This is a genomic window from Aeromonas sp. FDAARGOS 1402, from assembly GCF_019046925.1.
Taxonomy (GTDB): Bacteria; Pseudomonadota; Gammaproteobacteria; order Enterobacterales; family Aeromonadaceae; genus Aeromonas; species Aeromonas caviae.
In genome coordinates this window covers 3348751-3464093 of sequence record NZ_CP077201.1, presented here as the reverse complement: position 1 = coordinate 3464093, position 115343 = coordinate 3348751, and the positions used below count along the sequence as shown (strand labels likewise).

The window sequence follows — 115343 nt, the reverse complement described above, 5'->3', positions numbered from 1 at the left end:
CTGGTTATAGCGGCTCTGCTCGGCATCGGTGCGCCGCCAGTGGCTGCAGGAGAGCCGCTCCCAGCCCCCCGCCTCCAGCGTCCGGGCCCCGTCGGCATACATGACTGCCCGCTGCTGGCCATCGACGGCCCAGCCCAGGGTGCCTTTCTCGTCGGCGCGCGCCAGGTTGGTGCCCGCCATGGAGATGAGTTGATAGAGATCAACCCCGTGCACCCCGCTCGCCATCACATCCGCGATATCCTGGCGCCACACGGCCTCATCCTGCCCCGGCAGACCGAAGATGAGATCCGCCACGATCACCGCCTCGTTGTGGCGGGTCAGCGCCGCCAGCCGGGACAGCAAGGTCTCCCTGTCATCGAAGCAGGCCGCCTGCTGGCGCACGCGGGTATCAAAACTCTGCACGCCGAACGAGAAGCGGTTGAAACCGCCCGCCAGGGCCGTCTGCCACTTCTCGTCATCAAAGCCGTTGAGTCGCCCCTCCAGGGTCAGTTCCGCATCCACGGTCAGGGGAAAACGGCGGATGACGCTGGCCAGGCGGGCGAGATCGCCCGCCGCCATGTCGGTTGGCGTACCGCCCCCCACATAGACCGCCGAGAAAGGCCGGCTCTGGACAAGCGGCGTCTCGGCTGCCTGGCGCAGCGACCCGCAGAGTGCCTCCATGTAGCGGCTCATGCGCGCCGGATTGGCGCCGTTTTCGAAGAAGTTGCAAAAACTGCAGCGCTTGCGGCAAAACGGGATATGGATATAGAGCGCTCGGGCCTTGGCCTCGCTCTCCTGCTGCCACCAGGCTTGCCAGCCGGCATCGTCCAGCATCAGGGGGGCGGTCCCTCCCCGGCTGGCATGGGCCGACGTCTTGGCGGTGAAGGCGAATTTGAGGGGATCCGGGGTACAAAGCCCCGTCATGGTCGAAGAAAGCTGGAGAGTCGTCACTGGGTTACCCTGCGTAAATAACGCAAATGATAACGAATATCAGTTGCAGGTATTTGTGCTGGATCAAGTCGGGAAGGATTGAGCCGTCACTCTGTCCCCATCAGGGCAACAGCGCGTCAGGCAAGAAAAGCGTGAAACAACAAGGGAAGAGAGCCACTCTCCCACTGGAGAGTGGTGGCACACACAGGATCGGGCGGTTGATTCAAGGCTCCTGACGGGAGCGCCGCGCCGATACCGGCTGACGGGGGTCAGCCATTGCCGATGATGATGGCAACCCGGCGATTTTCCGCTCGCCCGGCAGCGGTCGCGTTGTCGGCGATGGGCGCCTCTTCTCCGCGGCCGCGGATATCCAGGTTCCCCTGTGGCATACCCACCGACACCAGGACATCGGCCACCGACCGTGCCCGCTTGAGGGAGAGTTGCTGGTTGTAGGCCTCATCACCGTTGGAGTCGGTATGACCGTCCACCCGGGCCCGGTTCAGTCCTACCTCAATCAGGGCCTTGCCGAGTTTCTCCACCACCTGGCGGGTCTCGGGGTTGAGGGCCCCCACATTGTTGGCGAACAGCACCTTGTTGGAGATATCCAGGGTCCATCCCTCGTCGGTCAGGTGAAATCCCTGCTCCTTCAAGGCGGCGATCTGCTCCGCCGTGAGCCCCTGGGGAGGGCTCTGGCACGCCGCCAGCACACTCAGCAACAGTGCCACCAGGCCCGCTTTGATCGGGTTCAACATGCGCATTCTTATCATCCTTTCACTATTTCCGGTTCAACTTCACGTGCTCGTTTTTCGTGTTTCTCTCTCCTCCCTGCGTTGTCGTTTGGCTTGATACATGGCGTCGTCTGCCCATTGCAGCAGGGCATCCGCCGTCTTCCCCTGCTCGGGATAGCGGGCAGAGCCGATGCTGATCCCCACCCCGAGATGGCGACCGTCACTCAATACCACGGGGGTGTTCATGGCCTGCTGCACTCGCCCTATCACCTCGCGCACCTCGTCCTCCCCATGGATCGGGGTCAGGAGGATGACGAACTCATCTCCCCCCAGCCGGCAGACCAGATACAGGGGCCTGAGCTGATGCTGCACCCGCCGCGCCACGGCGATCAGCACTTCGTCGCCGATGCTGTGGCCCAGGTTGTCATTGATCTGCTTGAAACGATCGCAATCCAGATAGAGCAGGGCAAAACCTTCATGCCCCTTGTTGCCTGCCAGGATGGCCTGCTCCATGCGAGCCTCGAACAGAGCGCGGTTGGGCAGACCGGTCAGGGGATCATGGGTTGCCTGATGCAGCAGGCTGGCGTTCTCCCGCTTCTGGTGGGCCTGCCAGGCTTCCAGCTCATCGAGCAGCGAATTGAAATCCTCGCCCAGCTCGTGCAGCTCGGCGATATTGGCCGCCGGCACCCGCTCCTTGAGGGCCCGCTGGCGGCTGACGTTGTAAGCCACCTCGGTCAGGGCCTTGAGGGGTGCCGTGATGGAGCGTTGCATCCGGCGCGCCACATGGAGTGCCCCGAGAATACTGATGAGCAGGCACACCAGGGTAGCCAGCAAGGTCTGCAATAGGAATCGCAACAGGTACTGGCCGTGACCGACCAGATGCACCCTGGCTATCTCCTTGTGCTCGCGCACCATGGGGAGCGCCACGGGCCCCGGCAGGATCAGGCGGGCCAGGTGCTGCTCCAGGGTGGTCCAGGGGGTAGTGATGTCCCGGCGCCAGCTCGCCAGCACCTGGCCGTCCGGCAGCACTATGCTGGCGCTGGCTATGTCTTCCCGGGAGGTGATGGTCTCCAGGGCATCCAGTGCCGCCTCCTTGTCATGGAAGACCACGGCCGCCTCAGTGGTGTAGCTGATGGCCCGCGCCACCAGCTTGAGGTTGTGATCCGCATAAAGGCGCAGCGCCAGCAGCGCCGTGACGGTCAGAAACAACCCGGCCATGCAGACGGCAGTCAGGGAGATCATCATGTGGGTGCGCCCCAGACTCTGTCGCAGGGTAAGCCGGGGAGTGGCGTGATGGACCGTCATCGCACCTCCTCATCGGCTCGCGCTAGCTTGAGCACGGCCGGGTGCACTCGCACACCGCTGCGGGCCAGCGCATCCAGATTGACCCGAAAACGCACCCTCTCCTCCCCGGCCTGCAGACAGAAGACCGCATCGGCGATGCATTCGCGGCTCTGCTCACTGATGCTGAGGATGGCGTGACCGCGCAGGCGCTCGAACAGGGAGAGGCGCTGTGCCGGTGCCAGCACCCCCAGATAGATGACATCGCAGCGCTGGATCAGCGCCTCATCGCCCATGTCGTAGCGATGCACCTCCACCGGTCGGCCATTGGCCTGCCGTTCGATGGTCAGAAGGGATGACGCATATTCCGTCGGTGCCGTGATGCAGAGCCGAAGTCTGGCGGGCTCGCTGGGCCAGCGGGTGTAACTGAGGATATCGAGCACGGTCTGGCGCACCATGTCACTGCGCGCCTCGGCGGAGGTCGCCGCCACGGTCAGGTTTGCCAGCATCAGCATGCAGCACAGTGGCGCCAGCCACATCAGTAACCGGAGGTAACAAAACATCTGCATGGTGCCCGCGAGAGTGTCCAGGTCGGCGCCGGGGTAACCCGACGCCCATGATGAGAGTGCCTGCATGGCACCGCACCGAGCTTACCAGCCGGGTGGCCAGCCCCCAGAGGCAAGTGGCACGGCTGCGTCACCGGGCGTCGCAGCCGTGCCAGCAAGGCGCTCAATGCCCCAGGCAGACACCGTCCATCGACACTACTTCTTGCCAATCCCATATTCGCGCAGCTTGTTGGCGATGGCGGTATGGGAGACACCGAGCCGCTTGGCCAGTTGGCGGGTGGAGGGGAACGCCGGGTAGAGCCGCTCCAGCAGGCGGCTCTCGAAACGCTTCACCGCCTCGTCGAGCCCCCCTTCGAACCACTCGTCGATGAGCGGCATGGCATCGGCCGCCACCGGCAAGTCCACGTGCTCGGGTCCAATCTCGTCCCCTTCCAGCAGGGTCATGGCCCGATAGAGGCAGTTGCGCAACTGGCGCACGTTGCCGGGCCAGCGGTAGGCGGTGAGGTACTCGGCCATGTTGCGGGTAAAGCGCGGACGCGGGCGCTGCAGTTCGCTGGCAAAGCGCGACACGAACTGCTGGGCCAGGGCCATGATGTCCGCCTTGCGCTCGCGCAGCGGCGGCAGATTGAGGCTAAGCACATTGAGGCGGTAGTAGAGATCTTCGCGAAACTTCCCTTCATGAACCAGATCCAGCAACTGCTTCTGGGTGGTGCAGATGAAGCGCACGTTGACCCTCACCTCCTGCTCGTCACCGACCCGGCGAAACACGCCATCTTGCAGCACCCGCAGGAACTTGGTCTGCAGATGGGGGGACATGTCGCCGATCTCGTCCAGCATCAGGGTGCCGCCGCTGGCCAGCTCCAGCACCCCGCGCTTGCCCTCGGTGTTGTTGCCAAAGGCGCCGGGGGCATAGCCGAACAGCTCGCTCTCGGCCACGTTGTCCGGCATGGCCGCGCAGTTGAGCGCCATGAAGGGGTGGCTGGAGCGCAGGCTGGCGCCGTGGCAGGCCCGGGCCAGCAACTCCTTGCCGGTGCCGGTCTCCCCCACGATGAGCAAGGGAGCGTCCTGCATCGCGAGCTTGGCTGCCTGGGCCAGCACCTCTTTCATCTTCTGGCTCTCGGCCTGGAGGTGCTCAAAGCCCCCCACTTCCACCGCGTGCAGGGCACTGAAGTGCATGCCGACCCGGCGGGCGGATTTGAGCACCACCACGGCGCCGGCCAGAGCCTGCTTGCCCTTCTCTTCGGCCACGAACAGCGGCATCAGATCGCCCAGGTACTCTTCGCCACCGAGGCTCAGCTTGCAGGTCTGGGGCTTGATCTCCCCCGACTCCAGCCAGCGGCCAAACGAGAAACCCTTGACCAGGGAGGCGATCGCCACGCCGCGCACCTCGTCCGGTGGCAACGCCAGGGTGGTGAGAGCGGCCTGGTTGGCCTGGGTCACCCGCCCCTTGCTGTCGAGGGAGAAGACCAGGTCCGGCAGGGCCTTGAGCAGGGCCTCTATCTCGTGGTGTTCCCGCTCGGAGGGCATGTAGGGGATGGTCTTGACGTCATAGACGCCGGGAATGCGGCGAATTTCCGGCATCAGATGCTGAAAGTCACGGAACTCCAGCTCGGGGAAATTGAGATAGATGATGCCTGAGGTATCGATTTCGATGCCGCGCAGATCGATGTTGTGCTCCACCAGTCGGTCGAGCAATTCCCGGGTCAGGCCCAGACGGTCTTCACAGCTGACTTCAAGACGCATTCGGCACACACTTCCTAGCTAACATTCTGAATAACGGGATAATACAGACTCGATCCCGCCAGTGCGAGCGCTCCCCCACAAAAATGCGGGCCTGCCCCGCTTTCACCGGGCAGGCCCTGTCTGCGCTGGCGCCAGACGGCGGTTACTTCATCAGCGCGTCGGTGCGGGCAGCCATGATGAAGTCGTTGCGATGCAAGCCGCCTATCTTGTGGGTCCACCAGCTCACGGTCACCTTGCCCCATTCAAGCAAGATCGCCGGATGATGGAACTCCGCCTCCGCCAGTTCTCCGAGGCGGTTGGTGAACGCCAGCCCCTCCTTGAAGTTGCGAAACACAAATTCACGACGCAGTTGCAGCTCGCCGTTGACCACCAGGGGCTGCCAGTCGGGGATGAGGTGCATCAGCTCCCCCAGCTCCTGATCGCTCACCCTGGGGGCATCGGCGCGGCACGCCTCGCATCGTTGACTCGCCAGTTCAGTCATTCGGGACTCCTTTCATGAAACATCGTGGGAATGAATTCGGGTCAGCTCGCCTGCTTGCCGGCAACGGGGGCAAAGCGGGGTGGACGCAAGCCAAGACGACGGGCCTCGGCCACGGCCGCCATGATCCCCTGCCCCTCCAGACCATAGAGGGTATCGAGACGAGGCAGCACGAAATAGGTCGGCTGCATGATGTCGATGCGATAGGGGGTACGCAGGATCTCCAGCAGATCGAAGGGTTGCAGCTCGGGCTTTCCCGAGAGGGCATAGGCGGTCTCGCCGATGGAGGAGAGAATGCCGCCGCCGTAGATGCGCAGCCCCTCCTCCCCCTGCAGGAGACCGAACTCCACCGTGAACCAGTAGAGCCGCGCCAGATAGACCCGCTCCTCCTTGCTGGCATGGAGTCCGAGCCGACCATACAGGTGGGTGAAGTGGGCAAAGGCCGGGTTGGTCAGCATAGCGCAGTGGCCGAAGATCTCGTGGAAGATGTCGGGCTCTTGCAGGTAGTCGAGCTCGTCCCGGCGGCGAATGAAGGTGGCGACGGGAAAACGGCGATCAGCGAGCAGCGCGAAGAAGTGATCAAAGGAGATGAGGGCTGGCACCGCCGCCACCGACCAGCCGGTGGCGGGCATCAGGGCGGCGTTGATCTCGCCCAGCTGGGGGATGCGGTCCAGAGGCAGGTCGAGGCGTGCCAACCCGGCCTGGTATTCATCGCAGGCCTTGCCATCGAGCGCCGCAAGCTGGCGTGCAATCAGGATCCGCCAGGTGCCGTGCTCCTCGTCCGTGTAGTGGATCCTGCCCTGCCCATCCGGTTGGCGGGCCGTGTAGAGACTTGCCATGAATGCTCCCATCCTTCGGGTGCCAGCCGCCATCCGGGCGGTCACTGGCCGTTGAGTCATGGGATCACTGTAACGGTTTGCCCCTCAAAAAAGCAGCCGACCCCGGGGTCGGCTGCTTTTGACAATTGTAAATAATTTGTGACATCCATGTCGGGTGCCAGCCACCTCACGACTTGTTGAGATAACCCGCCAACTGGCCGATCAGCCGCTTGCGCAGCTCGCCCAGTTTCGGCTTCTCGTCGGCACACCAGGGGAGCGGACGACAGGCTTCCATGGTACGCATCCCGAGGCGCGCGGTGAGCAACCCGGCCCCGACCCCTTGGGCGGCGCGGGCGGAGAGCTTGGCGGTCAGCTCGGCGCCCAGCAGATCCATCCCTACCTCGGTCACCAGCTCGGTGGCCCCCGCATAGAGCATGTTGCGAAACACCTGACGAATAAGGCGGATGCGGCTCCAGTAGCCGAGCTCGATGGCATAGACATCGGCGATGTCCTCGATCATCCGCAGGTTGCGCCAGAGCATCAGCATCATGTCGACGGTGGCGAGCGGACTCAGGGCCACCAGCACGGCGGCCTCCCCCGACCATTTCGCGACGCGGGCCTGGGCCAGCTTGTCCCGCTCGGTGAGCACCAGCTGGCTGTAGAGGGTCAGCACTTCCCGATCGCTGTGGCTCTCGTCAAGCTGGGATAACCAGGTGCGATACCCTTCCCGCCCCTTGTCACCGCTCTTCTCGGCCAGGGCCTCGCAGAAGGCCTGCCCCTGACCGACCCCTTGATGGGCCAGCAGATCCTCGGCTCTTGAGCGCACATCCTGGCGTCGCTTCAAGGTGCGCAGCCGCAGCCATTCGCGCCCCGCCACCCCGGCGGTGCCCACCGCCACCAGGCCGGAGGCGAGCAGCCAGGCCCCGCCCCAGAAGGGGGAGGCGGCAAACTGATCCACCAGAAAAGCGCCAAACTGGCCAAGGGACAACAGCCCCACCCCGCCCAGCCCCCAGGCCAGCAGACGATGGCGGCGCCGAGGCCTGACGTTAAGCGCGGGCTCCACCTCGGTGAGCTCGTCCAGCGCGTCCAGAGGCTCGAAGCTCTCCTCTTCCAGCCGCCGGGCCGGGGCCGGTGGCTGCGCTTCGCTTGCCATCGAGGGCGCGGGCTCCAGCGTCACCTTGCCTTGCAGGGGAGCGGCGTCATTGGTGCGCCATCTTGTCTGATCGTTCATCGCATTCTCTCCTGTGGGCGCCCCTCGAGCACAGCGGGCCACCCACCCGTTATTCGAGGTGATCCCCGAGCAGGAATTCCAGCGCCGCATCGAGCCGGATATGGGGGAGCGCCTGATGGGCGCTCATGGGCAACGGGCGAAAGGCCTGAAAATCAAACCCTTGAGTTTTCCACCACTGCGCAGGCGGGATCTGGGCAGGCACCTCCCCCGGGAAGAGCAGCAAGGGCTCGCCCGAGAGGGTAGTGCCACGAATGGCGGGAAATTCCCGTCCGTCTGCCACCCCCTTGCCCACCTCGGTGGCCTTGATGGCGGCGAGCGCCAGGCATTCGGTCTCTATCCCCTCGAAGCGGGCCTGACCCCGGCCACGGCTCACCAGGTGCTGCAGGAGCGACACCAGAGGTCCGTGCTGCTCCGGCGTGACGTGATCGGCCTTGCTCGCCACAAACAGCAGCTTGTCGATGCGCGGGGCGAACAGGCGGCGCCACCAGTTGCTCTTGCCGTAGGCGAAGCTCTCCATGATGCGGGCGATGGCCTGCTGCATGTCACCAAAGCTCGCGGCACCGGCATTGAGGGGCGCCAGGCAGTCCACCAGCACGATCTGGCGATCAAAGCCTGCAAAGTGCTGCTCATAGAAGCCCTGTACCAGATGCTGCTTGTACTGCTCGAAGCGCTGCTTGAAGGTGGCGTAGAGGGTGCCGTCTTCGGGGGAGTGCGTGGGCATCTCCCATACCCAGGGCACGAATTGCAGCAGCGGCGCACCGGCATACTCGCCGGGCAACACGAAACGCCCGGGCTGGATGAGGTGAAGTCCGAGCGCCTGCTTGCAGGCGTGCAGATAATCGGTGTAGCGGGCGGCCAGTTCGCTGGCGGTCCGCTCCTCGAAGGCTTGATCCGCCTGCCAGTGCGGCGTCAGCCAGCCTGCCGCCAGGGCTTGCAGCTCGGGACGGCAAAGTTGCTCCCGCACCTGCTCGCTCCACTGCTCGTAGTTCAGATCCAGCAACGGCAAATCCAGCAGCCACTCCCCGGGATAATCCACCAGATCCACATAGAGGGTGGAGATCTCACCCAGGTGCCGACGCAGCGGATGGCGGGTGCGATAACGGATCTCGAGGCGTACCTCGGCCACCCCCCGGGTCGGCGCGGGCCAGGCGGGCGGATCGCCAAACAGGGCATCGAGGCCCCGTTCGTAGGGGAAGGTGGGAATGTGGGCGTTTTGCTGGGGCACCCGGCGAGCACCGAGGATGCGTCCCTGGCGCTGGGCGTCCCAGAGCGGCAGACGACCGTCGATGGCCGCGTGCTCCAGTTGATTGACCAGCGCCGTGATAAACGCGGTCTTGCCACTGCGAGAGAGGCCGGTGACCGCCAGCCGGATGTGGCGATCCCGGGCCCGGTTCACCGCGTCAACGGCCTTGTGCTGGAGCACCGACCAGGAGTGTTCGAGTTTGTTGCGTATCAAGGCGGGTCTTCTTCTCCTTGTGATCACATCAGAGAGACAGCCGCGAGGCAGTATCCTCGCGGCCCGGCACGATTAGAGCTTGCTGAACTCCCGTTGCAGGGTGAACTCCTTGGAGGTCACCAGCTTCTCGATGCGCTGCACCCTGGGCTCCAGTGCATCCAGCTCCTGGCCGATGCGGGCAAGGGCCTGATGAGGTGTGACGCCAGCCTGCCAGCTGCGCGCCTTCATCCGCACCTCGGCGAATTCGGCATCCTCCTGGGAGTAGAGGGTGACCGGCTTCTTGTCGAGCAGGAACCAGGCGGCAATATAGGCGGTGAAGGTGATGAAACCGGCGAAGATGAGACCACTGATGGCCAGCAGCCGCACGATCCAGGTCTCCACCCCGAAGTACTCTGCCAGACCGGCACAGACCCCGGCAATCTTGCCCCGCTGGGGATCCCGGTACAGGTTGCGCCCTTCACGACTGACACTGTTCATACCTTGTTCCTCCAACCGGGGACTTCCGCATCCAGAATCGACTCCAATAGGATTTCGGCACGCTCCGGCTTTTTGCCACGGTCATGACATCTCTCATTGAAAACCGTCATACCTTGTTTCTCCAACCAGGAACCTCGGCATCCAGAATCGACTCCAGGGCGCCGACCCGTTCCTGCATCTTCTCGGCACGCACCAGCAAGCCCTGCAGCTGTTCACGCTCACCATCGGCAAGACCGGCGCCAATGCGTCCCTTGGCGCGGTAGTGCAGCACCAGCCAGATGGGGGCCACCACCACCATGAAGACCACCATGGGAACCATCAATACACCCAGCAGATCTTCCATCTGTTACTCTCCCTGTTTCGGTGCCGGATTGTGCTGACCCAGCTTCTGGCGCATGGCTTCCAGCTCGCGGCTGATCTGGTCGTCCGCTTCCAGCTCGGCAAACTGCTGGGCGAGCGCCTTGTCGGACTGCCCCAGATCGGCGCGGGCTTCCATCTCGTCGATGCGGCGCTCCATGCGCTCGAACTTGCTCACCACGGCCTGACTGTCGCCACGGGCCACCTGGCTTTGCACGTTGAGGCGGCTGCTGGCGGCTTCGCTGCGAATGGCCATCGCCTTCTGGCGGGCACGGGCGTCTTCCAGCTTGGCTTCCAGCTGGCGGATCTCCTCCCCCAGCTTCTCGATGCCGCTGTCCACCGCCTGCTGTTCCCGAGACAGGGCGTCGGCAAGCTCCGCCTGCTTGCTCTTCTCGATGAGGGCGGCCCGGGCCAGATCTTCGCGCCCCTTGGTCAGAGCCAGCTCGGCCTTGCCCTGCCACTCGGCGACCCGCTCCTGATGGCGGCTCACCTGACGGCCGATCTCTTTTTGATTCGCGAGGAAGCGGGCCAGGTTGGAGCGCTCCTTCACCAGTTCATCTTCCATCTCCTGGATGATCAGACGCACCATCTTCTGGGGATCTTCCGCCTTGTCGAGCAGGGCCGTCAGATTGGAATTGATGATGTCGGCCAAGCGAGAAAAAATGCTCATGATTGTACTCCTGTGATAGGCATCGGGTTGTGTCTCCATTGACAATGGCAACTTGTGTGCCAATCTGGAACAATATTTAACTTGTTGATTTATATGGGCACTCAGAATGCAGTTCAAGTCCCGGGGAAACAAGTGATGATTAAAATAACCAACTTTTGGTAAGATTAACCAGATTTTTCAACTCACAGGGGCAGGGATGACCACGGCCACGGAAAGTCTGTTGGGTGAATCCAACGCATTTCTAGAAATCATCGAGCAGGCATCGCGCCTCGCGCCGCTGCGCAAGCCCGTACTCATCATCGGCGAGCGGGGGACCGGCAAGGAGCTCATCGCCCACCGCCTACATTATCTCTCGGATCGCTGGGATCAAAGCTTTGTCACCATCAACTGCGCCACCTTGAGCGAGAGCCTGCTGGAGACCGAGCTGTTCGGCCACGAGGCGGGCTCCTTCACTGGCGCCGCCAAGCGCCATCAGGGGCGCTTCGAGCGGGCCGACGGCGGCACCCTGTTCCTCGACGAACTGGCCACCACCAGCGCCCGGGTGCAGGAAAAACTGCTGCGGGTCATCGAGTACGGGGAGTTCGAACGGGTGGGCGGTGCCAAGCCCCTCAAGGTGGATGTGCGGCTGGTGTGCGCCACCAACGAGGATCTGCCTGCACTGGCAGAGAAAGGACGGTTTCGCCACGACCTGCTGGACCGGCTCGCCTTCGACGTCATCACCCTGCCCCCCCTGCGGGAGCGGCGCGAGGACATCCTGATGCTGGCGGAGCACTTCGCCCACGGCATGACCCGGGAGCTGGGGTATCCGCTCTTTGCCGGCTTCTCGCGCAAGGCGACCCAGCTGCTGCAAGATTACCCCTGGCCGGGCAACGTGCGGGAGCTCAAGAACGTGGTGGAGCGCAGTCTCTATCGCCAGGGCAACCCCCAGTTGCCGCTGGCGGATCTGGTGCTCAATCCCTTTGACTCCCCCTGGCGCCCCCGTGCCCGAGGTGACGCCGCCCCTTCCACGGACGCGCCGACCTCGGCAGAGACGGCCCCGACCCCGACCCTGCCGCTGGATCTCAAAGGGGCGGTGGCGGAGTACGAGATTAATTTACTCAAGCAAGCGATGCAGCAATCCCAGTATAATCAGCGCAAAGCAGCCCAGTTGCTGGCCCTGAGCTATCACCAGTTCCGGGGGATGCTGCGCAAATATCAATTGCTGGACGGGGATGACAACAGTGGCAACCAGGAGGCGGGCTGATGCCTGGCACCGGGTCTGTGCGCGCGGATAACGCGGCGCACGTCACCCCTGACGGGAGCGCCTGCCCGGCCGCCCCCCGCAACGCGCCCGCCCCCTGGCGGGCAACTTTGTCTGAAAACATGGTTCCAACATGAGAATGCTCACCCCCCTGCTGCTTGGTCTCCTGGTCCTGGTCAGCGGCTGTCAGAAACGCGATGAAGCCTCCAAAACCGGGCTCATCTATTGTGCCGAAGGGGCACCCCGAACCTTCAACCCGCAGCTTGCCAATTCGGATGCGACCCTGGATGCCAGTGCCCGCCCCATCTACGATCGCCTGCTCGAGGTCAATGCCAACACCCTCGGCATCGAAGGGGGGCTCGCCACCCGCTGGCAAAGCAGCGAGGACGGCCTTTCCTATACCCTGACCCTGCGCAAGGGAGTGACCTTCCACCGTACCCCCTGGTTCAGCCCGACCCGTCACTTCAATGCCGACGACGTCCTGTTCACCTGGCAGCGTCTGCTGGACGAACACCACCCCTTCCACGCCGTCTCCGGCGGCGAGTACCCCTATTTTTACAGCCTGGGGCTCGGCAACCTCATCAAGCGGGTCTACAAGAAGGGGCCCTATGAGGTGGTGTTCGAGCTGAACCGCCCCGATGCCTCCTTCCTCGCCACCCTGGCCAGCGACTACGCCATCGTGCTCTCCGCCGAGTACGGGGAGCAGATGCTAAAGGCCGGCACCCCGGCGCTGCTGGACAGCCGCCCCATCGGCACCGGCCCCTTCAGTTTCAAGGAGTATCGCCACAACGAGTTCGTGCGCTACCTGCGTCACCCCGGCTACTGGGGCGGCGAGGCCAGAATGGAGCAGCTCATCTACGACATCACCCCCAAATCCTCCAAGCGCCTTGCCAAGCTGCTGACCGGCGAGTGCGACGTGATGAGCACCCCCTCTGCCAGCCAGCTGTCGGTGATAGACAAAGACTCCCACCTGGATCTGTCGGTGCAGTCGGGGATGAACGTCGCCTTCCTCGCCCTCAATACCCGCAAGGCCCCTTTCAACAAGGTGCAGGTGCGCCAGGCCCTCGCCAGCGCCATCAATGTGCAGAATCTGCTGCAGGCGGTCTATTTCGAGACCGGCCAGAGCGCCGCCAGCCTGCTGCCGCCCCTCTCCTGGGGCTACAATCCCTCCCTGCCCCAACGCAAGCCGGATCTCAAGCTCGCTCGCCAGTTGCTCAAGGACGCGGGCTACCCCAACGGCTTCGAGATGCAGGTGCTGGTGCAACCCGGCGCCCGTCCCTACAACCCGGACGGCCTCAAGACGGCGCAACTGATGCGCAGCGATTTCGCCAAGATTGGGGTGAGCCTCAAGATAGTGCAGCAGGCCTGGCCGGTCATCGAGACCCGGCTCGCCCATGGACAATATGACAGCCTGCTCTCGGGCTGGATCGCCGACAACGCGGATCCGGACAACTTCTTCCGCCAGTTGCTGAGCTGCGCCGCCGTCGAGCGGGGCAACAACTACAGCCGCTGGTGCAGCCCGGCGTTTGATCAGCTGCTGGACGATGCGGTGACCACCCCGCAGCTCGCCTTCCGCCTGCGCAACTATTACTATGCCCAGTCCCTGCTCAACGAGCAGTTGCCGCTCATTCCCCTGGCCCATGCCCTGAGAACCCAGGTGAGTCGCAGCGACATTCAGGGGCTGACCCTGATGCCCTTTGGCGGCACCACCTTCAACCAGGCCCATCGGGAGTGACCATGACAGATAACCACTCCATCGTCGGGCCATCGGCGCACCGCCCCCAGGAGGCATAAGCATGTTTTTCTATATCCTGCGCCGCATCACCCTGCTGGTGATCACCCTCCTGGTGCTGACTCTGGGGGCCTACCTCCTGGAGTTTCGCCTCATCACCCAGGTGCTGGATTTCTGGCACGGCTATCCTGACTTCCTCCAGCGCATCGCCGCCGGGGATTTCGGGCTCTCCAGCGTTTCCGGCCAGCCGGTCCTCGACGAGATCCGTCACTACTTCCCGGCGACCCTGACCCTCTGCCTCGCCGCCTTCGCCATCTCGCTGCTGGTGGGCATCCCCCTGGGCACCCTCGCGGCCCTCTATCAGGGGCGCAGCCCGGACCTCTCCATCATGGCCGCCGGCCTCGTCGGCTATGCCATCCCGGTCTTCTGGCTGGGGCTGCTGATGGTGATGTTCTTCTCCCTGGATCTTGGCTGGCTCCCCTCCTCCGGCCAGATCAGCCTGCTCTACGACGTGCCCTCCATCACCGGGATCGCCATCGTCGATGTGCTGATGAGCCAGGAGCCCTGGCGGGAGGCGGCCCTGCACGACGCCCTGCGCCATCTGGTACTGCCTTCCCTGGTGCTGGCCGTGGTGCCCACCACCGAGGTGATCCGCCACGTGCGCAGCTCCCTCATCGACGTGATGAAACAGAACTACATCAAGGCCGCTGCCAGCCGCGGACTTTCCCGCCGCCAGATCGTCTGGCGTCACGGGCTCAAGAACGCCCTGCCCCCCGTGTTGCCGCTGCTGGGGCTGCAACTTGGCAGCGTGCTCACCTCCGCCATGATCACCGAGGTGGTGTTCGACTGGCCCGGCATCGGCCGCTGGCTGGTGAGCAGCATCGCGCTGCAGGACTATGCCGCCATCCGCGGCGCCTTCCTGGTGGTGGCGAGCTTCGTCATCTTCATCAGCGTCAGCACCGATCTGCTGACCACCATCATGTATCCGGCACGGCGTAAAGAACTCTATGCAAGACAAGATTGATTGCGGTCTGTGGATGAACCACGGCGGCCCATGGGCCGCCGGCGCACAGGCGTGCCCATCCCCTTGCGACCAGCACGGGAGCCTGCACCATGCACGATAAATCGAACATCTATCCGGAGCTCAAGATCCTCTCCCCCCTGGAGCAGACCTGGGCCTCCTACCGGCGCAACCCGCTGGCCATGGCGGGGCTCTGGTGCTTCGGTCTGCTGCTGCTGGTGACCCTCATCGGTCCCCTGGTGATCCCCTACGGCATCGACGATCAGCACAGCAACCACCTGCTGCTCGCCCCCTCCTGGGCCAACAGCGGCAACATCGATTACTTCCTGGGAACCGACGATCTGGGGCGCGACATCCTCTCCCGTCTGGTGGCCGGGGCCAGGCTCACCTTCGGCAACGCCCTGCTGGTGGTGCTCATCGCGCTGGTCATCGGCTCGGCCATCGGCATCCTCGGCGGCATGAGCAAGGGGGTGAAGTCGAGCGTGCTCCATCACCTGCTCGATACCCTGCTCTCCATCCCGTCCCTGCTGCTGGCCATCATCGTCGTGGCCATCCTGGGGCCGGGTCTGTTCAACACCCTGATCGCCATCACGCTCGCGTTGATACCGCCCTTCATCCGGGCCACCTACAACGCGGTTCACGCCGAGATGCAGAAGGAGTACATCATCGCCAGCCGCCTCGACGGCTCTCCGCCCCAGCGGATCATGCGCCTGGCCATCTTGCCGAACATCGTCGAGACCCTGGTGACCCAGACCACCCGCACCCTCTCCGCCGCCATCCTGGACATCTCGGCGGTGGGCTTCCTCGGTCTCGGGGCCCAGTCTCCCCAGCCGGAGTGGGGTGCCATGCTGGCCGATTCGAGTGATCTTATCTATCTGGCCCCCTGGACGGTGACCCTGCCCGGGATGGCCATCCTGTTCAGCGTGCTGGTGACCAACCTGGTGGGCGAAGGCATTCGCGAAGCACTCAAAGAGGGGAACGACTGATGTTGCCAGCCTTGTTATCTATCCCCGCCCCCGGACGCCCTGAGCGACCCGGCTGCGCCCTGAACGGGGGACGTTGCTGATGCCCCTGCTCGACATACGCAACCTCACCATCGAAATCGACACCCCCCAGGGCAAGGTCAAGGCGGTGGACAGAGTCAGCCTGACCCTGAACGAGGGGGAGATCCGCGGGCTGGTGGGGGAATCCGGCTCGGGCAAGAGCCTGGTGGCCAAGGTGATCGTCGGCATCCAGAAGGACAACTGGACGGTGCGCGCCGACCGGATGCGCTTCAACGACATGGACCTGCTGACCATGGCGCCCAAGGAACGACGCCGCATCATGGGGCGGGAGATAGCGATGATCTTCCAGGACCCCATCAGCTGCCTCGACCCCTCCGAGGAGATAGGCACCCAGCTGGAAGAGGCCATCCCCACCAGCGCCTTCACCGGCAAGTTCTGGCAGCGTTTCCAGTGGCGCAAGAAGCGGGCCATCGCCCTGCTGCACCGGGTTGGGGTCAAGGATCACCGCAAGGTAATGCGGGCCTATCCCCACGAACTGTCGGACGGCATGTGCCAGAAGGTGATGATCGCCATGGCCATCGCCAACCAGCCGCGCCTGCTGGTGGCGGACGAGCCCACCAGCGCCATGGAGTCCACCACCCACTCCCAGATCCTGCGGTTGCTGGACAAGATGAACAAGCTGGGCAATACCACCATCCTCATCATCAGCAACGACATCGCCGCCATCGCGAACCTGACCGACACCCTCAACATCATGTATTGCGGCCAGATGGTGGAAGTGGGGACCCGGGACCAGATCCTGGAATCCCCTCACCACCCCTATACGGATGCCCTGCTCAAGTCCATCCCCGACTTTGACAAGCTGGTGCGCCACAAGTCCCGGCTCGAGACCCTGCCCGGGGTGATACCGCCGCTGCAACATCTGCCCATCGGCTGCCGCCTCGGCCCACGCTGCCCCTACGCCCAGAAGCAGTGCGTGCAGACGCCGCTGATGAGCAAGGTCAAGGGGCATCAGTTCAGTTGCCACTTCCCGCTCAACATGGAAGAACCGAAGAAATGAACCGGCACCAGACCCTGATCCGGGGCACCTGCCCGCCCCGTCAGCCCCTCTATCCGGCGAGCACACCCAAGGAGACCACGTCGTGACCGAACCTTCCCTGTTGCAGGTCAGGGGCCTGTGCAAGACCTACCAGAACCGCACCGGCCTGTTCAGGCGCCGCGCGGTGGAGGCGATAAAGCCCCTCTCGTTCGATCTCGAGGTGGGCCAGACCCTGGCCATCGTCGGGGAGGCGGGCTCGGGCAAGAGCACCCTTGCCCGCATTCTGGCCGGCATGATTGAACCAAGCGGCGGGGAGATCACCATCGAGGGGCAACCCATGGTCCACGGCGATTACCAGACACGCTGCAAGCTGCTGCGGATGATCTTCCAGGACCCCAACACCTCCCTTAACCGGAAAATCCGGGTCGGCCAGATCCTGGAGACCCCCCTTCGCCTCAACACGGCCCTGAGCGAGGAGGAGCGCCGGGAGAAGGTGATCCAGACCCTGCGCATGGTGGGCATGCTGCCCGACCACGCCCTCTTCTATCCGCAGATGCTCTCCGCCGGCCAGCAGCAGCGAGTGGGGCTGGCACGGGCGCTCATCCTCAATCCCAAGATAGTGGTGGCGGACGAGGCACTCTCGACCCTGGATATTTCGGTACGCTCCCAGATCATCAACCTGCTGCTGGAGATGCAGGAGACCATGGGGCTGAGCTATGTGCTGGTGGCCAACGATCTGGGGATCGTCAGCCACATCAGCGACGAGGTGCTGGTGATGCACGAAGGCCGTGTGGTGGAGCGCGGCAAGACCTTGCGGGTCTTCGCCGACCCCCAGCACGACGTCACCCGCCGCCTCATTCAGAACTACAATAACGAATACCGCCGCTGATCCCGCGGCGCGTTTTCCCTTGCGCCAGACATAAAAAAACCCGGCCTGATGTCTCATCAGTCGCCGGGGGATTGCGCTCAAAAAAGTGATTGCGTCGCTCGTAGTAGGAACAGGGGAATGGTAGGCAGCCCCCGTCACCTCAACAACTGTCAGATCTGACAGGCAGTCCGCTATGGAACCGGAATTGCGGATCCGGCGAACAGATGAGCTCGGCCTCCAGGCGACCGAAGAAGGCCACCCGCTCGCTGATGTCTTCGTCTGCGAACGTCTGTGCCAGGGCCAGGTAGTCCTGATAGTGACGCGCCTCCGAGCGCAGCAGGGAGACATAGAAGCGGCCAAGCTCCTCGTCCAGATGAGGGGCCAGCCTGGCAAAACGCTCGCAGGATCGCGCTTCGATATAGGCACCGATGATCATCTTGTCCACCACGGCCGCCGGCTCGTAGGTGCGCACATGGGTCAGCAGGCTGCGGGCATAGCGGGAGGCGGTGACGGGACCATAGGGGATGCCCCGTGCGGCCATGATCTCCAGCACCTGCTCGAAGTGATGCAGCTCCTCCTGGATGAGGCGCACCATGGGGAACAGCAGGGGATTGCGCTCCAGCTCCGCAAACACGCTCCTGTCTGATTCGCCCATGGTGCGCTTGCCGAGGATCTCCGCCTTCTCCGGCAAGGCATCGAGCTCCCGGTAGAAGGTCAGCTTGGGCAGCAGGTGACGCTTCTCCTTGGGCAGGCAGTAGCGGCGCACCAGGCTGTGGGCGGTGAGTGCCGCCTTGTTCTCGCAGTTGGCGTGATCGATAAGCAGGGTCGGCAACTGGGCGGGATCCCGCGCCATTTCCACCCACTCATCCGGGGTCTCGCAATGCAGGAACTGGCGAACGGGGGCTAACAGGTCATCCATCTGAACTCTCATCTGTTGATACGACACGCGGCGCCTGGCGCCGGGGGGCCTATGCTAACGGATCCCGCCCGGCCTGCCCACCGCCATCATGGCTCAGCCCGTCAGACGCCTGAGGGAGTCGCGGCGGATCAGGGTGCCGCTGAAGGCGGGCAGTGCGTCCCGGCTCCCCTCCTCCACCATGGTGATCAGGCGGTTGATGGTCTCCTGGATCATCCCGTTCACCGGCATCTTGACGCTCGACAGCGCGGGAATGACGTAAGGGGCCAGGGGGATGTCGTCAAACCCCACCACCGAAACCTCGTCAGGCACCATCACACCGGCTTCGTGCAGCCGTTTGATCGCCCCGATCGCCATGTCATCGTTGCTGGCCACCAGGGCGCTGAAGCGAGCGCCTCGCGCCAGCAGGGTCGAGACGGCGGCCGCGCCACAGGCGGGGGTCCATTTGCCGGGGGCGATCAAGGTCTCCTGCACGGGGATGCCGTGCCGGATCAGCGCCTGCCGGTAGCCGGCCAGGCGCTCGGCGCCGGTGGGGGAATCCGCAGAGCCTGCAATGAAGGCGATCTCCCTGTGCCCCATGTCCACCAGCTTGTCCACCACCGCCTCCGCCGCCGCCTGCTGATCCGCATAGATGCAGTGGGCCGGATGGCGGCTCAGACGCCGGTTGAGCACCATGATGGGCTGCTCATGCTGCTCGATGATCTCGTCCATCTCCTCCACCCCAAGAAAGCGCGGATAGATGATGACGCCATCGCAACGGGAATCGAGCAGATACTGGATGGCCTGGCGCTCCTCGTCGGCGCTGTGCTTGCCGTCCGCCAGTATGAGCTGGCGCCCGCGATCCTCGGTCATCCGCGCCACCTGGGAGAGCAGCTCGCCGAAGTAGACGCCGTGGTAGAGGGTGTTGGTAACCACCAGTCCCAGGGTCCGGGTATGCCTGGTCGCCAGCTGCCTCGCCACCAGGTTGGGGCGATAGCCGCACTCCTCGATGGCCTGCTGCACCCGGTCCCGGGTCTCCTGGCTGGTGTAACCATTGCCCGACAACACCCGGGAGACCGTCGCCTTCGACACCCCTGCCCGCCTTGCCACCTCCAGCATCGTCGTCATTGTGTTCTCCCTTGCTCGTAACGGGGCGCAGTGTACTGCACCGCCCCCGGCTTGTCGTCGCACGAATGGCGTGCAGGCCCGGGTTCAGTGATCCCATTCACGGATCCGGACGCTCGCTGCACAAGGTGCTTGTCTCCCGCGCTCAGGCCGCGCACTCTATGTGGAACCGGTTCCACATTCAGTTTCATGCGCGTTCCCGCCCTTCGCGGCGGCGGGGGCGAGCAGGCCCACTTGGTTAAAAGGATCTACCTCGATGTCAAAAAACTATGCGGCTCTGGCCGGTACCGTCATCACCGCACTCGGCGGCGCCGACAACGTCGTCGCCGTGACCCACTGCATGACGCGGCTGCGCTTTGTGCTCGGCGATCCCGCCCGGGTCAATGGCCCTGCCCTCAAGGCGATCACCGGCGTGCTCGGGGTGGTGCAGGCGGACAACCAGTGTCAGGTGATCATCGGCAACACCGTCTCCCACGCCTATCGCGAGGTGCTGGCCCTGCTGCCCCAGGGTGGCGGGCAGACCCCGCTTCCGGAAGTTTCCGCTGGCTGGAGCCTGCGCCGCATAGGCGCCGCCATCCTCGACGCCCTGATCGGCACCATGTCCCCCCTCATCCCGGCCATCATCGGCGGCTCCATGCTCAAGCTGCTGGCCATGGTGCTGGAGATGACCGGCGTGCTGGAGAAAGGCTCCTCGACCCTCACCATCCTCACGGTGGCCGGGGATGGGGCCTTCTTCTTCCTGCCCCTGATGGTGGCCGCCTCCGCCGCCGTCAAGTTCAAGACCAACATGTCCCTGGCCATCGCCATCGCAGGCGTGCTGGTGCACCCCAGCTTCATCGAGCTGATGGCCAGAGCCGCCGAAGGAGAGCAGGTGACCTTCGCCCTGGTCCCGGTGACCGCGGTCAAATACACCTACACCGTCATTCCGGCCCTGGTGATGACCTGGTGCCTCTCCTACATCGAGGGCTGGGTCGACCGCATCACTCCGGCGGTCACCAAGAACTTCCTCAAACCCATGCTGATCGTGCTGATCGCGGCGCCGCTGGCCATCCTCTTCATCGGCCCCGTCGGCATCTGGATTGGCACCGCCATCTCCGGCCTGGTCTACACGGTCCACGACTACCTGGGCTGGCTGTCGGTGGCCATCATGGGGGCGCTCTGGCCCCTGCTGGTGATGACCGGCATGCACCGCGTCTTCACCCCGACCATCATCCAGACCATCGCCGAGACCGGCAAGGAAGGCATGGTGATGCCCTCCGAAATCGGCGCCAATCTCTCTCTTGGCGGCTCGTCCCTGGCGGTGGCCTGGCGCACCCGTAACCCGGAACTGCGCCAGACGGCGCTCGCGGCGGCTGCCTCCGCCATCATGGCGGGGATCTCCGAACCCGCACTCTACGGTGTGGCCCTGCGCCTCAAGCGTCCGCTCATCGCGAGCCTCATCAGCGGCTTTGTCTGCGGTGCCGTCGCCGGCATGGCGGGGCTCGCCAGCCACTCCATGGCCGCCCCCGGGCTCTTTACAAGCGTGCAGTTCTTCGATCCGGCCAACCCCATGACCATCGCCTGGGTGTTCGGCGTGATGGCCCTCTCGGTGGTGCTCTCCTTCGTGCTGACCCTGGTGATGGGGTTCGAGGACATCCCGGTCGAGAGCCCCGCCCCCCGCGCCGAGCCCGTGCAACCCGTCGCCACCAGCCAGGCGCAGGCCGGGCTGTGACACCCCATTCAGACATGACAAGAGGTAACAGATGTCGTTAACAAGATTTCCCGAGGGCTTTCTCTGGGGCGGTGCCCTGGCCGCCAATCAGGCGGAGGGCGGCTATCTCGAGGGGGGCAAGGGGCTGACCACGGTAGACATGATCCCCCATGGCCCGCGCCGCATGGCGGTCAAACTCGGCCAGGAGAAGCGCATCACCCTGCAAGATGACGAGTTCTACCCAAGCCACGGAGCCATCGATTTCTATCACCGCTATCGGGAGGACATCGCCCTGATGGCCGAGATGGGCTTCACCGTGTTTCGCACCTCCATCGCCTGGGCCCGTCTCTACCCCAGGGGGGACGAGCGCGAGCCCAATGCCGAGGGCATCGCCTTCTACCGCGCGGTGTTCGAGGAGTGCAGAAAGTACAACATCGAGCCCTTGGTGACCCTGTGCCACTTCGATGTGCCCATGCACCTGGTGACCGAGTACGGCTCCTGGCGCAACCGCCAGATGGTGGAGTTTTTCACCCGCTACGCCCGCACCTGCTTCGAGCAGTTCGACGGCCTGGTGAAGTACTGGCTCACCTTCAACGAGATCAACATCCTGCTGCACAGCCCCTTCTCCGGGGCGGGGCTGGTGTTCGAGGAAGGGGAGCACCAGGATCAGGTGAAGTATCAGGCCGCCCACCACGAGCTGGTGGCCAGCGCCCTGGCGACCCGGATCGCCCACGAGGTGAACCCGGCCAACCAGGTGGGCTGCATGCTGGCGGGGGGCAACTTCTACCCCTACTCCTGCAAGCCCGCCGACGTCTGGACCGCCCTCCAGAAAGATCGGGAGAACCTCCTCTTCATCGACGTGCAGGCCAGGGGCGCCTATCCGGCCTATGCGCAGAGGGTGTTTCGTGACAAGGGGGTCACCCTGGTGAAGGGGCCGGAAGATGACGAGATCCTCAGGCACACCGTGGATTTCGTCTCCTTCAGCTACTACGCCTCCCGCTGCGCCGCCGCCGACATGAATGCGGGCAACACCAGCGAGGCCAACGTGGTCAAGTCCCTGCGCAATCCCCACATCGAGGTGAGCGAGTGGGGCTGGGGCATCGACCCCCTGGGCCTTCGCATCACCCTCAACACCTTGCACGATCGCTACCAGAAGCCCCTCTTCCTGGTGGAAAACGGCCTGGGTGCGGTGGACGAAGTGAACGAGCAAGGGGAGATAGAGGACGACTACCGCATCGCCTACCTGCGCGCCCACATCGAGGCCATGGGGGACGCCATCGAGGACGGCGTGCCCCTGATGGGGTACACCAGCTGGGGCTGCATCGATCTCGTCTCCGCCTCCACCGGCGAGATGAGCAAGCGCTATGGCTTCGTCCACGTGGACAGGGACGACGCCGGCCATGGCACCCTGGCCCGCCGGCGCAAGAAGTCGTTCTGGTGGTACAAGAAGATGATCGCGAGCAACGGGGAGGATCTGGCCTGAGCCCCCCTCAGTTTCGCCGCAAGGCGCATCCATGCAACAGGGGGGCCGAGGCCCCCCTGTTGTTCATCACGCTGGCAATCTGAAAACGTTTAACTGCCTTCGTTGAAGATCTCGAGGTTGCTGGTCCCTTCCTGCCACTCGCGCACCGCCTTGTTGTCGTCGCTGCGCAGGGCATTGAGGTGGTCCAGATAACCCTGATCCACGTCGGAGGTCACATAGTGACCGTTGAAGACCGAGGTCTCGAAGTGGCGCAGCTCGGGGTTGATCTCCCGCACCGCCTCTTCCAGATCTTCCAGATCCTGGAAGATGAGGCCGTCAGCACCGATAAGCTTGCACACCTCTTCCACTTCACGGCCATGGGCAATGAGCTCGTTGGCGGTGGGCATATCGATGCCGTAGACGTTGGGGAAGCGAATTTCCGGCGCGGCCGAGGCGAAGTAGACCTTGGCGGCCCCCGCTTCACGGGCCATCTGGATGATCTGCTCGGAGGTGGTGCCCCGCACGATGGAGTCGTCCACCAGCAACACCTTCTTGCCCTTGAATTCGGAGCTGATGGCGTTGAGCTTGCGGCGCACCGACTTCTTGCGCTGGGTCTGGCCCGGCATGATGAAGGTACGGCCGATGTAGCGGTTCTTCACGAAGCCCTGACGGTACGGAAGGCCCAGGGTGTGGGCGATTTCCAGCGCCACGTCGCAGGAGGTCTCGGGGATGGGGATGACCACGTCCACGTCGAGATCGTCCCACTCCCGTGCGATCTTCTGGCCCAGCTTGCGACCCATGTTGAGGCGGGCGGCATAGACGGAGACCTTGTCGATGAAGGAGTCGGGACGGGCGAAGTAGACGTATTCGAAGATGCAGGGGTTCATCTGCGGGTTCTCCGCACACTGCTCGGAGAAGAGCTGGCCCTGCTCGGTGATGTAGATGGCCTCGCCCGGGGCGACGTCACGCACCGTCTCGAAGCCGATGGCGTCGAGGGCCACGCTCTCGGAGGCGAGCATGTACTCCACCTGCCCCTGCTCGTCGACCCGGCGACCCAGGATCAGCGGGCGAATGCCGTTCGGGTCACGGAACCCGATGAGGCCGTGGCCGATCACCAGAGAGACCACGGCATAGGCGCCGCGGATCTGCTGGTGCACCTTGCGCACCGCCGAGAAGATATCTTCCGGGCGCAGCGCCATCTTGTCGCACAAGTCCAGCTCGTGGGCCAGCACGTTCAACAGCACTTCGGAGTCCGAGGTGGTGTTGATGTGGCGGCGGGCCACCTTGAACTGCTGCTCCTTGAGCTCCTTGGCGTTGGTGAGGTTGCCGTTGTGGGCCAGCACCATGCCGTAGGGGGAGTTCACGTAAAACGGCTGCGCCTCTGCCGCACTGGAGCTGCCTGCGGTGGGATAACGGACGTGTCCGATGCCGATATTCCCTTTCAGGCGCTGCATGTGGCGCACTTCAAACACATCCTTCACCAGACCGTTGGCCTTGCGTTGCCGGAAGTTTCCACTGTCAATGGTCACGATCCCGGCGGCATCCTGTCCCCTGTGCTGCAACACCGTCAAGGCGTCGTAGAGGGCCTGATTGACGGGGGTGGTGCCAACTATACCGACAATACCGCACATGTCTTTGCTACCTCGAAGTCACTGTACCTGTTGAAGAAAACTGGACGAGTTCATCATGAACCCGAAAAACCACTGGATCACCGGCTTGAACTCCGGCACCAGCCTGGACGCCACCCACCAGTCGCTCTGGGAGAGGCTGGTGAAGGTATCCATGAAAAACAGCAGGGCGCTGACGATCAGCACCCCGCGAATGGCGCCAAAACAGACCCCGAGCACCCTGTCTGTGCCGGAAAGCCCGGTCTTTTCCACCAGCAGGCCCACCACGTAGTTCACCACGCTCCCCAGGATCAGGGTCGCCACGAACAGGGCGGCGATGGCCAGACCGTTGCGCACCATGGCATCGGAAAAAGAGGTGAAATAGACGGCGAGATCGGGATAGAAATGGCTGGCAATGAAAAAGGCGACGAACCAGGTGACCAGAGACATGGCCTCCTTGAGAAAGCCGCGCACCAGGCTGATGAGGGCGGAGAAACCGACGATGCCGATGATGGCGTAATCAATCCAGACCATAGAAAAAGATGTCCTGCGAAATTGCGGCGCAGTCTAACAAAAACGATTGCGCAATGCTTGATAAAATTGTGTTACAGGCCCGAAGGGAGCCATCCCTTCCCCTTGCGGCGGGTTTCCCGGGCCCAGAATGCACAACGCCATGGCATGCCATGGCGTTGTCGTCTGCAACGAGCGCTTACCCGATGTGGGTCAGGCCGCCCATGTAGGATTGCAGCGCAGCCGGGATGGCGATGCGGCCATCTGCCTGCTGGTAGTTCTCGAGCACGGCCACCAGGGTACGACCCACCGCCAGACCGGAACCATTCAGGGTGTGAATGAGCTGCGGCTTGCCGTCGATGCGCACGCGAGCCTGCATGCGGCGCGCCTGGAAGTCGGTGCAGTTGGAGACGGAGGAGATCTCGCGATAGGTGTTCTGGGCCGGCAGCCACACTTCCAGATCGTAGGTCTTGGCGGCGCAGAAGCCCATGTCACCGGTGGAAAGCGCCATCACGCGATACGGCAGCTCCAGCAGTTGCAGCACCTTTTCGGCGTGACCCACCATCTCTTCCAGGGCATCCCAGGATTTTTCCGGGTGCACCAGTTGCACCATCTCGACCTTGTCGAACTGGTGCATACGGATGAGGCCACGGGTATCACGACCGTAGGAGCCCGCTTCGGAGCGGAAGCAGGGGCTGTGGGCGGTCATCTTGATGGGCAGCTCCTGCTCGTCGAAGATCTCGTCACGGGCCATGTTGGTGAGCGGCACTTCGGAGGTCGGGATGAGGGAGAACTTGCGCACCTTGCCTTCGTCTTCCCCTTCCCCTTCGATGCCGGTATTGAAGAGATCCTGGGAGAACTTGGGCAGCTGACCGGTGCCGTACAGGCTGTCCGGGTTGACCAGATAGGGCACGTAGCACTCGGTGTAGCCGTGCTGCAGGGTGTGCAGGTCCAGCATGAACTGGGCCAGGGCGCGGTGCAGACGGGCAATCTGGCCCTTCATCACCACGAAACGGGCGCCGGAGAGCTTGACGCCGTTCTTGAAGTCGACCCCCTTGGCCGCCTCACCCAGATCGATGTGATCGCGTACCGGGAAATCGAACTCACGCGGGGTACCCCAGCGGCGGACCTCCACGTTGTCGTTCTCGTCACGGCCCACCGGGGTGGTCTCGCTCGGCAGGTTGGGGATGGCGTCGGCGATCCCCTTGAGCTGGGCCAGCAGGGCCTCCAGCTCGACCTTGCTGGTCTCGAGCTCGTCGTTGATCTTGGTCACCTCGGCCTTGAGGGGGGCAACATCTTCACCACGACGGGCAGCCTCACCGATGGACTTGGAGCGGGCGTTGCGCTCGGCCTGCAGCTCCTGGGTGCGGGACTGCAGATCCTTGCGTTTCTCTTCCAGAACATTGACCGCCGCTACGTCCAGAACGTAGCCACGTGTCGCCAGACGAGCGGCAGCTTCGGTGATGTCGCTGCGCAGATATTTGGGATCCAGCATGGTTTACCTACTTTTTTTAATGGGATCTGGGCCCGGGTCATCGTGACCGGGTTGGGAAACAGATCCGGAAGTTAACATCGGTTGGCGCACCCCTTTGCCTTCGGAATCGGGCCTTCGAAATCAAGAAGATGGTGCAAGGCCAAGACAACCGGGGTCAGACGGGCAGTGTAGCAGACCGCCCCCCCGCCCGAACAGGGACTATTGCGCCCGTTTTTGCCGGAAACCCCCTCCCCTGATGCCCTTGCCGTGCGCTTTCCCGGCAAGGGGCCTGAAGGACTTTCCTATCGCTTGCGCGGACTCTGCTTGTCCAGCTCGTGCAGATAGTCGAGCTTCTGGGCTATCTGCTTCTCAAGCCCCCGCTCGGTGGGCTGATAGTACTGCTTGCCGGCAAGCTCCGGGGGGAAGTACTGCTCGCCGGCGGCATAGGCCCCCGGCTCGTCGTGGGCGTAGCGATACTCGGCGCCGTAGCCCAGCTCGCTCATCAGCTTGGTCGGTGCATTGCGAAGGTGCGGCGGCACCTCGAAGTCCGGCAGGTTCTTGGCGTCGTGAAGCGCCGCCTTCCAGGCGGTGTAGACCGCATTGCTCTTGGGGGCGCAGGCGAGGTAGACGATGGCCTGGGCGATGGCCCGCTCCCCTTCCGCCGGACCGATGCGATGGAAGCAGTCCCAGGCCGAGAGCGCCACCTGCATGGCACGGGGATCGGCGTTGCCCACGTCTTCCGAGGCAATCGCCAGCAAGCGGCGGGCGATGTAGAGGGGATCGCAGCCAGCGCTCACCATGCGGGCATACCAGTAGAGGGCCGCATCCGGCGCCGAGCCGCGAATGGACTTGTGCACCGCCGAGATGAGGTCGTAGAAGTGATCGCCGCCCTTGTCGAAACGGGCCACGTGCTCCCCCACCACGGCGGCGAGCAGGGTACTGTCGATCACCCGCGCCCCTGAGCTGTCGGCCTCGGCCATGTCGGCCAGGAGCTCCAGATAGTTCAGAGACTTGCGCCCGTCCCCGTCCACGGCTTTCGCCAGCGCCTCCTTGGCCCCGGGGGCAAAGCGCAGGCTAGGGTCATTGAGACCGCGCGGGTCCTGCATCGCCTGATCGATCATGGCGAGGATGTCCTGCTCCTCCAGCCTCTTGAGCAGATAGACCCGGGCCCGGGAGAGCAGCGCGTTGTTGAGCTCGAACGAGGGGTTCTCGGTGGTGGCGCCGATGAAGGTGATGGTGCCGTCTTCGATGTGGGGCAGGAAGACATCCTGCTGGCTCTTGTTGAAGCGGTGGACTTCATCCACGAACAGGATCGTACGCACCCCGCGCCAGCCGTTCTCCTTCGCCTTGTCGAGGGCCGCGCGGATCTCCTTGATGCCGGAGGTGACCGCCGAGAGCCGCTCCACCTCCGCCTGGCAGTAGTGGGCAACCAGTTCTGCCAGCGTGGTCTTGCCGGTGCCGGGGGGCCCCCAGAGGATCATGGAGTGGCAGTGCCCCGCCAGGATCGCTTTTCGCAGGGGCTTGTCCGGCCCCAGAATATGCTGCTGGCCGATGTACTGCTCGAGGGTTTGCGGCCGCATCCGGGCCGCCAGCGGACGAAAGTCCGAGGAGAAATCCAGGGATAAATTGCTCATCTGCATTGACCTTGCAGCTGACCGGTCGTCCATGACGCCCGGTCAGACGATAACGCCGGTAACGGCTGGCTCATCAGCGCTGGTCGTCCAGCTCGACCCCCTTCGGGATCTTGAAGACAAATTCGTTGCCCTTGAGCAGCGGCTTGCGGTTGAAGCTGCTGAGGGTGAATTCGCTCCACTGCCCCTGTGCCTCTTTCACGTCGAACCGGCTGATGTTGTTCTGACGGTCGAAGGTGATGCGAAAGGAGGCGATCAGCTCGTCCTTGTTGCGACTGGTGACTGTGTAGACGTCCCCTTGCTGGGTCACGTCATAGTTCTTCCAGAGCCCGACATCGTTGCCGGCGATGAGCACGAAGGGGGTGTTGAGCACCGCATCCTTCATCTTGAGGGCGGTGACCTGCTCGACGAAGGGGTCATAGACCCAGACATCCTTGCCGTCCGCCACGATCAGGCTCTCGTCCGGGGCAGTGGTGTGCCAGTTGAAGCGGTTGGGTCGCTGCACCAGCAGTGAGCCGCTCGCCTTTTGCAGCTCCTTGCCCTTGCTGTCATAGACTGTCTGGGCAAACGTCGCGGAGAAGACATTGACGGAGGAGAGCTTCTCCTTGAGATCGCTGGCCGCATCGGCCCACACCTGGCTGCTGGCGACCAGCAGAATGGAACCCATCAACAGTTGTTTTTTCATCAGGCTCTTCATAGGGAGGTTCTCGATAAAAGGCCACGCCCGCAGAGGGCATGGCCAGAATGATACAGGAGTTAGGCTTAGTCACGGACCGGCGGCGGTGCCAGCACGTCGCGCTGGCCGTTGCCACCCGGGGCGCTGACGATGCCCTGGTTTTCCATCTGCTCGATGAGACGGGCCGCCCGGTTGTAACCGATCTTGAACTTGCGCTGGACGCTGGAGGTGGAGCCACGGCGGGATTCCACCACGAAGGCCACCGCCTCGTCGAACAGGGGATCGAGCTCTTCATCGCCGCCCCCGCCGAAGTCGCCACCGCCGCCCTCGCCGTCCGACTCACCGGAGAGGATCTCGTCGATGTAATCCGGCTCACCACGCAGTTTCCAGTCCGCCACCACCTTGTGTACCTCGTGGTCATCGACGAAGGCACCGTGGACACGGGTGGGGTTGGAGGTGCCGGCAGGCATGTAGAGCATGTCACCCATGCCGAGCAGGGATTCGGCGCCCCCCTGGTCCAGGATGGTGCGGGAATCGATCTTGCTCGACACCTGGAAGGAAATACGGGTCGGGATGTTGGCCTTGATGAGACCGGTAATGACATCCACCGACGGACGCTGGGTCGCGAGGATAAGGTGAATACCAGCCGCCCGCGCCTTCTGGGCGATACGGGCGATAAGCTCCTCCACCTTCTTGCCGACGATCATCATCATGTCGGCGAACTCGTCCACCACCACCACGATGTGGGGCAGTTTTTCCAGCTCCGGCGGCATCTGATCCATGGAGTCGCCCGGACGCCACAGGGGGTCGACCAGGGGATCCCCCGCCTCGATGGCGGCCAGCACCTTGTCGTTGTACCCCTTGAGGTTGCGCACCCCGACCGCGGACATCAGCTTGTAGCGACGCTCCATCTCGCCTACGCACCAGCGCAGGGCGTTGGCGGCATCCTTCATGTCGGTGACCACCTCGGTCAGCAGATGCGGAATCCCTTCGTAGACCGAGAGCTCCAGCATCTTGGGGTCGATCATGATGAAGCGCAGATCCTCGGGGGAGGATTTGTAGAGCATGGAGATGATCATGGTGTTCACCCCCACCGACTTGCCCGAGCCCGTGGTACCGGCCACCAGCAGGTGGGGCATCTTGGCGAGGTTCACTACCACGGGTTCCCCCGCGATGTCCTGACCCAGCCCCATGGTGAGCGGATTGCGGCTGGCCGCGAACGCCTCGCAGTCGAGGGTTTCCCGCAGGTAGACGGTCTGGCGTACCCGGTTGGGCAGCTCGATCCCGACGAACGTCTTGCCCGGGATCACTTCCACCACCCGCACGCTGCTGGCAGAGAGAGAACGGGCGAGATCCCGGGAAAGATTGGTGATCTTGCTCGCCTTCATGCCCGGCGCCAGGTCCAGCTCGAAGCGGGTAATGACGGGACCGGGATAGACGCCCACCACCTTGGCCTGCACGTTGTAATCGGCGAGCTTCGCCTCCACCAGCCGGCCCATGCGCTCCAGCTCGTCCTTGCTCATCATCTGGGTCTTGGCGGGCGGTCTGTCCAGCAGATCGATGCTCGGCAAAGGGGCCAGACCGGGCTGGGGACGGCGCTTGGCTTTTACCGGCGCAGCGGCAACGGGAGCATCGGGTTCGTCATCCCCCTCCGCCCAGGGCAAGTCGAGGTCATCTTCTTCCTGGCGCACGGCGGGACGCGGACGGCCATTGGCCACACGCTTGCCCTTGGCGGCAGGCGCCGGAGCCTCGTCCTCTTCGTCGTCAAACTGCGGATCAAACTGGAAGGTGTCTTCGTCAAGCTCCGGCAGCCATTCGTCAGCTTTTGTCTTTTGAGCGCGATTCTTCGCCTTGGGGTTGCGTGTCCAGCTGCCGTGGGGGTCTTCGTCATCCTCTTCCTGATCGAAACTGCCCACGCCCCCTTCCAGCAGGGGATCCGGCCCCTCATAGCGGGGCTGACGCCAGCCACCGGTGAGCCAGCGGCCCAGGGTGGTGGGGAAATGGTAGATGGCGCTGACTGAGCCGGTGCAGGCGGCACCGATGCGCTCGACAATGGTGAGCCAGGACCAGCCGGTAAAGAGGGTGATGCCGGTCGCCACGAAGCAGAGCAGCATCAGGTTGGCCCCCACGCCGCCAAAGAGCGGCACCACGGCTGAGGCGATCACATCCCCCACCAGGCCGCCGGCGGAAAAGTTCTGCAAGTCGTTGAAGTTCATACTGGCGATGGCGGACATGCCGAGCACCGTCAGCACGAAGCCGATGATCCGTACCGACAGGGTGAGGTAATCCACTTCCAGCAGCTTGCTCGGGCGCCAGAACAGGCTCCAGCCAAGCAGCACTACCAGAGGGGGCACCAGATAGGAGAAGGCCCCAAAGGTAAACATGGTGATGTCGGCGAGCCAGGCACCGGCGCTGCCCGCGAGGTTTTTCACCTCCCCTTGCCAGGAGGTTTGCGACCAGCCGGGATCGGCGGGATGGTAGGTCAGCAGGGCAAGCAAAAGATAGGCAGCCATCAGGGTGATGGCGATCAAGACGGCCTCGAAGATCCGTTGTGTACCTGATAAAGGAGTAAACAGCTTTTTATCGGCCAAACTCCGGCTCCTTTGTGAAAACATGAATGCGGGGATAGGGGGCCTAGTATCCCTGAAAAGCCCACCGATTGTCAGCCAGTGCCTGAGGGCGGGCCTGAAACTCTCTATAAGAAGAAACGAGCGGACCGGCCGCTCGTTTCTGACTATCGTGACTCGTCATGGAACTTGCAAGTCACAGCACAACCCCGCTTATCGGGTGCTGATCACCAGACGACTGCTCTGTTTGACCTCTTCCATCACCACGTAGGTGCGGGTGTCGTTGACGCCCGGCAGACGCAGCAGGGTTTCACCCAGCAGGCGGCGGTAAGCGGACATGTCGCTGACGCGGGTCTTGAGCAGATAGTCGAAATCACCGGACACCAGATGGCACTCCTGGATCTCTTCGAGCACCTGAACAGCCTTGTTGAACTGCTCGAACACATCGGGGGCGCCACGATTGAGGGTAATTTCCACGAACACCAGCAGAGACGCGTCCAGATAATGAGGGTTCAGAATGGCGGCATATCCTTCGATATACCCTTGTCGCTCCAGGCGACGAACCCGTTCCAGACACGGTGTGGGACTCAGGCCAACTCGTTTGGACAACTCAACGTTCGAAATCCTGCCATCCTTTTGCAGTTCATTCAGAATGTTGCGGTCAATCCTGTCCAAATCCTTTAGCCGACTCTTAGCTTCCATCATTTAATTCCATCCTTTGGCTATTTTTTGGTAAGAATCACCAGTCATTTTATAATAATGGTCACAAATCCTGTCAATACCTGAATATACTAGGCGCAAATGTCGCTTAACATCTAGGCAACATAAACCACCAATCGATAGACGAGGGATAGCATGATTATCGGTGTACCTAAGGAAATAAAAAACCATGAATATCGCGTAGGCATGGTTCCGGCCAGTGTACGTGAACTGACAGCACGAAACCATACTGTTTTCGTCCAAAGCGGCGCAGGAAATGGCATTGGGTTCAGTGACGCAGATTATCTGGCTGCCGGAGCCGAGATCCTGGCCTCCGCTGCCGAAGTTTTCGCCAAGGCGGAGATGATCGTCAAGGTCAAGGAACCCCAGGCAGTGGAACGGGCCATGCTGCGTCCCGGCCAGACCCTCTTTACCTATCTGCATCTGGCGCCGGACCTGGCCCAGACCCAGGATCTCATCGACAGTGGTGCCGTCTGCATCGCCTATGAAACCGTCACAGACGGTCGTGGCGGTCTGCCCCTGCTGGCCCCCATGTCGGAAGTGGCCGGACGCATGTCTATTCAGGCCGGTGCCCAGGCACTGGAGAAATCCCGTGGCGGCAGCGGCGTGCTGCTCGGTGGTGTGCCCGGTGTAGAACCGGCCAAGGTGGTGATCATCGGTGGTGGTGTGGTGGGCTCCAACGCAGCCCGCATGGCCGTCGGCCTGCGTGCCGACGTCACCATCCTCGACAACAACGTCGATACCCTGCGCCGTCTCGACAGCGAGTTCCAGGGGGCTGCCAAGGTGGTCTACTCCAACCGCGAGACCCTGGAGCGCCATCTGCTGGCGGCGGACCTGGTCATCGGCGGCGTGCTGGTGCCTGGCGCCACTGCGCCAAAACTTGTCAGCCGTGACCACATTGCTCGCATGAAACCCGGTGCGGCCATCGTGGACGTGGCCATCGACCAGGGCGGCTGTGTCGAGACCTCCCATGCCACCACCCATGAAGATCCCACCTTCATCGTCGACGAGGTGGTGCACTACTGCGTGGCCAACATGCCGGGGGCCGTGGCACGGACCTCCACCGTGGCCCTGAACAACGCCACCCTCCCCTTCATCATCAAGCTGGCCGAACAGGGCTATCGCAACGCTCTGCTCGCCGATCCCCACCTGTTGCACGGCCTGAACGTGATGGCGGGCAAAATCACCTGCAAGGAGGTTGCCGTGGCCCACAACCTGGCTTACACGGATCCCCTGACCCTGCTGAACTGATCGCGTCCCTGCAAAGGGAGGTAGATGAGTGAAAATCCGCCCGCGATGGGCGGTTTTTTTATGCCTGCCATCCCCGGCTCACCCCTCTTGTTGGCGATTGCCCCAATCGATGCGCTGGCCTTTGACCACGGATCACGAATTACCTACAATCGCGCAAACTCATCACGTCTCGGAAATCACATCATGAGCCAAGTCACTCACAGCAAACTGCTGATCCTGGGATCCGGTCCGGCAGGTTACACTGCGGCCGTCTATGCCGCTCGCGCCAACCTCAATCCCCTGCTCATCACCGGCATGCAGCAAGGTGGTCAGCTGACCACCACCACCGAAGTGGAAAACTGGCCAGGGGACGCGGAAGGGCTGACCGGCCCGGCCCTGATGGAGCGCATGAAAGAGCATGCAGAGAAGTTCGATACCCGCATCCTCTTTGATCACATCAATGAAGTGACGCTGACCGAGCGTCCCTTCCGCCTCAAGGGCGACAACGGGGAATACACCTGCGATGCGCTGATCCTCGCCACCGGCGCCTCCGCCAAATACCTGGGTCTGCCCTCCGAAGAGGCCTTCAAGGGCCGCGGCGTCTCCGCCTGCGCCACCTGTGACGGCTTCTTCTACCGCAATCAGGAAGTCGCCGTGGTCGGCGGCGGCAACACCGCCGTGGAAGAGGCACTCTATCTGGCCAACATCGCCAAGAAGGTGCACCTCATTCATCGCCGCGACGAGTTCCGCGCCGAGAAGATCCTGATCAAGCGCCTCAACGACAAGGTCGAGAGCGGCAATATCGTCCTGCATACCCATCAGACCCTGGACGAAGTACTGGGTGACGACATGGGCGTCACCGGTGTGCGCCTGCGCAGCACCCGGGATGACACCACCTCCGAGCTGCCGCTGATGGGGGTCTTCATCGCCATCGGTCACCAGCCCAACACCCAGATTTTCGAAGGGCAGCTGGCGATGGAAAACGGCTATCTGAAGGTGCGTGGCGGACTGGAAGGGTTCGCAACCCAGACCAGCATTCCGGGCGTATTCGCCGCTGGCGACGTGGCCGACCACGTCTACCGCCAGGCGATCACCTCCGCAGGAACCGGCTGCATGGCCGCCCTCGATGCAGAGCGATATCTGGACGCACAATAATCAGAAGGATATAAAGGGCATGCCAGTTGGCATGCCCTTTTTTATTGCAAGGAGCAGGATGAAACGAAAAATAATGATAGTGGAAGACAGCCTGACGGTACGCCGCATGCTGACCCAGGCCATTGCGCAGCAGACCGGGCTGGAAATCGACGCCTTCGATACTCTTGAAGGGGCTCGCGATTGCCATGGGGAAGATTATGTGGTCGCCCTGGTGGATCTCACCCTGCCGGACGCCCCCGGCGGAGAGGCTGTCAACGTGCTGAGGGAGCGTGGGCTGCCGGTGGTGATCCTGACGGCCGACATCAGCGAAGAGAAGCGGGAAGCCTGGCTGGAGGCCGGGGTGCTGGACTATGTGATGAAGGATTCACGTCACTCCCTGCAATATGCCGTCGGTCTGGTGCACCGCCTCTACCTCAACCAGGCCATCGAAGTCTTGGTGGTCGACGATTCACGCACCTCCCGTCACCGCACCGCGGCCCAGTTGCGCAAGCAGTTGTTGCAGGTGCACGAGGCCAATTCAGCCCGCGATGCGCTGGCGCAGCTCGAGCAGCACCCCGCCATTCGCCTGATGCTGGTGGACTACTACATGCCGGAGATCGACGGCATCAGCCTGGTGCGAATGCTGCGCGAGCGCTACAGCAAGCAGCAGCTCGCCATCATCGGCATCTCGGTGTCGGACAAACACGGCCTCTCGGCACGCTACCTCAAGCAAGGGGCGAATGATTTTCTCAATCAGCCCTTTGAACCCGAGGAGCTGCAGTGCCGGGTCAGCCACAACCTGGAGGCCCTTGAGCAGTTCAACAATATCCAGGAATCGGCCAACCGAGACTACCTGACCGGGCTTTACAACAGACGCTACTGGTTCAACGAGGGTCAAAAGTGGTTCGAGGAGCATCAGCGCCATCAGGCGCAGCTCTCCCTGTGCGTGCTCGACGTGGATCACTTCAAGCAGGTCAATGATCACTGGGGGCACGCCATCGGCGATCAGCTGCTCTGTCATCTGGCCAGGCTGCTCACCCAGTTCTTCCCGGATGCCATGATAGCCCGATTCGGTGGTGAAGAATTTGCCCTGATGGTGCCACACTGCCCCGTTCCCGTGCTGCTCAAGCGACTGGAAGGGCTTCGTCTGCAAATGCGTCAGCAACCGCTGTCGCGGGAGATATCGCTCTTTGTACGCGCCAGTTTCGGCGTCATCAATGTCGGGCGGCTCTCCATGGACGAGGCGCTGAGCGAGGCAGATCGCCAGTTGTATCAGGCAAAGAATACCGGGCGAGACAAGATAGTCTGTCAGGACGTCTGAGCAAGCATCAGCAGAGGCACTCCGTGTAGTACCGCCCGGCGCCCCTTGTGTGGCGGCCGCCGGGTCAATCCCTTCTTCACCGTTCAATAGGTCTTATCGACTCGCACCCCATCGCTGAAATAGAGGATGCGCACCTTGTCGCCCTGCGCAAAGACCATGGCCGGATCGTAATCTTGGATCACGTTGATGAGCCCGTTCTGCTCGTTGCGGATCAGCAGCTCCACCAGCTTGTTCTCCACCACGCTGCCCCCTGACTGAAACTGCTGCACCGCCGCCGCTCCCGCCAGTGCCCCGACCGCTGTGGCAATCTCCCGCCCGTGCCCACCGCCAAACTGGTTGCCGAGCAGCCCGCCAAGCACGGCCCCTCCCAGCGTTTTCCAGCCGGAATGCTCTGATTCCACCATCTGGCGCTGGGTGATGTTGCGCACCGCATCCACCTGGCCGAAGACCACCTGCTCCACCGGACGCGCCGTGTTGCGTTCATACACCGCACTCCAGGCCGGTGCCGTGACAAAGCCAAGCAAGCTGGATACTATCAGGATAATGGCCTTCATCTATGAACCTCTGCCTTATGTCTCGCTATCTTACCGAACTGGATGATGAGCTGTGCTGGTTTCCCTCCCCCAGCCATGCGCTGGAAGAGCCCAACGGGCTGCTCGCGATTGGGGGAGATCTCTCCCCCACTCGATTGCTGGCAGCTTACCACAGCGGGATCTTTCCATGGAATGAACCCCATCAGCCACTGCTGTGGTGGTCACCGGATCCCAGGGGAGTCATCGTGCCCGAGGAACTCCACATCGGCCGCAGCCTGCAGAAGTGTTTGCGCCGCACCCCCTTCGAGATTTACATCAATCGCGCCTTTGATGACGTCATTGCAGCCTGCGCCGCCCCCCGTCGCACCGCCAGCGGCACCTGGATAAGTGCCCCCATGATCGACGCCTATCGGCGCCTTCATCGCCTCGGTCATGCCCACTCCATCGAGATCTGGCAGGATGATCAGTTGCAGGCAGGTCTCTATGGCCTCTCCCTGGGCCGACTCTTTTGTGGTGAATCCATGTTCAGCCGCATCGACAATGGCGCCAAACTGGCCATGGTGGCCCTCTGTCGCCACTTTGCAGGGCACGGCGGTGCCCTCATCGACTGCCAGATGCAAAACGACTTTCTGGCCACGCTGGGCGTTCAGGAGTGGCCAAGGCAGCGCTTTCTGACCACCCTGGCCACCCTGACCCGGCAACCGTTGCAAGAGGGATGCTGGCAACCGAGGAGAATCAGCCTATGAGTGAAGAAGTGATCCTCAAGGTCGGGCTGACCCCCAGGCACCCGTGCAGCTACCTCGGTCACGAGCAGGAGCAGTTGCTGGTCCTGATGGACCATGAACTGCTCAACGCCGCCGGGTACGAACGGCTGCTGACGGCAGGATTCCGGCGCAGTGGCAACGACATCTATCGTCCTCACTGCCCCGCCTGCAGCGCCTGCCAATCCTTGCGCATACACAGTGAACGCTTCATCCCGAGCCGTGGGCAGAAGCGCATCCGCCAGTTGAACCGGGATCTCGAGCTCGTGCTGAGCTATGACGACAAGCCCGAGTATTACCAGCTCTATGAACGCTATATCCGTGAGCGCCATAGGGATGGCAGCATGTATCCACCGAGCCGGACCCAATACAAGGGATTCCTGCACTGTGACTGGATGCCCCCCCTCTATCTGGAGATGCGCAAGGAGGGACGCCTCATCGGCGTGGCCACCACGGATCTGCTTCCCCACTCTCTGAGCGCCATGTACACCTTCTTCGACCCCGACTATGCCGACCGGTCGCTCGGCACCTTCGCCATCCTGAGCCAGTTGGAACTGGCCAGACGTACCGGTCGTCAGTGGCTCTATCTGGGGTATCTGGTGGAGGAGTGCCGCAAGATGAATTACAAGCGCCAATACCTGCCCCATGAGCTGCTGGTACAGGGCGAATGGAAAAAAATCGACACCAAGCCCGAGTAAACTTTACACATAGCCTTAAATCCGGCATGATCCAGCGGTTTTTTGTTGTGGCTTATCAAGAGGATTCAATGGCTAAAGAAGACAGTATTGAGATGCAGGGTACCATTCTCGAAACCTTGCCCAATACCATGTTCCGTGTGGAACTGGAAAATGGTCACGTGGTTATCGCTCATATTTCCGGCAAGATGCGCAAAAACTACATCCGTATCCTGACTGGGGACAAAGTAACGGTGGCTCTGACTCCGTACGATCTCTCCAAGGGACGTATTGTTTTCCGCTCTCGCTAAGCCAGGAATTCAGCAAAAAACCCCAGCCTCTCGGTTGGGGTTTTTTGTCATTTCCGGCCTTGCTCACAGTCAGTGAGAGACAGCTTCAACGTTGACCTGAAAATCAAAGCTGAGGCTGTTGTTCACCAGTTCGACCTTCACAATGCCGCCATCGACCAGGGAACCGAACAGGATCTCGTTGGCCAGGGGCTTCTTGAGGTGCTCCTGAATGACCCGGCCCATGGGTCTTGCTCCCATTGCCCTGTCATACCCTTTCTCTGCCAACCAGTGGCGCGCCTCTTCAGACACCTCCAGTGAAACGCCCTTGGCATCCAGCTGAACCTGCAGCTCGACGATGAACTTGTCGACTACCTGATGGATCACTCCCATGTCGAGATGGTTGAACCAGATGGTGTGATCGAGCCGGTTGCGGAACTCCGGACTGAACGTCTTGTTGATCACCGCCATGGCATCATGGCTCATGTCCTGCTGCTGGAAGCCGATGGACTTGCGCTGGGTCTCCTGAACCCCTGCGTTGGTGGTCATCACCAGGATCACATTGCGAAAATCTGCCTTGCGCCCGTTGTTGTCCGTCAGGGTACCGTTGTCCATCACCTGCAGCAGCAAGTTGAAGACATCCGGGTGCGCCTTCTCGATCTCGTCAAGCAGCACGACGGAGTGCGGATGCTTGAGGACGGAGTCGGTCAACAGCCCTCCCTGCTCGAATCCCACGTAACCGGGAGGAGCCCCGATCAACCGGGACACGGTATGGCGTTCCATGTATTCCGACATGTCAAATCGCAATACCTCGACCCCGAGCGCCTTGCCAAGTTGCTGGGTCACTTCGGTCTTGCCCACCCCGGTCGGGCCGGCAAACAGGAAGCAGCCCACAGGTCGGCGTTCGTTGCCAAGCCCTGAACGTGACAACCGAATGGCATCGGTCAGCACCTCGATGGCCTTGTCCTGCCCGAACACCACCATCTTGAGATTACGCTCCAGGTTCTTCAGCACCTCCTTGTCGGAGGAGGAGACAGATTTCTCGGGAATACGGGCAATCTTGGCAACAATGGCCTCGATTTCCGGCACATTGATCACCTTCTTGCGCTTGCTAACGGGCAAGAGGCGTTGCCCTGCACCCGCTTCGTCGATGACGTCGATGGCCTTGTCAGGCAGATGGCGATCATTGATGTACTTGGCGGAGAGCTCCACCGCCGCCCGGATCGCCTTGACGGTGTAACGCACGCCATGGTGAGACTCATAACGGCTCTTGAGTCCCATCAGAATGCGAGTGGTGTCGTCTACTGTGGGTTCGACGATGTCGATCTTCTGGAAGCGGCGAGCAAGGGCCCTGTCCTTCTCGAAGATCTGGGCATATTCCTGGTAGGTGGTGGAGCCCACGCAGCGCAGCAAACCATTGGAGAGCAGCGGCTTGATGAGGTTGGCCGCATCCAGCTGGCCACCGGAAGCCGCACCAGCGCCAATGATGGTGTGGATCTCGTCGATGAAGAGGATGGCCCCCTCCTGACGTTCAATCTGCTTGAGCAGCACCTTGAGGCGCTTCTCGAAGTCACCACGATACTTGGTGCCCGCCAGCAGGGAGCCCATGTCCAGGGAGTAGATGGTGCTACCCGCAATCACCTCGGGCACATCCCCCTTGACGATACGGTAGGCAAGCCCTTCGGCGATGGCGGTCTTGCCCACGCCGGCTTCCCCGACCAGCAAGGGGTTGTTCTTGCGGCGGCGGCACAATACCTGAATGGTGCGATTGAGCTCCTGATCACGGCCGATGAGCGGATCGATGCGCCCCTCCAGCACCAGCTGGTTGAGGTTGGTGGCAAAGCTTTCTATCTGGGCAGAGGATACCTCGTCATCAGATTCCGCATTGTTGCCACCACTCTCGGGCTTGTTGTCCTTGCGCACCCCGTGGGACAGGAAGTTCACCACATCCAGGCGGCTTATTTCGGCTTTTTTCAGGAAGTAGGCGGCCTGGGACTCTTGTTCGCTGAAGATGGCGACCAGGACATTGGCACCGCTCACCTCGGTATTGCCGGACGACTGGACATGGAAGACGGCACGTTGCAGCACGCGCTGGAAGCCCAGCGTCGGCTGGGTTTCCCTGTCTTCGTCGTCACGGGGGATGAGCGGGGTCGTTTGATTGATGAAGGCGCGGATCTCTTTGCGCATCTGTTCCACATCCGCACCACATGAACTCAGCGCCTCATGGGCTGAGCTGTTATCCAGCAGGGCCAACAACAGGTGCTCGACGGTCATGAATTCGTGGCGCTCGTCACGGGCCAGCTTGAAAGCCTCGTTCAGCGTCTTTTCTAGATCTTTGTTCAACATAGGCACCTCCCCTCAGTACAGCAACAATGCGGTGTCGTTATCGCCATCAAGTCATCAGATTCAAGCCTTTTCCATGGTACATAGCAGTGGATGTTCGTTGTTACGTGAATAGGTGTTGACCTGGACCACTTTGGTCTCGGCAATCTCGGCGGTAAATGTGCCGCAGACTCCCTTACCACTATAATGCACGCTCAGCATCACCTGAGTGGCCTTCTCCAGATCCATACCAAAGAACCTTTGCAGCACCTCCACCACGAACTCCATCGGTGTGTAGTCGTCGTTGTTCAGGACGACCTTGTACATGGGTGGCGGTTGCAGCTTCGTTTTCTCTGCCTCTGCAATCTCTTCATTAGCAAAGAGTTCTTTCTGCTTGCTCATAGTTGCGCTTTGGTACCTCTAGATTACTACCGTGTCGCTCAAGATTGTCAATAGACTTGTTAACCAGATCACATCGGTTGTTAACAACTTCTTGACTCGCTTAAAAGTTGGACTAGATTGGTTACTTGCTAATCGGCGCCCGTCTGCTACGGGGTCATGCCCTAGTTATATAAGGCTGGCGCAGGTTACTCAACGACTTCAGGGTAATCAATAAAAGGATGTAGATGTATGGCAACCGGAACAGTCAAGTGGTTCAACAACGCAAAAGGATTTGGGTTTATCTGTCCGGAAGGCGGTGGTGAAGACATCTTCGCTCACTACTCCACGATTCAAATGGAAGGTTACAAGACCTTGAAAGCAGGTCAGGCAGTCAACTTTGAACTGCAGCAGGGGCCGAAAGGAAATCATGCCTCTGTCATCGTGCCAAACGAAGCACAGAACATCTAAGAGTCAAACTGGATAAATTAAAAAGCGGCATCCCAAGGGATGCCGCTTTTTTATGGACAGACACGAAAAGGGGAACAAGAAAGGCAAGGCCTTCCCTGTTCCCTGCTGCCGCTACCTCAGCGGGCCAGCAGGATGTTGAGCATGCGGCGCAGCGGCTCGGCGGCGCCCCACAGCAGTTGGTCACCCACGGTAAAGGCGGCCAGGTACTCCGGGCCCATGTTGAGCTTGCGCAGACGACCCACCGGGATGCTGAGGGTGCCGGTAACGGCAGCCGGGGTCAGCTCGCGGGCGGTGATGTCGCGATCGTTGGGGATCACCTTGACCCAGTCGTTGTGGGCAGCCAGCAGGGCTTCGATTTCCGCCAGCGGCACATCTTTTTTCAGCTTGATGGTGAAGGCCTGGCTGTGGCAGCGCAGGGCGCCGATGCGCACGCACAGACCATCCACCGGAATGGCGGCGTTTTCGATACCCAGGATCTTGTTGGTCTCGGCCTGGCCCTTCCACTCTTCACGACTCTGGCCATTGTCGAGCTTGGTGTCGATCCAGGGGATGAGGCCACCGGCCAGCGGCACGCCGAAGTTGTCCACCGGCAGGGTGCCGGAGCGGGTCTTCTCGGTGATCTTGCGCTCGATGTCGAGGATGGCGGAAGCAGGATCGGCAAGCTCCACCGCCACTTCATCCCGCAGCATGCCCATCTGGGTGACCAGCTCGCGCATGTGGCGGGCACCACCACCGGAGGCCGCCTGATAGGTGGCCACGCTCACCCACTCCACCAGATCGGCCTTGAACAGGCCACCCAGGGCCAGCAGCATCAGGCTGACGGTGCAGTTGCCGCCAACGAAGGTCTTGATGCCGTTGTTCAGGGCATCCTCGATGACGTCGCCGTTGACCGGATCCAGGATGATGACAGCGTCCTTCTCCATGCGCAGGGAGGAGGCGGCGTCAATCCAGTAGCCCTGCCAGCCGGCGGCTTTCAGACGCGGATAAACATCCTTGGTGTAGTCGCCGCCCTGGGCGGTGATGATGACATCCTGTGCGGCCAGCGCCTCGAGATCGAAGGCGTCCTGCAAGGTGCCGGCATCGACACCAAAATTGGGGGCGGCCTCACCGGCCTGGGAGGTGGTGAAGAAGGTGGGTTGAATGCGGGCAAAATCCTTCTCTTCCTGCATCCGGCTCATCAAGACCGAACCCACCATGCCACGCCAACCGACCAAACCTACTTTTTTCATAATGTCCTACCCTGGATAGCTGCTTATAGAAATCGTTTGTGGTACCCGTGACCCCCTGCCTTGGCGCCAGCCGTTTACAAGGGATTCACAATATATGAGTTGCAAAAAATGCGTCTGTCCACATTACGGATTGTGGCGGCGGGCGCAAGTCGAATTGCGCAATATTCTGTGCCATTCGCTGCAATATCCATCGGCCTGGCCGACCTGCGGGCAGCCGGTTGGCATCCTGCCTCCAGTTGGGGCATCATTGAGACCGACCGGCAGCCCCGCTGCCCCTCGGGGACGGCCCCGAGGCCTCCTGATACGCAGGGACGACCCTGCTTCCTGCGGAATCTGCCTTATGTCCTGGTTGCTATTGCTGTTGGCCGGCCTGTTCGAGGTCGCCTGGGCCATCGGCCTCAAATACACCGACGGTTTCAGCCGTCCCCTCCCCACCCTGCTGACCCTGATCGCCATGGCCGTGAGCGTGCTGCTGCTCGCCATGGCGGTCAAACAGCTGCCCCTTGGCACCGCCTACGCAGTCTGGACCGGCATCGGCGCGGTCGGCACCGTGCTGATGGGGATCTGGCTGTTCAACGAACCGGCCACCCTGGCCCGAGTGCTCTGCCTGCTGCTGATCATCGGCGGGATCCTGGGTCTGAAATTCATCGGTTAGGCGCGCTGAAAGGGCCGGGTACACCGGCCCCGACGTGGCATGTCGAGCAAGATCCGCCCCATGACCGCCCGGGCGAACATGGGGCGCCTCCTTTTATCTTTTCGTCTGCTCCTTCAATCACTCCACCAGCGTCTGCTCGATGCGGGCCCCAGGCATCATCTGCGTGAGACCGGCAATCAGCCTGTCGCCGGCCTCCCACAAGGCCGTGCGCGGCATCGGCGGCAGACACTCCAGAATGAACCACATCCGGGGGGAAGAGAGGCTCAGGCGAGTGCGGATCCCCTGGCGCCAGTTCCAGCGGCGACAGGTGACGCCGAGATCGTCCCGCCACACCACCTCTCCGGGAGCCGGTGCCTCCTGGGTTGGCAGCCCTTCTTTGAGGGTGTCAAAGCATTCGCTGCCATCGGCAATCACCAGGCGCGGCGCTCCCACATAGGCCGCCAGATCCTCCCCGCCCACGGGAATGGCATACTCGATGCTGATGGCGTTGTAGAGATCCACCACAGGATCGATGGCGGGCAAGACGCCATCGCGCAGCACCCGCTTGCGCAGTGCCTGGGCCGAGCAGGGCGTGCGGGCAGGCTTGGCGCCAAACCCCTTGAACACCTGATCCCAGGCGGCCAGATGTTCAAGGGCCCAGGGGGCCTCGTCGGTGCCAAGGGCCGCACATGCCCGGGCCAGGGCCCGCTCCCCCACCAGAGTGTCAATCACGGGGGCGGCTTCCACCACGATGCTGAGGGCACAAAAACCCGGCGCCAACCTGGCTATCTCGGGGTCGATACGGGGGATCATCGGGAACATTCAGCACTCCTGGTCAAGGCTCATCAAGACGGGGGGGCGGAACGGGCACGGGCGTTCCCCTCTTTTCCTTCCCCCGCCAACGGTTGACGCCATGATGAAGGGCACAGGGTCATAATAAAATTTACTTTATCTTAATTATGTTAAGTAAAACTGATGACCCAACCCTCTTTCCCATGAAAAATCGCCGCCCCGCAGCGCACCGTCCGGCCCCACTACCACACCCCGCCCATCCAATGCAGACCTGGGCAAGCCCACACCATTGCCCTGGCCGCTTTCCCCGTCACTCATGCTATTATCTGCGTCCAAACATGAGCCCATAAAATCAGGACATTGTGATGACCGACCACACTTTTATTCCCGGCAAGGACGCAGCGCTGGAAGATTCCATCGAACGCTTCCAGACCAAGCTGCAAGCCCTGGGGTTTGATATCGAAGAGGCCTCCTGGCTCAACCCCGTGCCCAACGTCTGGTCCGTGCACATCCGGGACAAGGAGTGCGCTCTCTGCTTCACCAACGGCAAGGGTGCCAGCAAGAAGGCGGCGCTCGCCTCCGCCCTTGGCGAATATTTCGAGCGTCTCTCCACCAACTACTTCTTCGCCGACTTCTACTTGGGCGAGCAGGTAGCCAATGGCGACTTCGTCCACTACCCGAACGAGAAGTGGTTCCCCATCGAGGGGGATCAGCTTCCCACTGGTCTGCTCGACTCCTTCACCCGCAAGTTCTACAACCCGGACGGTGAAGTGACCGCCGACATGCTGGTGGACCTGCAATCCGGCAACGAGGAACGCGGCATCGTCGCCCTGCCCTTCGAGCGCCAGTCTGATCACCAGACCGTCTACATCCCGATGAACATCGTCGGCAACCTGTATGTTTCCAACGGCATGAGCGCCGGCAACACCCGCACCGAAGCCCGCACCCAGGGGCTGTCGGAGGTGTTCGAGCGCCACGTGAAGAACAAGATCATCGCCGAGGCCATCAGCCTGCCCCAGATCCCGGGCGAGGTCATCGCCCGTTACCCCGGCATCAAGGCGTCCATCGATGCACTGGAGGCCGAAGGCTTCCCCATCTACAGCTTCGATGCCTCCCTCGGCGGCCGTTATCCGGTCATCTGCGTGGTGCTGCTCAACCCGAACAACGGCACCTGCTTTGCCTCCTTCGGCGCCCACCCGCGCTTCGAGGTCGCCTTCGAGCGCACCGTCACCGAACTGCTGCAAGGGCGCAGCCTCAAGGATCTGGACGTCTTCGTGCCGCCGTCGTTCGACAACGAGCAGGTGGCGGATCACCACAACCTGGAGACCCACTTCATCGACTCCTCCGGCCTCATCAGCTGGGATCTGTTCAAGGAAGAGTCCGACTTCGAGTTTGCCGACTGGGACTTCCGTGGCACCTCGCAAGAGGAGTTCGACCACCTGATCGGCATCTTCCACGAGCTGGAGCAGCCGGTCTACATCGCCGACTACGAGCACCTGGGTGTCTACGCCTGCCGTATCCTGGTGCCCGGCATGTCCGACATCTATCCGGTGGAAGATCTGCTGCTGGCCAACAACACCATGGGGGCCCACCTGCGGGAGACCATCCTGGCGCTGCCGGCGCTCGAGTGGGACGCAGAGCAGTACATGGCCCTGTTCGACCAGCTGGATGAAGAGGGTCACGACGAGCGGACCCGGGTGCGCGAGCTGCTCGGCATCGCCGCCGCCAAGGGCACTGCCCTGCACACCCTGCGCGTCGGTGAGCTCAAAGCCATGCTGGCGCTGGCCGCAGGCAACCTGGAGAGCGCCCTCGACCTCATCGACTGGACCATGGAGTTCAACCAGTCGGTGTTCCCGGCGGATCGCGCAGCTTACTACCGCGCCCTGCGCGCCTGCGTCGAGCTCTTCCTGGACGAGGAACGCGACCCCGAGCAGTACCGCCCGGTGTTCGCCCGCATGTTCGGGGAAGAGACCCTGGCGCAGGCGTGGGCCAACGCCCGCGGCGAGGCGCGCTTCCACGGTCTGGAAGCCGCCGATCTCTCCCTCTCCCAGTTCCCGCTGCACCAGAAACTGCTGGCCGCTTACGAGAAATTGCAAAAAGCCAAACGAATCCATAGCTGGAACTGATATGCTGATATGACGAAGGGGCCCTGAGGGCCCCTTCTGTTTTATGGTCTACGCTTTGGCTGGCCGTGCCACAAAGATGAAATAAAAGACAAAAAATACCTCTTAGGGGGTTGTTAATTTGGCACTCATGGTGCAGTGCGGCCGCAAAGGTGCCTGGCCGGTACTTTTTTAAGGGTGTCCTTTATAAGTTCTTAAAAATCATAAAATTAATAACAGACTCATTTCTATTTCACCTGAAACCTGGTGTAAAGAAACGCTTCCGGATGGTGAAAAATCCTGTAGTAAAATTACATTCACAATCTGTAATTCTTGATCGGAGTCAATTTTGGGGATCAGCCCCTTTGTTATGATTTCCACAGGCAAAATATGCAGGTACTGAGAATTGAAAGCAGAATCTCCCTTTGATTGTCTGAAGCCCGAAGCCATCGCCGCCCTGGCCGAAGACATTACCTATGCCAAGGCCACCAAGCCCGCATACAAGGTCATTCCCCTGGCCATCACCGCTGGCGCCTTCATCGCCATCGCCTTCGTCTTCTATATCACCGTCACCACGGGCTCAAGCGGCATGGCCTGGGGCATGTCCAAGCTGGTGGGCGGCATCTGCTTCTCCCTCGGTCTCATCCTCTGCGTCCTGCTCGGCGCCGAACTGTTCACCTCCACTACCCTCACCCTGGTAGCCAAGGCGGCGAATCGCATCAGCTGGGCCCAGCTGCTCAAGAACTGGGGACTGGTCTACTTCGGCAACCTCATCGGCGGTCTCATCATCGTCGGCCTCATCATCATGTCGGCGGAATACACGGCAGCGGATGGCCAATGGGGGCTGAACGCCATGAAAGTGGCCCAGCACAAGATCCATCACACCTTCTTCGAGGCCGTGGCCCTTGGCATCCTCTGCAACCTCATGGTGTGTCTCGCCGTGTGGATGGCCTTCGGCGCCCGCAGCGCCACCGACAAGGTGATGGTGATGCTGCTTCCCGTCGCCATGTTCGTGGCCTCCGGTTTTGAGCACAGCATTGCAAACATGTTTATGATCCCGGTCGGTATCGCCATCCACAGCGTCGCGAGCCCGGAATTCTGGCAGGCCATCGGCCAGGATCCGGCGACCTTTGCCGACCTGACCGTGTCCAACTTCGTCCTGCACAACCTCATCCCTGTCACCATCGGTAATATCATTGGTGGTGGCGTCATGGTTGGGCTGACTTACTGGTTTATCTTCCGTCGCCATCATTAAGGATGGCGGCAGACACATAAATACCTTGAGAGGTAATGAAAATGGCAGAACTTAACGAACAGTTCCAAAAAGCATGGGAAGGCTTCGCAGCCGGTGAATGGCAGACCTCTGTCAACACCCGTGACTTCATCCAGAAGAACTACACCCCGTATGAAGGTGACGAGTCCTTCCTGGCTGGCGCGACCGAAGCCACCACCAAGCTGTGGGACAAGGTCATGGAAGGCATCAAGATCGAGAACCGCACTCACGCGCCGGTCGATTTTGATACCGACCTGCCCTCCACCATTACCGCTCACGATGCCGGCTATATCGACCAGAGCCTGGAGCAAATCGTTGGTCTGCAGACCGACAAACCGCTCAAGCGCGCCATCATCGCCAACGGTGGTATCAAGATGGTCAAGACCTCTTGCGAAGTGTACGGTCGCCAGCTTGACCCCATGGTCGAGAAGATCTTCACCGAGTACCGCAAGACTCATAACCAGGGCGTGTTCGACGTCTACACCAAAGACATCCTGAACTGCCGCAAGTCCGGCGTCATCACCGGTCTGCCGGATGCCTACGGCCGTGGCCGCATCATCGGTGACTACCGCCGTGTTGCCCTGTACGGTATCGACTTCCTGATGGCCGACAAACTGGCTCAGTTCAAGTCCCTGCAGGCTGACCTGGAAAACGGTGTCAACCTGGAAGCCACCATCCGTCTGCGCGAAGAGATCTCCGAGCAGCACCGTGCCCTGGCACAGATGAAGGTGATGGCTGCCAAGTACGGTTGCGACATCTCCGTACCGGCCAAGACCGCCAAAGAAGCCGTACAGTGGACCTACTTCGCCTACCTGGCGGCGGTCAAGTCCCAGAACGGCGCGGCCATGTCCTTCGGTCGTACCTCCAGCTTCCTGGACATCTACATCGAGCGTGACCTGCAGAAAGGCCTGATCACTGAGCAAGAAGCCCAGGAGCTGATGGACCACATGGTCATGAAGCTGCGCATGGTTCGCTTCCTGCGTACCCCGGAATACGATTCACTGTTCTCCGGCGACCCGATGTGGGCGACCGAGACCCTGGCCGGTATGGGCGTTGACGGTCGTACCCTGGTCACCAAGAACAGCTTCCGTATGCTGAACACCCTGTACACCATGGGCCCGTCCCCTGAGCCGAACCTGACCATCCTGTGGTCCGAGAAGCTGCCGGTCGGTTTCAAGAAGTACTGCGCCAAGGTATCCATCGAGACCTCTTCCGTTCAGTACGAGAACGACGACCTGATGCGTCCGGACTTCAACAACGATGACTACGCCATCGCTTGCTGTGTGTCCCCGATGATCGTCGGCAAACAGATGCAGTTCTTCGGTGCCCGTGCCAACCTGGCCAAGACCATGCTGTATGCAATCAACGGCGGTATGGACGAGAAGCTCAAGATCCAGGTCGGTCCGAAGACCGAAATGGTCACCTCCGAGTACCTCGACTACAACGACGTGATGGACAGACTGGATCACTTCATGGACTGGCTGGCCAAGCAGTACGTGGCCGCGCTGAACATCATCCACTACATGCACGACAAGTACAGCTACGAAGCCTCCCTAATGGCGCTGCACGACCGTGACGTCTATCGCACCATGGCCTGTGGTATCGCCGGTCTGTCCGTAGCCGCTGACTCCCTGTCTGCCATCAAGTACGCCAAGGTCAAGCCGGTACGTGATGCCGATGGCGTCTCCATCGACTTCGAAATCGAAGGCGAGTACCCGCAGTTCGGCAACAACGACGCTCGCGTCGATGACATCGCCTGCGACCTGGTCGAGCGCTTCATGAAGAAGATTCAGAAGCTCAACACCTACCGCGGTGCCGTGGCTACCCAGTCCGTGCTGACCATCACCTCCAACGTGGTGTACGGCAAGAAGACCGGTAATACCCCGGATGGTCGTCGCGCCGGTGCGCCGTTCGGCCCGGGTGCCAACCCGATGCACGGTCGTGATCAGAAGGGTGCCGTTGCTTCCCTGACTTCCGTTGCCAAGCTGCCGTTCGCCTACGCCAAAGATGGTATCTCCTATACCTTCTCCATCGTGCCGAATGCCCTGGGCAAAGACATGGAAGCCCAGAAAGCCAACCTGGCCGGCCTGATGGATGGTTACTTCCACCACGAAGCCAACCTGGAAGGTGGTCAGCACCTGAACGTCAACGTGATGAACCGTGAAATGCTGCTGGACGCCATGGAAAACCCGGAGAAATATCCGCAGTTGACCATCCGCGTATCCGGTTATGCCGTTCGCTTCAACTCCTTGACCAAGGAGCAACAGCAAGACGTCATCACCCGTACCTTCACCGCCTCTCTGTAATCGCTTATTGATAAGCAAGAGCTGCAGTGAATCAAAACCGGCGCCAAGGCGCCGGTTTTTTTATGCCTGATTGTCAGGGGACATCGGCCTGAACCTGCCGGCAAGGCCGGCTCTCCCCTCCTCTCATCCCGCCTTGTTCAGGGCCGCCCACCCACAGTCAGACGGCGATTGATATCGGCGATGACCGGGGCGATATCCGCCAGGGTGTCGATGATGTAGTGCGCCCCCGCCGCCCGCAGTTTGGCCTCGGCCGATACGCGCCGGGCGGCGATCTCCGCCTCGCTCATGGCGGCAAACTCGTCCCAGGTGGCGCCAAACTCGTTGCCGGAGACCGACAATCCCACCGTCCACATGCCCGCGTTCAACCCTTCGCTGATACCCGGCACGGCGTCATCTACCTTGATGCAACGATGCACCGCGCTCACTCCCAGCTCAATCACGTTGGCCAGCGCCATCCAGGGGCCGGGGCGACCGCCAGCCTTGAGATCGTCGGTGGCGACCCAGTGATCCGGGCGATAACCGTGATCGGCCGCAGCAGGTACCAGCGCTTCCATCACCGGACGGGGGTAACCGGAGCAGGAGCCGATGCGCAGCCCCTGGCCCCGCAGTGCCTCCAGCACCGGTAGCACACCGGGAATGGGGGCGGCAAAGCGGGTCACCGCGGCAATCTGCAGCGGCATAAAGGTGTGATAAATGTGGTCCACCTCGGCGTGGCTCATGGGGTGGCCGAAGCGAGCCTGCCAGCGCACATCCACCGAGGGCAGACGGCCGAGCGCCGCGATATGATCCCACTTGCCCAGCCCCATGGGCTGGCGCGCCTCATCGAGGGTCACGGGGAAGTCATAGGCGCGGGCGAAGGCCTCGACGAAGATGGAGGTGGGGGCGAAGGAGCCGAAATCGACGACGGTGCCGGCCCAGTCGAGGATCAACGCCTCTACGTCGGTGGTCGGGTCTACAACAATCTGCAAGTCAGTCATGGTGGTGTTCCTGTTTCGGTGAAAGTGCGATCTCGCCGAGGGCGCGATCGAGAATGGAGATGGCGCGTACCAGATCGGCGCGAGCGATATTGAGCGGGGGCGAGAGCTGGATGACGTTGCCCTGAGAGACCTTGAAGCTGAGCCCTAGTTCCAGACAGCGGTAGAGCAGCCGCTCGGCGGCCTGGCTATTGCGGGTGCGACTCTGATGATCGACCACCAGATCGAGCGCCCAGAGCAAACCGATGCCGCGCACCTGCCCAATGAGCGGGTGGCGCTCGGCAAGCGCCGCGAGCTCTACCGCCATAAAACGGCCATCCTCCCGCACTTTGGCCAGCAACCCCTCTTCACGGATGGTACTGATGGTGGCTAGGGCCGCCGCGCAGCCGATGGGGCTCTTCTCGTGGGTGTAGTGACCCAGTGAAATGGCCGCCGCCTGATTGAAACGATCCCGAGTGATGAGGGCAGCAAAGGGCACCACACCGCCCCCCAACCCCTTGCCCAGGCAGATGATGTCGGGCTCAATGCCGAATTCTTCAAAGCTGAACCAGTGGCCAGTGCGCCCCAGGGCATTGGGGATCTCGTCGACGATCAGCAGCACCTTGTGGCGATCGCAGATCTCCCGCACCCGCTGCCAGTAGGCCTTCGAGGGCAACTGTACGTCGGTATTGCGGATCGGCTCGGCGATAAAGGCGCCGATCCCCCCCTCCTTCTCGATGACGTACTCCAGATAATCGGCGTAGTGCAGATCATCCCCCTCTCCGCGATACCAGACACCGCGATAGCGGGTGGGAGGCGGAATGCGCTCCACTCCGGCCATCAAGGGGCCCATACCGGCGCGAAAACAGGCCTCGCCACCAACTGAAATAGCATCGAGGGAGGCGCCGTGAAAGGCATCCCACAGGGACACCACCTTGCTGTTGCCGGTTATGAAACGGGCGAGCTTCAGGGCAATCCCCACCACTTCGCTGCCGCCGGGGGCGAACAACACCCGGTTGAGATCGCCGGGGGCCAGTTCGGCCAGGGTGCGGGCGCAGTCGATGGCGACCTGATGGGTGTAGCGGCGGGGCGCAAACGGCAGATCGGCGAGTTGCTGCTGCACCGCGGCCACCACTCTGGGGTGGCCGTGGCCCAGCTGATGGACGCTGTTGCCGTGGAAATCGAGATACTGTTTGCCCGATACACTGGTCAGCCAGCTCCCCTGCGCGCGCTCAATCAGATCCAGACAGGGGGTGGAGAGGGCCTGATGGAGAAAGTAGCGGCTATCCTCCGCCAATCCGGCCTGTACCTCTTCGCTCTGACCTGCCCACCAGCACGCCCGACCCGCGCCAAGGTTGATATCCCCTTCGCTGTCGGCGCGGCCGCTGCCGTGCAGCTTATGGCCATGTAAATCGCGGCCACGCAGATCACGACTCTGAGCCAGCATGCTGGTCATCGCGCGTCCCCTTGCCAGTAGCAGGCGCTGGTCATGGCGACGAGCAGAGCGCGCACCCGCTCTGGGGTCACGTCGCCGATATTGCCGATACGGAAGCAATCGGCCTGGGAGACCTTGCCCGGATAGATGACAAAGCCCTGCGCCTTGAGCCGCTGGTAGAAGTCGGCGAAGCGGTAATCAGGGTGGGTCGGAGAGTAGAAAGCGGTAATGATGGGAGATTGCCACTGTTCTGGCAGCAGTGCCGCAAAGCCAAGGGCGACCATGCCATCCACCAGTGTGCGCTGATTTTCGCGGTAGCGCTGATGGCGGGCGGCAATGCCCCCCTCTTCGTCCAGCTCGCGCAGGGCCTGAGCAAAGGCGAGTACGGTATGAGTGGGCGAGGTAAAGCGCCACTTGCCCCCCTGCTGCTCCATGGTCTGCCACTGGGCATGCAGGTCGAGGGAGACAGATCGGGCATGACCGGCGCAGGCCGTGAGCGCCACGCGGCGAGCGATGACGAAGCCAAAGCCCGGCACCCCCTGAATGCACTTGTTGGCAGAGCTGATGAGAAACTCGATGCCAAGGCGCCCCATGTCGATGGGGATACCGCCAAAGCTGCTCATGGCATCGACGATCAGACGGATGCCGCGGCGCTGGCAGAGTTCAGCCACCTCCTCAAGGGGGTTGAGCATGCCGGTGGTGGTCTCGCAGTGCACCATGGCCAGATGGGTGATCTCGGGGTGGCGCGCCAGCATCGCCTCGATGGCGGCGGGTTCCGGGCGGGTCGTCTCGCCGCAGTCGAGCTCATGGTGGCGCAGGCCAAGGCAGCGGGCCATCTCCCCCATGCGGGCACCGTAGGCGCCGTTGTTGATGATCAGCAGACACTCATCGACGCCTATCGCCGAGCCCAGTACGCTCTCCACCACATAGCTGCCACTTCCCTGCAGCAGCACGGCGCTGTAGTCGCTTTGATATTCCGGGCCGGCGGCGAGGCGCACCAGCTCGCGGCGGATGGGCTCCACCACACCCTGGTTGTAGTCCGCATCCCAGGTGCAGCTGTCTTGCAGCATGGCGGCGCGTACAGTCGCGGTGGTCGAGAGGGGGCCCGGGGTCAGCAGCAGGTAATCGACGGCGGCGGGGGCCGCAGGAATATGGGTCATGACTTCGCTCCTTTTTGGTATATACCAGAATGAGCGCATTGTGGATAACTGCCCCGCCAAGGTCAAAGGCGTGGCACTACATGCAACAAAAAATTCATTTTCAGCGCCGGGATCGCGATAATCTAGGAAGCCTGAACAGCAGGGGTGATTCTGGTATCTACCAACGCATGTTGATGTTGCCGTGTAACGACCGGGCAGATGACCTGCCCTGTGCCCAACCAATTACCCAACTCATTGAACAAACAGGGATTTTCATGAGCAAACCCCAATACCTGCAGATCAAGGATGCCCTCGCCAACCAGATCCTGGCGGGGGGCCTGGCCCCCAACGACAAGCTCCCCTCCGAGCGGCTGCTGGGGGAACTCTATGGCACCACAAGGGTTACCATCCGCGAGGCGCTGGTGCAGTTGGAGGCGAACGGCCTTATCTATCGGGAGGATCGCCGCGGCTGGTTCGTCACCCCGCCGCGTTTCAGTCTCAACCCCAGACGCACCTCCAACTTTCACCAGATAGTGCGGGAGCAAGGGGGCGAGCCGCGCACCGAGCTGCTGGAAAAAAGCCGCCAGGCGGTGCCGCCCGCGTTGATGGCGCAGTTGCAACTCAAGCCGTTTGACAGCCTCTTTTTGCTCAAGCGACTGCGCTACGCCAACGGGCGCGCCATCTGCTACTGCGAGAACCACTGCCTGCCAGAGCGGGTGCCCGGCCTGCTGGAGCTGGATCTCAACGGCAGTCTGACCGAGATCTACCAGGCCCATTACGATCTCCACTACGCCCGCATGCAGGTGCGCTTCTTCCCCACCGCCCTGCCGGACGAAGTGGCCAAGGCGCTCGGGGCCACCGCCGGTCTGCCCGCCCTGCGCCTCGAGCGACTCAACTTCGATCAGCACGGCCGGGTGCTCGATTTCGATCTGGAGTACTGGCGCCACGACAGTCTGGAGATCGAGGTGGATACCCAGGATTAGTCACGGACAAATCAGGGACGGCAAAACGTCACGGGGCTGTCACGGTCACGTCATAAAGATCCCCTAGCCTCTCTCTCGACCAATCTGGTTTATACCAAACCAATTTAACTGGAGAAGAGGATGAAACAGGGAACCCATCTGCTGGCCGCCGCCGTACTGGCTGCCATGACCGCCCCGGCACTGGCCGCGACCGACCTCACCGTCTACACCGCCTTCGAACCGGAGCAGCTCAACGAGCTGAAAACCGCGTTCGAGCGCCAGCATACGGATATCAACATCAAGTGGGTGCGTGACTCCACCGGCGTGGTCACCGCCCGCTTGCTGGCAGAAAAAACCCAGCCCAAAGCGGATGTGGTATGGGGACTGGCGGCGACCAGCCTGATGCAGCTCGATCAGCAGCAGATGCTCAATGCCTATGCACCGAAAGGGCTGGACAAGCTCGACAGCCGCTTTCGCGACAGCAAGGCCGAGCCGCACTGGATCGGTCTGGACGCCTTCTTCAGCGCCATCTGCTTCAACAAGGTAGAGGCGGAAAAGCAGGGGATCCCGGCGCCCACCAGCTGGGCCGACCTCACCAAGCCCATCTACAAGGGCAAGGTGATCATGCCCAACCCCAGCTCCTCCGGCACCGGTTACCTGAGCGTCGCTGGTTGGCTGCAGACCATGGGTGAGAAGCAGGGCTGGCAATTCATGAACGGCCTGCACCAGAACATCGACCGTTACACCCACTCGGGCTCCGCCCCCTGCAAGCTGGCCGCCAGCGGCGAGACGGTGATCGGCATCTCCTTCGACTTCCCGGCCACCAGCCTCAAGGCCAAGGGGGCCCCCATTGAGGTGGTGTTCCCGAAAGAGGGGTCGGGCTGGGATATGGAAGCCGCCGCCATCATCAAGGGCACCCCCAAGCTGGAAGCCGCCAAACAGCTGCTCGACTTTGCCGCCACCGAACAGGCCAACGCCCTCTACAACAAGTCGTTCGCCGTGGTCGCCATCCCCGATGTAGCCCAACCGAGAGCGGGCTATCCGGCTGATATCAAAGGCCAGATGATCGACAACGACTTTAGCTGGGCAGCCCGCGAGCGTAACGCCATCCTGGCCCAGTGGAGTGCCAGCTTCGACGGCAAGACCGAAGCCAAGCAGTAAGCGTGAAGGGCGGCGGTTTGTTCACGCCCCACACACAGCCACCAATAAACTGCCAGTCGAAGGCCAACAGCTGTTGGCCTTCGCTTTTTGGTTTTCACTTCCCGAGTGTGTATTGCCTTCAATTAGCGACGCTTCGCCCATCCACACAGGGCCCAACTACTTGCTGGCGACCCGATGTCACTTGACTGTCATCAAGCTGTCATCCCCCGATCACCTGACCGTCACACTTCACTCGCAAACTGGTATATACCAAATCAGTAGCGAGTCGAACCATGACCCAGCCCTATCTGGACATTCAACATCTCAACAAGCAGTTCGGTGCTTTTCAGGCCCTTAAAGGGATCTCTCTGACCATTGAGCCGGGGGAGTTTATCTGCTTTCTCGGCCCCTCCGGCTGCGGTAAAACCACCTTGCTCAGAGCCATCGCCGGGCTGGATCTGCCGGACAGCGGCGAGATCTGGCAAGGGGGGCGCAATATCTCCCGCCTGCCGCCCCAGCAGCGCGACTTTGGCATCGTGTTTCAATCCTACGCCCTCTTCCCCAACCTGACAGTGGCCCAGAACATCGCCTTCGGCCTTGAGAATCAGGGGCTGGCACGGGATCTCATCAAGGAGCGGGTCGATCACTGGCTGGGGTTGGTGGATCTCACTGCCCAATCCCACAAATACCCGAGCCAGATCTCCGGCGGCCAGCAGCAGCGGGTGGCGCTGGCCCGGGCACTGGCCCTCTCCCCCGGCCTGTTGCTGCTGGACGAACCGCTCAGCGCGCTGGATGCGCTGGTTCGCACCCACCTTCGCAGCGAGATCCGAGCCCTGCAGCAGCGCCTTGGCATTACCACCATCATGGTGACCCACGATCAGGAAGAGGCGCTGACCATGGCCGATCGCATCGTGGTGATGGAGGGCGGCCGCATCGTGCAGGTGGGCACCCCGCAGGCGATCTACCACCAGCCTGCCAGCCGTTTCGTGGCAAGCTTTGTCGGCACCATGAACTTCCTCGATGCCCTGGTGCTCGGCCCCAATCAGGTGCGCCTCAACGAGCAGCCGCTGCAACTCGCCAACCGGGCCGCCGCCGGCAGCAAATTGCAGGTGGCGATCCGCCCCGAGGCGATCACCCTGAGTGCGCCGAGCGAACCGTATCTTGGCCATCATGGTGTTGAAGCAACCATCGATCAGGTGGAGTTTCTCGGCGCCGCCCAGCGCCTTATCTGCACCGCCGACACCTATCTGGGCCCGCAGCAGATCCTGGTGGAGCGCCCGACCCATGAGCTGCCCCGCCACGAACAGGGGGGCTGGCGCAGCGGCATGCGCTGCTCGCTGCACTGGCCCGCTGGGGCGATGCAGCTGTTTGAAGGAGAGTGTCTATGACTGCCCCCCTTGCGACCTCCTCCCTGTTGCCGCCCGCGACAGCCCGGCAAGACTCTCGATGGCAGCGACTCTGCCGTGGCTGGAGCCGGGATCAGCTGCTGCAACTGCTCCTGCTTGCGCTCGGTATCGCCCTGCTGGTGGGGGGCCTCTTGCTGCCGCTGCTCACCATGCTGCAAAAGAGTCTGCAGGATGAGAACGGCCTCTGGGTGGGGCTTGCCAACTTCAGCGCCTACTTCGACTCCCCTCATCTGGGGCGCACCATTGGCAACACCCTCTGGCTCGGGGTGCTGATCACCGCGCTGGTGGTGACCATCGCCTTCGGCTACGCCTACGCCCTCACCCGCACCTGCATGCCGGGCAAGCCCCTGTTTCGCCTCATCGGTTTGATCCCGCTCCTGATGCCCTCCCTGTTGCCCGCCATCAGTCTGGTCTACTGGTTTGGCAATCAGGGAGTTGCCAAGGGGCTGCTCGGCGGCGAGAGCATCTACGGCCCCATCGGCATCGTCATTGGCCTGGGCTTCTGGTGCTTTCCCCACGCTCTGATGATCCTTATCACGGCGCTCGGCCAAAGCGATGCCCGCCTCTATGAAACCTCCCGGGTGCTCGGCAGCAGCGGCTGGCGCACCTTTGTCACCGTCACCCTGCCCACCGCCCGTTATGGCCTGCTCAGCGCCGCCATCGCCGTCTTCACCCTCACCATCTGCGACTTCGGGGTGGCCAAGGTGATTGGCGGCCAGTACAGCGTGCTGGCCACCGATATCTACCGGCAGGTGATCGGGATGCAGAACTTCTCGCTGGGCGCCGTTGCCAGCGTCACCCTGCTGCTGCCAGCGCTCATGAGCTTTGCGCTGGAGCACAGGGTGCGCAGCAAGATGCAGGAGCAGAGCAGCACCAAGGCGGTGCCCTATCAGCCCAAACCCCATCGGCTGCGGGATCTGCTGGCGCTCGGCTGGTGTACCCTCTGGGCCCTGCTGTTTCTGGCGCTGGTGGGGATGGCGGTTTACGGCTCCCTGGTGCAGTTCTGGCCCTACAACCTCGCTCTGACGCTGGATCACTACGCCTTTGACAGCAACAGCGTCTACGGTTGGCAGCCCTTTACCAACACCTTGCAGCTGGGCCTCTATACCGCGCTTATCGGCACCGTGCTGGTGATGGTGCTGGCCTGGGCGCAGGAGAAGGGGCGCCACTTTGCGCCGCTTCGCCAGCTGTTGCATCTGCTTGCCATGCTGTCGCTGGCGGTGCCCGGCATGGTGCTGGGGCTCGGTTACATCTTCTTTTTCAACGGCAATCCGCTCTTTGGCGGCCTCTATGGCACCCTGCCGTTGATGGTGCTCTCCTGCGTCATTCACTACTACACCGTGGGTCATATGACGGCGCTGACCAGCCTGAAACAACTGCCCAAGGAGCTGGAGCTGGTGGCCATCTCATTGCGCATTCCGCTCTGGAAGGCGTTCTGGCAGGTCACCCTGCCCGCCTCCCTGCCAGCGCTCTTGGAAATCTTTATCTATCTGTTCGTCAACGCCATGACCACCACCTCGGCGGTGATCTTCCTCTATTCGAGCGACAGCGTGCTCGCCTCCATCGCCGTGCTGAACATGGAGGATTCCGGCGATACCGCCGCGGCCGCCGCCATGGCCACCCTGATCCTGCTGGCCGCCGCCACCGTCAAGCTGCTCCAGCTCTTTTTGAGCCGCGCCCTGTTGGATCGCACCCAGCGCTGGCGCCACCCATAACCTTGTCGAGGAGTCATCATGTCCACTCTCCCCTTCTGGCTGGCCGAGGCGCTCGCCGCCGAACAACCCGCACCACCCACGCCCCTAGTCGGCAGATGTCTGCATCGTCGGTGGCGGCTTTACCGGGCTGTGGAGCGCCATCGCCCTTAAACAGGCCGAACCTGCCTTACGCATCATGGTGCTGGAGAAAGATCGTTGTGGCAGCGGCGCCTCCGGGCGCAACGGCGGCTGTTTGCTCACCTGGTCGGCCAAGTATTTGACGTTAAAGCGCCTCTTTGGCGAGCAGCAGGCCGCCTGGCTGGTACAAAGATCCGAGCAGGCGGTACACGAGATCGCCCACTTCTGCGAAACGCACAGCATAGAAGCGGAGCTGAGGGTCGAGGGCACCTGCTACACCGCCACCAGCGAGGCCCAGCGCGGCCTGATGGAGCCGGTATTGCAGGAACTCAAACGCGCAGACCTTAACCAGTGGCAAGTGATTGAAGAGGATAAACTGGCGAGCCAGAGCGGCTCCCACGTTCATCTGGAGGGGCTCTACAGCCCCCACGCGGGCTCGGTGCAACCGGCACTCTTGGTGCGCGGCCTGCTGCGGGTGGCGCGGGAACTGGGGGTCGAAGTCTATGAACACTCCCCCATGCAGCGCCTTGAGGCGGGCCAGCCGGCGCGGGTGCAGACGCCGCAGGGTGAGGTGCGTGCCCGCAAGGTGGTGCTGGCCCTCAACAGCGCCATGACGGCGCACTTTCGCGAGTTTCGCCGCAGCATAGTGCTGGTCTCCTCCGACATGGTGATCACCGACCCGGCGCCACAGGCGCTTGCCGCCCAGCAACTTGCACACGGTCGCACCGTGGTGGATGGCCGCACCTTCGTGCACTACTACAGATCCACCCCAGACGGGCGGCTGATGCTGGGCAAGGGGGGCAACACCTTCGCCTTTGCCAACCGTCATCTGGCCCTGTTCGATGCCCCCAGCCGCTATCTTGCCCCCCTCACCCGCACCCTGCGCCACTTCTTTCCGGCGCTCAAGGAGGTGCCCATCGCTGCCAGCTGGTGCGGCGCCTCCGACCGCTCGGTAGATGGCCTCCCCTTCTTCGGCCACTGGCGAGGGCAGCCCAATATCGTCTATGGCCTCGGCTACTCCGGCAACGGGGTGGCCCAGAGCTGGATGGGCGGCCAAATCCTGGCGGCCTTGGTAAGAGGCGAGTTGCGGGAGGAGGACAAGCCGTGGCGCGAATGCGCCCTGGTGAGCGGCCCGCGCGGCCATTTCCCGCCGGAGCCGTTTCGCTGGCTGGGGGTCATGGCGGTGCGGGGTGCCATCCGGCGCAAAGAGAAGGCGGAAGATGAAGGCCGCGCGGTGGCCTGGTATGACAAACAGCTGGCCAAACTTGCCGATGCGGCGGGCAAGGCAGACAAATAGGCGCCCTCACAGCGCTTCGGAAAGCACCAAAAAACCGAAGGGGCAGGAGAGTGATGACTCCCCTGCCCCTTCGCAGTTGGTACGGCTCTCGGCTGGCCCGAAAGACAGCCCTGGCGTTAGCTGGCCCAGGTGATGATATGGTCGGCCCAATCGCCGGCATGTACCTCATGGATCACCTTGCCGCGCACCGACTGACCCGCCTGATGCATGGCGGAGCGACTGCCGGTGATCAGCGGATGCCATTCGGGCAGGGTCTGCCCCTCCGCCAGCAGGCGATAGGCGCAGGTGGAGGGCAGCCAGTTGAACTCGGCAATCTTGTCGTGGGTGATCTGCAGGCAGTCCGGCTCTTTTTTAAAGCGGTTGCCGTAATCGGAGCACTGGCAGGTCTTGGTATTGAGCAGATTGCAGGCCACGTTGGTGAACACCAGCTCGTCGGTGTCCTCGTCGATCAGCTTGTTCAGGCAGCACTTGCCGCAGCCGTCGCACAGGGACTCCCACTCGGCCGTGGTCATCTGTTGCAGGCTCTTCACCTGCCAAAAGGGGGCGGTCTGCACGGGTTCACTCTGCTGCATAAAAATGGGCTCACTCAATACACTGACAAGCGCGTGGTTATACGCCCTATGGCCCGATTTTTCAAGGTTGGTGGCTATGACACGATTACGAAGCGAATGCTGCCAACAGTAGAAACAGAGGTTATCTCGATGCAATGCAGTCGTAACCTGGCAGTCCAAGCACCTCTGACTGAAGGGGCTATACAGAGTCGATTCATATCGTTCTGTATCATTATCTTCCTTAATTCAGGAACGGTGGATAACCCAATATTTCCACTGTCAAAAGGAGGTGATCCCAGAACTACTACAAAACATCCCACTGGGTATTGTCACCATTTAGCACTGTGATTCATATCTGGCTAGATAATACTAGGTTTAACGCCATTCCTATTAATACAATGCTGCAAGACTTGTTTAGTCCGACTTGAACTGCCGGTCGAGATTGTATCCAAGGAGATAATACTCCAGCCATGTAGCCTATCGGCAACTTTACAAACAATGTAAGCAATGCAAATGCTGTCCCTAAATATAATAATGTCTGCATCGGTTGAGTACTGTCCGCACTAACAAACTGAGGAAGATATGCAAAATAGAAGACTGCTATCTTTGGATTACTTATATTAGAGAACATTCCTTTAAAGAAAAAGGAATACATGCTTCCACCGGTTTCTTCCACATTGTTGAAACCAATTGCTGGCGCTTTAAATAGTTTTATCCCAAGATAGAATAGGTAAGCTGCACCAATATATTTCATAATATTAAAGGCGAACTCAGATGTTTGTAACAAAGCACCTAATCCTAACGCTACCAAAAGCGTATGACCCAACAATCCAGTCGCGACTCCAGAGGCTGTAATCATACCAGCCTTAGAGCCTCTGGCTATTGAATTGGATAGTACTAACACCATATCTTGCCCTGGAGCCAAGACGATTAATAATGATGTGGTTACAAAAAGGAATACTGCTGAGTCTATCATGGATGATCATCTCAAGTTCTATATCAAGTTTCTAAAAGATACCATTATATTTTCACCTCTAGTTTGTTGATAAGCCGATTTAGTATTGCCAAAAGCTGATTGTTGTATTATCTCGCTCTCAGCTTTCTGGGCGGATAGCCGAAGTACTGACTAAATCGAGAGCTAAATGCAGATGAGTCCTGATATCCGACATCACCAGCTATAACATTGATAGGGTAGTCAGTATTGACCAGCAGTGCTCTTGCTTTCTCCATTCTCAGGTGTAACAGATAATGCCCTGGTGTTTGACTTGTTTCTTTTTTAAACAACGCCTTGAATTGACTTATGCTCAAACAAGCCACTGATGCCAATTCATCTAGTGAAGGTGACATACGGATATCGTTTTCCAAGAGTTCTATTGCTCGGGAGATTCTCTTATCTGTATTAAGTAAAAATGGTTGTTCACTCAGAAGCTGGAAAAACCATTTCCCCATACTGCTTTCCAGTGTCGGACTAGTTCGGTACTCAAGTTGCTTTTGAACAAAGAAGCAGAAAGCTTGAACAGGCTCAGAGATTTTCACAAAAGATTCTTGTAGCTTCTCTATATTTGCAGGAAGTTCACTTAGATCTGCAACCAGAAAATATGACCCTTTTTCTGGTGCAAATGTGTGCTCATCCCCTGCAAGAGTTATGATACATTGTCCAGGAACCCCTCTTCCTGTATGCCGGCCTGTATGCATGTCAACAGCCCCGATCAAAGGGAACACTAGTTGGTGATGATCATGTGCATGAGTATGTGATACAAACGTATATGAGCGAATTGAAAGTTTAGCCGTCATATGTACACCAACGTTGTGTGCATCCATTCGCCAACGGATTTATCTTAGCTGACGTGCATTGAAGAGATGGATGATGTATGTAACGTGCTAGACTAGCATTAATTCTTTTAAGATATCAAGTATGCCGTCTTGTCAATGGCTTCTTATTATCTACACCTCCTTTTATTGACGAGTAGAAAAACAAAGGCATGCAAATGCCATATATCCCCTCAGTTCTGCCTGTTTCTGCGCTATTGGCTCATAAACGTTCATCCTTGGCAATTACTCTAACTGAAGGAGTCATCTGTAATAATGGTAATCAGCGCTGAGGTTAAAATAGTGAAGCGCATTTAGACACTATTGGAAAGGATGTCAATATAAGGTTTTCAATCATAAAAATGCCGCCCTCGGGCGGCATTTTCAATTAGAGATAACAGGCTAAAGAACTTACCAGCCGGTCACTTCGCGCAGTGCCTTGCCGATATCGGCCAAGGAGCGAACGGTTTTCACGCCGGCATCTTCCAGGGCGGCAAATTTCTCTGCTGCGGTACCTTTACCACCGGCGATGATGGCGCCCGCATGACCCATGCGCTTGCCAGCCGGGGCGGTGACACCCGCGATGTAGGAGACCACCGGCTTGGTGACGTGGGCCTTGATGTAGGCAGCCGCGTCTTCCTCGGCGTTGCCGCCGATCTCGCCGATCATCACGATGGCTTCGGTCTGCGGGTCATTCTGGAACATCTCCAGGATGTCGATGAAGTTGGAACCCGGGATGGGGTCGCCACCGATACCGACGCAGGTGGACTGGCCGAAGCCCTCGTCCGTGGTCTGCTTGACCGCTTCATAGGTCAGGGTGCCGGAGCGGGAGACGATGCCCACCTTGCCCGGCTTGTGGATATGGCCTGGCATGATGCCGATCTTGCACTCACCCGGGGTGATGACGCCCGGGCAGTTGGGGCCGATCATGCGCACGCCGGTTTCCTGCAGCTTCACCTTGACGTCCAGCATGTCCAGGGTCGGGATGCCTTCGGTGATGGTGACGATGAGCTTGATGCCGGCATCGATGGCTTCCAGGATGGCGTCCTTGCAAAACGGGGCCGGAACATAGATGACGGAGGCGGTGGCGCCGGTGGCTTCCACGGCGTCACGGACGGTGTTGAACACCGGCAGGCCCAGGTGAGTGGTGCCACCCTTGCCCGGCGACACGCCGCCGACCATCTGGGTACCGTAGGCAATCGCCTGTTCGGAGTGGAAAGTGCCCTGACCGCCGGTAAAGCCCTGGCAGATCACCTTGGTGTCTTTGTTGATCAGAACGCTCATTATTTGGCCTCCGCTGCTTTTACCACTTGCTGAGCTGCGTCAGTCAGACTCGTTGCGGCGATGATGTTGAGGCCGCTGTCGGCCAGTTTACGGGCACCCAGTTCGGCGTTGTTGCCTTCCAGACGCACCACCACGGGCACTTTCACCCCCACTTCCTTGACGGCGCCGATGATGCCTTCCGCGATCATGTCGCAGCGCACGATGCCACCGAAGATGTTGACCAGCACGGCTTGTACCTTGCTGTCGGAGAGGATGATCTTGAACGCTTCAGTCACCCGCTCCTTGGTGGCGCCGCCGCCGACGTCCAGGAAGTTGGCCGGTGAGCCGCCGTGCAGGTTGACGATGTCCATGGTACCCATGGCCAGGCCCGCACCGTTGACCATGCAGCCGATGTTGCCATCGAGCGCCACATAGTTCAGCTCCCACTGGGCGGCGTGCGCTTCGCGGGGGTCATCCTGGGACGGATCGTGCATCTCGCGCAGCTTGGGCTGGCGATACAGGGCGTTGGCGTCGATGTTGATCTTGCCGTCCAGGCAGTGCAGGTTGCCCTTGTCGGTGATGACCAGGGGGTTGATCTCCAGCAGGGCGAAGTCGCAGTCCAGGAACATCTGGCCCAGGCCCATGAAGATCTTGGTGAACTGCTTGATCTGATCGCCGACCAGACCCAGCTTGAAGGCCAGCTCGCGGGCCTGATAAGGCTGCGGGCCTACCAGGGGATCGATGGCAGCCTTGTGAATGAGTTCCGGGGTTTCGTGGGCGACTTTCTCAATCTCCACGCCACCTTCGGTGGAAGCCATGAAGACCACGCGGCGAGAGCCACGGTCGACCACTGCGCCCAGATAGAGCTCCTTGGCGATGTCGGTGCAGGACTCCACCAGGATCTTGGTAACCGGCTGACCGTTGGCGTCAGTCTGATAGGTCACCAGGTTCTTGCCGAGCCAGTTCTGGGCGAAGGCGCGGATCTCGTCCTTGCTCTTGGCCAGCTTGACGCCGCCCGCCTTGCCGCGGCCACCGGCGTGGACCTGGCACTTGACGACCCAGGTGTTGCCGCCAATCTTGTCGGCCGCTTCGGCCGCTTCCTGCGGGGTGGCACAGGCATAACCTTCGGAGACCGGCAGGCCATACTCGGCAAACAGCTGTTTTGCCTGATATTCATGCAGATTCATAGATGCTCTATCCGTGTTGTAGGTATTTCCGTCCGGGGCTCGTGTTTCTCAATCCCCTGTGAATGGGGGCCTGGGCGGCCCCTCGTTATCTTTCAGTCACGCTTGCTCAGACATCCAGCAGCAGACGGGTCGGGTCTTCCAGGAGCTCCTTGATGGAGACCAGGAAGCCCACGGACTCGCGGCCGTCGATGATGCGGTGATCGTAGGAGAGTGCCAGGTACATCATCGGCAGGATCTCGACCTTGCCGTCAACGGCCATGGGGCGGTCCTGGATCTTGTGCATACCCAGAATGGCGCTCTGGGGCGGGTTGATGATGGGGGTGGACATCAGGGAGCCGAACACGCCACCATTGGTGATGGTGAAGTTGCCGCCGGTCAGTTCATCCACGGTCAGCTTGCCGTCACGGCCCTTGCCGGCCAGGTCTTTGATGGCCTTCTCGATGTCCGCCAGGCTCATGTTGTCGCAGTCGCGCAGCACCGGGGTCACCAGACCACGGGGGGTGGAGACGGCGATGCTGACGTCGAAGTAGTTGTGGTAGACGATGTCGTCACCGTCCAGCGCCGCGTTCACTTCCGGGTAGCGCTTGAGGGATTCGACCACGGCCTTCACATAGAAGGACATGAAGCCGAGCTTGATGCCGTGCTTCTTCTCGAAGATCTCGCCGTACTGCTTGCGCAGCTTCATGATGGGCGCCATGTTGATCTCGTTGAAAGTGGTCAGCATGGCGGTGGTGTTCTTGGCCTCCAGCAGACGCTCGGCGATGCGCTTGCGCAGACGGGTCATGGGCACGCGCTTCTCGGTGCGACCGGCCAGCGGCGCAACCGGTGCGGCAGCCACGGGAGCGGCAGCAGTCGGCGCAGCCACGGGAGCCTTGCCCAGATTCTTGATGAAGGCTTCCACGTCTTCCTTGGTGACACGACCACCCTTGCCGGTGCCGGTCAGCTTGGCGACGTCGATGTCGTGTTCGGCCACCATGCGGCGCACGGAAGGGCTCAGGCCATCGGCAGCGTCATCGGCCACAGCTTCCACCGGCTTTTCGCTGGTCGCTTCACCGGCAACGGGGGCCGGCTTGAGCATGGCGATCAGCTGGCGGGAGAGCACGGTGGCCCCTTCGCTCTGCAGGATGTCGCCCAGTACGCCGGCTTCCGGCGCGGGCACTTCCAGCACGACTTTATCGGTTTCGATGTCAACCAGCACTTCGTCACGGGCAACCAGATCACCCGGTTTCTTGTGCCAGGTCGCGATGGTGGCATCCGCCACTGATTCCGGCAGGTCCGGTACCTTGATCTCGATAGTCATGTAATCAGTTCCTTGTTACTTCTTGGCCAGCAGGCTTGTTCCAGGTCAGAGAGGGTCCCGACACGGGCCCTCTCATCCACAACTCGTTATTCCAGGGTAAGGGCGTCTTCCACCAGGGCTTTTTGCTGCTTGGCGTGGACGGACATGTAACCGACGGCCGGTGAGGCCGAGGCCGGGCGACCGGCATAACGCAGACGGGCATGGCTTGGCAGCACGCTGTCGTAGTGATGACGGGTGCTGTACCAGGCGCCCTGGTTCTGCGGCTCTTCCTGACACCAGACGAAGTCGGTGACATGGCTGTAATCGGCCAGGATGGCGCGCACTTCCTCTTCCGGGAAGGGGTAGAGCTGCTCGATCCGTACCAGGGCCACGTCCTGCTGCTCGGCCTTGCGACGGGCATCGAGCAGGTCGTAGTAAACCTTGCCGGAGCAGAACACCACGCGCTTGACGCCTTTGGGATCCAGCGCATCGATTTCGCCGATGGCGTTCTGGAAGGTGCCCTCTGCCAGCTCTTCGAGCTTGCTCACCGCCAGCGGGTGGCGCAGCAGGGATTTGGGCGTCATCACGATGAGCGGACGGCGCATGGGGCGTACCACCTGGCGACGCAGCATGTGGAACACCTGCGCCGGGGTGGAGGGCACGCACACCTGCATGTTGTGCTGGGCGCACATCTGCAGGTAACGCTCCAGACGGGCAGAGGAGTGCTCCGGGCCCTGGCCCTCGTAACCGTGGGGCAGCAGCATGGTCAGGCCGCACATCCGGCCCCACTTCTGCTCGCCGGAGGAGAGGAACTGGTCCACCACCACCTGGGCGCAGTTGGCGAAGTCACCGAACTGGGCTTCCCAGATGGTGAGACCGGCCGGCTCCGCGCTGGCGTAGCCATATTCAAACGCCAGTACCGCGTTCTCGGTCAGCACGGAGTCGTACACCTCGAACGGGCCCTGCTCGTCGTGCAGGTTGCACAGCGGGGTGTAGGTGCTGGCATCGGTCTGGCTGTGCAGCACGGCGTGGCGATGGAAGAAGGTACCGCGGCCGGAGTCTTCCCCGGTAAAGCGAATGCGGGATCCCTTGTCCACCAGGGTGGCGTAGGCCAGGGTCTCGGCAAAGCCCCAGTCCACCAGCTTCTCACCGGCGGCCATCAGGCGACGGTCTTCGTAGATCTTCTCGACCTGGCGTTGCAGCACATGGGTGGCCGGGTACTGGCTGATGCGCTCACCCAGGGCCTTCAGATGATCCATGGGCACAGTGCTGTCATAGGCCATGGCCCAGTCGTGACCCAGATACGGCGTCCAGTCCACGGAGTGCAGCTCCATGGGGCGCCACTCCTTGCTCACCCGCTCGCCCCGATCCAGGGTGTCGCGATAGTCGTTGACTAGCGTGGTGGCCAGCTCCGGCGCGATGGCTCCTTCGGCGATCAGCTGATCGGCGTAGATCTTGCGCGGGGTCGGGTGCTGCTTGATCTTCTGATACATCAGGGGCTGGGTCGCGCTCGGCTCGTCAGCCTCGTTGTGGCCGTGACGACGGTAGCAGACCAGCTCGATCACCACGTCGCGCTTGAAGGTGTTGCGGTAATCCAGGGCAATCTGGGTCACCAGCACCACGGCTTCCGGGTCATCCCCGTTGACGTGCAGCACAGGGGCCTGCACCGCCTTGGCGATGTCGGTGCAATATTCGGTGGAGCGCAGGTCACGGATATAGGAGGTGGTGAAGCCCACCTGGTTGTTGATGACGATGCGCACCGTGCCGCCCACGCCATAGGCACGGGTCTGGGACATGTTGAAGGTCTCGGCAACGACCCCCTGCCCCGCGATGGCGGAGTCACCGTGGATGGTGATGGGCAGGACGCTGGAGCCGTCCTTGTCACCGCGGCGGTCCATACGGGCACGCACGGAGCCGATGACCACGGGGTTGACGATCTCGAGGTGCGACGGGTTGAAGGCGAGCGCCAGGTGGACGTTGCCGCCCGGGGTGGCGAAGTCGGAGGAGAAGCCCATGTGGTACTTCACGTCCCCTGTGCCCCAGGATTCGCCGTGCTTGCCGGCGAACTCGTCGAACAGGTCCTGAGCGCGCTTGCCCAGTACGTTGATGAGCACGTTGAGGCGACCGCGGTGGGCCATACCGATGACGGCTTCCTTGCAACCCTGCTCACCGGCGCGGCGAATAAGCTCTTTGAGCATGGGCACCATGGCATCGCCCCCTTCCAGGGAGAAACGCTTGGCCCCCGGGAACTTGGCACCCAGGTATTTTTCCAGCCCTTCGGCGGCGGTCAGGCTCTCGAGGAAGCGGGTCTTCTCTTCGAGGGTATAGTTGCCCGTCCCTTCGATGGATTCCAGCCTGTCTTGCAGCCAGCGCTTCTCCTCGGTGGAGGTGAGGTGCATGTAGTCGGCGCCGATGCTGCCGCAATAGGTTTTCTTCAGCGAGGCATACAGATCGGATAGCACCATGGTCTCGCGACCGATGGCGTAGGAGCCCACATTGAAGGTGGCCTCCATGTCTGCACCTTGCAGGTTGTGGAAGGCCGGGTCCAGCTCGGCGACCGGCTCGCGCTGCCACAGACCCAGGGGGTCCAGGTTGGCGTTCTGGTGACCGCGGAAGCGGAAGGCGTTGATCAGTTGCAGTACGCGAACCTGCTTGGCATCCACCTGGGGATCGGAGACGGGAGCGCTGTAACGGGAGGAGTCCTTGGCCAGGCGGCGGAAATAGTCGCGAACCTGGGAGTGGGGTTGTTCTACTGCATGTCCGTTGACCTGGGGCAGCGACTGGAACAGGCTGCGCCATTCGTCGGCAACGGAGTCGGGGTTTTCCAGGAAGGATTCGTACAAATCCTCAATGTAGCTTGCATTCGCACCAGCCAGGTGAGATGACTCCAACCAGGCCTTCATCACGCCGTTATGCATTTCTATCCCTTGTACATCTTGTTCGCTGCACTGCAGCTTGTAGGGTCATAGCCATCCCGGGGCGGGATGGCTATCCAGAGGTCGGGCCCGGCGCAAGGCGCCCTGGCCCCGATACTACACGGCCCGGTTGAGCAACATCGACTTGATCTGACCGATGGCCTTGGTCGGGTTCAAGCCCTTGGGACAGACGTTCACGCAGTTCATGATGCCGTGGCAGCGGAACACGCTGAAGGCGTCATCCAGGTTGCCCAGTCGCTCACTGGCCGCAGTGTCGCGGCTGTCCGCCAGCCAGCGATAGGCGGCGAGCAGGCCGGCCGGACCGATGAACTTGTCCGGGTTCCACCAGAAGGAGGGGCAAGAGGTGGAGCAGCAGGCACAGAGTATGCACTCGTACAGGCCATCCAGCTTGGCGCGCTCTTCGGGGGATTGCAGGTGCTCACGCACGGGCGGCAGTTTTTCGTCGTTGATGAGGAAGGGTTTGACCTTCTCCCACTGGGTGTAGAACTGGGTCATGTCGATCACCAGATCCCGGATCACCGGCAGACCGGGCAAGGGCCGAATGACGACCTTGCTGCCCTTCTTCAAGAGATCCGAGAGCGGCGTGATGCAGGCCAGACCGTTCTTGCCATTCATGTTGAGACCGTCAGATCCACAGACCCCTTCGCGGCAGGAGCGGCGGAAGGCGAGCGTGGGATCCAGCTCCTTGAGCTGGATCAGTGCGTCGAGCACCATCATGTCGGAACCTTCAGGAATATCAAGACGATAATCCTTCATATACGGGACGTTATCAACGTCCGGATTGTATCTGTAGACAGAGAATGTGACGTTCATTGTGCTTGGCTCCGCAATCAGTAAGTCCGGACCTTGGGCGGGAACGCCTCACGGGTCTTGGGTGACATGTTGACAGCGCGACGGGTCATGGACTCGGTGTCCGGATGATAGAGGCTGTGGCACAGCCAGCTCTCATCGTCACGCTCCGGGAAGTCGAAGCGGCTGTGGGCGCCACGACTCTCGGTACGGAAGTTCGCCGCCACCGCGGTGGCATAGGCGGTCTCCATCAGGTTGTCCAGCTCCAGGCACTCGATGCGCTGGGTATTGAACTCCTTGGAGGTGTCGTCCAGACGGGCGTTCTTGAGACGCTCGCGGATGAGTTTCAGCTCGGCCAGCCCTTCTGCCATGGCATCCCCTTCCCGGAACACGGAGAAGTTGTTCTGCATGCAGCGCTGCAGGTCCTTGCGGATCTGTGCCGGGTCTTCCCCGTCACGGTTGTTTTCCCAGCGGTTGAAGCGCTCCAGCGCCTTGGCGATGTCGGCGTCGGTGGCTTCCACACCGTGCTCCATCGAACCAAGGGTCTCCACCAGGTGCATGCCGGCAGCACGACCGAACACCACCAGATCCAGCAGGGAGTTGCCGCCCAGACGGTTGGCACCGTGCACGGAGACGCAGGCGATCTCGCCCACCGCGAACAGACCGACCACCGGCACGTCGTTGCCATCCTTGTCCTGGGTCAGGCACTGGCCGTTCACGCTGGTCGGCACGCCGCCCATCATGTAGTGGCAGGTCGGGATGATGGGGATGGGCTCTTTGACCGGATCCACGTGGGCGAAGGTGCGAGAGAGCTCGCAGATGCCCGGCAGGCGGGATTCCAGCACCTCTTTGCCCAGATGATCCAGCTTGAGCTTGATGTGCGGGCCCCAGGGACCGTCACAGCCACGGCCTTCGCGGATCTCGATCATGATGGAACGGGCCACCACGTCGCGACCGGCCAGATCCTTGGCGTTTGGTGCATAACGCTCCATGAAGCGCTCGCCGTCCTTGTTCAGCAGGTAGCCGCCTTCACCACGGCAACCTTCGGTGACCAGTACCCCTGCCCCGGCGATACCGGTGGGGTGGAACTGCCAGAACTCCATGTCCTGCACGCCGACCCCGGCACGCAGCGCCATGCCGACGCCGTCACCGGTGTTGATGTGGGCGTTGGTGGTGGACTGGTAGATGCGACCGGCGCCGCCGGTGGCGAGCACGGTGGCCTTGGCCTTGAAGTAGACGACCTCGCCGCTCTCCATGTCGATGGCGGTACAGCCGACGATATGGCCATCCTGGTTCTTCACCAGATCTAGGGCATACCACTCGGAGAAGACGGTGGTCTTGTTCTTGACGTTTTGTTGATACAGGGTGTGCAGCAGGGCGTGACCGGTACGGTCGGCTGCCGCCGCGGTGCGGGCAGCCTGCTCGCCGCCGAAGTTTTTGGACTGACCGCCGAACGGACGCTGGTAGACGGTACCGTTGTCAAAGCGGGAGAAAGGCAAGCCCATGTTCTCCAGCTCATAGATGGCCTCGGGGCCGGTCTTGCACATGTACTCGATGGCTTCCTGATCACCGATATAATCGGAGCCCTTGACGGTGTCATACATGTGCCACTGCCAGTTGTCGTCGTGGGCATTGCCCAGGGCGACCGTGATCCCGCCCTGGGCGGAGACCGTGTGGGAACGGGTCGGGAAAACCTTGGATAACAGGGCGCAGCTCTTGCCGGACTGGGCAATCTGCAGCGCGGCGCGCATACCGGCGCCACCGGCACCGATCACGACCGCATCAAATTCACGAGTTGGAATAGTCACCTTACACACCCCACAGCACGACGAAACCAGTCATCACATAGACAAACAGCACCACCACCAGCACAAACTGCAGCGCACCGCGCAGTCCGACCGGCTTGATATAGTCGGTCAGCACCTGCCACAGACCGATCCAGGCGTGGATCAAGACGCATACGAGCGTCAGCAGGGTGAAGACCTTGGTGAAGGTGTTGGAGAAGAAGCCGGTCCACACCTCGTAGGTGATGTCGTTGAACGCGACAAAGCCAACCAGATAGAGGACGTAGCACGTCATGATGAGGGCGGTGGCGCGGATCAGGATGTAATCGTGAACACCGCTGCGCCCGAAAGTTGCAGAATTGGTTACCATACCAGCACCCCCGCCAATACTGCCAAAACCGCGGTGATCACGAAGGCCACACGGGCACTCTGATTACCGGATTCCAGCTCTTCCCAATAGCCCATGTCCATGACCAGGTGCCGCAGACCGCCCACGATGTGGTAAGCCAGCGCGGTCAGGATCCCCCACAGCACGAACTTGACCAGGAAGTTGTCCATGATGGCAACGACCGATTCAAATCCTTCGGGAGAGGCGAGTGAAGTACCAAGCATCCACAGCAAGATGGCCAATGCCACAAAGGTGATGACCCCTGAGACACGATGCAAGATGGAAGCGATGGCGGTGACAGGAAAGCTGATCGTCTGTAGGTCGAGGTTTACAGGTCTCTGTTTGTTTTTCACGGCTTTGCCCACTCAGCTCCATTGAGCACGTTAGTTATTGTTTTCACACGCTTTGAGGGCGAGGAGTGGCATTTGTTAGGTTTTTGTTACCAAAACAACTCAGGAAAGCCAAAAATAACATTTTCGATATCACATCTGGCTTTGCGAAAGCGTTTCAAACACCGACGACCATCACCCACGTGGCGCAGTATATCGGCGGCCTTAACCAATGACAATCAAATAGCTACACAGAAAATCCAAAACCGTAAACCAGATCCCACAACAGCTTTAACAAGTCATTAATGATCATCCAGCAAAATTGACAAAGACATGGTTCTCTGGTTCAAATAAGGCGCTCCAGCCGCCGTGGTACGGGTAAGAACCTTTGCCAGCGTCATAACAGTCGTAATAAAGTAGGGCTGGAACCAAATTATAAAAGAGCAAAGGAGACGTGCTATGGCTGATAAGATAGCCACCCTACATCTGCCCGGAAAAGAGCCGGTTGAACTGCCGATCCTCTCCGGTACCGTTGGACCCGATGTGATCGATGTCAGAAAGCTGGGCACGCAAGGATATTTCACCTTCGACCCCGGCTTCATGGCCACCGGTTCTTGCAAATCTTCCATCACCTACATCGATGGCGACCAGGGTGTCTTGCTGCACCGCGGTTACCCCATCGCCCAGTTGGCCACCCAGGCCAGCTACCTCGAAGTCTGCTACATCCTGCTGTACGGCGAGGCCCCCACCAAGACCCAATATGCGGAATTTGAACGTCTGGTCACCCGCCACACCATGGTGCACGAGCAGATCGCCTTCTTCTTCCGCGGCTTCCGCCGCGACGCCCACCCCATGGCCGTCATGTGCGGCGTGGTCAGCGCGCTGTCCGCCTTCTATCACGACGCCCTCGACATCAACAACGAGGAGCATCGCGAGATCTGTGCCTTCCGTCTGCTCTCCAAGATGCCGACCCTGGCCGCCATGTGTTACAAGTACTCCATCGGCCAGCCCTTCATGCAGCCGCGCAACGCCCTCTCCTATGCAGGCAACTTCCTGCACATGATGTTTGGCGTGCCGACCGAAGAGTACAAGGTCAACCCCATCGTCGAGCGCGCCATGGACCGCATCTTCACCCTGCATGCGGATCATGAGCAAAACGCCTCCACCTCCACCGTGCGTCTGGCCGGTTCTTCCGGTGCCAACCCGTTTGCCTGTATCGCTGCGGGGATCGCCTCCCTGTGGGGCCCGGCCCACGGTGGTGCCAACGAAGCCTGCCTCAAGATGCTCGAAGAGATTGGCTCCGTGGATCGCATCCCCGAGTACATCGGCCGCGCCAAGGACAAGAACGATCCGTTCCGTCTGATGGGATTCGGTCACCGGGTCTACAAGAACCACGATCCCCGTGCCACCGTGATGCGTGAAACCTGCCACGAGGTGCTTACCGAGCTGCAGATCAAGGATCCGCTGCTGGACGTGGCCATGGAGCTGGAACGCATCGCGCTGTCCGACCCCTACTTCATCGAGAAGAAGCTCTACCCGAACGTGGACTTCTACTCCGGCATCATCATGAAGGCCATCGGTATCCCCATGTCCATGTTCACCGTGATCTTCGCCATCTCCCGTACCATCGGCTGGATTGCCCACTGGAACGAGATGCACTCAGACCCGGATCAGAAGATCGGCCGTCCCCGTCAGCTCTACACCGGTCAGCCCCTGCGCGAGTTCGTGCCCCTCGACCAGCGCTGAGCCCGATCTGTCATGGTTTGTTACAAAGGCGGTCATTGACCGCCTTTTCTTTTGCAGGTTTAATCGCGCCCTTTTACGCCAAGGACACTCATCATGAAATCTCCCCTGCTCCTCAGCTCCGCCCTCCTGCTCAGCGCCTGCCAGAGCGCCCCGACCACCGAAACCCTCTATATCCAGGACAAGCTGGCAGACTGCGTCGGTGTCGCCCCCATGAAGTGCATGCAGGTACGCAGTCAGCCGGGCGAGAGCTGGAGCCTCTTCTATCAGCAGATCGAAGGCTTCACCTTTGAACCGGGCTTTCGCTATCAACTCGAAGTGAGCAAGGAGCAACTTGCCGATGTGCCGGCCGATGCCCCTTCCTTGCGCTACCAGCTGATCAAGGTCGTGAGCAAGGAACCGGTTCGCTGACGAGTCGCTGGCAGGTGACCCGGTTTCGTTTGTGTGCTCTCTGGGGTATGCTGTCACCCCTTTTTGCCACGGTTTGAATACGGACTCGACCCGCATCATGATCACCATCCGCACCATCCGCACGCCAGACTGGCCCGCCATCATGGCCATCCAGCACGAGTGTTATCACCAGTTCGAACCCGAGCCCCTCGAGGTGATGCAGAACAAAACCGAGCTGGCCCCCGCCTGCTGCTGGGTGGCCGAGCGTCAGGGCAAGGTGCTGGGTTACCTGCTCTGCCACCCCTGGCGTGCCCACCAGCCCCCGCCCCTCTCGGTGCAGATGAAGGCGCTGGCCGGTCACGACGAGTTCTATCTGCACGATCTCGCTGTCTCGAGCAAGGCACGCGGCCTGGGTGTCGGACAGCGACTGCTGGCAAGGGCGCTCGCTTTCGCGAGCCATGCAGGATATCGCCATGCAGGCCTGGTGGCGGTTCAGGATGCCCCCGCCTTCTGGCGCAAGCAGGGGTTTGTGCCCGCCGACACCGGCAAATCGCTGGTGGAGTATGGTGACGGGGCTGTCTATATGCGGTTGCCCCTGGCAGACAGCGGTCCAGAACCGGGAACCATCAGCAGAGTTCAATAAAAAGAATTCAATAAAAAGAGTTCAATAAAAAAGGCGCCTTTCGGCGCCTTTTTCTATTTCGCGTTGTGCTCCCCACGGGGAGATCAAGCCTTGAACTTGCTGAACACCAGAGAGGCGTTGGTACCGCCAAAGCCGAAGCTGTTGGACATAACGGTATTGAGGTCGGCCGCTTCGTATTCACGCACGATGGGCAGGCCCACGGCTTTCTCGTCCAGGTTCTCGATGTTGATGCTGGGGGCGATGAAGCCGTGTTCCATCATCAGCAGGGAGTAGACGGCCTCATGCACGCCAGCGGCGCCCAGGGCATGGCCGGTCATCGCCTTGGTGGCGGAGAGCTTGGGGGCATTGCTGCCAAACAGGGTCTGAATGGCTTCCAGCTCCTTGGTGTCACCAACCGGAGTAGAGGTACCGTGAGTGTTGATGTAGTCCACCTTGCCGACACCCTGCATCGCCATCTTCATGCAACGCACGGCGCCTTCACCACTCGGGGCCACCATGTCGTAGCCGTCGGAGGTCGCACCGTAACCGGTGATTTCGGCGTAGATGTGGGCACCACGGGCCAGGGCGTGTTCCAGCTCCTCGACCACCAGAATGCCGCCACCACCGGAGATGACGAAGCCGTCGCGGTCCGCATCATAGGTGCGGGACGCTTTTTCCGGGTTGTCGTTGTACTTGGTGGAGAGCGCGCCCATGGCGTCGAACTGGATGGTGGAAGACCAGTCCAGCTCCTCGCCGCCACCGGCAAAGATGATGTCCTGCTTGCCAAGCTGGATCAGTTCCAGGGCGTGACCGATGCAGTGGGCAGAGGTCGCACAGGCGGAGCTGATGGTGTAGTTGACACCCTTGATCTTGAATGGGGTGGCAAGACAGGCTGAGGTGGTGGAGGACATGGTACGCGGTACCATGTAGGGACCCACCCGCTTGACGCCCTTTTCACGGGCGATATCGGCAGATTCGGAGGTGTTCTTGCCGGAGGCGCCGCCGGAACCGGTCACGATGCCGGTACGCTCGTTGGAGACCATCTCTTCCGGCAGGCCGGCATCTTCGATGGCCTGCTGCATGGAGAGGTAGGCGTAGGCCGCGGCGTCACCCATGAAACGCATGACTTTACGGTCGATCAGTTCAGACGGATCGAGTTTGATGTTACCCCAGACACGGCTGCGCAGGTTGTACTGCTCGAACTGCTCGGAATAGGTGATGCCGGATTTGCCTGCTTTCAGGGAGGCCAGCACCTCTTCCTTGTTGTTGCCGATACTGGAGATGACGCCGATACCGGTGATCACTGCTCTTCTCATTAATTCATCTCGTCTGGAAAAACTGGCACCGAGTCTACCCGCTTTCGGCTGCCAAACTGGTCTGCTTTCACGTAGAATGCCCGCGATTTTGTGACGCGAGCCGAGGAAAACGTGAGTCAAACATCCTTACATCATGCCCGATTGGACTGGAACGAAGCGGGAACTCCAGTCTCCAGTGAGTTCGGGGATGTGTACTTTTCCAATGATAACGGTCTAAGTGAAACCCGCTACGTCTTTTTGCAGCAAAATCGACTGCCAGAGCGATTTTCGCACCACGATAGTGACAGTTTCGTGATTGGTGAAACAGGTTTCGGTACAGGACTTAACTTTCTGGCCACAATGGCCGCCTTTCTGGAACAGGCCCCCCTGTCCGGCAACGGATCCCGGCTGCACTTCATCAGCGTCGAGAAATACCCCCTTACCCAGGCCGATCTGCGCAAGGCCCTGGCCGCCTGGCCCGAGCTTGCCCCCTTGAGCCAGCCTCTCATCGACCAGTGGCCGTTGCCGGTCTCCGGCTGCCATCGCCTGCTCTTTGCCGATGGCCGCATCCGCCTCGATCTCTGGTTTGGCGACATCAAGGAGATGCTGCCTCAGGTGCCCCATCCGGCAACCGGTCTGGTGGACGCCTGGTATCTGGACGGTTTCTCCCCTGCCAAGAACCCAGAGATGTGGACCCAGGATCTCTTCGACGATCTTGCTCGCCTCGCCCGCCCCGATGCCACCCTCTCGACCTTTACCTGCGCCGGTTTCGTGCGACGGGGGCTGATTGCCGCCGGCTTTGCCATGAAGAAGGTGAAGGGCCACGGCAGCAAGCGGGAGATGCTGGCGGGTGTTCGGGAAGGCAAAGTGCCGCAGCAGAGCATCGCCCCCTGGTACGCCCGCCCCGCAGGGCGGGAGGGAGAGGTGCTCATCATCGGTGGCGGCATCGCTTCCGCCATGACGGCGCTCTCTCTGGTGGAGCGGGGTCGGCACGTAACCTTGCTGTGCGAAGATGGCGAACCGGCCAGCGGCGCCTCCGGCAATCGACAAGGAGCCCTCTACCCCCTGCTCAACGGCGAGCACGATGCCCTGTCGCGCTTCTATTCGCTGGCCTTTGGCTTTGCCAGAAACCGGCTGCTGGCCCTGGCAAAGCACCACCCCGTCGCCTTCTCGCTGTGTGGCGTCACCCAACTCGGCTACGACGACAAATCCGCCGCCAAGCTTGCCAAGATGAGCCAGGGCCCCTTCCCCCCTGAGCTGATGCACCCACTCTCGGCAGCGGAGGTTGAGCAGGTGGTCGGCCTGCCCTGCGATGCGGATGGTGTGAGCTATCCCCTGGGGGGCTGGCTCTGTCCGGCGGATCTCACCCGCGCCGCCATCAGGGAGGCGCAGGCCAGCGGGCGGCTGGAAGTGGTGTTCAATGCCGCTGTAACCCGCATTGCCGAAGAGGCCGATGGCTGGCACCTGGAGAGCCGGGATGGCCGCCAGTGGCGTGCCCCCAATCTGGTGGTGGCAGCCGGGCATCAATTGCCAGCCCTTCTCCCCTTTGCCGAGCTGCCGCTCTATCCGGTGCGCGGCCAGGTGAGCCATGTGCCGACCAAGGTTGGCTTGAGCCAGCTCAAGACCGTGCTCTGCTACGATGGCTACCTCACACCGGCCCACAACGGCGCGCACTGCATCGGGGCCAGCTATGGCCGCAACCAGACCGATCTAGCCTACCGCACCGACGAGCAGGAGCAGAACAGGGCGCGGCTGCAAGCCTGTGTGCCCCAGCAGCGCTGGCCTGCCGAGGTGGATGTGAGCGGTGCTCAGGCCCGCATCGGGGTGCGCTGCGCCAGCCGGGATCACCTGCCGGTAGCCGGGCCCATCGCCCGGTTGGCGGCGCTGGCGGATCATGACGTCAACGCCCCCGCGGATCAGCAGAGCGCGCTGCCCCTGCACGCCGGCCTCTACGTGCTGGGGGCGCTCGGCTCCCGGGGTCTGTGCTCGGCGCCCCTGTGCGGCGAACTGGTCGCCAGCGAAATCTGCGGCGATCCCCTGCCGCTGGCCGCCGATCTGCTGGAGGCGCTCCACCCCGCCCGCTACTGGGTGCGAAGGCTGCGCAGGGGCAAGCCACTGCGCGACTAGCCACCCAGGAGCCGGGGCTGCCGGCCTCCACGCTATTGGCGCACCAACAAAAAAACGGGCTCAATCAGCCCGTTTTTTTATGTTTCCCATGAGTGGCCATGGGCCTGTACACGTGTTATCAGCCAGCCCTGGGCCAGACGACCCCCAGCTTGCGCCCCTGATCGGTCTGGCTGGCCAGGGTGTCGAACCGCGCCCGGGTTGCCTCCAGCACCGCCTGCCCTGCCTGCCAGCCCTGATGCTCCAGGGTTGGGCAATCCCGGGTCACCGGCAACTGGGCGAGGCGCGTGCCAAGCTGGCTCACGCTCTCCAGCAGAATATCCTTGTGACGGCTCTCGTAGTCAAACATGGCGGCCACCAGCTTGTCCCACTTCTGGCGCTCCTTCGCGGGCGCACGGGCCTTGTCCATCCAGTTGGGCACCCTGACCTGGATGCGCGCACGAACGCTGGCCTGCTCCAGCTCGCAGCGTGTCGCCGTCGCCTTCGTCTGCAACTGCCAGGAGAGCTGATAGCTGGCCTTGCCGATGTGCCCGTCCGCCTGGGTGGGCGACAAGGCGGTGATCTGGCGCATCACGGCCCCCACATCGGCCCCGGAGACCCGATAGAACTGGAAGTCGACCTTGATATCGGGGGCGACCTTCACACCGGCATAGTGGGAAGGTACAGCACCGATTGAGGCGGCATAAATGAGGGCCACCGTCACCCCTGTCTTGCTGAAGAGTCCCATCTGTCCGCGGCTTTGCTCCTTGTGAGTCCCGGCTTAATTTCAATTAATAATCAATGAATTAATAACCCGATTGGGAGATTACCCCTGATCCAGCCCCCTGTCATCCGCTCTTGGCACCCGCTTGCTGCAAACGTGCGAGTCATCACCCCGGCTCAGGCGGGGATTTGCAGTCGAGATCACAAGCTGCCATCGAATGGATGGTGAAATACTCCTTAGTGGGTAATATCCGCAGTGTTTTTGTTGGCCGATGCCGGATAGTCCAGCGCAACCCTCTGGTGAGCCCTGGCAGGCCCCCCCCTCATTTCAACTCTTGGGAAGGTTTTATGATAGAACTCCTGATCGGCACCCTGGTCACCCTGGCCGTGGGTCGCTACATCTTCAAGGGCTACTCCGCCACCGGGGTACTGCTCAGCGGCGGCCTGCTGCTGCTGGCGATCACCGCCCTGATGGGCAAGGCGGTGCTGCCGGCGAGCGTCCCCTCCACCGGCCACATGGCCACCGACATCTTCGAATACGTGCGCTTCCTGCTGGTCGACAGGGGGGGTGGCCTCGGCATGCTCATCATGGTGCTGTGCGGCTTTGCCGGCTACATGAGCCACATCGGCGCCAACACCATACTGGTGAAGCTCGCGAGCAAGCCCCTCGGTGTCATCAAGTCCCCCTACATCCTGCTGGTGGCCGCCTATCTGGTAGCCTGCGCCATGTCGCTAGCGGTGAGCTCCGCGACCGGCCTCGGGGTTCTGCTGATGGCCACCCTCTTCCCGCTGATGGTCAACATGGGGATCTCCCGTGGCGCGGCGGCGGCGGTGTGCGCCTCGCCGGCCGCCATCATCCTCTCCCCCACCTCGGGGGACGTGGTGATGGCAGCCCAGGCCGCGAACATGGAGCTCATCGAGTTTGCCTTCAAGCTGACCCTGCCCATTTCCCTGGTGGCCATCGCCGCCATGGCGGTGACCCACTTCTTCTGGCAACGTTATCTGGATCAGAAGGCCGGGGAGCACAACGCCGCGGTCGCCCCGAGCGATCTCGTCACCGACGCCCCCGGCTTCTACGCCATCCTCCCCTTCACCCCCATCATCGGTGTGCTGCTGTTTGACGGCAAACTGGGGCCCAAGCTCGATATCGTCACCATCATCGTCATCTGCCTGGTGCTGGCCGCCCTGCTGGAGCTGGTGCGCAAGCGCAACGGCCGCGAGCTGCTGGACGGACTGCAGGTGTGCTGGCGCAACATGGCAGACGCCTTCGCCGGCGTGGTGATGCTGCTGGTGGGTGCCGGGGTCTTTGCCCAGGGTCTGATGGGGCTCGGTTTCATCGCCAACCTCCTTGATCTGGCCCAGAGCTTCGGTACCGGCGGCATCGTCATCATGCTGGTGCTGGTGGTCATCACCACCCTGGCGGCCTTTACCACGGGTTCCGGCAATGCCCCCTTCTACGCCTTCGTGGAGCTCATCCCCCATTTGGCCACCAGCCTCGGCGTCAACCCGGCCTATCTGGTGATCCCCATGCTGCAGGCATCCAACCTCGGCCGCACCATCTCGCCGGTCTCCGGGGTGGTGGTCGCCTGTGCGGGGATGGGCAATCTCTCTCCGTTCGAGGTGGTCAAACGTACCTCGCTGCCGGTGGCCGTCGGCCTGCTGGTAGTGATCCTCGCCACCCAGATCATGGTTCCCGCCTGACTCTTTACCGGCCCGGCTGCCGCCGGGCTGGTATCCCCCCCACCCCATGCAGTAGACTCGGTGCTCTTTTTTCCTAAGGAGGACCGAGCCTTGAGTATGACGGTTCAACTTGCCCACTTCAGCGACTGCCACTCCCATTTCGATGGCGCCCCCATGCGCTTCTCCCCCGATGGCGAGTCCGAATGGCGCACCCAGTGCGGCGGCTATGGCCGCATCCTGACCCGGCTCACCGCCCTGCGCCAACAGGCCGAGGCAGCCGGCCAGACCTGCCTGCTGCTGCATGGCGGCGATACCTTCCAGGGGTCACTTTACTTCAACCGTTTCAAAGGGCGGGCCAATGCGGACCTGCTGGCCCTCTTGCGACCGGATGCCATGGTGATCGGCAACCACGAATTCGATCTGGGCAACGGGCCGCTGGTGGAGTTTTTGCGCCAGCTCGATTTCCCGGTGCTCGCCGCCAACATCGACAACCGTCAGGAGCCCGCCGATGCCCAGCTGCGGCTGCAGGGACTGCCGCAGCTGTTTGACGCGAGCCGCCCCTGGCACAAGCGCGTCATCGACGACGTGCCCTTCGCCCTGCTCGGCATCACGCTGCCGCAGATGGCCGCCATCGCGAGCCCCGATCCCCACACCCGTTTCCACGGTATCGAAGAAACCTTGAGCCGCGCCCTCGAAGAGATCAAGGCCGAGGGGATCAACCACATCATATTGCTGAGCCACCTGGGTCTGGAGCAGGACAAGCGACTGGCGACCCGCTTCCCCGAGCTCAGCCTCATCGTCGGCGGGCACACCCACAGCCTGCTGGGGGATCTGGCGCCGCTCGGGCTCGACAGCGAAGGCAGCTATCCCCTCATGGTGAACGGGGTGGCCATCCTGCACGCCGCCCACAGCGCCCTCTGTCTCGGGGTGTGCGAACTCACCTTCGACGAACAGGGACGCGTGTGCCAAAGCCGCGGCCAGCTGGAGTGGTTACCCTGGGATCCCTGGCCCTTTGCTTCCCCACCTCCTGCGGGGCTGCACTTCTGCGAACCGGCCCCCGAGCTCGAGCTGCATCTGGCCCGGCGTTATCGCCCCGAGCTCGAGACCATGACCCGCCGCATCGTGACCCGCCTCGCCGGGCCACTGCACCATCAGCGGCTGCCCGATGCCACCCAGCCCGCCGGCAGCCAGGTCGCCCCCCTGGTAGCGAGCGCCATGCTGGCCAGTGCCCGCGAACAGGTGGGTCAGGTGGACTTTGCCCTGCACAATGCCGGGGGCGTGCGCTGCTCCCTCGAGCCCGGCCCCCTGACCGAAGCAGACGTTGCCGGGCGCCTGCTGCCCTTTGCCATTCCCCTTACCCTCTACCGGGTACACGGCCATGAACTGGCCGAGGCGCTGGAGGGGGCCATCGACAACGCCACCAACAACGGGGTGACGGGCAATGGCAGCGGCAGCTTCCCCTATACCGCCGGGGTGCGCTTCTGCTATCAGGCTGACAGGCCCAAAGGGGAGAGGATCACTCGCCTGGAATGGGAAGTCAGCCCGGGTCAGTGGCAGCACGTCGAGCCGGATGCCATCTATCGCGGGGTCTCCAGTGCCTATACTGCCTCCGGCAAGGAGGGCTACACGGCCCTTGCCCGCACCCTGACCCAGCACAATCAGGAGCTCGGCATCACCCTGGCGGATGCCTTCCTGCGCTGGGCACGCCACCTGCCGGAACTCAGCCCCCTGCCGGCCCTGGTGGAGTATCACGGCCAGTGAATCTGGCATCGACCCATCCCGGGTCGGTGCCGCCTTTCCCCCGCATAGGGGAATCCTGGTCCGCTCCCAGGCGCAGGCCCCCCTACCATGCAACCTCAGGCTGTGACGCCCGACTGCGCCTGCCCTGTCTTGTGATGGGGCCTGCCAATGCAGCCAGAGGCGTGAAAACGATACTTTTACGAATTATTTCAGGTGCCTACACTTCTTCCATTGCATCGTGCAGCCCGGCTCGGCAAGATAAGCCCGCTTTTTCAGTCTTTCCCGCAGGAACAGGTCACCCATGAATCACGCCATCCGCTTTACCCCGCACCGCCACAATCCCGGGATCAGGCCGTCGGTCATCTTGCTCACCGCCCTGATGGCTCTGCTGTTCTGTCTGCGCAATCCGCTGTTCCACGGCATGGCCCCGGGATTTGATGCCTCCCTGTTTGCGGTGATGGGCAAGATGTGGAGCGAGGGGGGCGTACTCTATCGGGACATGATCGACATCAAGGGTCCCATGATATTCGCCCTCGATGCACTGGGTTATGGCCTTGGTGGCTTCTTCGGGATCTGGCTGCTGGAGTGGGTGCTCTGCTGGCTGGGCCTCATGGCGAGCTGGCAGGCTTTTTCGCAGCTCGGGCTCTCGGTGCGGGCGCGACTTGGCAGCATGCTGGCCCTGCTGGCGCTCTACAGCACTCGCTACTACTACGGCAACATGACAGAGGACTGGACATTCCATCTGGCCCTCATCGCCCAGTGGGCTTTCATCACCTTGCTGCTGGACAAGCGATTCAGCTGGGGACCGGCTCTGGTCGCCGCACTCACCTTCGCCATCGTGGCCTGGATGCGCACCAACAACGGCGCCTTCTGGGGGGCCTGGTATCTGGTGCTCTTCTGTCACTGGTGCCTGCGCGAGCAGTGGCGCTGCGCCTTTGCCCTGCTCTTTTCCAGCCTGCTTGGACTGGCTCTCGTCGGCGGCCCGCTCTATGCCTACTTCCAGCACCACGACGTGCTGGCAGAGTTCAAATACTACGCCTTCGGCATCTTCTTTGAAGGGAGCTACGGCAACGGCTTCTCTCCTGAGGTGGGCGCCGTCGGTCTGCTGCGCACCGGCCTCATCATGCTACTGCCCGCCTTCCTCGTGCTGATGCTCGGGCGCCGCCAGGAGTGGTATCTCCCGGCGCTGTGCGCCACCCTCCTGGGGGTGCTGTTCACCCTGATCGCCAACTCGGTCTCCGGACATGTGTTCGATCACTATGACGTGCTCTATCTGCAGCTTGGCCTGCTGCCGCTCGCCTGCCTGCTGGACAGAAGCGAGCAGCGCTCCGATGCCCTGGGGCTGCTTTGCATCTCCCTGGTGGTGCTGACCGCCAGCTGGCTGCTGGCCCAGCAGCTCGGTTACGGCTGGAGCACCAAGGAGTGGTCTCTGGAGCGGGTGCGCGAGGTGCTCGGCAACAGCCTGCTGTGGGCCTTGCCCGTGCTCATTCTGGTCCCGCTCTGGCGCGCCTGGGACGTGCGAAGCGCCACCCCCTGGCTCGCCTCGCTGGCCATGCTGGCGCTGCTGGTCAACAACGCCTGGGAAGGCAACCTCAAGGGCAGGCCGTTCAATCCCCCCGCCCAGGTCAGGGTCGACCGTATCCTCGCCGAGACGACCCCCACCGACAAGATCTGGGTCGATGGCATCCAGCCGCAATACTACCTCTGGACCGATCGCCAGCCGGCCTCCGCCTATCTGTTCTTTGCCAACGTCAACCCGCCCTACGATGTGCGCGAGCGGGTGCTGGCTGACATCCAGCGCCAACACCCCAAATTCATCATCGCCAAACCGGAGCGGGTGGCACAGGAGCTCAAGACTCCGACCTCCCCCTCCCACCTTGCCTTCTACCAGTATCTGGCAGGTCAGTATGAAGAGGTGGACCCGGGCCTGTACCGGCGCCGCTAATCAGGCACACAGAAGGGGCCATCCTGGTGATGGCCCCTTTTCGTTGCCGTCATAAAGAGGGGGGCCGACCATGTGCAAGGGGCCCCATCCTGACTACAATGGCGCTCTTTTTCGCGGCAGAGGGAAGAATCATGGCGGAGCTGACTTATCTGGGGGGCTATCCGGAGCCACTCAAGGCTCAGGTGCAGCAGTTGATTGCGGCGGGCAAACTCGGCGAGATGCTGGCCAAGCGCTACCCCCAAACCCACCTCGTCCAGAGCGATAAGGCGCTGCTCGCCTATACCATGGAGCTGAAGAACCGCTACCTGAAAAGCTCGGCGCCGCTTTCCAAGGTGATCTTCGACGGCAAGATCAACGTGATCAAGGATGCCCTGGGACTGCACACCTATGTCAGCCGGGTGCAAGGCAGCAAGCTCAAGGCCAAGAACGAGATCCGCATCGCCGCCCTGTTCAAGGAGGCCCATCCCGCCTTTCTGAAGATGATAGTGGTGCATGAGCTGGCCCACCTGAAGGAGAAGGATCACAACAAGGCTTTCTACCAGCTCTGCCAGCACATGGAACCGGACTATCATCAATTGGAGTTCGATCTCAGGCTCTGGCTCACCTGGCGTGATATCGAGCGTACCGCCCGCTGATCCCCTTGCAAGGAGGCAAGATGCGCCCATGGCACACACCTGTCCAGCCCGTTCGCCATGGGCACTGGTTGCTCCAGGGGCTGATGCTCTGGCTCTTCTCACTGCCGCTGTCGGCCACCGAACGCTGGCAGCGTGATGACTACCTTGTCCAGAGCTTCATGGAAATCGCCATGAAACGGGAGTATGGCCATGAACAACAGGAGCACTTCTCCCGCTGGCCGGGCCCCGTGCGTCTCAAGCTCGTCAACGAATTCGGCGACAAGCCGCTGCAGGCCGAGGTCGTCAAGGTACAGACCCGTCACCTGAGCAGGATCACCGGTCACCCCATCGAGATTGTCAGCGACAACCCCAATCTCACCCTCATCATGACCCGGCACAAACAGATGGCGAGCTGGGCTGCGCGCACCATGCGCCAGGACGAGTCGGTGCGCATCGCCCTCAAGGAGGGGATCTGCCTGGCCAATTTCGCCACCAACGCTCGCTACGAGATCACCCGTGCCACCATCATCATTCCGGTGGATTACAGCAGGGCAAAGGGCCGTTTTCTGGATTGCGTGGTGGAAGAGTTGAGCCAGGTGATGGGGCTGCCCAACGACTCGGACAAGGTGTTCCCCTCCATCTTCAATGACAGCAGCATCGACAGCTTTCTGACCGGGCTCGACTACGTGTTGCTCAGGCTTGCCTACCACCCGGCATTGCAACCGGGTATGACGTCAGACGAGGTACGCGCGGCGCTCCCCGCGGCCCTCAAGGCACTGCGTGCCAATGGCGACATCGCACAGGCCACCCAACGGGTTCAGGTCGACAGCCTCAAGCGTTGGGCGGGACTCTGAGCGCAGCCAGAGACATTACTCTTTCGCCTTTCGCCTTTCGCCTTTCGCCTTTCGCCTTTCGCCTTTCGCCTTTCGCCTTTCGCCTTTCGCCTTTCGCCTTTCGCCTTTCGCCTTCATGGTCATGCGCTTACCCCATCAACGCAACACGCAGCCCATGGCTGCGTGTTTTGAAGAGCGGTTCGGCAAAGCCGGTACAGGGATCATCACCCGGCTGGAGGTTCCTCCTCTCGGCCTGGCAGATCACGACGATGCTTGTTGCTGAGAGCTTATCTTCAGGCCTCCAGAGCCTCTTCTTCCGGCATCCAGCTATCAGCGTTTTCCCACACCTCCTGAACCATGGCTTCGGCCAGCTCCTTGTCTTCCTTGCTGGCGCGACTGACCGTCAGAGCCATGGCACTACCCGGTGCCACCCGCACATGCAGATCGGGAAAGCGCTCACCCAGTTGCTTGAGCAGCTCCTGGCGCAAGGCCTCCATGGTCGAGGTGGGGATCTGGTGTTTTCTGTCGATGATGATTTCCAGGCGCATAGGGTACGTCTCCATGATAATTAACTGTATTTTTATACAGTAATTTTGAAAAGTAAAGATGGTGGCTGCACATAGGCCCTCACCGCCCATGCCTTCTCGCTGACGATGTGCAGCCGAACGGCCCCGATTTTCTCCCATCGCTGTCATCATGGAAAAAACAGTTGATATTGATTCTCATCCATCGCATTATCCATGCCTTGTTATAACATAACAAAAGAGGCAATCATGCGCCCCCATATTCACCCTGAATACCGCAAGGTTCTGTTCCACGATCTCGCCAGCAATACCTACTTTCTGATCGGCTCCACACTGGCCACCGATCGCACCAGAGAGTGGGAAGATGGCAACACCTACCCCTATGTGACGCTGGATGTCTCCAGCGCGTCCCACCCCTTCTATACCGGCAAACAGAAGCAGGTCGGCAAGGAAGGTCAGGTCGCTCGCTTCGGCCAGCGATTCGGTCAGTTCTTCAGCAAAGGAAAAGAGAAACAATGAAAGTCCTCGCCTCCCTGAAATCCGCCAAGTCGCGTCACCCGGACTGCCAGATCGTGCGTCGGCGCGGCAAGCTGTTCGTCATCTGCAAGAGCAATCCCAGGTTCAAGGCTCGTCAGGGCTGATTGCGCATCCGCCCCTCATGGATAACAAAAGCCCTCGTCATGAGGGCTTTGTCATCTCTGGGCTCTGCTCACAGCGGGGTGGCGCATTTGCGGTATTCGGTAGGGCTGACCCCTACCCGCTTTCGGAATACCCGCGAGAAGTAGAGCTGATCGTCATAGCCCACCTGCTGGCCTATGGTGGCGACCGACAGCGGCGTGGTCTGCAGCAACAGCTTGGCCCGCATGATGCGCTGATCCTCGCGCCAGCGCACTATGCTCACCCCCACCTGCTCGCGAAACAGGTGCGCGAGGCGCGAGGGGGACAAGAACACCTGCTCCGCCAGCGCTTCCACCGAGATCTCGGCCGAGAGGGACTCGCTCAGGATCTGGCACGCCTCGTGGACCCGGTGATCGATGGCGGGATAGGCATTCTGGGACGATGCCTCGTAGCAGCGGATGAGCAGCCGCTCCAAGAGGTTCATGGCCAGTTGCTCCGACATGGGCCGCAGCTGCTTGTGGGTCTCCTCGATGTCGAGGAAGAGGGCGTCGAATTCGGTGAGCAGCTGGTTGTCCGCCAGTTGCAGTCGCCCCACCTGCTCCGTCACCTGGGGCCACTTGAGCCAGTCAGCCCAATAGGCCCGCGGCCGGAAATAAACCCAGCGGTGATACCACTCCCGGGCATCCGGCGCCCGGCCGTAATGGTGCACCGCCGCTGGTGGAAAGAGCAGCAGGTCCCCGGGCTCCACGGTGAAGGCCTTGTCCCCCTGAAAGATCTGCCCCTTGCCCTTGATGGTCAGATTGACGATGAACCCCTTCATGCCGTGGGGCCTGTCGATAGTGAAATCCAGAGCGCTCCCCTGCTCGATGGGAGTCATCCCCGAGACCAGGAAGACGTCGAAGGCGTAGCCAGGCAGCAGGGGATTGAGTTGTTTCGGCTTCTCTTTTTGCATCGAGGACATGGCGGAAAACAGGGTTTCGGTAAAAAAGTCGACATGGGCCATTGTAGAGATCCGGCGTAGGAACCCCCTATGTTCGCAAGCTGTTCGTTGTGAAATTGTTGAACTGGCTCACAGCTTGCCGGGGAAAACACCGGGCCGGCGCGAGGCCGGCCCGGTGACGAGGAAAAACATCGCTCAGATACGGGCTTTGCGCACCTGCTTGTAGCGGTCGAACAGCACGGCGGCGAGCAGGATAAGGCCACGCACCACGTACTGGGCAAACGGGGAGATGTTGAGCAGGTTCATGGCGTTCTCCATCAGCCCCAGGATCAGCACCCCGGCGATGATGTAGGAGATCTTGCCGATCCCCCCCTTCATGGAGACCCCACCCAGCACGCAGGCGGAGATCACCACCAGCTCGAAGCCGATGGAGGTCATGGGCTGACCCGAGGTCATGCGGGATGCGAGGATGATGCCGGCGAGCGAGGCGATGAGCCCGGTCATGGTGAAGATGATGATCTTGGTGCGCACCACGTTGACCCCGGCCAAACGTGCGGCCTCCTCGTTGCCACCCATGGCCAGGGTATTGCGCCCAAAGGTGGTCTTGTTGAGCAGCAGACCGAACAACACGAAGCAGACCGCCGTCAGCCAGATGGGCGTCGGGATGCCGAGCAGGGCGGAGTTGCCAAGCTCGAAGAAGCCCTCCTCCACGATGCCCACCGCCTTGCCGTCGGAGATGATGTAGCCCACCCCGCGCGCCATCTGCATGGTGGCAAGGGTGGTGATGAGGGCGTTGATCTTGAATTTGGCCACGACGATGCCGTTGATGAGGCCAAAGACAAGGCCCACCGAGAGACCGGCCAGAATGCCGAGGGGGATGCTCTCGGTGGCGTTGATGCCCACCGCGCAGGCAACTCCGGAGCAGGCCACCACTGAGCCCACCGACATGTCGAACTCGCCGGAGGCTAGGCAGAACAGCATGCCGCAGGCCACCATGCCCGACATGGAGACGGCAAGCCCGAGCCCCCGCATGTTGATAAGGCTGGCGAAGTTGGGGACCAGTACGCAGGCGAGCAGGAACAGGATGGCGAAGATCACCAGCATGCCGTACTGATCCCAGATGCGGGTCAGTTGCAGGCGGGTACCGCTCGCCGCGGTGTCGTTGGCGGCTTGGCCGACCGAGGTCGTTGTTGTCATGGTATTTCTCCTGAAAATTCCGGGTGCTATCTCGTTGCGGTCAGCAGATCAACGGGCCGGCATGGCCAGATTGAGCGCCTTGACCTCGTTGGCCTCGTCGTGGGAAAGCTCGCCGGCGATCTCCCCCTCCCGCATGACCAGGATCCGATCCGCGATGCCCAGCACCTCCGGCAGCTCGCTCGAGACCACCACCACGGCGATGCCCACCTTGGCCAGATCGTAAATCACGTTGTAAATCTCGTTCTTCGCCCCGACGTCGATGCCCCGGGTCGGTTCATCGAGCAGGATCACTTTCATGTCTTCCGACAGCCAGCGCCCCAGAATGGCCTTCTGCTGGTTGCCGCCGGAGAGGTTCATGATGGCCTGCTGGGGAGACGGGGTCTTGACCCGCATGTCGCGGATCCTCAGCCTCGCGTTCTCGTCTTCCCACTTCTGGTTGATCCAGAAGCCTCCCCACGCGTGGTGGCGGCGGGCGCTGATGTTGATGTTCTCCTGCACCGAATGGATGGGGATGATGCCGAGCGCCTTCCTGTCTTCGGTGCAGAGCATGATGCCGCTGCGAATGGCGTCGATGGGGCTCTGAATGACTACCTGTTTGCCAAACACCGATATCTCGCCCCCTCGAGGTGTCTCGGCGCCGAAGATAAGCTTCATCAGCTCGCTGCGCCCGGCCCCCACCAGCCCGAAGATGCCGAGGATCTCCCCGCGTTTCACCTCGAGCGACACCGGCGCCTTGAGGCCGGGTCCCATCAGGTGTTCCACCTTGAGGCCCGCCTCGCCAAGCGGCCTTGGGCTGTAGCCATAGATGTCGGTCAGCTCGCGCCCCACCATGGTCTTGACCAGCAGATCCCGGTCCACCTCGGCCATGGAAGCGAAGGTGCGCACGAACTGGCCATCCTTGAACACCGTGATGGCATCGCACAGGGCGAAGATCTCGTCCATGCGGTGGGAGACGTAGAGAATGACCTTGCCCTCGTCCCGCAACTGGCGGATGACCCGAAACAGCTGCTCAATCTCGCGGGACGACAGGCTGCTGGTCGGCTCGTCGAAGGCGATGACGCTGGCGTCCCGTGTCAGGGCCTTGGCGATCTCCACCATCTGCCACTGACCCAGGGACAGGTACTTGAGCGGCGTCTCGGGGGAGACATCCATCCCGAGGCGTGCCAGCTGCCTGGCTGCATCCTGATAGAGCTTCTCCCGATCGATGACGCCGCGCCGGGTCGGCAACTGCCCCAGGTAGATGTTCTCCGCCACGCTCATTTCAGGGACCAGGTGCAGCTCCTGATAGATGATGGCGATCCCGCTCTCAAGGGCATCGACCGTGTTTTGGAACACTTTCTCCTGACCCGCCAGCTTCACCACCCCGCGGGTGGGCGCCTGAAAACCGCTCAGGATCTTGAGCAGGGTGGACTTGCCGGCACCGTTCTCTCCCATCAGCGCGTGTACCGTGCCCTGCTGGCAGGCGAAGGAGACGTTCTGCAGCGCCTTGACGCCGGGAAACTCCTTGCTGATGCCGCAAAACTCCAGATATGGAACTTGATTCATGAGATGACTCCAGCCAGCCGGCACGGCGCACTCCGCCATGCCGGCATGGGTATCAAGGGATGGGGATCACAGCCCTTTCTTTTGCAGCTCGGCCTTGAAGTTGTCGCGGGTGATGAGCACCACGTCGGTCACCTCGGTGAACTTGGCAGGCTCGGCGCCGTTGACGACCCAGTCATGGAGCATCTGGATGCTCTTGTAGCCGTGTACGTCCGGGCTTGGCAGCAGGGAGCCGAGGAAGCCGGTGGCGCTGGACTTGGAGAGCTCGTTCACCGCATCCACCCCGTTGATGCCGATGCCGATGACGTTCTCCGCCTTGAAGCCCTGCCCTTCGGTGGCGCGCACGCCGCCGAGCACGGTGTTGTCATTCATGCCGACGATGAGCCAGTTCTTGACCTCGGGGTGTTGCACCAGCATGGAGTTGGCGGCATCCAGCGCCCCCGGAATGTCATTGCTCTTGGTGGGCGCGCGGAAGATCTGGCCCTCGGGGAAACCGGCGGCCTTGAGCGCGCCCAGGGAGCCCTCGACCCGGCGACGGGCGGTGTCGAGCTCGTCGGCGGTGATGGCGAGCACCCCGGTCGCCTTTACGTCCCACTGGCGCTTTTGCATCTCCTTGTAGAGCTCCTGCCCCTGACGCTCGCCAATCTTGGTGGCGGCCATCATCACCAGCGGCACCTGCTCCATGGGCTGGCCCTTGGCGTTGACGAACTGGTCATCCACCGTGATGACCTTCAGATCCATGCTGTTGGCCTTAGCCATGATGGCGGCACCGAGTTTGGGATCCGGGGTACAGATGACGAAGCCCTTGGCGCCATTCGCCGCCAGACTGTCGATGGCATTGAGGGTCTTCTCCCCGTCAGGGACGGCTATCTTGATCACCTCGAAGCCCAGATCCTTGCCCGCCTTGTCGGCGAAGTTCCACTCGGTCTGGAACCAGGGCTCCTCGGGCTGCTTGACCAGGTAGCCCAGCTTCAGCGCTTCGGCCGAGAAAGCAGAATTTGCCATACCAAGGGCGAACCCCATCGCGATCATACCTTTAACGATTTTGTTCATGCGAATGTCTCCAACGGTTCTATCAATCCATGTATCCACGCAGTGCTGCTCGTTGAGTCAATCAAGTCGCAGCCATATAAAAACATGCTTAAACAGGACGTTATTGTTGTTGCTGGTTGAGCGAACCAAGTTGTAATCGTTTTCACAATTAAAAATGGAGAGCAGGATCACGCCATGAGATTGCAGCCATTTCGTCTATATAATTAGCAATTTCGTCACATATTGAATTTTAGAGAGCCGTCACCCTGTCGCACTGACAGCGTTAAAATCCATATTTCCAGCAGCCAATGGCTAACCGCCCCTCCTGCCCATCTCCTATGGTTCCCCCCAGTCACCCCTCATTGATGGTCAGGAGCACTTATGTCTGAGCACATCGTCATCGGACTCGATTTCGGCAGCGACTCGGTCAGGGCACTCGCCGTGCGCTGCCAGGACGGCGCCGAGCTGGCGACCCATGTCGTCTATTACCCGCGCTGGCAGGCAGGCCACTACTGCCAACCGGTCAACAACCAGTTCCGCCACCACCCCCTCGACTATCTGGAGTCCATGGAGCAGGCGGTAGTGGCGGTGGTGAGCCAGCTCACGCCGAGTCAGCGCATCGCCGTGCGCGGCATCGGGGTGGACAGCACCGGCTCCACCCCCGCCCCCATCGACAGAGAGGGGCGCGTGCTGGCCCTGCGTCCGGAGTTTGCCGACAACCCCAACGCCATGTTCGTGCTGTGGAAGGATCACACCGCCATCGAGGAGGCGGAGGCCATCACCGCCCTGTGCCACGGCGGCCAGTTCCCCGACTACAGCCGCTACATCGGCGGCATTTACTCCTCCGAGTGGTTCTGGGCCAAGATCCTGCACGTCTCCCGCGCCGATGCCGCCGTGCGCGCCGCCGCCTGCAACTGGGTCGAGCTGTGTGACTGGGTCCCCGCCGTCCTGAGCGGCACCCAGGCCCCGGCCACCCTCAAGCGCGGGCGCTGTGCCGCCGGCCACAAATCCCTCTGGCACCCGAGCTGGGGCGGCCTGCCCCCCGCCGACTTCCTCAATGCCCTGGATCCCCTGCTGACGGAGGATCTCGACTTCCCCCTCTTTACCGACAGCTGGACCGCCGATCTCCCGGTCGGCACCCTGACCCCGGAGTGGGCGGAGCGGCTGCACCTCTCCTGCGAAGTGGTGATTGCCGGCGGCGCCTTTGACTGTCACATGGGGGCGGTGGGAGCCGGGGCCGGCAACAATGCGCTGGTGAAGGTGATAGGCACCTCCACCTGCGACATCCTGATCGCCGACGAAGCCACCATAGGTGATCGGGCCATTGCCGGGATCTGCGGCCAGGTGGATGGCAGCGTGGTGCCGGGCATGGTGGGGCTGGAGGCGGGACAGTCCGCGTTCGGTGACATCTATGCCTGGTATCAGCGCCAGCTCGGCTGGCCCCTTGACAGCCTCGCCGCCCAGTATCCGGAGCTTCGCACCGCCATCGAGCGCCACAAGCAGGCCCTGTTACCCAGCCTCGCCGCCGCCTGGGATCAGCAGCGCGACCTGGCGCACCTGCCGGTGGTGCTCGACTGGTTCAACGGCCGGCGCACCCCCTATGCCAACCAGCGCCTGCAGGGTACCCTCACGGGGATCAACCTCGGCACCGATGCCCCCGATCTCTTCGGCGCCCTGGTGGCCTCCACCGCCTTCGGTGCCCGCAGCATCATGGAGTGTTTGACCAGCCAGCTGGTGCCGGTGGAGCAGGTGATCGCCCTTGGCGGCATCGCCCGCAAGTCCACCACCGTGATGCAGACCTGCGCCGACGTGATGAACAGGCCCATCCAGGTAGTGGCCTCGGATCAGTGCTGCGCCCTGGGGGCGGCCATCTTTGCCGCCGTGGCGGCCGGGATCCATCCCAATGTGGCCAAGGCCCAGCACCACATGGCGAGCGCCGTGGAGCGCACCCACCAGCCACACCCCGAGCGAGTCGCCGAGTATGAACGCCTCTACCAGCGCTACCTCGCCTGGGGCGCCGCCGCCGAACCCCTCTACAACCGGGGGGTGCCGGCATGAACCTCAAGACCCTCAAGGAGCAGGTGCTCGCCGCCAATCTGGATCTGCCGCGCCATGGCCTGGTGACCTTCACCTGGGGCAACGTGAGCGGCATCGACCGAGAGCGCAATCTGGTGGTGATAAAGCCAAGCGGCGTCAGCTATGAGCGGATGCGGGTCGAGGACATGGTGGTGCTGGATCTGGCGGGCAAGCAGGTGGAGGGGGACCTTCGCCCCTCCTCCGACACCGCCACCCACCTGGTGCTCTATCGCGCCTATCCGGAGCTTGGCGGCGTGGTGCACACCCACTCCACCCATGCCACCGCCTGGGCCCAGGCGGGGCGCCCCATCCCCATTTTCGGCACCACCCAGGCCGACTACTTCCACGGCGAGATCCCCTGCTCCCGCCTGCTCACCCCGGGTGAAGTGGAGGAGGATTACGAGGGGCTGACCGGTCATCTCATCGTCGAAACCCTCAAGCAGACCCCCATCCTCACCATGCCGGGGGTGCTGGTGGCCAACCACGGCCCCTTCAGCTGGGGCAAGAGCGCCGAGGACGCAGTGCACAACGCCGTGGTGCTGGAAGAGGTGGCCCGCATGGCCTGGCTCACCGACCAGATCAACCCGGGGGCCCGCCCCCTGCCCGATTACCTGCTGGAGAAGCACTACCAGCGCAAGCATGGCAAACACGCCTATTACGGCCAGACAAAAGCCTAAAAGAGGACAAACTCATGGAATTGATGAAACAGCTGGAAGTGTGGTTCCTGGTCGGCAGCCAGCACCTGTATGGCGCCACCACATTGAAGCAGGTGGCCGATCACGCCCACACCATCGCCAGCCAGCTCAACGAGGGGGCGAACCTGCCCCTCAAGATAGTGCTCAAACCCACCGGTACCACCCTGGATGAAATCAGCGCGGTGGCCCGGGATGCCAACCACGACGAGCGCTGCGCCGGGCTCATGGTGTGGATGCACACCTTCTCCCCCGCCAAGATGTGGATCCCGGCGCTGAGCCAGTTGCAAAAGCCCCTGTTGCAGTTCCACACCCAGTTCAACCGGGATCTCCCCTGGAGCGAGATCGACATGGACTTCATGAACCTGAACCAGACCGCCCACGGCGGGCGCGAATTCGGCTTCATGGGGGCCCGCCTGCGGCTGCCCCGCACCGTGGTGGTGGGCCACTGGCAGGATGAAGAGGCCAGACAGAAGATTGGCAACTGGATGCGCATCGCCGCCGCCATCCACGACAGCCGCCACCTCAAAATCGCCCGTTTTGGCGACAACATGCGCAACGTGGCGGTCACCGAGGGCGACAAGATTGAGGCCCAGATCCAGTTCGGCTATCAGGTGAACTACCACCCGGTCGGCGATCTGGTCAAGGTGATCGACGCCGTGCCCGAGAGCGACATCGAGGCGCTGCTGGCCGAATATGAGGCGACCTACACCCTGACCGAGGCGGTGCAGGCGGGCGGGGGGCTTCGTGCCTCCCTGTATGAGGCGGCGCGCCAGGAGCTGGGGATGAAGAAGTTCCTCACCGACGGTGGTTTTGGCGCTTTCACCACCACCTTTGAAGATCTCTATGGTCTGCACCAGCTGCCGGGCCTCGCCTGCCAGCGCCTGATGGAGCAAGGCTTCGGTTTTGGGGCAGAAGGGGACTGGAAGACCGCGGCCCTCTTGCGCACCCTGAAAGTGATGGGATATGGCCTTGCGGGGGGAGCCTCCTTCATGGAGGACTACACCTACCACCTGGAGGCGGGCAACAACCTGGTGCTGGGGGCCCACATGCTGGAAGTCTGCCCCTCCATCGCCGCAGGCAAACCCGTGCTGGACGCCCAGCACTTAGGCATAGGCAAGAAGGCCGATCCGGCCCGCCTGCTGTTCGCTGCCCCCGCCGGCAAGGCGGTCAACGCCAGCCTCATCGATCTCGGCAACCGCTTCCGTCTGGTGGTCAATCAGCTGGAAGTGGTGGACCTGCCAGAGGCCATGCCGAAACTCCCGGTGGCCAGCGCCCTGTGGAAACCCCTGCCGGACCTGCAGACCAGTGCCGAGGCCTGGATCCTGGCGGGCGCCGCACACCACTCGGTGTTCACCCAGGCGGTGGACATCGAGCAGCTGCGCACCTTCGCCGACATCATGGGTATCGAGTTTGTGGTCATCGACGAGCATACCCGCATCCCCGCGCTCAAGGAGCAACTGCGCTGGAACGAGGTCTACTACAAGATCTGCCAGTGACCCTTTAATCGGCCAGCGGCCAGCGGCCATCACCATGACTGTATGGTTATGGTATTCGCCTGACAACAGCCCCGCCAGCGGGGCTGTTTCTTGATGACGAGTCGAGCTTGTCATACAGGGTGCACCCTTCACTCATCCCTTGCCGGGGCAAACGCCACTCTTGACATGACGATTTAATTAACCTGCTGTTTAAGCTGAATATTTCCATTGGTTTATCGTTTTTGATAGGGTATGGCTACCTTTCCAGCCGACCCAGCCATCATGTCCATCGCTTACTATGATCAGCACGCCCGCGCATTTGCCGACAGTACCTTGAGTGTCGATATGCAGCCTCTCTATCAACACTTTCTGCCGCTGCTGCCACCCGGTGGCCATATCGTCGATGCCGGTTGCGGCAGCGGACGGGACAGCCACTTTTTCATGGCGGCGGGATTCAGGGTCACGGCATTCGATGGCAGCAAGAAGCTGGCGGCGCTGGCCAGCCACTATATCGGCCACGCGGTGGCGGTATGTCGGTTCGAGCAGTTTCAGGCCAGCGAGCCGGTGGACGGGATCTGGGCCTGCGCCAGTCTGCTCCATGTGCCGTTGGCGGACTTGCCTGCCGTCATGGGGCATCTGGCCGTTCAACTGAGAGCTGGCGGCCACTTTTATTGCTCTTTCAAGTACGGCCGTGGCACGCTTGCCCGTGACGGGCGAACCTTCACGCAACTGGATGAAGATGCCCTTCACGCCCTGCTGAGCGAGTTGCCTCTGGTCGCCATCGATGTGTGGCAGACGACCGATCTGAGACCGGGCAGAGCCGAAGAACGCTGGCTCAATGCCGTACTGCAGGTCAAACAGCCATGAACTCGCTGATGCTGGTCGGCGGCGGACACGCAAGCGATCCCCGTTTTACCGACCCCCTGCTCCCCCATCTGCTGGCGGCACTGGCCGAGTGCGGACAAGGGGCGCGGATCGAGCTATGCGTCTCGTTCATCCGGCAAAGCGGTCTGTTGCTGCTGCGTGAGGCGCTGCAGCAGGCACAAGCCAGAGGGGCGCACTTGCGCGTCATCACCTCCGACTATCTGGACGTGACCCAGCCGGTGGCACTGCGCGAGCTGCTCAAACTGGATCCCGCCCGCACCACGGCCCTTGTCTATCAGAGCGCAGGAAACCGCGGCTTTCACCTCAAATCCTATCTGTTCGTGCGCCAGCATTGCTCACACCACCTCTGCGGCCGGGCCTTTGTGGGCTCGAGCAATATCTCGGCTGCCGCCTTGAACGACTCGCTGGAGTGGAACTGGTCTCTGACCGTGGATGACTCGCCCTGTGTCGAGGCACAGCAGAGCCTGCAACAGCTGATGACACAGGTTGAACTGCTGGCAAGGGATCCACGGGTAGTGCCGCTGACTCACCGCTGGATTGATGCCTATCTGGCGCGCTATCAGCAGAGCAGCTTGCGGGAACTGAGGGCCCTGACCGGTGACAAGACAAAAGATGCCGAGGCACTGCGCGAACGGCCAATGCCCAACAAGGTGCAGCTGGATGCCCTTGCCGCGCTGCATGCCACCCGCAACGCGGGTTACCAGCGGGGATTGGTGGTCATGGCGACCGGTCTTGGCAAAACCTGGCTGGCCGCCTTCGATGTACACCAGATGCAGGCGGCTCGCTTGCTGTTTGTTGCCCATCGGGAAGAGATCCTGACGCAGGCCAGAGCCACGTTCCAGCGCCTGTCTCCCTCGGCCCGTATCGGCCTCTATCAGGGGGAGCAGCAGGAGGATGTGGACTGGCTGTTTGCCTCCATCCAGACGCTGGGCAAGGGCCGGCATCTGCTGCGCTTTGCCCCCGACCACTTTGATTACATCGTTGTTGACGAGTTTCATCATGCCGCCTCCCCCTCGTATCGCAGGTTGCTCGATCACTTTCAACCTCGCTTCCTGCTGGGATTGACCGCCACACCGGATCGAACCGATCAGGCCGATATTCTGGCGCTCTGTGACAACAATCAGGTCTTTGAATGCTATCTCGCCGAGGCCATTGAACAGCATTTTCTGGTGCCGCTGGTCTACCACGGCATCCTCGACGACACCATCGACTATGCGGCCCTGCCCTGGCGAAATGGCCAGTTTGACCCGGATGCGTTGGAACATGCCTTCGCCAGTCAGCGGCGGGCACAACACGCCCTGCACCAGTGGCAAAAGCTGGGTCAGCAACGCACGCTGGCCTTTTGCATCTCCATTCGCCATGCCGAGTTTATGGCCCAGTGTTTCACTGCGGCCGGAGTCAGGGCGATGGCCATCCATGCCCAGTCATCCCTTGACCGCACCTGGGTACTGAAACAGCTGGAAGCGGGAGAGCTCGACATCATCTTCTCGGTCGACCTCTTCAACGAAGGCACAGACCTGCCCGCCATCGATACCATACTGATGCTGCGCCCGACGGAGTCTCGCATTGTCTTCCTGCAGCAACTGGGACGCGGATTGCGTCTCCATCCGGGCAAAGAGCGGCTGCAGGTGATCGATCTGGTGGGCAACCACAAGGCCTGCCTTGGCAAACCTATCTTGCTGGAACAGCAGTTGACCTACCGCCATGGCGTGCACGGCGAACCCGTACTGGCGCCTGGGTGCTTTATCAATCTGGATCCTGCCCTGCTGCCCATGCTGGATCGCCTCAACGCCACGCGCCGCCCGCCACTGCTGCAAACCTATCGCGAACTCAAGGAACAGTTCGGCTACCGACCGACAGCCCACCAGGTCTGGCAAAGCATGCAGGTCAATCAGCTTGAATTCGATACCCGCGCCTTTGGTGGCTGGTTCGCACTGGTGGCACAAGAGGGCGATCTGGACGCAACCAGTGAGCAGGTTTGGCAGCAACTGCGGGAATTTCTCCATCTCGCCGTTGAAACCACCCAGCTGGCGAAAAGTTTCAAGCTTATTTTGCTGCAGGCCCTGCTCGAGCTGGACGGGTTGCGCTCGCCGCCGACCCTTGCCGAGCTGGCCAGCCACTCCCGCTACCTGCTGGAACGCCATCCCCGGCTGTTGAAACTGGATCTGCCCGATCCGCAACAGCAGCTTGCCGCAGACAGCGCAAGCTGGTTGCGCTACTGGCGCAATAACCCGATAAAACACACCACTGGTGAGAATAACGCTGCGCGCCGCCGCTACTGGTTTGTGGTCAAGGATGATCGTTTTTGCACGGATTTCGCGCTCAATGAGACGCAGATAGATCAGCTCCACCATATGATGCAGGAGCTGCTGGACTTGCGCATGGCTCAGTATCTGGCCCGCAAGTCTCGGATTCGGTCGGCACAAAGCACGGCGTCATCAGACACTGGCGAGCGTGCAGAGGTTGTGGCGCTGGGCAGCCTCCGCCAAACAGCGCCTCTCAAGCCGGAGAACAGCGCGGTGGAGAGCGGCTCCTTGCTCTCCTACTTCCCCAATCTCAAGATTGCCTGCGGCCACTTCAAACATGGTGACGAGAGTGATATGGCGCTGCAGCGCCTCGACAGCAGTTGGGGAGAACTTGATCCCAAGCGCCACTTCCTAGCCCGCGCCAGCGGCAATTCGATGGATGGCGGCAAACAACCGATTGTGGATGGCGATCTGCTGTTGCTGGAGTGGATCACCCCGGACAGTGCGGGCTCTATCACCGGCAGTATCATGGCGATCGAGCAAGAGGATGAGAGCGGCCTGAATCAATACCTGTTGCGGGTTGTCACCAAAAACAGCGCGGGCCAATACCGTCTTAAAGCCAATAACCGCGACTATCCCGAGCTGTCTGCCCACGAAAATATGCGGACATTCGCTCGCTTGAAAAACGTAATAAAAATCGATGAAAGCAGGGCAAAGTAGATCCTCATATCGTATCCACTATATGTTTCAGAACTGGCGTGATTGTTACGTGTTTTATAACCGGACCAACTCAGGATCCTGTATGCAGAGGTCCATTGGTAGAAAATGGTTTGCAACATGCAGCATAAAAATCAACGCAGAACGATGCCAACTCTCCCTTTTATCAGGTAAAGTAGCGCCAACCCCATGATCTAATAGCACTAATTATTATCTGGATGAATTGTACCAGATGGAGATGGCTGTTGATGAATCCTCTACTCTCATCTGTTCTCGGAAATGACAAGATCCTCTCTTTTGACCTTGAATTAACACGGGATGATAACTTACGGCACCTTGGTGCACTTCTTGATGATCAGCAATTAAGCCTTAAAGGTCCTCAAGAACTCTCCATCAAAGAACTTAACAATCTAGCCCATCATGCAGACTTGGTTCTCGGCCATAATATTCTGGATTTTGATCTCCCCTGGTTAGCCAAACAGGCGGTGCGTCCCCAACAGCTTCTCGATAAACCGGTGATCGATACTCTCTATCTCTCACCCCTTGCCTTTCCCAAGAATCCCTATCACCGCTTGGTCAAAGATTACAAACTGGTACGAGATGCCCTCAATGATCCGGTCGCCGATGCAAGACTCGCCCTGCAGGTTTTCTCCGAACAATTGGCCGTCCTGCAGTCCTTACCCCTGCCCCAGCTACAACTCTATCAATATCTTTTTAGCCAAGGAGTCACAGCACAGTTCAGCACTCAAGGTCTCTCTCTGGTATTTTCCAGGTTAACGGGTCATCCTCTGGTCAAGGTTTCTGAGCTGCCCACCCTCATTAAGAGCATTGCCCACGAGAAAGCCTGCCCCAATCAGCTTAACCGGGTGATTGGCGATGCCTTGCGCCAACCCATGCTGTTGTTGCCGCTGGCCTATGCTTGCGCCTGGTTGCCTGTGTCCGGCGGAAACTCTGTACTACCCCCCTGGATTTGGCGTCGCTTTCCTCAAACAGCGGAGATCATCAACACAGTTCGCGAACGCCACTGTGGTCACGCTGACTGCGGCTACTGTCAGGAGAACCACGATGCCCGCCGTCATCTGCAACGCATCTTTGAACTCGACAACTTCCGAAGCCTGCCTGATGGAACCCCATTGCAAAAGACCCTTGTTGAGGAAGCAATGGCCGGAGTCGCGCTACTTGGCATCCTGCCCACCAGCGGTGGTAAATCGCTCTGCTACCAGCTCCCCGCACTGGTACGCAACCAGCGCAGTGGCGCTCTCACTATCGTGATCTCGCCGCTACAGGCACTAATGAAAGATCAGGTGGACAACCTTAAATTCAAGGCAGGTATCGAAGGTGTCGCGGCCATATCCGGACTGCTCACCCTGCCTGAACGTGGTGCGATTCTCGAACAGATCCGCATGGGGGATATCGCCCTGCTCTATATCTCCCCCGAGCAGCTTCGCAATCGCACCGTCAAGCGAGCCATACGACAACGTCAGATCGGTGGCTGGGTATTTGACGAGGCACACTGCTTATCAAAATGGGGCCATGATTTTCGCCCCGATTATCTCTACTGCGCCAAGGCCATCGCTACCATTGCCAGCGAGCAACAAGTCCCCGTTCCACCAGTCTTTTGCTACACAGCAACGGCCAAGCCGGATGTGGTTACAGACATCTGCGACCAGTTTCTCGACAAGCTGCCCCAACCACTGCGCCGACTGGAAGGGGGGGTTGAGCGAACAAACCTCGAGTACGCAGTCATCGAATGCCCCGGTCTCAATAAACACGGACATATCCTCAACTTACTCGAACAGTTCTTCGGTGAAGATAAGCCTGGTTCCTGCGTTATCTACTGCGCGACCAAACGTAATGTGGACGAACTGGCCGATTTTCTCGGGCAACAACAGCCCCTTCCCGTCGCCCGCTTTTACGCCCGAATGGACAATGCCACAAAGAAGGAGACTCTGGAGCAATTTATCAATGGCGAGATACGGGTCATCTGTGCAACCAATGCCTTTGGCATGGGGATCGACAAAGATGATGTGCGCCTGGTGGTCCACGCCGATATTCCCGGCTCCCTTGAAAACTATTTGCAAGAAGCGGGGCGAGCGGGACGCGATACGAGGCAGGCGCACTGCGTATTGCTCTTTGATGAACAGGATATAGAGAAACAGTTCCGACTCGAGGCCATGAGTGAAGTTAGCCTGCGAGACATCAAACAGATCCTGCGCGGAATACGGATCCGGGCCAATAAGGGAAGCAAACAGGAGCCCCCATCCCCATTGGTTGCAACCAGTGCAGAGCTCATCAACCAACCCGATGTAGAGACCAGCTTCGCCGCCGACGACAGCAATGCCGATACCAAGGTCAAGACGGCTATCGCCTGGCTCGAGCGCGCCGGTTATCTGGAACGCAGCGACAACATCACCCAGGTGTTTCAAGGGCGCCCCCTGTTTGCCTCCACGAAGGAGGCGATGGACCTGATTGAGAGCCTGAAACTGGCTCCAAAGGCCAAAGCTATCTGGCAGGCCGTTATCCAGGCACTGATCAATGCAGCCGATGATGACGGTCTCAGTGCCGATAGCATTGCCGAAGAGGCCGGTCAGTACATGGCCGATCAGGGACGCGGCGTACAAGCCAGCGAAGTGATGCGAGTGCTCACCCAGATGGCGGATGTCGGACTGCTCTCACAAGGCATGCTGCTCACCGCCTGGATCCGTCCCAAAGGGAAAGACAACGCCCGGATACTCACTGGCCAGGTACACAGCATTGAGAAGGAGATGCTCACGACCTTGCGGGAGCAACTGCCCGACCCCGACGCCAGAGTTGGTCACCCTCTCAACATGCGACACCTCAACCAGGCCATCAAGGAACAGGGCCATGAGCAATGTAACCCGGGCCTTTTACGAAATCTGCTGACCAGTTGGTCCCAGGATGGCCGCTCGGGAGGTGAGAAAGGCGCGATAGATGTCAAATACCTCTCCCGAGATCACTACCAGATAACCTTTAACCGACCATGGGCACAAATCGAGCAGACTATCGCTCAGCGCCATGCTGTCACCGGAGCCACCCTCGATTTTCTCTACACCCAACTGGCCAGTAGCGAGGAGAGTGTCCAGCGTCAGGTGATGATCTCGTTTGCTCTGGAGCAATTGGTTAAATACCTGCGTGAAGATATGGATGTTACCCAGCTGATGAATAAGCGAGAAGCTAGCAGCCAGCAGGAGTGGCTACTCAAAGGGGCCGAACGGGCGCTACTCTATCTGCACGAGCAACATGCGGTGGTGCTGCAAAATGGCCTCGCCGTTTTCCGCACCGCCATGACCCTCACCCTGACCTCGGAGCGTCAACAGCAGTACGGCAAGACTGACTACCAACCCCTCGAACATCACTACCGCCAGAAGGTCATCCAGATCCATGTGATGAACGAATATGCCCGCATTGGACTGGAGCACTTCAAAAGAGCCAAGGAGCTGGTGACCAATTACTTCTCAATGGAGGCCGACAAATTCCTCGGTCACTACTTCAAGGGAAGAGGCAAGATCCTGGAACTAGCGACTAGCGAACACTCTTGGAAGCGCATTGTCGAAGATCTGCACAACCGGCCTCAGGAGCAGATAGTCCAGGCCCCGCCCGAACAAAATTTGCTGATACTGGCTGGCCCAGGTTCGGGCAAGAGCAAGGTAATCATCCATCGCTGCGCCTACCTGCTGCGAGTCAAACAGGTCGATCCGGCCAAGATCATGCTGCTTTGCTACAACCACAACGCAGCAATCTCACTGCGCCGCCGTCTGGTTGAACTACTGGGACGCGATGGCGCCCGGGTATCGGTATTCACCTTCCACGGTCTTGCCATGAGCCTGACCGGTAATGCAATGCAAAACCGAACATCGGACGATATCGATTTCTCCGCCATCATCGATGATGCAATCAAGCTGCTCCGCGGTGAGCAAAGTCAGCTCGGCCTCGAGCTCGAAGAACAGAGAGAGAGACTGCTTGGTGGTCTGCAATTTTTGCTCGTCGATGAGTATCAGGACATAGACGAGCAGCAGTACCAACTTATCGCGGCACTGGTGGGCAAGAGCGAAGAGGATGAAGAAGCTCGTTTGCATCTGATGGCAGTGGGTGATGACGACCAGTCCATCTACGCCTTTCGCGAAGCAAATGTGAGCTTTATCCGCCGTTTTGAGCAGGACTACAACGCCCAAACCCACTTTCTGACCTGGAACTACCGATCCACGGCCCACATCATCGAAACGGCCAACCGCTTGATAGAGCACAATCAGGATCGCATGAAGCGAGCGCACCCCATCGTGATCGACGAACGGCGCAAGATGGAGGTCCCCGGTGGCCACTGGGAGGAACTGGAGACTGCGCGAGGCAGAGTCATCATCCAGCAGTGTCTGGATGCGCCCCAACAGGCGGCCGAAGTCGTGAGACATATCGCGCTCATCCGTCAGAAGGATCCGGACTGTCCACTGGAGTCGATCGCAGTGCTGGCCCGTAACGGGCTGGAGAAAGAGGAGCTGACCTGGGTTCGCTCGGCTCTGGCGGATGCCGCCATCCCCTGCCGCTTTAACCTGGATAAAGAGCACGGTTTCCCGGTTCACCGCTGCCGCGAGATCTTGCGCTACCAGAGTTGGTTACAACAGCAAGGCCATTCCCTGCTGACAGTTGAGCAACTTGCTGCCCCACTCCCCCCGCTAGAGCAGGCCAATCGTTGGGAGACTCTGCTGCATGAACTAATCGAGCAATGGCAAAGCAGTCAGGGGGAGCATGCCCTTTCCGCCCACCACTTCCTGATGTTCCTCTACGAGTATCTTGGCGAGCAAAGACGCCAGATCCGCTTTGGCAAGGGAGTACTGCTGAGCACAGTACATGGGGTCAAGGGTGAGGAGTATCGCTATGTACTGATCCTTGATGGCGGATGGCAACGCTGCGCAGAAAGCAACTCGAACAACATCGAGGAAGAGAGACGCCTCTTCTATGTAGCAATGACCCGAGCAATACAACGTTTAGTGGTTATGTCCCGCGTGGATCAGCGGCATCCGCACCTTCCTCTTATCAACGAATGTTGTTACAACGAGTCGCACCAAGCCACATCACCTGCCCGACTACGCCGTTTTACCATTATGGGAATGCGTCAACTTGATATTGGTTTTGCGGGACGTAGTAACGAAAACAATCCTATCCACCACCAACTTCGCCGATTACAAGTCGGAGACGCAGTGCGTATTGATATCGATAATCTTCAGAAACTTCATGTGTTCCATGGCCAAAAAACCGTTGCTCGGCTTTCCCAAAGTGCTCATCAAATATGGCAAAGCCAATTTTCAGCAATCCGGCATGCCACAGTGATCGCTATGGTTGAGCGAAGCAAAGAGCAGGAAGACGAGCCCTACCAAGCACAAATTCGAAGCGAACGATGGGAGCTCCCCATTATCGAGTTGGAGTTGTAACTGTGCCGCGAGAGGAGGTGCGCCAAGTCCACAGCACATACCTATCTGCACACATCTCATCCGTTTGGCGTGACGGGTTCGACTAGATGGTATCCCCCTCCAGCAGCCAGTGACAGACTCGCTGTACCCCGTGGCGCCGGCTGTCGGGTCGGGCGAGCAGGGCGTATTCGTGATCCGTCTCCAGCACGGGAGCAAAGGGGGCGACCAGGGCGCCGCTCTCCAGCTCCTCGGCCACTATGGTGGGATCCCCGAGAGAGAGGCCAAACCCCTGCAAGGCGGCATTCATCGCCAAGTCCAGGGTATCGAACAGCTGCCCCCCCTGGGGCTGCCAGGGGATGTCGAGGAAGGCGGCAAACCAGTTGCGCCAGTCCCGCCTATCGGCGCTGGCATGGATGAGGGGCAGCAGGGGCAGCTCGTTCAGGTCGCGCTCGAACAGACGATGCTTGGCAGCAAACGCCGGGGCGCAGACCGGGGTCAGCCGTTCCCGAAACAGGGGCTGGCTGTGGGGATAGCGCCCCAGGCAGGGCTGGTAGACGATGGCGAGATCGAAGGGCTCCCGGGAGAAGTCGATGCCATGGCTGTGGCTGCCACGCACCTCCACCGCCTCCCCCTCGAACGCCTGCAACCGCCGCAGCAGCCAGCGGCTGGCGCAGGAGGGCACCTTGATGCTGATCGCCTGCTCGTGGGGCAGGGCCTGCAAGGCGCTGAGCCCCTCCCCCATGCGGGCCAGCCCTTCACGAACGAAAGGCAGCAGCCGCTCGGCGGCGGGGGTCAAGGTGAGACAACGGGTGCCACGCACGAACAGCAGGTGGCCCAGGCGCGCCTCCAGCTGGGCGATCTGCTTGCTCACCGCCCCCTGGCTCACGCACAGCTCGTCGGCGGCCAGGGTAAAACTCAGGTGGCGGGCAGAACACTCGAAGACCTGCAGGCCATAGAGAGGCAACTGAGTACGCGGCTGGGTGGACAACATGACAAGCCTCCATGCTTGAGAAAAACTCATGCATACCATGCCGAATAATCCGTTGTCCGGCAAGCCTTGGGGGGGCTAAAAAGGGACCTCTTTCACACACGCAGGTGACGGCGCCATGTCCATCCCCCAGGTTTCCAGCAAACTGCCCCAGGTGGGCACCACCATCTTCACCGTGATCGGGGATCTGGCCGCCCGCCACCCCAGCATCAACCTCTCCCAGGGGGCGCCGAGCTTCCCCTGCGATCCCGAACTCATCCGGGTGACCCACGAGGCCATGCTGGCCGGTGAAAACCAGTACGCCCCCATGACGGGGCTGCCTGCCCTGCGCGAACAACTGGTAGCCAAGATTGCAGCCAGCTACGGCCATCACTATGATGCGGGCGAGGAGATCACCATCACCGCCAGCGCCAGCGAAGCCCTGTTCTGCGCCATCACCGCCCTGGTTCACCCCGGCGACGAGGTGATCATGTTCGAGCCGGCGTTTGACAGCTACCGCCCCATGATCCAGTTGCAGGGAGCCACCCCTGTGGTGATCGCCCTCAAGGCGCCGGATTTCGCCATTCCCTGGGACGAGGTGGCCGCCCGCATCACCCCCCGCACCCGCATGATAGTGCTCAACACCCCCCACAACCCCACCGGCACCGTCTGGCAGGCAGGGGATCAGGAGCGCCTCGCCCGCCTGGTGCGCGGCACCGACATCCTGATCCTCTCGGACGAGGTGTACGAGCACGTGGTGTTCGACGGCGCCCTGCACCAGAGCGTCATCCGCTATCCGGAGCTGGTGGAGCGCTCCGTCGCCGTCTTCTCCTTCGGCAAGACCTTCCACGTCACCGGCTGGCGGGTGGGCTACTGCGTGGCTCCCCGTCCCCTGATGGAGGAGATCCGCAAGGTGCACCAGTTCGCCATGTTCGCCGCCGACACCCCCATGCAGTACGGCTTCGCCCACCTGTTGCAGCAACCGGCCCACTATCAGGGGCTGGCAGCCTTCTACCAGCGCAAGCGCGACCTGCTGACCTCGGCCCTGGCCGGTTCGCGCCTGACCCTGCTCCCCTCGGCGGGCAGCTTCTTCATGCTGGCAAGCTACGAGCGGGTAAGCGACGAGCCGGACAGCCTCTTCGTGCAGCGGCTCATCCGCGATCACGGGGTCGCCACCATTCCGGTCTCCGCCTTCTATCACGACGGCACGGATCAAAGAGTCATCCGTCTCTCCTTCTCCAAGGATGACGACACCCTGCTGGCGGGCGCCGAGCGCCTGTGCGCCGTCTAGGGGGCTCCATGGATTCACTGCGCGTTGCCGTCCTCCAGATGGTCTCCGGGGATGACCTTGACCACAACCTGACCCAGGCCGAGGCGCTGCTGCGTCAGGCCGCGGCCGAGGGGGCAGAACTGGCCCTGCTGCCCGAATACTTCTACCTGATGCCGGTTGATGAGCGGGCGCGGGTGGCCCTGGCCGCCCCCGCTGGCGATCACCCCCTGCTGGCCTGGGTACAGAGGCTGGCCCGGGAGCTCGGCGTCTGGATCCTGGCCGGCACATTGCCGCTTGCCAGCCACGAGCCCGGCAAGATGCACAACAGCAGCCTGCTCATCGACCCGCAAGGGCAGCTCGCAAGCCGCTACGACAAGCTGCACCTGTTTGGCTTTTGCACCGGGCAGGAGCAGTATGACGAGGCCGCGACCATGACCCCGGGCCGGGAGGTGGTGAGCCATCCCCTGCCCTGGGGCGTGCTGCGCCTCGGGATCTGCTACGACCTGCGCTTCCCGGAGCTGTTTCGCCTGGGGCCCCCCCCCGATTTCATCGCCCTGCCCGCGGCCTTCACCCACACCACCGGGCTCGCGCACTGGGCGCTGCTGCTGCGGGCCCGGGCGGTGGAAAACCTGGCCTTCGTGTTTGCCAGTGCCCAGGGGGGGCACCACCCCGGTGGGCGGCGCACCTTCGGCCACAGCATGATCATCGATCCCTGGGGCCGGATACTGGCCCAGGTAGAGGAGGGTCAGGGCATGGCCATCGCCACTCTGGATCTGGCAGCACAGCGCACGGTGCGCAGCCAGTTGCCGGCCCTCACCCATCGCAAGATAGCCGTCGGCCCTTGAGGCCGGCACCCTTTAGCACGCTAGGAATGACACCACACTTCAAGGGACTGACCATGAAACTCAACACACTGATGATGCTGATGGCCCTGGCCACCGCCGGCCAGGCCGCCGCCAAACCCCTGGTGATCGCCACCGATGCCACCTATCCCCCCTTCGAGATGGTCGACAGCAACGGCCAGCTCGGCGGCTTCGAGGTCGATCTGGCCTATGCCCTGTGCGCGGCCATGAAGACCGAGTGCGAGGTGATCAACCAGCCCTGGGATGCCCTGCTGCCCGGCCTGCAGGTGCGCAAGTACGACGCCATCATGTCCTCCATGAACATCACCGACGAGCGGCGCCAGAAAGTGGACTTCAGCCAGGTCTACTACATGATGCAGAACCGCTTCGTGGGGCGCAGCGACAAGGCGGCCGACTTTGCAGACGATCCGGCCCACTTCAAGGGCAAGGTGATCGCGGTGCAGGAGGGCACTCCCCAGGACAACTTCATCACCGCCCGCTACGGAGAGGTGGCCAAGATCAAGCGCTACGTCAACGCCCAGTCCCCCATGCTGGATCTGCAGTCCGGCCGCGCCGACTACACCTTCGGCAACATGGTGCAGTTGAAGGTGGGCTTCCTCGACAAGGAGATGGGCAAGCAGTTCGCCTTCGTCGGTCCCCAGTTCAACGGCACCCAGGACAAGATCCTGGGAGAAGGGGTGGCGGTAGCCCTTCGCAAACACGATGACAAGCTCAAGGCCCGCTTCGATGCCGCCATCGAGAGCGTCAAGGCCGACGGCACCTTCAACACCCTGCTCAAGAAGTACCAGCTCGAAGATCTGCTCTGATCCCGGCATGCCAGCCCCCTGGACAGTTGCAAGGGGCCACGACACAGGGCGGCCATTGGCCGCCCTGTGTCGTTTCCCGGCCTCTCGCCGTTATTGGGCCAGGCCCAGGTGCCCGGCAATCTCCTGATACAGGGTCTGGTAGTTGTCGTCGAAGTGGTGGGAGCCCGGCAGGGTCACCGTCGTCACGTTCGGCTGCTGCAAGCGCGGACAGAGTTTGACCGGGGAGTCATCCTCCGCGCCCTGCACGCAGAGCAGCGGCAGAGTCTGGATCCGTGTCACCTCCGGCAGGGTGGGATAGCGGCCCCCCTTGCCGTGCACCACCATGTCGCTGACGTGGATCTCGAAATCCGACGCCGTCGAGGGGGAGAGCATCACGGCCCCCGCCAGGCTGTCGCGATAGGCTGGCGGCAGACGATTGATGACGAAGGGCACTATCTCGGCACCAAAGGAGAAACCCACCAGCAACCAGCGCTGGCGCCCCCAACGGGACTGGTACTCGGTGAGAATGCGCACCAGATCCGCCGTCGCCTGCTCCGGCGTCTTCTTCTTCCAGTAATAGGAGAGCGAACTCCAGCCCACCACCGGCATGCCGTGGGCCTGCAACTGGGCGCTGAGACCCTTGTCCAGCGCCGCCCAGCCGCCATCCCCGCTCATGAAGACCACCATGGGGGAAGACGAGGCTTGCGCCACGGGCAACTCCACCAGCCCCAGATCCGCGCCGACCCGCCCCGGCTGGGCGGCCACCGCCGGCAAGGTGAACGAAGAGACGAAACAGCAAATCAACAGCAACAACATGGCTCTCATGGGCCAACTCCTATTTCTTCATGAGCCCGAAGGGGCCGCGACTGATGAGGGAGACGAGATGAGTCAGGGTGCGGGGCAGCACCAGATGACCGGTACAGAGCAGGTAGCGGGGCTCCCACCTTGGGCCGAACTTCTCCTTGTAACGCCGCAATCCCTGGAAGTTGTAGAAACGGCTGCCCCGGGTGAACAGGGTGTTGCCAAGGCGGGCCCAGTAACCGCCGAGGGGGTTGTCGTTGAAGCCCGACATGGGGGCCATCCCCAGGTTGAAGCTGGCATAACCCTCCTGCTTGCCCCACAGCAGGAGCTCGACAAACAGGAAATCCATGACGGGCGCCGCCCCCGTGTCCAGGCTGTAGCGCATCAGATCGATGGAGAGGCTCTCCTTGTTGTCGCTGGTCCAGAGGTTGGCAAACCCGACGATCTGCCCCTCCCGCCGCACCAGCGCCATCGGGTTGAGGGTGAGGTAGGCAGGATCGAAACTGCCCACGGAGAAGCCCTTCTCCCTGCCCTGCTTGCTGTGCAACCAGCTGTCGGAGATCCCCTTCAACTCAGGCAGCAGGGGGGCAATCTCACCGGGGGCCACCACCTCGAAGCGCAGCCCTTCCCGCTTGCCCTTGGCGTGGCTCTGGCGCAGGTTGCGCAGGCGACTGCCGGCGAGATCGAAGCTCGGCAGATCCACGATGGCCTCCTCCCCCAGCTTGAAGGGGATGAGCCCGAGATCCAGATAGACAGGCAGATATCGGGCCGACACCTGGTAGAAGACCGGGCTGACGTCGTGCTCGTCACAGCGCTCGCGAAACTGCCAGAGCAGCTCCTCCACGAGGGAGGGCTGGCCGACGGGATCCCCCATCACAATCCAGCTGCTGCCCTCGGCCCCGTACATGAGGAAGACCTCGCCGCTTGGGTGGAACAGCAGGGACTTGTCCCCGAGCTGGGCCAGGTAGCCGTGGCCTCCCCCTGCCCGCATCACCAGCCCATGGGCACGGGAGAGCGCCTCGGCATCCGGCTTGCAGGCGGCGAGGCGCAAGGGCGCCAGCAGATGGGCCACCCCGACCACCGCCAGCACGCCGATGACGCTCCCCATGGCGCGCAGGGCACGGGAGGCGGCCCCGGGCCCGTGGGCCGAGACGTGCAGCCAGAGGGAGGGGTCGTACTCCACATGGCGATAGGAGAAGAGCAGCAACCACAAGGCCCCCAGCAGCACGGCTCCCACCGACATCAGCCAGGAAGGGGTAAACCGGGCGTGAAGCAGGGAACCCTTGCGATAAAAGAGAGGGCGGCAGGGGGTGATGATGAGCAAGAAGCCCCCGAGCAGCAGGGCGGACTCCCAGTCAAACCCCTTGAACAGGGAGAACAGCATGCCAAGCCCCAGCAGCCACTGGGTGATCCTGAATGCCCCGTCATGACGGCGGTAGAGGCTGTGGGCCAGCAACAGCAGCAACACGCCGCTGACACTGCCGAGCACATGGGAGAGCTCCAGCAAGTGCAGGGGCAGCACCTCCAGGAAGGCTTCGATCCGCCCCCTCATGGTCGGGATCATCCCGGAGCAGAGCAGCAGGGTACCCGCCGCGAAGGTACCCATGCTCACCAGGGCGGGCACAAACTCCCGGGTCGCCATCATCACCCCCTGCAGCCGGTGCAGGCGGGCCCGCTGTTGCAGCAGCTCCTGACCTGCGAACAGCAGCAGGGCACAGAGGAAGGGCAGGAAGTAGTAGACGCAGCGGTAGATAAGCAGGGAGGCGAGCAGCTTGTCCACCGGCAGATAGTGGGTGAGCAGCAGGCTCATGCTCGCCTCGAAGACCCCGATGCCCCCCGGCACATGGGCCAGCACCCCGAGCAGGCTGGAGAGCACGAAGGCACTGAGCAGTACCGGATAGGGCACGCTGCCCGATGGCAGCAGCACATAGAGCACGGCGGCGGCGGCCATCCAGTCGAGCAGGGCGATAAGCAGTTGCAGCAGGCGGTATCTGATGCGCGGCAGGAACAGCGGGTGTCCGCGCCAGACCAGGGCTGCCCCCGGCCACACCAGATATGCCAGCACCGTCAGCAGGGCCAGGCCCCCCGCCAGTTGCAACAACCCGGTCGCCCAGCGGGGCCAGTCCATCAGCAGGGCCGCCCCCTGCCCCAGCAACAGGGCACTGCCCCCCCAGCCCAGCAGACCGAGGAAGAAGGTGATGGAGCAAAAGAGGATCACCCTGGCCACCTCCCCGGTGCCAAGCCCCAGGGAGGAGTAGAGCCGGTAGCGTACCGAGGAGCCGGTGAGCAGCGCAAAGCCCAGGGTGTTGGAGAAGGTGTAGGCGATGAAGGAGGTCATCCCCACCTGCTGCCAGGGCAGTCGCTTGTCCAGCACCTTCAGGGCCAGCAGATCGTAGCAGCAGAGGCAGCCATAGCTGAGCAGGGTGAGCAGCAGTGCCCCCCCCAACTGCGGCAAGGGTTGTGACCAGATGGCCTGGCGGATGTCGTGCCAGTGCCACAGGTGGGTCAAATGATAGAGGACGGTCAAGGCCGCCCCCAGCAGCAGCAGGCTGCACAGGGGGCCTATCCAGATCAACAGCTGACGCCGCATTCAAGATTCCTGTCAAAAAGCGTGGAGAAAGAGAGGCTCCGAAAGCGGGCGGACAAGGCGCCCTCCCGGAGTGACTCCCCCACAGGCAGCGCGTGACGCCGCACGTTCACGGGGGCAATCCTATGATTTACCAGGCCCTGCCCGCTCGCCACTTTTCTTCTGTAACCTTATGTACAGGCAGACAAAACATCCCCGTCCGGGATAGAGGCAGGAGACCCCATGACACCCTCCCCCCTGATAAGACGCTTCCCCCAAAACGCCCAGGGGCGCGATCTGGCCGTCGGCGACATCCACGGCCACTTCGCCCTGTTGCAGCAGGCCCTCGACACCCTGGATTTTGATCCCGCCCGGGACCGTCTCTTCAGCGTCGGGGATCTGGCGGATCGCGGGCCCGAGTGCAGCGAGGTGATCCACTGGCTGGCCAGGCCCTGGTTTCACCCGGTCTGCGGCAATCACGACGACTACGTCTGCCGTTACGAGAGCTGCGATCGGGAGAACTGGATCCGAAACGGCGGCGGCTGGTTTCAGCAGCTGACCCCTGCCGAGCAGGCGGCGTTCGCCGTCCACTACCGCAGCCTGCCCCTGGCCATCGAGGTGGCCACCCCGGCCGGCCCGGTCGGGCTGCTTCACGCCGATTGCCCCTTCTCCGCCTGGCAGGGGCTGCTGGACCAACTCGATGCAGGGGTGAGCGGCGGACGGCTTCGGGCCATCAAGAACGTCTGCCTCTGGTCAAGGCGCCGCATCGAACGGCTGGACGAGAGCGGGGTCGCGGATCTCGCCGCCCTGGTGGTGGGCCACACCCCGGTGAGGGTGCCGATGCGCCTTGGCAACGTCCACTACATCGACACCGGCGGCTGGTATCCCGAGGAGGGCGGCTACTTCACCCTGCTGGACCTCAATACCCTGACTCCTCACTTTCCCCAGCCCTGAGCCGGACCGATGGGATGACCAGGCTCACGGACTACGCCCACTGCCCATTAAAGCGCCAGGCGAACGCCCCGGACTTCGCTCTGCCAGCGCGATGGTTTACCATGCAGGCAATTGCGGTGCATGGCACCCCCACCCAGGCGCCAGGCGCCGCCGTCATCGGATACTCCTTTCGAGCAACATGAGCACATCAGCGCACCCGGCCAGCGGGCCCACGTTCTACTTCCACGTTTTGCAATATGTGTTTTTTAATGAACTGATTTATAAAGGTTTATGCTTCTTACGCTGCTGAACGTGGTACACAATTGGGACATGATGAAATTTGAGGACCATTTCTACAGGTAGTAACGGTGTTCATTTGAGTAACTTAACCGTCAGGACTTCATCCGCTTTGGCCGCAAAAATACAAGGTAAGGCCAGTTCAGCTGTTTCATATGTGAAACACAACATGCAGAAGTTCGTGACCATAAACTGCAGAAGTTCAATTTGTAGTTATATTTCAATGTATTGAAGCAGAATTCAAACAAAACCAAACGAGTCCTCAATGCTCATCTCTGTAGAAAGCACCAATCAACAGCCCATAGACCAACCGCATTCGGTCATCCCGGCCCAGCAATACACCGAACAATATCTCGCCGCTTGCCGGGTCGACCCCATGCCAGAAACACCAAATGGCGCTTCCGCCACATCCTGCCTAGCTAGTTCTTACGCTTACTGCGAGAGATGGGTGAGACCTGTGGGAAACGCCCGATGGCACGATTAATGCGGCATGATGGTTTACATTTCACACAGGCTACCACCACCATCCCATGACTGATGGGTCGATAGGTTTGTTGATGCTTGCGCAGTTCGATAATCCCTGTTGGCGCTGGTCATCGATGGCATGGGGGCAAGAAGAGTGACCGAGCAAGCCATCAGGTCCCTCCTTACGATATCGAGTGAGCCACTTGTCAGTTGCTCGGATAGTGACTCGGCAGCGTGATCCGCCTCTTCAACACGCAGGCCCTGTTCAAGGACGCGCCCGACAAGAAGCTGTCGACCAAGGACGGTTAAGTGGACATTTTTATGGTGGTTCACTCGCACATCTCCGACGATTAGTTTGGTTGGCGCCTCCAATTCTCCGGTAATGCCCCGAGTGAACAACCTGCAGAGAGATCACAGCTAGGGAGACCATATTACCCCCGATATACAGAACCCCCGATGTACCACATCGGAGGCTCTTGGTGATTAGAAGATGCTCAAAGCATATGAACGGAGGCGGTGTTGGTGGTACCGCTCGGTACCAGGGCACCGGAGACCATGACAACCACATCACCCTTCACGCCCATGCCGATTTCCAGCGCGGCTTCTTTGCCGATGCGATAGAAGTCGTCGGTGGAGGCGATGGAGTCAACCACGTGAGCAACCACACCCTTGGTCAGCACCAGCTGGGCAGCGGTCTTCTTGTTGGTGGTGATGGCCAGGATCCAGGCTTTCGGGAAGTACTTGCGGATGGCCTTGGCAGATTTGCCGCCTTCGGTGGCAACCACGATCAGCGGGGCGTCCAGCTTCTCGGAGGTCTCTACCGCGCCTTTGCAGACCGCTTCGGTGATGCGCAGCTTGTTGCTGTCGTTGGCAGCAGACAGGTTGGACGGCATCACGGCATCGGTACGCTCACAGATGGTGGCCATGATGGTCACGGCTTCCAGCGGGTACTTGCCCTTGGCGGACTCACCGGACAGCATGACTGCGTCGGTACCGTCCAGGATGGCGTTGGCCACGTCGCCGGCTTCGGCGCGGGTCGGACGCGGGTTCTTGATCATGGAGTCCAGCATCTGGGTGGCGGTGATGACCACTTTGCGGGCTTTGTTGCACTTCTCGATGATCATCTTCTGGGCGAAGATCACTTCTTCTACCGGGATCTCGACACCCATGTCGCCACGGGCAACCATGATGCCGTCGGAGACAGCCAGGATCTCGTCGAAGTTGTCCAGGCCTTCCTGGTTTTCGATCTTGGAGATGATCTGGATGTTCTCGCCGCCGTGGGCTTTCAGGTGCTCACGGATTTCCAGCACGTCTTCTTTCTTGCGAATGAAGGAGGCGGCAACGAAATCAACGCCTTGCTCGCAACCGAAGATGAGGTCGCGCTTGTCTTTCTCGGCCAGGGCCGGCAGCTTGATGGAGACGCCCGGCAGGTTGATG

The 115343-nt window shown here is 61.4% G+C and carries 95 protein-coding genes and 2 pseudogenes (2 of these 97 only partly in view); 45 read left to right on the top strand and 52 right to left on the bottom strand.

Translation table 11 applies throughout. The annotated features are described in order from the left end of the window. The 12 genes from hutW to pspA form a co-directional block, all read right to left on the bottom strand. Positions 1-903, bottom strand: the 5' portion of a protein-coding gene (gene hutW, locus I6L32_RS16360) for a heme anaerobic degradation radical SAM methyltransferase ChuW/HutW (RefSeq protein WP_216945192.1). The gene continues 453 nt to the left of window position 1, outside the view; only the first 903 of its 1356 coding nucleotides appear in the window; the start codon lies at positions 901-903; the stop codon falls past the left edge of the window. Between the two features lie 275 nt (positions 904-1178). Beyond that, complete coding sequence (locus I6L32_RS16355; protein WP_010674543.1) at positions 1179-1667, bottom strand: OmpA family protein; 489 nt, start codon at positions 1665-1667, stop codon at positions 1179-1181. Between the two features lie 33 nt (positions 1668-1700). After that, positions 1701-2942 (bottom strand): diguanylate cyclase, encoded by a 1242-nt coding sequence (locus I6L32_RS16350; protein WP_210555832.1) that lies wholly within the window; start codon positions 2940-2942, stop codon positions 1701-1703. After that, the gene (locus I6L32_RS16345; protein WP_223932167.1) at positions 2939-3481 is read right to left on the bottom strand and encodes a YfiR family protein; all 543 of its coding nucleotides are present in this window, start codon (positions 3479-3481) and stop codon (positions 2939-2941) included. The genes I6L32_RS16350 and I6L32_RS16345 overlap by 4 nt, the downstream gene beginning before the upstream one ends. A 198-nt stretch (positions 3482-3679) precedes the next feature. Then, complete coding sequence (tyrR, locus tag I6L32_RS16340; protein ID WP_010674540.1) at positions 3680-5227, bottom strand: transcriptional regulator TyrR; 1548 nt, start codon at positions 5225-5227, stop codon at positions 3680-3682. Between the two features lie 142 nt (positions 5228-5369). Beyond that, positions 5370-5708 carry a 4a-hydroxytetrahydrobiopterin dehydratase gene (locus tag I6L32_RS16335; protein WP_041215281.1) on the bottom strand — a complete coding sequence of 113 codons (339 nt, stop codon included), beginning with the start codon at positions 5706-5708 and terminating at the stop codon, positions 5370-5372. A 41-nt stretch (positions 5709-5749) separates the two neighbouring features. Further along, complete coding sequence (gene phhA / locus I6L32_RS16330; protein ID WP_041215282.1) at positions 5750-6544, bottom strand: phenylalanine 4-monooxygenase; 795 nt, start codon at positions 6542-6544, stop codon at positions 5750-5752. A 166-nt stretch (positions 6545-6710) separates the two neighbouring features. Then, the gene (locus tag I6L32_RS16325; RefSeq protein ID WP_216944173.1) at positions 6711-7754 is read right to left on the bottom strand and encodes a YcjF family protein; all 1044 of its coding nucleotides are present in this window, start codon (positions 7752-7754) and stop codon (positions 6711-6713) included. A 49-nt stretch (positions 7755-7803) separates the two neighbouring features. Next, positions 7804-9210 carry a YcjX family protein gene (locus I6L32_RS16320; protein WP_216944172.1) on the bottom strand — a complete coding sequence of 469 codons (1407 nt, stop codon included), beginning with the start codon at positions 9208-9210 and terminating at the stop codon, positions 7804-7806. A gap of 72 nt (positions 9211-9282) precedes the next feature. Beyond that, entirely contained in the window at positions 9283-9687 is a 405-nt protein-coding gene (gene pspC, locus I6L32_RS16315) for an envelope stress response membrane protein PspC (protein WP_010674535.1), read from the bottom strand. 106 nt (positions 9688-9793) lie between these two features. Continuing rightward, complete coding sequence (gene pspB / locus I6L32_RS16310) at positions 9794-10030, bottom strand: envelope stress response membrane protein PspB (protein ID WP_005300084.1); 237 nt, start codon at positions 10028-10030, stop codon at positions 9794-9796. A gap of 3 nt (positions 10031-10033) precedes the next feature. Next, entirely contained in the window at positions 10034-10714 is a 681-nt protein-coding gene (gene pspA, locus I6L32_RS16305) for a phage shock protein PspA (RefSeq protein ID WP_010674534.1), read from the bottom strand. A gap of 196 nt (positions 10715-10910) precedes the next feature. Here pspA and pspF point away from each other — a divergent pair, with 196 nt between their 5' ends. From pspF to I6L32_RS16275, 6 genes are all read left to right on the top strand, one after another. Next, positions 10911-11957 (top strand): phage shock protein operon transcriptional activator, encoded by a 1047-nt coding sequence (gene pspF / locus I6L32_RS16300; protein ID WP_171864790.1) that lies wholly within the window; start codon positions 10911-10913, stop codon positions 11955-11957. 136 nt (positions 11958-12093) lie between these two features. Then, positions 12094-13689: an ABC transporter substrate-binding protein SapA gene (sapA, locus tag I6L32_RS16295; protein WP_010674532.1), complete on the top strand. Its 1596-nt coding sequence runs from the start codon at positions 12094-12096 to the stop codon at positions 13687-13689. Between the two features lie 61 nt (positions 13690-13750). Next, complete coding sequence (locus I6L32_RS16290; protein WP_010674531.1) at positions 13751-14710, top strand: ABC transporter permease subunit; 960 nt, start codon at positions 13751-13753, stop codon at positions 14708-14710. Between the two features lie 89 nt (positions 14711-14799). Next, complete coding sequence (locus I6L32_RS16285) at positions 14800-15693, top strand: ABC transporter permease subunit (protein WP_010674530.1); 894 nt, start codon at positions 14800-14802, stop codon at positions 15691-15693. A 79-nt stretch (positions 15694-15772) separates the two neighbouring features. Continuing rightward, positions 15773-16771 (top strand): oligopeptide/dipeptide ABC transporter ATP-binding protein, encoded by a 999-nt coding sequence (locus I6L32_RS16280; protein ID WP_010674529.1) that lies wholly within the window; start codon positions 15773-15775, stop codon positions 16769-16771. Positions 16772-16853: 82 nt separating this feature from the next. Beyond that, complete coding sequence (locus I6L32_RS16275) at positions 16854-17639, top strand: ABC transporter ATP-binding protein (protein WP_010674528.1); 786 nt, start codon at positions 16854-16856, stop codon at positions 17637-17639. A 139-nt stretch (positions 17640-17778) separates the two neighbouring features. Here the strand turns inward: I6L32_RS16275 and miaE are convergent, their stop codons facing one another. Both miaE and I6L32_RS16265 read right to left on the bottom strand, forming a co-directional pair. Continuing rightward, positions 17779-18537: a tRNA-(ms[2]io[6]A)-hydroxylase gene (miaE, locus tag I6L32_RS16270; protein ID WP_042016277.1), complete on the bottom strand. Its 759-nt coding sequence runs from the start codon at positions 18535-18537 to the stop codon at positions 17779-17781. Between the two features lie 93 nt (positions 18538-18630). Beyond that, positions 18631-19641 (bottom strand): LacI family DNA-binding transcriptional regulator, encoded by a 1011-nt coding sequence (locus I6L32_RS16265; protein WP_216944171.1) that lies wholly within the window; start codon positions 19639-19641, stop codon positions 18631-18633. Between the two features lie 253 nt (positions 19642-19894). On the opposite strand from I6L32_RS16265, the gene ascF reads away from it, so the two are divergent. Further along, a complete protein-coding gene (gene ascF, locus I6L32_RS16260; RefSeq protein WP_216944170.1) occupies positions 19895-21349 on the top strand; it encodes a PTS cellobiose/arbutin/salicin transporter subunit IIBC in 1455 nt (484 codons plus the stop codon). Positions 21350-21380: 31 nt separating this feature from the next. Then, the gene (locus I6L32_RS16255) at positions 21381-22811 is read left to right on the top strand and encodes a 6-phospho-beta-glucosidase (RefSeq protein ID WP_216944169.1); all 1431 of its coding nucleotides are present in this window, start codon (positions 21381-21383) and stop codon (positions 22809-22811) included. An 89-nt stretch (positions 22812-22900) separates the two neighbouring features. Here the strand turns inward: I6L32_RS16255 and purF are convergent, their stop codons facing one another. The 7 genes from purF to lrp all read right to left on the bottom strand — a co-directional run bounded on the left by purF (position 22901) and on the right by lrp (position 31960). Continuing rightward, positions 22901-24421, bottom strand: a complete 1521-nt coding sequence (purF, locus tag I6L32_RS16250) for an amidophosphoribosyltransferase (RefSeq protein WP_010674523.1) — start codon at positions 24419-24421, stop codon at positions 22901-22903. A gap of 18 nt (positions 24422-24439) precedes the next feature. Next, positions 24440-24931, bottom strand: a complete 492-nt coding sequence (locus I6L32_RS16245; protein WP_010674522.1) for a CvpA family protein — start codon at positions 24929-24931, stop codon at positions 24440-24442. A 175-nt stretch (positions 24932-25106) separates the two neighbouring features. Next, the gene (gene serS / locus I6L32_RS16240; protein WP_039039009.1) at positions 25107-26402 is read right to left on the bottom strand and encodes a serine--tRNA ligase; all 1296 of its coding nucleotides are present in this window, start codon (positions 26400-26402) and stop codon (positions 25107-25109) included. A gap of 281 nt (positions 26403-26683) precedes the next feature. Beyond that, positions 26684-28021, bottom strand: coding sequence for a replication-associated recombination protein A (locus I6L32_RS16235; protein ID WP_041211365.1), 1338 nt, complete (start codon positions 28019-28021; stop codon positions 26684-26686). A 67-nt stretch (positions 28022-28088) separates the two neighbouring features. Further along, the gene (gene lolA, locus I6L32_RS16230) at positions 28089-28697 is read right to left on the bottom strand and encodes an outer membrane lipoprotein chaperone LolA (RefSeq protein WP_216944168.1); all 609 of its coding nucleotides are present in this window, start codon (positions 28695-28697) and stop codon (positions 28089-28091) included. A gap of 77 nt (positions 28698-28774) precedes the next feature. After that, the gene (locus I6L32_RS16225; RefSeq protein WP_041211364.1) at positions 28775-31279 is read right to left on the bottom strand and encodes a DNA translocase FtsK; all 2505 of its coding nucleotides are present in this window, start codon (positions 31277-31279) and stop codon (positions 28775-28777) included. Between the two features lie 189 nt (positions 31280-31468). Beyond that, a complete protein-coding gene (gene lrp, locus I6L32_RS16220; RefSeq protein ID WP_005300047.1) occupies positions 31469-31960 on the bottom strand; it encodes a leucine-responsive transcriptional regulator Lrp in 492 nt (163 codons plus the stop codon). 150 nt (positions 31961-32110) lie between these two features. Between lrp and ald the strand changes: the two genes are divergently transcribed. The 3 genes from ald to I6L32_RS16205 all read left to right on the top strand — a co-directional run bounded on the left by ald (position 32111) and on the right by I6L32_RS16205 (position 35660). Further along, complete coding sequence (gene ald, locus I6L32_RS16215; protein WP_010674517.1) at positions 32111-33226, top strand: alanine dehydrogenase; 1116 nt, start codon at positions 32111-32113, stop codon at positions 33224-33226. A 183-nt stretch (positions 33227-33409) separates the two neighbouring features. Beyond that, positions 33410-34360 (top strand): thioredoxin-disulfide reductase, encoded by a 951-nt coding sequence (gene trxB / locus I6L32_RS16210; RefSeq protein WP_010674516.1) that lies wholly within the window; start codon positions 33410-33412, stop codon positions 34358-34360. Positions 34361-34418: 58 nt separating this feature from the next. Further along, on the top strand, positions 34419-35660 hold the full coding sequence (locus I6L32_RS16205) for a diguanylate cyclase (protein WP_029314438.1): 1242 nt from the start codon (positions 34419-34421) through the stop codon (positions 35658-35660). 83 nt (positions 35661-35743) lie between these two features. Here I6L32_RS16205 and I6L32_RS16200 read toward each other — a convergent pair whose 3' ends face one another. Further along, a complete protein-coding gene (locus I6L32_RS16200; RefSeq protein ID WP_041211363.1) occupies positions 35744-36214 on the bottom strand; it encodes a glycine zipper 2TM domain-containing protein in 471 nt (156 codons plus the stop codon). A 17-nt stretch (positions 36215-36231) separates the two neighbouring features. Here I6L32_RS16200 and aat point away from each other — a divergent pair, with 17 nt between their 5' ends. The 3 genes from aat (at position 36232) to infA (ending at position 37939) form a co-directional block, all read left to right on the top strand. Beyond that, on the top strand, positions 36232-36939 hold the full coding sequence (aat, locus tag I6L32_RS16195) for a leucyl/phenylalanyl-tRNA--protein transferase (RefSeq protein WP_029314435.1): 708 nt from the start codon (positions 36232-36234) through the stop codon (positions 36937-36939). Next, positions 36936-37652, top strand: a complete 717-nt coding sequence (locus I6L32_RS16190) for an arginyltransferase (protein WP_045524744.1) — start codon at positions 36936-36938, stop codon at positions 37650-37652. The genes aat and I6L32_RS16190 overlap by 4 nt, the downstream gene beginning before the upstream one ends. 68 nt (positions 37653-37720) lie before the next feature. Then, entirely contained in the window at positions 37721-37939 is a 219-nt protein-coding gene (gene infA, locus I6L32_RS16185; RefSeq protein ID WP_005300033.1) for a translation initiation factor IF-1, read from the top strand. Positions 37940-38008: 69 nt separating this feature from the next. Here infA and clpA read toward each other — a convergent pair whose 3' ends face one another. Continuing rightward, the gene (gene clpA, locus I6L32_RS16180) at positions 38009-40261 is read right to left on the bottom strand and encodes an ATP-dependent Clp protease ATP-binding subunit ClpA (RefSeq protein ID WP_010674511.1); all 2253 of its coding nucleotides are present in this window, start codon (positions 40259-40261) and stop codon (positions 38009-38011) included. Positions 40262-40321: 60 nt separating this feature from the next. After that, entirely contained in the window at positions 40322-40639 is a 318-nt protein-coding gene (gene clpS, locus I6L32_RS16175) for an ATP-dependent Clp protease adapter ClpS (RefSeq protein ID WP_005325410.1), read from the bottom strand. 228 nt (positions 40640-40867) lie between these two features. Here clpS and cspD point away from each other — a divergent pair, with 228 nt between their 5' ends. Beyond that, complete coding sequence (gene cspD, locus I6L32_RS16170) at positions 40868-41086, top strand: cold shock-like protein CspD (protein ID WP_010674510.1); 219 nt, start codon at positions 40868-40870, stop codon at positions 41084-41086. Between the two features lie 116 nt (positions 41087-41202). On the opposite strand, the gene asd is transcribed toward cspD, so the two are convergent. Next, on the bottom strand, positions 41203-42315 hold the full coding sequence (asd, locus tag I6L32_RS16165; protein WP_042016283.1) for an aspartate-semialdehyde dehydrogenase: 1113 nt from the start codon (positions 42313-42315) through the stop codon (positions 41203-41205). A gap of 340 nt (positions 42316-42655) precedes the next feature. Between asd and sugE the strand changes: the two genes are divergently transcribed. Beyond that, complete coding sequence (gene sugE / locus I6L32_RS16160) at positions 42656-42970, top strand: quaternary ammonium compound efflux SMR transporter SugE (protein ID WP_041211362.1); 315 nt, start codon at positions 42656-42658, stop codon at positions 42968-42970. Positions 42971-43087: 117 nt separating this feature from the next. Here sugE and I6L32_RS16155 read toward each other — a convergent pair whose 3' ends face one another. Then, positions 43088-43771 carry a B3/4 domain-containing protein gene (locus tag I6L32_RS16155; protein WP_039039002.1) on the bottom strand — a complete coding sequence of 228 codons (684 nt, stop codon included), beginning with the start codon at positions 43769-43771 and terminating at the stop codon, positions 43088-43090. Positions 43772-44106: 335 nt separating this feature from the next. On the opposite strand from I6L32_RS16155, the gene ycaO reads away from it, so the two are divergent. The 3 genes from ycaO (at position 44107) to pflB (ending at position 49422) form a co-directional block, all read left to right on the top strand. Further along, positions 44107-45867 (top strand): 30S ribosomal protein S12 methylthiotransferase accessory factor YcaO, encoded by a 1761-nt coding sequence (gene ycaO, locus I6L32_RS16150; protein WP_069785460.1) that lies wholly within the window; start codon positions 44107-44109, stop codon positions 45865-45867. 382 nt (positions 45868-46249) lie between these two features. Continuing rightward, positions 46250-47098, top strand: a complete 849-nt coding sequence (gene focA, locus I6L32_RS16145) for a formate transporter FocA (RefSeq protein ID WP_010674505.1) — start codon at positions 46250-46252, stop codon at positions 47096-47098. 41 nt (positions 47099-47139) lie between these two features. Further along, positions 47140-49422 carry a formate C-acetyltransferase gene (gene pflB / locus I6L32_RS16140; RefSeq protein WP_010674504.1) on the top strand — a complete coding sequence of 761 codons (2283 nt, stop codon included), beginning with the start codon at positions 47140-47142 and terminating at the stop codon, positions 49420-49422. Between the two features lie 137 nt (positions 49423-49559). Here pflB and phnX read toward each other — a convergent pair whose 3' ends face one another. Genes phnX through phnW form a run of 3 tightly spaced genes read right to left on the bottom strand, consistent with a single transcriptional unit; the run spans position 49560 to position 52970 of the window. Continuing rightward, positions 49560-50399 carry a phosphonoacetaldehyde hydrolase gene (gene phnX / locus I6L32_RS16135; RefSeq protein ID WP_069785459.1) on the bottom strand — a complete coding sequence of 280 codons (840 nt, stop codon included), beginning with the start codon at positions 50397-50399 and terminating at the stop codon, positions 49560-49562. Then, positions 50392-51831: an aspartate aminotransferase family protein gene (locus I6L32_RS16130; protein ID WP_069785458.1), complete on the bottom strand. Its 1440-nt coding sequence runs from the start codon at positions 51829-51831 to the stop codon at positions 50392-50394. Before I6L32_RS16130 ends, phnX begins: the two co-directional genes overlap by 8 nt. Further along, entirely contained in the window at positions 51828-52970 is a 1143-nt protein-coding gene (gene phnW / locus I6L32_RS16125) for a 2-aminoethylphosphonate--pyruvate transaminase (protein ID WP_069785457.1), read from the bottom strand. Before phnW ends, I6L32_RS16130 begins: the two co-directional genes overlap by 4 nt. Positions 52971-53224: 254 nt before the next feature. On the opposite strand from phnW, the gene phnR reads away from it, so the two are divergent. The 5 genes and pseudogenes from phnR (at position 53225) to I6L32_RS16100 (ending at position 59586) form a co-directional block, all read left to right on the top strand. Continuing rightward, positions 53225-53932: a phosphonate utilization transcriptional regulator PhnR gene (gene phnR, locus I6L32_RS16120; RefSeq protein WP_029303195.1), complete on the top strand. Its 708-nt coding sequence runs from the start codon at positions 53225-53227 to the stop codon at positions 53930-53932. A 120-nt stretch (positions 53933-54052) separates the two neighbouring features. Next, positions 54053-55072 carry a putative 2-aminoethylphosphonate ABC transporter substrate-binding protein gene (locus I6L32_RS16115; protein ID WP_216944165.1) on the top strand — a complete coding sequence of 340 codons (1020 nt, stop codon included), beginning with the start codon at positions 54053-54055 and terminating at the stop codon, positions 55070-55072. Between the two features lie 272 nt (positions 55073-55344). Next, a complete protein-coding gene (locus I6L32_RS16110) occupies positions 55345-56439 on the top strand; it encodes a putative 2-aminoethylphosphonate ABC transporter ATP-binding protein (RefSeq protein WP_069785456.1) in 1095 nt (364 codons plus the stop codon). Further along, positions 56436-58172: a putative 2-aminoethylphosphonate ABC transporter permease subunit gene (locus tag I6L32_RS16105; RefSeq protein WP_069785455.1), complete on the top strand. Its 1737-nt coding sequence runs from the start codon at positions 56436-56438 to the stop codon at positions 58170-58172. Before I6L32_RS16110 ends, I6L32_RS16105 begins: the two co-directional genes overlap by 4 nt. Before the next feature lie 18 nt (positions 58173-58190). Further along, positions 58191-59586: pseudogene (locus I6L32_RS16100) on the top strand (FAD-dependent oxidoreductase). 116 nt (positions 59587-59702) lie between these two features. Here the strand turns inward: I6L32_RS16100 and I6L32_RS16095 are convergent. From I6L32_RS16095 to sdhC, 11 genes are all read right to left on the bottom strand, one after another. Beyond that, complete coding sequence (locus I6L32_RS16095) at positions 59703-60158, bottom strand: YcgN family cysteine cluster protein (RefSeq protein ID WP_069785454.1); 456 nt, start codon at positions 60156-60158, stop codon at positions 59703-59705. 328 nt (positions 60159-60486) lie between these two features. Then, positions 60487-61113 carry a LysE family translocator gene (locus I6L32_RS16090; protein ID WP_082189362.1) on the bottom strand — a complete coding sequence of 209 codons (627 nt, stop codon included), beginning with the start codon at positions 61111-61113 and terminating at the stop codon, positions 60487-60489. A gap of 107 nt (positions 61114-61220) precedes the next feature. Continuing rightward, the gene (locus I6L32_RS16085) at positions 61221-61931 is read right to left on the bottom strand and encodes a helix-turn-helix domain-containing protein (RefSeq protein ID WP_175429543.1); all 711 of its coding nucleotides are present in this window, start codon (positions 61929-61931) and stop codon (positions 61221-61223) included. A 426-nt stretch (positions 61932-62357) separates the two neighbouring features. Further along, a complete protein-coding gene (gene sucD, locus I6L32_RS16080) occupies positions 62358-63230 on the bottom strand; it encodes a succinate--CoA ligase subunit alpha (protein WP_005300222.1) in 873 nt (290 codons plus the stop codon). Next, entirely contained in the window at positions 63230-64396 is a 1167-nt protein-coding gene (gene sucC / locus I6L32_RS16075) for an ADP-forming succinate--CoA ligase subunit beta (protein ID WP_005300220.1), read from the bottom strand. Before sucC ends, sucD begins: the two co-directional genes overlap by 1 nt. A 106-nt stretch (positions 64397-64502) precedes the next feature. After that, positions 64503-65696 carry a 2-oxoglutarate dehydrogenase complex dihydrolipoyllysine-residue succinyltransferase gene (odhB, locus tag I6L32_RS16070; RefSeq protein WP_042863770.1) on the bottom strand — a complete coding sequence of 398 codons (1194 nt, stop codon included), beginning with the start codon at positions 65694-65696 and terminating at the stop codon, positions 64503-64505. An 86-nt stretch (positions 65697-65782) separates the two neighbouring features. After that, on the bottom strand, positions 65783-68593 hold the full coding sequence (gene sucA, locus I6L32_RS16065) for a 2-oxoglutarate dehydrogenase E1 component (protein WP_069785453.1): 2811 nt from the start codon (positions 68591-68593) through the stop codon (positions 65783-65785). 114 nt (positions 68594-68707) lie between these two features. Then, on the bottom strand, positions 68708-69424 hold the full coding sequence (locus I6L32_RS16060; RefSeq protein WP_010674497.1) for a succinate dehydrogenase iron-sulfur subunit: 717 nt from the start codon (positions 69422-69424) through the stop codon (positions 68708-68710). Between the two features lie 17 nt (positions 69425-69441). Continuing rightward, on the bottom strand, positions 69442-71208 hold the full coding sequence (sdhA, locus tag I6L32_RS16055; protein WP_029314421.1) for a succinate dehydrogenase flavoprotein subunit: 1767 nt from the start codon (positions 71206-71208) through the stop codon (positions 69442-69444). Position 71209: 1 nt separating this feature from the next. Further along, positions 71210-71554, bottom strand: a complete 345-nt coding sequence (gene sdhD / locus I6L32_RS16050) for a succinate dehydrogenase, hydrophobic membrane anchor protein (protein WP_010674495.1) — start codon at positions 71552-71554, stop codon at positions 71210-71212. Further along, a complete protein-coding gene (gene sdhC, locus I6L32_RS16045) occupies positions 71548-71937 on the bottom strand; it encodes a succinate dehydrogenase cytochrome b556 subunit (protein WP_029314418.1) in 390 nt (129 codons plus the stop codon). The genes sdhD and sdhC overlap by 7 nt, the downstream gene beginning before the upstream one ends. A 423-nt stretch (positions 71938-72360) precedes the next feature. On the opposite strand from sdhC, the gene I6L32_RS16040 reads away from it, so the two are divergent. From I6L32_RS16040 to I6L32_RS16030, 3 genes are all read left to right on the top strand, one after another. Then, positions 72361-73647, top strand: coding sequence for a citrate synthase (locus I6L32_RS16040; protein ID WP_010674492.1), 1287 nt, complete (start codon positions 72361-72363; stop codon positions 73645-73647). Positions 73648-73740: 93 nt separating this feature from the next. Further along, positions 73741-74055 (top strand): DUF4377 domain-containing protein, encoded by a 315-nt coding sequence (locus tag I6L32_RS16035; RefSeq protein WP_041215298.1) that lies wholly within the window; start codon positions 73741-73743, stop codon positions 74053-74055. A gap of 97 nt (positions 74056-74152) precedes the next feature. Further along, the gene (locus I6L32_RS16030; RefSeq protein ID WP_128313702.1) at positions 74153-74677 is read left to right on the top strand and encodes a GNAT family N-acetyltransferase; all 525 of its coding nucleotides are present in this window, start codon (positions 74153-74155) and stop codon (positions 74675-74677) included. An 83-nt stretch (positions 74678-74760) separates the two neighbouring features. Here I6L32_RS16030 and fabB read toward each other — a convergent pair whose 3' ends face one another. Beyond that, a complete protein-coding gene (fabB, locus tag I6L32_RS16025) occupies positions 74761-75972 on the bottom strand; it encodes a beta-ketoacyl-ACP synthase I (RefSeq protein WP_029314417.1) in 1212 nt (403 codons plus the stop codon). A 90-nt stretch (positions 75973-76062) separates the two neighbouring features. Here fabB and mnmC point away from each other — a divergent pair, with 90 nt between their 5' ends. Beyond that, positions 76063-78078: a bifunctional tRNA (5-methylaminomethyl-2-thiouridine)(34)-methyltransferase MnmD/FAD-dependent 5-carboxymethylaminomethyl-2-thiouridine(34) oxidoreductase MnmC gene (gene mnmC / locus I6L32_RS16020; protein WP_206616950.1), complete on the top strand. Its 2016-nt coding sequence runs from the start codon at positions 76063-76065 to the stop codon at positions 78076-78078. A 118-nt stretch (positions 78079-78196) separates the two neighbouring features. Here mnmC and I6L32_RS16015 read toward each other — a convergent pair whose 3' ends face one another. Further along, on the bottom strand, positions 78197-78802 hold the full coding sequence (locus I6L32_RS16015) for a DUF922 domain-containing protein (RefSeq protein ID WP_045524720.1): 606 nt from the start codon (positions 78800-78802) through the stop codon (positions 78197-78199). Between the two features lie 323 nt (positions 78803-79125). On the opposite strand from I6L32_RS16015, the gene dcuC reads away from it, so the two are divergent. The 5 genes from dcuC to I6L32_RS15990 all read left to right on the top strand — a co-directional run bounded on the left by dcuC (position 79126) and on the right by I6L32_RS15990 (position 85610). Further along, entirely contained in the window at positions 79126-80478 is a 1353-nt protein-coding gene (gene dcuC, locus I6L32_RS16010; RefSeq protein WP_010674486.1) for an anaerobic C4-dicarboxylate transporter DcuC, read from the top strand. A gap of 90 nt (positions 80479-80568) precedes the next feature. Then, positions 80569-82218, top strand: a complete 1650-nt coding sequence (locus tag I6L32_RS16005) for a bifunctional UDP-sugar hydrolase/5'-nucleotidase (protein ID WP_128313209.1) — start codon at positions 80569-80571, stop codon at positions 82216-82218. Between the two features lie 280 nt (positions 82219-82498). Beyond that, a complete protein-coding gene (locus tag I6L32_RS16000) occupies positions 82499-84142 on the top strand; it encodes a hypothetical protein (protein WP_109112257.1) in 1644 nt (547 codons plus the stop codon). A gap of 131 nt (positions 84143-84273) precedes the next feature. Continuing rightward, complete coding sequence (locus tag I6L32_RS15995) at positions 84274-84777, top strand: M48 family metallopeptidase (RefSeq protein ID WP_010674483.1); 504 nt, start codon at positions 84274-84276, stop codon at positions 84775-84777. Between the two features lie 20 nt (positions 84778-84797). Next, entirely contained in the window at positions 84798-85610 is an 813-nt protein-coding gene (locus tag I6L32_RS15990; protein ID WP_236749303.1) for a DUF2927 domain-containing protein, read from the top strand. A gap of 272 nt (positions 85611-85882) precedes the next feature. On the opposite strand, the gene I6L32_RS15985 is transcribed toward I6L32_RS15990, so the two are convergent. Continuing rightward, entirely contained in the window at positions 85883-86137 is a 255-nt protein-coding gene (locus tag I6L32_RS15985; protein WP_010674481.1) for a DinI family protein, read from the bottom strand. 225 nt (positions 86138-86362) lie between these two features. Between I6L32_RS15985 and I6L32_RS15980 the strand changes: the two genes are divergently transcribed. Continuing rightward, the gene (locus tag I6L32_RS15980) at positions 86363-86632 is read left to right on the top strand and encodes a type B 50S ribosomal protein L31 (protein ID WP_039040091.1); all 270 of its coding nucleotides are present in this window, start codon (positions 86363-86365) and stop codon (positions 86630-86632) included. Beyond that, on the top strand, positions 86629-86754 hold the full coding sequence (ykgO, locus tag I6L32_RS15975; protein ID WP_010674479.1) for a type B 50S ribosomal protein L36: 126 nt from the start codon (positions 86629-86631) through the stop codon (positions 86752-86754). Before I6L32_RS15980 ends, ykgO begins: the two co-directional genes overlap by 4 nt. Before the next feature lie 68 nt (positions 86755-86822). On the opposite strand, the gene araC is transcribed toward ykgO, so the two are convergent. The 4 genes from araC to I6L32_RS15955 all read right to left on the bottom strand — a co-directional run bounded on the left by araC (position 86823) and on the right by I6L32_RS15955 (position 91463). Further along, positions 86823-87734 carry an arabinose operon transcriptional regulator AraC gene (gene araC, locus I6L32_RS15970; RefSeq protein ID WP_039040092.1) on the bottom strand — a complete coding sequence of 304 codons (912 nt, stop codon included), beginning with the start codon at positions 87732-87734 and terminating at the stop codon, positions 86823-86825. Positions 87735-87866: 132 nt separating this feature from the next. Further along, positions 87867-88868, bottom strand: coding sequence for an L-arabinose ABC transporter permease AraH (araH, locus tag I6L32_RS15965; RefSeq protein WP_010674477.1), 1002 nt, complete (start codon positions 88866-88868; stop codon positions 87867-87869). Positions 88869-88916: 48 nt separating this feature from the next. Further along, positions 88917-90413, bottom strand: coding sequence for an L-arabinose ABC transporter ATP-binding protein AraG (araG, locus tag I6L32_RS15960; RefSeq protein ID WP_010674476.1), 1497 nt, complete (start codon positions 90411-90413; stop codon positions 88917-88919). Positions 90414-90479: 66 nt separating this feature from the next. Then, complete coding sequence (locus tag I6L32_RS15955; RefSeq protein WP_039040094.1) at positions 90480-91463, bottom strand: arabinose ABC transporter substrate-binding protein; 984 nt, start codon at positions 91461-91463, stop codon at positions 90480-90482. A gap of 360 nt (positions 91464-91823) precedes the next feature. Here I6L32_RS15955 and I6L32_RS15950 point away from each other — a divergent pair, with 360 nt between their 5' ends. The 6 genes from I6L32_RS15950 (at position 91824) to I6L32_RS15925 (ending at position 104980) form a co-directional block, all read left to right on the top strand. Continuing rightward, a complete protein-coding gene (locus tag I6L32_RS15950) occupies positions 91824-93500 on the top strand; it encodes a ribulokinase (protein WP_128313210.1) in 1677 nt (558 codons plus the stop codon). Further along, complete coding sequence (locus I6L32_RS15945) at positions 93497-94195, top strand: L-ribulose-5-phosphate 4-epimerase (RefSeq protein WP_128313211.1); 699 nt, start codon at positions 93497-93499, stop codon at positions 94193-94195. Before I6L32_RS15950 ends, I6L32_RS15945 begins: the two co-directional genes overlap by 4 nt. 14 nt (positions 94196-94209) lie before the next feature. After that, positions 94210-95709: an L-arabinose isomerase gene (gene araA, locus I6L32_RS15940; RefSeq protein ID WP_128313212.1), complete on the top strand. Its 1500-nt coding sequence runs from the start codon at positions 94210-94212 to the stop codon at positions 95707-95709. Between the two features lie 231 nt (positions 95710-95940). Next, positions 95941-96555 carry a class I SAM-dependent methyltransferase gene (locus I6L32_RS15935; protein WP_236749304.1) on the top strand — a complete coding sequence of 205 codons (615 nt, stop codon included), beginning with the start codon at positions 95941-95943 and terminating at the stop codon, positions 96553-96555. Next, positions 96552-99539 carry a DEAD/DEAH box helicase family protein gene (locus tag I6L32_RS15930; RefSeq protein WP_236749305.1) on the top strand — a complete coding sequence of 996 codons (2988 nt, stop codon included), beginning with the start codon at positions 96552-96554 and terminating at the stop codon, positions 99537-99539. Before I6L32_RS15935 ends, I6L32_RS15930 begins: the two co-directional genes overlap by 4 nt. Positions 99540-99784: 245 nt before the next feature. After that, complete coding sequence (locus tag I6L32_RS15925) at positions 99785-104980, top strand: RecQ family ATP-dependent DNA helicase (protein WP_216944163.1); 5196 nt, start codon at positions 99785-99787, stop codon at positions 104978-104980. Between the two features lie 82 nt (positions 104981-105062). Here the strand turns inward: I6L32_RS15925 and I6L32_RS15920 are convergent, their stop codons facing one another. Beyond that, the gene (locus tag I6L32_RS15920) at positions 105063-105950 is read right to left on the bottom strand and encodes a LysR family transcriptional regulator (RefSeq protein ID WP_216944162.1); all 888 of its coding nucleotides are present in this window, start codon (positions 105948-105950) and stop codon (positions 105063-105065) included. 115 nt (positions 105951-106065) lie between these two features. Between I6L32_RS15920 and I6L32_RS15915 the strand changes: the two genes are divergently transcribed. From I6L32_RS15915 to I6L32_RS15905, 3 genes are read left to right on the top strand one after another with little or no spacing between them, the layout of a single operon-like run. After that, positions 106066-107217 carry a methionine aminotransferase gene (locus tag I6L32_RS15915; RefSeq protein ID WP_113724931.1) on the top strand — a complete coding sequence of 384 codons (1152 nt, stop codon included), beginning with the start codon at positions 106066-106068 and terminating at the stop codon, positions 107215-107217. An 8-nt stretch (positions 107218-107225) separates the two neighbouring features. Continuing rightward, the gene (locus tag I6L32_RS15910) at positions 107226-108041 is read left to right on the top strand and encodes a carbon-nitrogen hydrolase family protein (protein WP_128314186.1); all 816 of its coding nucleotides are present in this window, start codon (positions 107226-107228) and stop codon (positions 108039-108041) included. A gap of 53 nt (positions 108042-108094) precedes the next feature. Further along, on the top strand, positions 108095-108865 hold the full coding sequence (locus I6L32_RS15905; protein WP_128314185.1) for an ABC transporter substrate-binding protein: 771 nt from the start codon (positions 108095-108097) through the stop codon (positions 108863-108865). A gap of 90 nt (positions 108866-108955) precedes the next feature. Here I6L32_RS15905 and I6L32_RS15900 read toward each other — a convergent pair whose 3' ends face one another. Continuing rightward, positions 108956-109669, bottom strand: coding sequence for an AcvB/VirJ family lysyl-phosphatidylglycerol hydrolase (locus I6L32_RS15900; protein ID WP_128314184.1), 714 nt, complete (start codon positions 109667-109669; stop codon positions 108956-108958). Positions 109670-109679: 10 nt separating this feature from the next. Further along, the gene (gene mprF / locus I6L32_RS15895) at positions 109680-112235 is read right to left on the bottom strand and encodes a bifunctional lysylphosphatidylglycerol flippase/synthetase MprF (RefSeq protein WP_216944161.1); all 2556 of its coding nucleotides are present in this window, start codon (positions 112233-112235) and stop codon (positions 109680-109682) included. Between the two features lie 219 nt (positions 112236-112454). Between mprF and I6L32_RS15890 the strand changes: the two genes are divergently transcribed. Beyond that, positions 112455-113165, top strand: a complete 711-nt coding sequence (locus tag I6L32_RS15890; protein WP_128314285.1) for a metallophosphoesterase — start codon at positions 112455-112457, stop codon at positions 113163-113165. Between the two features lie 809 nt (positions 113166-113974). On the opposite strand, the pseudogene I6L32_RS15885 reads toward I6L32_RS15890, so the two are convergent. Both I6L32_RS15885 and pykF read right to left on the bottom strand, forming a co-directional pair. Then, positions 113975-114239: pseudogene (locus I6L32_RS15885) on the bottom strand (leucine zipper domain-containing protein); the annotation flags it as partial. A 161-nt stretch (positions 114240-114400) separates the two neighbouring features. Further along, on the bottom strand, positions 114401-115343 hold the 3' portion of the coding sequence (gene pykF, locus I6L32_RS15880; RefSeq protein WP_111736066.1) for a pyruvate kinase PykF. Its footprint extends 470 nt past the window's final position; the window shows 943 of its 1413 coding nt (coding positions 471-1413); its start codon lies beyond the right edge, outside the window; its stop codon occupies positions 114401-114403.

What these genes read in the sequence shown, in the direction of transcription:
- I6L32_RS16355 (WP_010674543.1), bottom strand. Translation starts at nt 1,667, where the DNA reads ATGCGCATGTTGAACCCGATCAAAGCGGGCCTGGTGGCACTGTTGCTG.
- I6L32_RS16350 (WP_210555832.1), bottom strand. Translation starts at nt 2,942, where the DNA reads ATGACGGTCCATCACGCCACTCCCCGGCTTACCCTGCGACAGAGTCTG.
- I6L32_RS16345 (WP_223932167.1), bottom strand. Translation starts at nt 3,481, where the DNA reads ATGTTTTGTTACCTCCGGTTACTGATGTGGCTGGCGCCACTGTGCTGC.
- tyrR (WP_010674540.1), bottom strand. Translation starts at nt 5,227, where the DNA reads ATGCGTCTTGAAGTCAGCTGTGAAGACCGTCTGGGCCTGACCCGGGAA.
- I6L32_RS16335 (WP_041215281.1), bottom strand. Translation starts at nt 5,708, where the DNA reads ATGACTGAACTGGCGAGTCAACGATGCGAGGCGTGCCGCGCCGATGCC.
- phhA (WP_041215282.1), bottom strand. Translation starts at nt 6,544, where the DNA reads ATGGCAAGTCTCTACACGGCCCGCCAACCGGATGGGCAGGGCAGGATC.
- I6L32_RS16325 (WP_216944173.1), bottom strand. Translation starts at nt 7,754, where the DNA reads ATGAACGATCAGACAAGATGGCGCACCAATGACGCCGCTCCCCTGCAA.
- pspC (WP_010674535.1), bottom strand. Translation starts at nt 9,687, where the DNA reads ATGAACAGTGTCAGTCGTGAAGGGCGCAACCTGTACCGGGATCCCCAG.
- pspB (WP_005300084.1), bottom strand. Translation starts at nt 10,030, where the DNA reads ATGGAAGATCTGCTGGGTGTATTGATGGTTCCCATGGTGGTCTTCATG.
- pspA (WP_010674534.1), bottom strand. Translation starts at nt 10,714, where the DNA reads ATGAGCATTTTTTCTCGCTTGGCCGACATCATCAATTCCAATCTGACG.
- pspF (WP_171864790.1), top strand. Translation starts at nt 10,911, where the DNA reads ATGACCACGGCCACGGAAAGTCTGTTGGGTGAATCCAACGCATTTCTA.
- sapA (WP_010674532.1), top strand. Translation starts at nt 12,094, where the DNA reads ATGCTCACCCCCCTGCTGCTTGGTCTCCTGGTCCTGGTCAGCGGCTGT.
- I6L32_RS16290 (WP_010674531.1), top strand. Translation starts at nt 13,751, where the DNA reads ATGTTTTTCTATATCCTGCGCCGCATCACCCTGCTGGTGATCACCCTC.
- I6L32_RS16285 (WP_010674530.1), top strand. Translation starts at nt 14,800, where the DNA reads ATGCACGATAAATCGAACATCTATCCGGAGCTCAAGATCCTCTCCCCC.
- I6L32_RS16280 (WP_010674529.1), top strand. Translation starts at nt 15,773, where the DNA reads ATGCCCCTGCTCGACATACGCAACCTCACCATCGAAATCGACACCCCC.
- miaE (WP_042016277.1), bottom strand. Translation starts at nt 18,537, where the DNA reads ATGGATGACCTGTTAGCCCCCGTTCGCCAGTTCCTGCATTGCGAGACC.
- I6L32_RS16265 (WP_216944171.1), bottom strand. Translation starts at nt 19,641, where the DNA reads ATGACGACGATGCTGGAGGTGGCAAGGCGGGCAGGGGTGTCGAAGGCG.
- ascF (WP_216944170.1), top strand. Translation starts at nt 19,895, where the DNA reads ATGTCAAAAAACTATGCGGCTCTGGCCGGTACCGTCATCACCGCACTC.
- I6L32_RS16255 (WP_216944169.1), top strand. Translation starts at nt 21,381, where the DNA reads ATGTCGTTAACAAGATTTCCCGAGGGCTTTCTCTGGGGCGGTGCCCTG.
- purF (WP_010674523.1), bottom strand. Translation starts at nt 24,421, where the DNA reads ATGTGCGGTATTGTCGGTATAGTTGGCACCACCCCCGTCAATCAGGCC.
- I6L32_RS16245 (WP_010674522.1), bottom strand. Translation starts at nt 24,931, where the DNA reads ATGGTCTGGATTGATTACGCCATCATCGGCATCGTCGGTTTCTCCGCC.
- serS (WP_039039009.1), bottom strand. Translation starts at nt 26,402, where the DNA reads ATGCTGGATCCCAAATATCTGCGCAGCGACATCACCGAAGCTGCCGCT.
- I6L32_RS16235 (WP_041211365.1), bottom strand. Translation starts at nt 28,021, where the DNA reads ATGCAGATGAGCAATTTATCCCTGGATTTCTCCTCGGACTTTCGTCCG.
- lolA (WP_216944168.1), bottom strand. Translation starts at nt 28,697, where the DNA reads ATGAAAAAACAACTGTTGATGGGTTCCATTCTGCTGGTCGCCAGCAGC.
- lrp (WP_005300047.1), bottom strand. Translation starts at nt 31,960, where the DNA reads ATGATGGAAGCTAAGAGTCGGCTAAAGGATTTGGACAGGATTGACCGC.
- ald (WP_010674517.1), top strand. Translation starts at nt 32,111, where the DNA reads ATGATTATCGGTGTACCTAAGGAAATAAAAAACCATGAATATCGCGTA.
- trxB (WP_010674516.1), top strand. Translation starts at nt 33,410, where the DNA reads ATGAGCCAAGTCACTCACAGCAAACTGCTGATCCTGGGATCCGGTCCG.
- I6L32_RS16205 (WP_029314438.1), top strand. Translation starts at nt 34,419, where the DNA reads ATGAAACGAAAAATAATGATAGTGGAAGACAGCCTGACGGTACGCCGC.
- I6L32_RS16200 (WP_041211363.1), bottom strand. Translation starts at nt 36,214, where the DNA reads ATGAAGGCCATTATCCTGATAGTATCCAGCTTGCTTGGCTTTGTCACG.
- aat (WP_029314435.1), top strand. Translation starts at nt 36,232, where the DNA reads ATGTCTCGCTATCTTACCGAACTGGATGATGAGCTGTGCTGGTTTCCC.
- I6L32_RS16190 (WP_045524744.1), top strand. Translation starts at nt 36,936, where the DNA reads ATGAGTGAAGAAGTGATCCTCAAGGTCGGGCTGACCCCCAGGCACCCG.
- infA (WP_005300033.1), top strand. Translation starts at nt 37,721, where the DNA reads ATGGCTAAAGAAGACAGTATTGAGATGCAGGGTACCATTCTCGAAACC.
- clpA (WP_010674511.1), bottom strand. Translation starts at nt 40,261, where the DNA reads ATGTTGAACAAAGATCTAGAAAAGACGCTGAACGAGGCTTTCAAGCTG.
- clpS (WP_005325410.1), bottom strand. Translation starts at nt 40,639, where the DNA reads ATGAGCAAGCAGAAAGAACTCTTTGCTAATGAAGAGATTGCAGAGGCA.
- cspD (WP_010674510.1), top strand. Translation starts at nt 40,868, where the DNA reads ATGGCAACCGGAACAGTCAAGTGGTTCAACAACGCAAAAGGATTTGGG.
- asd (WP_042016283.1), bottom strand. Translation starts at nt 42,315, where the DNA reads ATGAAAAAAGTAGGTTTGGTCGGTTGGCGTGGCATGGTGGGTTCGGTC.
- sugE (WP_041211362.1), top strand. Translation starts at nt 42,656, where the DNA reads ATGTCCTGGTTGCTATTGCTGTTGGCCGGCCTGTTCGAGGTCGCCTGG.
- I6L32_RS16155 (WP_039039002.1), bottom strand. Translation starts at nt 43,771, where the DNA reads ATGTTCCCGATGATCCCCCGTATCGACCCCGAGATAGCCAGGTTGGCG.
- ycaO (WP_069785460.1), top strand. Translation starts at nt 44,107, where the DNA reads ATGACCGACCACACTTTTATTCCCGGCAAGGACGCAGCGCTGGAAGAT.
- pflB (WP_010674504.1), top strand. Translation starts at nt 47,140, where the DNA reads ATGGCAGAACTTAACGAACAGTTCCAAAAAGCATGGGAAGGCTTCGCA.
- phnX (WP_069785459.1), bottom strand. Translation starts at nt 50,399, where the DNA reads ATGACTGACTTGCAGATTGTTGTAGACCCGACCACCGACGTAGAGGCG.
- I6L32_RS16130 (WP_069785458.1), bottom strand. Translation starts at nt 51,831, where the DNA reads ATGACCAGCATGCTGGCTCAGAGTCGTGATCTGCGTGGCCGCGATTTA.
- phnW (WP_069785457.1), bottom strand. Translation starts at nt 52,970, where the DNA reads ATGACCCATATTCCTGCGGCCCCCGCCGCCGTCGATTACCTGCTGCTG.
- phnR (WP_029303195.1), top strand. Translation starts at nt 53,225, where the DNA reads ATGAGCAAACCCCAATACCTGCAGATCAAGGATGCCCTCGCCAACCAG.
- I6L32_RS16115 (WP_216944165.1), top strand. Translation starts at nt 54,053, where the DNA reads ATGAAACAGGGAACCCATCTGCTGGCCGCCGCCGTACTGGCTGCCATG.
- I6L32_RS16110 (WP_069785456.1), top strand. Translation starts at nt 55,345, where the DNA reads ATGACCCAGCCCTATCTGGACATTCAACATCTCAACAAGCAGTTCGGT.
- I6L32_RS16105 (WP_069785455.1), top strand. Translation starts at nt 56,436, where the DNA reads ATGACTGCCCCCCTTGCGACCTCCTCCCTGTTGCCGCCCGCGACAGCC.
- I6L32_RS16095 (WP_069785454.1), bottom strand. Translation starts at nt 60,158, where the DNA reads ATGCAGCAGAGTGAACCCGTGCAGACCGCCCCCTTTTGGCAGGTGAAG.
- I6L32_RS16090 (WP_082189362.1), bottom strand. Translation starts at nt 61,113, where the DNA reads ATGATAGACTCAGCAGTATTCCTTTTTGTAACCACATCATTATTAATC.
- I6L32_RS16085 (WP_175429543.1), bottom strand. Translation starts at nt 61,931, where the DNA reads ATGACGGCTAAACTTTCAATTCGCTCATATACGTTTGTATCACATACT.
- sucD (WP_005300222.1), bottom strand. Translation starts at nt 63,230, where the DNA reads ATGAGCGTTCTGATCAACAAAGACACCAAGGTGATCTGCCAGGGCTTT.
- sucC (WP_005300220.1), bottom strand. Translation starts at nt 64,396, where the DNA reads ATGAATCTGCATGAATATCAGGCAAAACAGCTGTTTGCCGAGTATGGC.
- odhB (WP_042863770.1), bottom strand. Translation starts at nt 65,696, where the DNA reads ATGACTATCGAGATCAAGGTACCGGACCTGCCGGAATCAGTGGCGGAT.
- sucA (WP_069785453.1), bottom strand. Translation starts at nt 68,593, where the DNA reads ATGCATAACGGCGTGATGAAGGCCTGGTTGGAGTCATCTCACCTGGCT.
- I6L32_RS16060 (WP_010674497.1), bottom strand. Translation starts at nt 69,424, where the DNA reads ATGAACGTCACATTCTCTGTCTACAGATACAATCCGGACGTTGATAAC.
- sdhD (WP_010674495.1), bottom strand. Translation starts at nt 71,554, where the DNA reads ATGGTAACCAATTCTGCAACTTTCGGGCGCAGCGGTGTTCACGATTAC.
- I6L32_RS16040 (WP_010674492.1), top strand. Translation starts at nt 72,361, where the DNA reads ATGGCTGATAAGATAGCCACCCTACATCTGCCCGGAAAAGAGCCGGTT.
- I6L32_RS16035 (WP_041215298.1), top strand. Translation starts at nt 73,741, where the DNA reads ATGAAATCTCCCCTGCTCCTCAGCTCCGCCCTCCTGCTCAGCGCCTGC.
- I6L32_RS16030 (WP_128313702.1), top strand. Translation starts at nt 74,153, where the DNA reads ATGATCACCATCCGCACCATCCGCACGCCAGACTGGCCCGCCATCATG.
- fabB (WP_029314417.1), bottom strand. Translation starts at nt 75,972, where the DNA reads ATGAGAAGAGCAGTGATCACCGGTATCGGCGTCATCTCCAGTATCGGC.
- I6L32_RS16015 (WP_045524720.1), bottom strand. Translation starts at nt 78,802, where the DNA reads ATGGGACTCTTCAGCAAGACAGGGGTGACGGTGGCCCTCATTTATGCC.
- dcuC (WP_010674486.1), top strand. Translation starts at nt 79,126, where the DNA reads ATGATAGAACTCCTGATCGGCACCCTGGTCACCCTGGCCGTGGGTCGC.
- I6L32_RS16000 (WP_109112257.1), top strand. Translation starts at nt 82,499, where the DNA reads ATGAATCACGCCATCCGCTTTACCCCGCACCGCCACAATCCCGGGATC.
- I6L32_RS15995 (WP_010674483.1), top strand. Translation starts at nt 84,274, where the DNA reads ATGGCGGAGCTGACTTATCTGGGGGGCTATCCGGAGCCACTCAAGGCT.
- I6L32_RS15990 (WP_236749303.1), top strand. Translation starts at nt 84,798, where the DNA reads ATGCGCCCATGGCACACACCTGTCCAGCCCGTTCGCCATGGGCACTGG.
- I6L32_RS15985 (WP_010674481.1), bottom strand. Translation starts at nt 86,137, where the DNA reads ATGCGCCTGGAAATCATCATCGACAGAAAACACCAGATCCCCACCTCG.
- I6L32_RS15980 (WP_039040091.1), top strand. Translation starts at nt 86,363, where the DNA reads ATGCGCCCCCATATTCACCCTGAATACCGCAAGGTTCTGTTCCACGAT.
- ykgO (WP_010674479.1), top strand. Translation starts at nt 86,629, where the DNA reads ATGAAAGTCCTCGCCTCCCTGAAATCCGCCAAGTCGCGTCACCCGGAC.
- araC (WP_039040092.1), bottom strand. Translation starts at nt 87,734, where the DNA reads ATGGCCCATGTCGACTTTTTTACCGAAACCCTGTTTTCCGCCATGTCC.
- araH (WP_010674477.1), bottom strand. Translation starts at nt 88,868, where the DNA reads ATGACAACAACGACCTCGGTCGGCCAAGCCGCCAACGACACCGCGGCG.
- araG (WP_010674476.1), bottom strand. Translation starts at nt 90,413, where the DNA reads ATGAATCAAGTTCCATATCTGGAGTTTTGCGGCATCAGCAAGGAGTTT.
- I6L32_RS15955 (WP_039040094.1), bottom strand. Translation starts at nt 91,463, where the DNA reads ATGAACAAAATCGTTAAAGGTATGATCGCGATGGGGTTCGCCCTTGGT.
- I6L32_RS15950 (WP_128313210.1), top strand. Translation starts at nt 91,824, where the DNA reads ATGTCTGAGCACATCGTCATCGGACTCGATTTCGGCAGCGACTCGGTC.
- I6L32_RS15945 (WP_128313211.1), top strand. Translation starts at nt 93,497, where the DNA reads ATGAACCTCAAGACCCTCAAGGAGCAGGTGCTCGCCGCCAATCTGGAT.
- araA (WP_128313212.1), top strand. Translation starts at nt 94,210, where the DNA reads ATGGAATTGATGAAACAGCTGGAAGTGTGGTTCCTGGTCGGCAGCCAG.
- I6L32_RS15935 (WP_236749304.1), top strand. Translation starts at nt 95,941, where the DNA reads ATGGCTACCTTTCCAGCCGACCCAGCCATCATGTCCATCGCTTACTAT.
- I6L32_RS15930 (WP_236749305.1), top strand. Translation starts at nt 96,552, where the DNA reads ATGAACTCGCTGATGCTGGTCGGCGGCGGACACGCAAGCGATCCCCGT.
- I6L32_RS15925 (WP_216944163.1), top strand. Translation starts at nt 99,785, where the DNA reads ATGAATCCTCTACTCTCATCTGTTCTCGGAAATGACAAGATCCTCTCT.
- I6L32_RS15920 (WP_216944162.1), bottom strand. Translation starts at nt 105,950, where the DNA reads ATGTTGTCCACCCAGCCGCGTACTCAGTTGCCTCTCTATGGCCTGCAG.
- I6L32_RS15915 (WP_113724931.1), top strand. Translation starts at nt 106,066, where the DNA reads ATGTCCATCCCCCAGGTTTCCAGCAAACTGCCCCAGGTGGGCACCACC.
- I6L32_RS15910 (WP_128314186.1), top strand. Translation starts at nt 107,226, where the DNA reads ATGGATTCACTGCGCGTTGCCGTCCTCCAGATGGTCTCCGGGGATGAC.
- I6L32_RS15905 (WP_128314185.1), top strand. Translation starts at nt 108,095, where the DNA reads ATGAAACTCAACACACTGATGATGCTGATGGCCCTGGCCACCGCCGGC.
- I6L32_RS15900 (WP_128314184.1), bottom strand. Translation starts at nt 109,669, where the DNA reads ATGAGAGCCATGTTGTTGCTGTTGATTTGCTGTTTCGTCTCTTCGTTC.
- mprF (WP_216944161.1), bottom strand. Translation starts at nt 112,235, where the DNA reads ATGCGGCGTCAGCTGTTGATCTGGATAGGCCCCCTGTGCAGCCTGCTG.
- I6L32_RS15890 (WP_128314285.1), top strand. Translation starts at nt 112,455, where the DNA reads ATGACACCCTCCCCCCTGATAAGACGCTTCCCCCAAAACGCCCAGGGG.